This is a genomic window from Rhodoferax sp. GT1R46 (assembly GCF_056521285.1).
Genome location: NZ_JBWMBC010000001.1, coordinates 1 through 115,343, shown reverse-complemented (window position 1 = coordinate 115,343; position 115,343 = coordinate 1). Strand labels below are relative to the sequence as shown.

Annotated in this window: 109 protein-coding genes, 1 tRNA gene and 1 pseudogene (1 of these 111 running past the window's edge); 41 read left to right on the top strand and 70 right to left on the bottom strand. The window is 58.9% G+C overall.

Annotated elements, in window-relative coordinates; all coding sequences use genetic code 11:
* Window positions 1-712 carry the 5' portion of an ABC transporter permease gene (locus AC097W_RS00555; protein WP_479600304.1) on the bottom strand. It extends 29 nt beyond the left edge of the window, so 712 of the gene's 741 nt are visible here — the first part of the coding sequence; it begins with the start codon at window positions 710-712; its stop codon lies beyond the left edge, outside the window.
* Between the two features lie 49 nt (window positions 713-761).
* Here AC097W_RS00555 and AC097W_RS00550 point away from each other — a divergent pair, with 49 nt between their 5' ends.
* Window positions 762-1,886, top strand: coding sequence for a substrate-binding domain-containing protein (locus AC097W_RS00550; RefSeq protein ID WP_479600303.1), 1,125 nt, complete (start codon window positions 762-764; stop codon window positions 1,884-1,886).
* A gap of 12 nt (window positions 1,887-1,898) precedes the next feature.
* Here the strand turns inward: AC097W_RS00550 and AC097W_RS00545 are convergent, their stop codons facing one another.
* From AC097W_RS00545 to AC097W_RS00520, 6 genes are all read right to left on the bottom strand, one after another.
* Complete coding sequence (locus AC097W_RS00545) at window positions 1,899-2,198, bottom strand: hypothetical protein (protein ID WP_479600302.1); 300 nt, start codon at window positions 2,196-2,198, stop codon at window positions 1,899-1,901.
* A 62-nt stretch (window positions 2,199-2,260) separates the two neighbouring features.
* Window positions 2,261-2,560, bottom strand: coding sequence for a hypothetical protein (locus tag AC097W_RS00540; RefSeq protein ID WP_479600301.1), 300 nt, complete (start codon window positions 2,558-2,560; stop codon window positions 2,261-2,263).
* A gap of 24 nt (window positions 2,561-2,584) precedes the next feature.
* The gene (locus AC097W_RS00535; RefSeq protein WP_479600300.1) at window positions 2,585-2,839 is read right to left on the bottom strand and encodes a MoaD/ThiS family protein; all 255 of its coding nucleotides are present in this window, start codon (window positions 2,837-2,839) and stop codon (window positions 2,585-2,587) included.
* A complete protein-coding gene (locus AC097W_RS00530) occupies window positions 2,840-4,135 on the bottom strand; it encodes an NAD(P)/FAD-dependent oxidoreductase (protein ID WP_479600299.1) in 1,296 nt (431 codons plus the stop codon).
* A gap of 63 nt (window positions 4,136-4,198) precedes the next feature.
* Entirely contained in the window at window positions 4,199-6,046 is a 1,848-nt protein-coding gene (locus AC097W_RS00525) for an aldehyde ferredoxin oxidoreductase family protein (RefSeq protein WP_479600298.1), read from the bottom strand.
* A gap of 11 nt (window positions 6,047-6,057) precedes the next feature.
* Window positions 6,058-6,534, bottom strand: coding sequence for a 4Fe-4S dicluster domain-containing protein (locus AC097W_RS00520; protein WP_479600297.1), 477 nt, complete (start codon window positions 6,532-6,534; stop codon window positions 6,058-6,060).
* A gap of 207 nt (window positions 6,535-6,741) precedes the next feature.
* Between AC097W_RS00520 and AC097W_RS00515 the strand changes: the two genes are divergently transcribed.
* From AC097W_RS00515 to AC097W_RS00505, 3 genes are all read left to right on the top strand, one after another.
* Window positions 6,742-7,884 carry a sigma-54-dependent Fis family transcriptional regulator gene (locus AC097W_RS00515; RefSeq protein ID WP_479600296.1) on the top strand — a complete coding sequence of 381 codons (1,143 nt, stop codon included), beginning with the start codon at window positions 6,742-6,744 and terminating at the stop codon, window positions 7,882-7,884.
* 125 nt (window positions 7,885-8,009) lie between these two features.
* The gene (locus tag AC097W_RS00510; RefSeq protein ID WP_479600295.1) at window positions 8,010-8,900 is read left to right on the top strand and encodes a Crp/Fnr family transcriptional regulator; all 891 of its coding nucleotides are present in this window, start codon (window positions 8,010-8,012) and stop codon (window positions 8,898-8,900) included.
* Between the two features lie 108 nt (window positions 8,901-9,008).
* Window positions 9,009-9,929, top strand: a complete 921-nt coding sequence (locus AC097W_RS00505) for a transglycosylase SLT domain-containing protein (protein WP_479600294.1) — start codon at window positions 9,009-9,011, stop codon at window positions 9,927-9,929.
* Window positions 9,930-10,006: 77 nt separating this feature from the next.
* Here the strand turns inward: AC097W_RS00505 and AC097W_RS00500 are convergent, their stop codons facing one another.
* From AC097W_RS00500 to apbC, 13 genes are all read right to left on the bottom strand, one after another.
* Entirely contained in the window at window positions 10,007-12,535 is a 2,529-nt protein-coding gene (locus AC097W_RS00500; RefSeq protein WP_479600293.1) for an ABC transporter permease, read from the bottom strand.
* 46 nt (window positions 12,536-12,581) lie between these two features.
* Window positions 12,582-13,448, bottom strand: a complete 867-nt coding sequence (locus tag AC097W_RS00495) for a formate dehydrogenase accessory sulfurtransferase FdhD (protein WP_479600292.1) — start codon at window positions 13,446-13,448, stop codon at window positions 12,582-12,584.
* 69 nt (window positions 13,449-13,517) lie between these two features.
* A complete protein-coding gene (locus AC097W_RS00490; protein ID WP_479600291.1) occupies window positions 13,518-13,865 on the bottom strand; it encodes a hypothetical protein in 348 nt (115 codons plus the stop codon).
* A gap of 5 nt (window positions 13,866-13,870) precedes the next feature.
* Window positions 13,871-15,019, bottom strand: coding sequence for a formate dehydrogenase subunit gamma (locus AC097W_RS00485; RefSeq protein ID WP_479600290.1), 1,149 nt, complete (start codon window positions 15,017-15,019; stop codon window positions 13,871-13,873).
* An 11-nt stretch (window positions 15,020-15,030) separates the two neighbouring features.
* Window positions 15,031-15,270: a hypothetical protein gene (locus tag AC097W_RS00480; protein ID WP_479600289.1), complete on the bottom strand. Its 240-nt coding sequence runs from the start codon at window positions 15,268-15,270 to the stop codon at window positions 15,031-15,033.
* Entirely contained in the window at window positions 15,267-15,890 is a 624-nt protein-coding gene (fdh3B, locus tag AC097W_RS00475) for a formate dehydrogenase FDH3 subunit beta (protein WP_479600288.1), read from the bottom strand. The genes AC097W_RS00480 and fdh3B overlap by 4 nt, the downstream gene beginning before the upstream one ends.
* A 4-nt stretch (window positions 15,891-15,894) precedes the next feature.
* Complete coding sequence (locus AC097W_RS00470) at window positions 15,895-18,870, bottom strand: formate dehydrogenase subunit alpha (RefSeq protein WP_479600287.1); 2,976 nt, start codon at window positions 18,868-18,870, stop codon at window positions 15,895-15,897.
* Window positions 18,871-18,903: 33 nt separating this feature from the next.
* Window positions 18,904-19,110: a formate dehydrogenase gene (locus AC097W_RS00465; RefSeq protein WP_479600286.1), complete on the bottom strand. Its 207-nt coding sequence runs from the start codon at window positions 19,108-19,110 to the stop codon at window positions 18,904-18,906.
* A gap of 138 nt (window positions 19,111-19,248) precedes the next feature.
* Window positions 19,249-19,866, bottom strand: a complete 618-nt coding sequence (locus tag AC097W_RS00460; protein ID WP_479600285.1) for a TorD/DmsD family molecular chaperone — start codon at window positions 19,864-19,866, stop codon at window positions 19,249-19,251.
* 14 nt (window positions 19,867-19,880) lie between these two features.
* Entirely contained in the window at window positions 19,881-21,992 is a 2,112-nt protein-coding gene (locus AC097W_RS00455; protein WP_479600284.1) for a 4Fe-4S binding protein, read from the bottom strand.
* The gene (locus AC097W_RS00450) at window positions 21,919-22,536 is read right to left on the bottom strand and encodes a DUF3306 domain-containing protein (RefSeq protein WP_479600283.1); all 618 of its coding nucleotides are present in this window, start codon (window positions 22,534-22,536) and stop codon (window positions 21,919-21,921) included. Before AC097W_RS00450 ends, AC097W_RS00455 begins: the two co-directional genes overlap by 74 nt.
* A complete protein-coding gene (locus tag AC097W_RS00445) occupies window positions 22,499-23,074 on the bottom strand; it encodes a DUF3305 domain-containing protein (RefSeq protein WP_479600282.1) in 576 nt (191 codons plus the stop codon). The genes AC097W_RS00450 and AC097W_RS00445 overlap by 38 nt, the downstream gene beginning before the upstream one ends.
* Before the next feature lie 29 nt (window positions 23,075-23,103).
* On the bottom strand, window positions 23,104-24,195 hold the full coding sequence (gene apbC, locus AC097W_RS00440) for an iron-sulfur cluster carrier protein ApbC (RefSeq protein ID WP_479600281.1): 1,092 nt from the start codon (window positions 24,193-24,195) through the stop codon (window positions 23,104-23,106).
* 158 nt (window positions 24,196-24,353) lie between these two features.
* Here apbC and AC097W_RS00435 point away from each other — a divergent pair, with 158 nt between their 5' ends.
* From AC097W_RS00435 to AC097W_RS00425, 3 genes are all read left to right on the top strand, one after another.
* Entirely contained in the window at window positions 24,354-25,637 is a 1,284-nt protein-coding gene (locus AC097W_RS00435) for a patatin-like phospholipase family protein (protein ID WP_479600280.1), read from the top strand.
* Window positions 25,638-25,703: 66 nt separating this feature from the next.
* Window positions 25,704-27,839 (top strand): methionine--tRNA ligase, encoded by a 2,136-nt coding sequence (gene metG / locus AC097W_RS00430; RefSeq protein ID WP_479600279.1) that lies wholly within the window; start codon window positions 25,704-25,706, stop codon window positions 27,837-27,839.
* A 9-nt stretch (window positions 27,840-27,848) separates the two neighbouring features.
* Entirely contained in the window at window positions 27,849-29,510 is a 1,662-nt protein-coding gene (locus AC097W_RS00425; RefSeq protein ID WP_479600278.1) for a SulP family inorganic anion transporter, read from the top strand.
* Between the two features lie 444 nt (window positions 29,511-29,954).
* Here AC097W_RS00425 and AC097W_RS00420 read toward each other — a convergent pair whose 3' ends face one another.
* The 14 genes from AC097W_RS00420 to AC097W_RS00355 are packed head-to-tail and all read right to left on the bottom strand — an operon-like array spanning window position 29,955 to window position 44,065.
* Window positions 29,955-30,551 (bottom strand): BON domain-containing protein, encoded by a 597-nt coding sequence (locus AC097W_RS00420; protein WP_479600277.1) that lies wholly within the window; start codon window positions 30,549-30,551, stop codon window positions 29,955-29,957.
* A gap of 32 nt (window positions 30,552-30,583) precedes the next feature.
* A complete protein-coding gene (locus AC097W_RS00415; protein ID WP_479600276.1) occupies window positions 30,584-31,096 on the bottom strand; it encodes a TlpA family protein disulfide reductase in 513 nt (170 codons plus the stop codon).
* 37 nt (window positions 31,097-31,133) lie between these two features.
* The gene (locus AC097W_RS00410) at window positions 31,134-32,423 is read right to left on the bottom strand and encodes an NAD(P)-binding domain-containing protein (protein WP_479600275.1); all 1,290 of its coding nucleotides are present in this window, start codon (window positions 32,421-32,423) and stop codon (window positions 31,134-31,136) included.
* 41 nt (window positions 32,424-32,464) lie between these two features.
* The gene (ccmI, locus tag AC097W_RS00405; RefSeq protein ID WP_479600274.1) at window positions 32,465-33,613 is read right to left on the bottom strand and encodes a c-type cytochrome biogenesis protein CcmI; all 1,149 of its coding nucleotides are present in this window, start codon (window positions 33,611-33,613) and stop codon (window positions 32,465-32,467) included.
* Window positions 33,610-34,044, bottom strand: a complete 435-nt coding sequence (locus tag AC097W_RS00400) for a cytochrome c-type biogenesis protein (RefSeq protein ID WP_479600273.1) — start codon at window positions 34,042-34,044, stop codon at window positions 33,610-33,612. The genes ccmI and AC097W_RS00400 overlap by 4 nt, the downstream gene beginning before the upstream one ends.
* Window positions 34,037-34,567, bottom strand: a complete 531-nt coding sequence (locus AC097W_RS00395; protein WP_479600272.1) for a DsbE family thiol:disulfide interchange protein — start codon at window positions 34,565-34,567, stop codon at window positions 34,037-34,039. Before AC097W_RS00395 ends, AC097W_RS00400 begins: the two co-directional genes overlap by 8 nt.
* Entirely contained in the window at window positions 34,567-36,552 is a 1,986-nt protein-coding gene (locus AC097W_RS00390; protein WP_479600271.1) for a heme lyase CcmF/NrfE family subunit, read from the bottom strand. The genes AC097W_RS00395 and AC097W_RS00390 overlap by 1 nt, the downstream gene beginning before the upstream one ends.
* Window positions 36,552-37,010 (bottom strand): cytochrome c maturation protein CcmE, encoded by a 459-nt coding sequence (gene ccmE / locus AC097W_RS00385; protein ID WP_479600270.1) that lies wholly within the window; start codon window positions 37,008-37,010, stop codon window positions 36,552-36,554. The genes AC097W_RS00390 and ccmE overlap by 1 nt, the downstream gene beginning before the upstream one ends.
* On the bottom strand, window positions 37,011-37,181 hold the full coding sequence (gene ccmD / locus AC097W_RS00380) for a heme exporter protein CcmD (RefSeq protein ID WP_479600269.1): 171 nt from the start codon (window positions 37,179-37,181) through the stop codon (window positions 37,011-37,013). It lies immediately after the preceding gene.
* The gene (ccmC, locus tag AC097W_RS00375) at window positions 37,178-37,936 is read right to left on the bottom strand and encodes a heme ABC transporter permease CcmC (RefSeq protein WP_479600268.1); all 759 of its coding nucleotides are present in this window, start codon (window positions 37,934-37,936) and stop codon (window positions 37,178-37,180) included. The genes ccmD and ccmC overlap by 4 nt, the downstream gene beginning before the upstream one ends.
* On the bottom strand, window positions 37,933-38,583 hold the full coding sequence (ccmB, locus tag AC097W_RS00370) for a heme exporter protein CcmB (RefSeq protein ID WP_479600267.1): 651 nt from the start codon (window positions 38,581-38,583) through the stop codon (window positions 37,933-37,935). Before ccmB ends, ccmC begins: the two co-directional genes overlap by 4 nt.
* A 14-nt stretch (window positions 38,584-38,597) precedes the next feature.
* The gene (ccmA, locus tag AC097W_RS00365; RefSeq protein WP_479600266.1) at window positions 38,598-39,257 is read right to left on the bottom strand and encodes a cytochrome c biogenesis heme-transporting ATPase CcmA; all 660 of its coding nucleotides are present in this window, start codon (window positions 39,255-39,257) and stop codon (window positions 38,598-38,600) included.
* Window positions 39,232-41,673, bottom strand: a complete 2,442-nt coding sequence (locus AC097W_RS00360; protein WP_479600265.1) for a hypothetical protein — start codon at window positions 41,671-41,673, stop codon at window positions 39,232-39,234. The genes ccmA and AC097W_RS00360 overlap by 26 nt, the downstream gene beginning before the upstream one ends.
* A 37-nt stretch (window positions 41,674-41,710) precedes the next feature.
* A complete protein-coding gene (locus AC097W_RS00355; protein WP_479601270.1) occupies window positions 41,711-44,065 on the bottom strand; it encodes a cytochrome c3 family protein in 2,355 nt (784 codons plus the stop codon).
* Between AC097W_RS00355 and AC097W_RS00350 the strand changes: the two genes are divergently transcribed.
* A complete protein-coding gene (locus tag AC097W_RS00350; RefSeq protein WP_479601314.1) occupies window positions 43,989-44,312 on the top strand; it encodes a hypothetical protein in 324 nt (107 codons plus the stop codon). The genes AC097W_RS00355 and AC097W_RS00350 overlap by 77 nt on opposite strands.
* 17 nt (window positions 44,313-44,329) lie before the next feature.
* Here the strand turns inward: AC097W_RS00350 and AC097W_RS00345 are convergent.
* Window positions 44,330-44,476 (bottom strand): annotated as a pseudogene (locus AC097W_RS00345) (hypothetical protein); the annotation flags it as partial.
* Here AC097W_RS00345 and AC097W_RS00340 point away from each other — a divergent pair.
* Window positions 44,412-44,630, top strand: a complete 219-nt coding sequence (locus tag AC097W_RS00340; protein ID WP_479601312.1) for a hypothetical protein — start codon at window positions 44,412-44,414, stop codon at window positions 44,628-44,630. The pseudogene AC097W_RS00345 and the gene AC097W_RS00340 overlap by 65 nt on opposite strands.
* Window positions 44,631-45,117: 487 nt before the next feature.
* On the opposite strand, the gene AC097W_RS00335 is transcribed toward AC097W_RS00340, so the two are convergent.
* Together AC097W_RS00335 and AC097W_RS00330 are read right to left on the bottom strand one after the other, a co-directional pair.
* Window positions 45,118-47,010: a cytochrome c3 family protein gene (locus AC097W_RS00335; protein WP_479600264.1), complete on the bottom strand. Its 1,893-nt coding sequence runs from the start codon at window positions 47,008-47,010 to the stop codon at window positions 45,118-45,120.
* Window positions 47,000-47,878 (bottom strand): hypothetical protein, encoded by an 879-nt coding sequence (locus AC097W_RS00330; RefSeq protein ID WP_479600263.1) that lies wholly within the window; start codon window positions 47,876-47,878, stop codon window positions 47,000-47,002. Before AC097W_RS00330 ends, AC097W_RS00335 begins: the two co-directional genes overlap by 11 nt.
* Window positions 47,879-48,088: 210 nt before the next feature.
* On the opposite strand from AC097W_RS00330, the gene AC097W_RS00325 reads away from it, so the two are divergent.
* From AC097W_RS00325 to panC, 4 genes are all read left to right on the top strand, one after another.
* Complete coding sequence (locus AC097W_RS00325; RefSeq protein ID WP_479600262.1) at window positions 48,089-48,295, top strand: DUF3460 family protein; 207 nt, start codon at window positions 48,089-48,091, stop codon at window positions 48,293-48,295.
* Window positions 48,296-48,360: 65 nt separating this feature from the next.
* The gene (locus AC097W_RS00320; protein ID WP_479600261.1) at window positions 48,361-49,218 is read left to right on the top strand and encodes a segregation and condensation protein A; all 858 of its coding nucleotides are present in this window, start codon (window positions 48,361-48,363) and stop codon (window positions 49,216-49,218) included.
* A gap of 13 nt (window positions 49,219-49,231) precedes the next feature.
* Window positions 49,232-50,128, top strand: a complete 897-nt coding sequence (gene panB / locus AC097W_RS00315) for a 3-methyl-2-oxobutanoate hydroxymethyltransferase (protein WP_479600260.1) — start codon at window positions 49,232-49,234, stop codon at window positions 50,126-50,128.
* 39 nt (window positions 50,129-50,167) lie between these two features.
* Window positions 50,168-51,004: a pantoate--beta-alanine ligase gene (gene panC, locus AC097W_RS00310; RefSeq protein WP_479600259.1), complete on the top strand. Its 837-nt coding sequence runs from the start codon at window positions 50,168-50,170 to the stop codon at window positions 51,002-51,004.
* A 5-nt stretch (window positions 51,005-51,009) separates the two neighbouring features.
* Here the strand turns inward: panC and AC097W_RS00305 are convergent, their stop codons facing one another.
* Window positions 51,010-51,501 carry a cyanophycin metabolism-associated DUF1854 family protein gene (locus AC097W_RS00305; RefSeq protein WP_479600258.1) on the bottom strand — a complete coding sequence of 164 codons (492 nt, stop codon included), beginning with the start codon at window positions 51,499-51,501 and terminating at the stop codon, window positions 51,010-51,012.
* Window positions 51,498-53,762 (bottom strand): cyanophycin metabolism-associated ABC transporter, encoded by a 2,265-nt coding sequence (locus AC097W_RS00300; protein ID WP_479600257.1) that lies wholly within the window; start codon window positions 53,760-53,762, stop codon window positions 51,498-51,500. Before AC097W_RS00300 ends, AC097W_RS00305 begins: the two co-directional genes overlap by 4 nt.
* Window positions 53,763-53,948: 186 nt before the next feature.
* Between AC097W_RS00300 and AC097W_RS00295 the strand changes: the two genes are divergently transcribed.
* A complete protein-coding gene (locus AC097W_RS00295; RefSeq protein ID WP_479600256.1) occupies window positions 53,949-56,123 on the top strand; it encodes a cyanophycin synthetase in 2,175 nt (724 codons plus the stop codon).
* 13 nt (window positions 56,124-56,136) lie between these two features.
* Window positions 56,137-58,707, top strand: coding sequence for a cyanophycin synthetase (gene cphA / locus AC097W_RS00290; RefSeq protein ID WP_479600255.1), 2,571 nt, complete (start codon window positions 56,137-56,139; stop codon window positions 58,705-58,707).
* Window positions 58,708-58,729: 22 nt separating this feature from the next.
* On the opposite strand, the gene AC097W_RS00285 is transcribed toward cphA, so the two are convergent.
* The 4 genes from AC097W_RS00285 to AC097W_RS00270 all read right to left on the bottom strand — a co-directional run bounded on the left by AC097W_RS00285 (window position 58,730) and on the right by AC097W_RS00270 (window position 61,062).
* Complete coding sequence (locus AC097W_RS00285) at window positions 58,730-59,746, bottom strand: NAD(P)H-dependent glycerol-3-phosphate dehydrogenase (RefSeq protein ID WP_479600254.1); 1,017 nt, start codon at window positions 59,744-59,746, stop codon at window positions 58,730-58,732.
* A 51-nt stretch (window positions 59,747-59,797) separates the two neighbouring features.
* Window positions 59,798-60,253 carry a protein-export chaperone SecB gene (secB, locus tag AC097W_RS00280; RefSeq protein ID WP_479600253.1) on the bottom strand — a complete coding sequence of 152 codons (456 nt, stop codon included), beginning with the start codon at window positions 60,251-60,253 and terminating at the stop codon, window positions 59,798-59,800.
* A 136-nt stretch (window positions 60,254-60,389) separates the two neighbouring features.
* The gene (gene grxC, locus AC097W_RS00275) at window positions 60,390-60,650 is read right to left on the bottom strand and encodes a glutaredoxin 3 (RefSeq protein WP_479600252.1); all 261 of its coding nucleotides are present in this window, start codon (window positions 60,648-60,650) and stop codon (window positions 60,390-60,392) included.
* A gap of 4 nt (window positions 60,651-60,654) precedes the next feature.
* Entirely contained in the window at window positions 60,655-61,062 is a 408-nt protein-coding gene (locus AC097W_RS00270; RefSeq protein ID WP_479600251.1) for a rhodanese-like domain-containing protein, read from the bottom strand.
* A 102-nt stretch (window positions 61,063-61,164) separates the two neighbouring features.
* Between AC097W_RS00270 and gpmA the strand changes: the two genes are divergently transcribed.
* The 3 genes from gpmA to AC097W_RS00255 all read left to right on the top strand — a co-directional run bounded on the left by gpmA (window position 61,165) and on the right by AC097W_RS00255 (window position 64,237).
* On the top strand, window positions 61,165-61,908 hold the full coding sequence (gene gpmA, locus AC097W_RS00265) for a 2,3-diphosphoglycerate-dependent phosphoglycerate mutase (protein WP_479600250.1): 744 nt from the start codon (window positions 61,165-61,167) through the stop codon (window positions 61,906-61,908).
* A 122-nt stretch (window positions 61,909-62,030) separates the two neighbouring features.
* Window positions 62,031-63,467 carry a S41 family peptidase gene (locus AC097W_RS00260; RefSeq protein WP_479600249.1) on the top strand — a complete coding sequence of 479 codons (1,437 nt, stop codon included), beginning with the start codon at window positions 62,031-62,033 and terminating at the stop codon, window positions 63,465-63,467.
* Between the two features lie 8 nt (window positions 63,468-63,475).
* Window positions 63,476-64,237 carry a HesA/MoeB/ThiF family protein gene (locus AC097W_RS00255; protein WP_479600248.1) on the top strand — a complete coding sequence of 254 codons (762 nt, stop codon included), beginning with the start codon at window positions 63,476-63,478 and terminating at the stop codon, window positions 64,235-64,237.
* On the opposite strand, the gene AC097W_RS00250 is transcribed toward AC097W_RS00255, so the two are convergent.
* A complete protein-coding gene (locus AC097W_RS00250) occupies window positions 64,222-64,713 on the bottom strand; it encodes a thermonuclease family protein (protein ID WP_479600247.1) in 492 nt (163 codons plus the stop codon). The genes AC097W_RS00255 and AC097W_RS00250 overlap by 16 nt on opposite strands.
* A 63-nt stretch (window positions 64,714-64,776) precedes the next feature.
* On the opposite strand from AC097W_RS00250, the gene AC097W_RS00245 reads away from it, so the two are divergent.
* From AC097W_RS00245 to AC097W_RS00235, 3 genes are all read left to right on the top strand, one after another.
* Entirely contained in the window at window positions 64,777-66,432 is a 1,656-nt protein-coding gene (locus AC097W_RS00245; RefSeq protein WP_479600246.1) for a SulP family inorganic anion transporter, read from the top strand.
* Window positions 66,433-66,562: 130 nt separating this feature from the next.
* Entirely contained in the window at window positions 66,563-67,357 is a 795-nt protein-coding gene (locus AC097W_RS00240; RefSeq protein ID WP_479600245.1) for a GGDEF domain-containing protein, read from the top strand.
* The gene (locus tag AC097W_RS00235; protein ID WP_479600244.1) at window positions 67,357-68,187 is read left to right on the top strand and encodes a MinD/ParA family protein; all 831 of its coding nucleotides are present in this window, start codon (window positions 67,357-67,359) and stop codon (window positions 68,185-68,187) included. The genes AC097W_RS00240 and AC097W_RS00235 overlap by 1 nt, the downstream gene beginning before the upstream one ends.
* A 17-nt stretch (window positions 68,188-68,204) precedes the next feature.
* On the opposite strand, the gene AC097W_RS00230 is transcribed toward AC097W_RS00235, so the two are convergent.
* The 15 genes from AC097W_RS00230 to AC097W_RS00160 form a co-directional block, all read right to left on the bottom strand.
* Window positions 68,205-69,053, bottom strand: coding sequence for a DUF429 domain-containing protein (locus AC097W_RS00230; protein WP_479600243.1), 849 nt, complete (start codon window positions 69,051-69,053; stop codon window positions 68,205-68,207).
* Window positions 69,054-69,063: 10 nt separating this feature from the next.
* Complete coding sequence (locus AC097W_RS00225) at window positions 69,064-69,486, bottom strand: BLUF domain-containing protein (RefSeq protein WP_479600242.1); 423 nt, start codon at window positions 69,484-69,486, stop codon at window positions 69,064-69,066.
* A gap of 4 nt (window positions 69,487-69,490) precedes the next feature.
* A complete protein-coding gene (gene folE / locus AC097W_RS00220) occupies window positions 69,491-70,192 on the bottom strand; it encodes a GTP cyclohydrolase I (RefSeq protein ID WP_479600241.1) in 702 nt (233 codons plus the stop codon).
* Between the two features lie 101 nt (window positions 70,193-70,293).
* A complete protein-coding gene (gene clsB, locus AC097W_RS00215; RefSeq protein ID WP_479600240.1) occupies window positions 70,294-71,514 on the bottom strand; it encodes a cardiolipin synthase ClsB in 1,221 nt (406 codons plus the stop codon).
* The gene (locus AC097W_RS00210) at window positions 71,514-72,254 is read right to left on the bottom strand and encodes an endonuclease/exonuclease/phosphatase family protein (protein WP_479600239.1); all 741 of its coding nucleotides are present in this window, start codon (window positions 72,252-72,254) and stop codon (window positions 71,514-71,516) included. Before AC097W_RS00210 ends, clsB begins: the two co-directional genes overlap by 1 nt.
* A complete protein-coding gene (gene nudB / locus AC097W_RS00205) occupies window positions 72,251-72,769 on the bottom strand; it encodes a dihydroneopterin triphosphate diphosphatase (RefSeq protein ID WP_479600238.1) in 519 nt (172 codons plus the stop codon). The genes AC097W_RS00210 and nudB overlap by 4 nt, the downstream gene beginning before the upstream one ends.
* A 50-nt stretch (window positions 72,770-72,819) precedes the next feature.
* Window positions 72,820-74,634: an aspartate--tRNA ligase gene (gene aspS, locus AC097W_RS00200; RefSeq protein WP_479600237.1), complete on the bottom strand. Its 1,815-nt coding sequence runs from the start codon at window positions 74,632-74,634 to the stop codon at window positions 72,820-72,822.
* A gap of 50 nt (window positions 74,635-74,684) precedes the next feature.
* Window positions 74,685-75,326, bottom strand: coding sequence for a DUF502 domain-containing protein (locus tag AC097W_RS00195; RefSeq protein ID WP_479601269.1), 642 nt, complete (start codon window positions 75,324-75,326; stop codon window positions 74,685-74,687).
* 41 nt (window positions 75,327-75,367) lie between these two features.
* Window positions 75,368-75,673: an FmdB family zinc ribbon protein gene (locus tag AC097W_RS00190; RefSeq protein ID WP_479600236.1), complete on the bottom strand. Its 306-nt coding sequence runs from the start codon at window positions 75,671-75,673 to the stop codon at window positions 75,368-75,370.
* Window positions 75,674-75,725: 52 nt separating this feature from the next.
* Window positions 75,726-77,291, bottom strand: coding sequence for a ubiquinone biosynthesis regulatory protein kinase UbiB (ubiB, locus tag AC097W_RS00185; protein ID WP_479600235.1), 1,566 nt, complete (start codon window positions 77,289-77,291; stop codon window positions 75,726-75,728).
* A complete protein-coding gene (locus tag AC097W_RS00180) occupies window positions 77,288-77,836 on the bottom strand; it encodes a hypothetical protein (protein WP_479600234.1) in 549 nt (182 codons plus the stop codon). The genes ubiB and AC097W_RS00180 overlap by 4 nt, the downstream gene beginning before the upstream one ends.
* 69 nt (window positions 77,837-77,905) lie before the next feature.
* Window positions 77,906-78,874: a Tim44 domain-containing protein gene (locus AC097W_RS00175; RefSeq protein ID WP_479600233.1), complete on the bottom strand. Its 969-nt coding sequence runs from the start codon at window positions 78,872-78,874 to the stop codon at window positions 77,906-77,908.
* Window positions 78,875-78,927: 53 nt separating this feature from the next.
* Window positions 78,928-79,659, bottom strand: a complete 732-nt coding sequence (gene ubiE, locus AC097W_RS00170) for a bifunctional demethylmenaquinone methyltransferase/2-methoxy-6-polyprenyl-1,4-benzoquinol methylase UbiE (RefSeq protein WP_479600232.1) — start codon at window positions 79,657-79,659, stop codon at window positions 78,928-78,930.
* 78 nt (window positions 79,660-79,737) lie between these two features.
* A complete protein-coding gene (locus AC097W_RS00165; RefSeq protein ID WP_479600231.1) occupies window positions 79,738-80,151 on the bottom strand; it encodes a gamma-butyrobetaine hydroxylase family protein in 414 nt (137 codons plus the stop codon).
* A 21-nt stretch (window positions 80,152-80,172) separates the two neighbouring features.
* A complete protein-coding gene (locus AC097W_RS00160) occupies window positions 80,173-84,096 on the bottom strand; it encodes a DUF3683 domain-containing protein (protein ID WP_479600230.1) in 3,924 nt (1,307 codons plus the stop codon).
* Window positions 84,097-84,265: 169 nt separating this feature from the next.
* Between AC097W_RS00160 and ugpB the strand changes: the two genes are divergently transcribed.
* The 5 genes from ugpB (at window position 84,266) to ugpQ (ending at window position 89,250) form a co-directional block, all read left to right on the top strand.
* Window positions 84,266-85,594, top strand: coding sequence for a sn-glycerol-3-phosphate ABC transporter substrate-binding protein UgpB (gene ugpB / locus AC097W_RS00155; protein ID WP_479600229.1), 1,329 nt, complete (start codon window positions 84,266-84,268; stop codon window positions 85,592-85,594).
* 9 nt (window positions 85,595-85,603) lie between these two features.
* Window positions 85,604-86,485, top strand: coding sequence for a sn-glycerol-3-phosphate ABC transporter permease UgpA (gene ugpA / locus AC097W_RS00150; RefSeq protein WP_479600228.1), 882 nt, complete (start codon window positions 85,604-85,606; stop codon window positions 86,483-86,485).
* A 95-nt stretch (window positions 86,486-86,580) separates the two neighbouring features.
* Window positions 86,581-87,432 carry a sn-glycerol-3-phosphate ABC transporter permease UgpE gene (gene ugpE / locus AC097W_RS00145; protein ID WP_479600227.1) on the top strand — a complete coding sequence of 284 codons (852 nt, stop codon included), beginning with the start codon at window positions 86,581-86,583 and terminating at the stop codon, window positions 87,430-87,432.
* Between the two features lie 10 nt (window positions 87,433-87,442).
* On the top strand, window positions 87,443-88,468 hold the full coding sequence (locus AC097W_RS00140; RefSeq protein WP_479600226.1) for a sn-glycerol-3-phosphate import ATP-binding protein UgpC: 1,026 nt from the start codon (window positions 87,443-87,445) through the stop codon (window positions 88,466-88,468).
* On the top strand, window positions 88,465-89,250 hold the full coding sequence (gene ugpQ / locus AC097W_RS00135) for a glycerophosphodiester phosphodiesterase (protein WP_479600225.1): 786 nt from the start codon (window positions 88,465-88,467) through the stop codon (window positions 89,248-89,250). Before AC097W_RS00140 ends, ugpQ begins: the two co-directional genes overlap by 4 nt.
* Here ugpQ and AC097W_RS00130 read toward each other — a convergent pair.
* On the bottom strand, window positions 89,247-89,522 hold the full coding sequence (locus AC097W_RS00130) for a hypothetical protein (RefSeq protein WP_479600224.1): 276 nt from the start codon (window positions 89,520-89,522) through the stop codon (window positions 89,247-89,249). The two genes, ugpQ and AC097W_RS00130, sit on opposite strands and share 4 nt — an antisense overlap.
* A gap of 70 nt (window positions 89,523-89,592) precedes the next feature.
* Between AC097W_RS00130 and hemA the strand changes: the two genes are divergently transcribed.
* The 4 genes from hemA (at window position 89,593) to AC097W_RS00110 (ending at window position 93,342) form a co-directional block, all read left to right on the top strand.
* Window positions 89,593-90,852, top strand: coding sequence for a glutamyl-tRNA reductase (gene hemA, locus AC097W_RS00125; protein ID WP_479600223.1), 1,260 nt, complete (start codon window positions 89,593-89,595; stop codon window positions 90,850-90,852).
* A 136-nt stretch (window positions 90,853-90,988) separates the two neighbouring features.
* Window positions 90,989-92,086, top strand: a complete 1,098-nt coding sequence (gene prfA, locus AC097W_RS00120) for a peptide chain release factor 1 (RefSeq protein WP_479600222.1) — start codon at window positions 90,989-90,991, stop codon at window positions 92,084-92,086.
* Window positions 92,083-92,907 (top strand): peptide chain release factor N(5)-glutamine methyltransferase, encoded by an 825-nt coding sequence (gene prmC, locus AC097W_RS00115; RefSeq protein WP_479600221.1) that lies wholly within the window; start codon window positions 92,083-92,085, stop codon window positions 92,905-92,907. The genes prfA and prmC overlap by 4 nt, the downstream gene beginning before the upstream one ends.
* Before the next feature lie 90 nt (window positions 92,908-92,997).
* On the top strand, window positions 92,998-93,342 hold the full coding sequence (locus AC097W_RS00110; protein ID WP_479600220.1) for a zinc ribbon domain-containing protein YjdM: 345 nt from the start codon (window positions 92,998-93,000) through the stop codon (window positions 93,340-93,342).
* 42 nt (window positions 93,343-93,384) lie between these two features.
* Here AC097W_RS00110 and AC097W_RS00105 read toward each other — a convergent pair whose 3' ends face one another.
* The 3 genes from AC097W_RS00105 to AC097W_RS00095 all read right to left on the bottom strand — a co-directional run bounded on the left by AC097W_RS00105 (window position 93,385) and on the right by AC097W_RS00095 (window position 100,994).
* On the bottom strand, window positions 93,385-96,975 hold the full coding sequence (locus AC097W_RS00105; protein ID WP_479600219.1) for a response regulator: 3,591 nt from the start codon (window positions 96,973-96,975) through the stop codon (window positions 93,385-93,387).
* 213 nt (window positions 96,976-97,188) lie between these two features.
* Window positions 97,189-98,934 (bottom strand): 2-isopropylmalate synthase, encoded by a 1,746-nt coding sequence (gene leuA, locus AC097W_RS00100; RefSeq protein WP_479600218.1) that lies wholly within the window; start codon window positions 98,932-98,934, stop codon window positions 97,189-97,191.
* Between the two features lie 152 nt (window positions 98,935-99,086).
* Window positions 99,087-100,994, bottom strand: coding sequence for a GspE/PulE family protein (locus tag AC097W_RS00095; RefSeq protein ID WP_479600217.1), 1,908 nt, complete (start codon window positions 100,992-100,994; stop codon window positions 99,087-99,089).
* 170 nt (window positions 100,995-101,164) lie between these two features.
* Between AC097W_RS00095 and grxD the strand changes: the two genes are divergently transcribed.
* A complete protein-coding gene (grxD, locus tag AC097W_RS00090; RefSeq protein WP_479600216.1) occupies window positions 101,165-101,491 on the top strand; it encodes a Grx4 family monothiol glutaredoxin in 327 nt (108 codons plus the stop codon).
* 16 nt (window positions 101,492-101,507) lie between these two features.
* On the opposite strand, the gene AC097W_RS00085 is transcribed toward grxD, so the two are convergent.
* Together AC097W_RS00085 and AC097W_RS00080 are read right to left on the bottom strand one after the other, a co-directional pair.
* Window positions 101,508-102,152 (bottom strand): lytic transglycosylase domain-containing protein, encoded by a 645-nt coding sequence (locus AC097W_RS00085; protein ID WP_479600215.1) that lies wholly within the window; start codon window positions 102,150-102,152, stop codon window positions 101,508-101,510.
* Window positions 102,149-103,891 carry a proline--tRNA ligase gene (locus AC097W_RS00080; protein ID WP_479600214.1) on the bottom strand — a complete coding sequence of 581 codons (1,743 nt, stop codon included), beginning with the start codon at window positions 103,889-103,891 and terminating at the stop codon, window positions 102,149-102,151. The genes AC097W_RS00085 and AC097W_RS00080 overlap by 4 nt, the downstream gene beginning before the upstream one ends.
* Window positions 103,892-104,003: 112 nt before the next feature.
* On the opposite strand from AC097W_RS00080, the gene AC097W_RS00075 reads away from it, so the two are divergent.
* The gene (locus AC097W_RS00075) at window positions 104,004-104,642 is read left to right on the top strand and encodes an RNA pyrophosphohydrolase (RefSeq protein WP_479600213.1); all 639 of its coding nucleotides are present in this window, start codon (window positions 104,004-104,006) and stop codon (window positions 104,640-104,642) included.
* A complete protein-coding gene (locus tag AC097W_RS00070; RefSeq protein ID WP_479600212.1) occupies window positions 104,632-105,126 on the top strand; it encodes a CNP1-like family protein in 495 nt (164 codons plus the stop codon). Before AC097W_RS00075 ends, AC097W_RS00070 begins: the two co-directional genes overlap by 11 nt.
* Window positions 105,127-105,157: 31 nt before the next feature.
* Here AC097W_RS00070 and proB read toward each other — a convergent pair whose 3' ends face one another.
* The 4 genes from proB to rplU form a co-directional block, all read right to left on the bottom strand.
* Window positions 105,158-106,294: a glutamate 5-kinase gene (proB, locus tag AC097W_RS00065; RefSeq protein ID WP_479600211.1), complete on the bottom strand. Its 1,137-nt coding sequence runs from the start codon at window positions 106,292-106,294 to the stop codon at window positions 105,158-105,160.
* A 57-nt stretch (window positions 106,295-106,351) separates the two neighbouring features.
* Window positions 106,352-107,422, bottom strand: a complete 1,071-nt coding sequence (gene cgtA / locus AC097W_RS00060) for an Obg family GTPase CgtA (protein ID WP_479600210.1) — start codon at window positions 107,420-107,422, stop codon at window positions 106,352-106,354.
* Window positions 107,423-107,494: 72 nt separating this feature from the next.
* The gene (rpmA, locus tag AC097W_RS00055) at window positions 107,495-107,752 is read right to left on the bottom strand and encodes a 50S ribosomal protein L27 (protein WP_413880681.1); all 258 of its coding nucleotides are present in this window, start codon (window positions 107,750-107,752) and stop codon (window positions 107,495-107,497) included.
* Between the two features lie 12 nt (window positions 107,753-107,764).
* A complete protein-coding gene (gene rplU / locus AC097W_RS00050; protein WP_479601268.1) occupies window positions 107,765-108,076 on the bottom strand; it encodes a 50S ribosomal protein L21 in 312 nt (103 codons plus the stop codon).
* Window positions 108,077-108,284: 208 nt separating this feature from the next.
* Between rplU and AC097W_RS00045 the strand changes: the two genes are divergently transcribed.
* The 8 genes from AC097W_RS00045 (at window position 108,285) to AC097W_RS00010 (ending at window position 114,875) form a co-directional block, all read left to right on the top strand.
* On the top strand, window positions 108,285-109,214 hold the full coding sequence (locus AC097W_RS00045; RefSeq protein ID WP_479600209.1) for a polyprenyl synthetase family protein: 930 nt from the start codon (window positions 108,285-108,287) through the stop codon (window positions 109,212-109,214).
* A 26-nt stretch (window positions 109,215-109,240) separates the two neighbouring features.
* Window positions 109,241-109,317: transfer RNA gene (locus AC097W_RS00040), tRNA-Pro, on the top strand.
* Between the two features lie 121 nt (window positions 109,318-109,438).
* The gene (gene pilB / locus AC097W_RS00035; protein ID WP_479600208.1) at window positions 109,439-111,172 is read left to right on the top strand and encodes a type IV-A pilus assembly ATPase PilB; all 1,734 of its coding nucleotides are present in this window, start codon (window positions 109,439-109,441) and stop codon (window positions 111,170-111,172) included.
* Between the two features lie 20 nt (window positions 111,173-111,192).
* Complete coding sequence (locus AC097W_RS00030) at window positions 111,193-112,410, top strand: type II secretion system F family protein (RefSeq protein WP_479600207.1); 1,218 nt, start codon at window positions 111,193-111,195, stop codon at window positions 112,408-112,410.
* Window positions 112,410-113,255, top strand: coding sequence for a prepilin peptidase (locus tag AC097W_RS00025; RefSeq protein ID WP_479600206.1), 846 nt, complete (start codon window positions 112,410-112,412; stop codon window positions 113,253-113,255). Before AC097W_RS00030 ends, AC097W_RS00025 begins: the two co-directional genes overlap by 1 nt.
* Window positions 113,256-113,257: 2 nt before the next feature.
* Window positions 113,258-113,869 carry a dephospho-CoA kinase gene (coaE, locus tag AC097W_RS00020; protein WP_479600205.1) on the top strand — a complete coding sequence of 204 codons (612 nt, stop codon included), beginning with the start codon at window positions 113,258-113,260 and terminating at the stop codon, window positions 113,867-113,869.
* A 22-nt stretch (window positions 113,870-113,891) separates the two neighbouring features.
* Window positions 113,892-114,647 carry a cell division protein ZapD gene (zapD, locus tag AC097W_RS00015; protein ID WP_479601267.1) on the top strand — a complete coding sequence of 252 codons (756 nt, stop codon included), beginning with the start codon at window positions 113,892-113,894 and terminating at the stop codon, window positions 114,645-114,647.
* 12 nt (window positions 114,648-114,659) lie between these two features.
* Window positions 114,660-114,875 (top strand): DNA gyrase inhibitor YacG, encoded by a 216-nt coding sequence (locus AC097W_RS00010; RefSeq protein WP_479600204.1) that lies wholly within the window; start codon window positions 114,660-114,662, stop codon window positions 114,873-114,875.
* Window positions 114,876-115,081: 206 nt separating this feature from the next.
* On the opposite strand, the gene AC097W_RS00005 is transcribed toward AC097W_RS00010, so the two are convergent.
* Window positions 115,082-115,343, bottom strand: a 262-nt coding sequence (locus AC097W_RS00005) for a transposase (RefSeq protein ID WP_479600203.1), incomplete at its 5' end; no start/stop codon positions are given.

The window sequence follows — 115,343 nt, the reverse complement described above, 5'->3', positions numbered from 1 at the left end:
TCCAGGCGCCACCCTCGGCGCGCTCGCGCCAGCGGCGCACCAGCGCAATCAGCACATTGAGCATGAGCACCACGCCCAGCAACAGCAGCCCCAGACCCAGCGCCAGGGGCAAATCGCCCTTGCTGGTCTCCAGCGCAATGGCCGTGGTCATGACGCGGGTAAAGCCGTCAATGTTGCCGCCCACGATCATCACCGCACCGACCTCGGATATGGCACGACCGAATGACGCAATCACCACCGTCAGCAAGGCATAGCGCTCGTCCCACGCCAGCAGCAGGCTGCGCATCAGGGGCTGTGCACCGAGGGAGCGCAACTGCTCGCCATGGGCGCTCTCGGCATCCTCTACCGACTGGCGGGTGAGCGCGGTGACCACCGGCAACACCAGCAGGGTTTGCGCCACCACCATGGCCTTGAACGAAAACAGCCAGCCCAGAAACCCCAGCGGCCCCGAACGCGAGAGCAGCAAATACACCACCAGCCCCACCACCACCGAGGGCACGGCCAAAAAAGTGTTGAGCAACGTCAGCACCGCGCCACGTCCGGCAAAACGCGCTACACCCAGCCAGGCGCCCAGCAACAAGCCCATGCCACAAGCGAGGGCACAGGCGGTGGCGCTGACGGAGAGGGAGCGACCCACAATGGCCAGCAGGCCGGGATCGAGCGAGACGATGAGTTGCAGCGCTGTGGCCGCGCTTTCGGTGAGAGTGGTCATGGATGCGGTATCGTAGCCACCGACACAATCTCCAGCGATATGAACTGCCGTGCATAGGCTCCAATTCCACTACACCCTCTCGCGCGACGCCAGCCCGGCGCTGGTGCGCAACCCCTTGATGGATTTGCTGCAAGCGGTCTCCACGCAGGGCTCCATCTCGGCCGGTGCACGGGCACTGGGCCTGTCGTATCGCCATGTGTGGGGCGAGCTCAAACGCTGGGAAAGCGAATTGGGCAATGAACTGGTAGTGTGGGAGAAAGGCCAGTCGGCCCGCTTGACCGAATTTGGTGCCAAGCTGATGTGGGCCGAGCGCCAAGCCCAGGCCCGCCTGGCTCCGCAAATTGAAGCCTTGCGCAGCGACCTGGAACGGGCCTTTGCCGTGGCGTTTGACCCGCACGCCCACGTGGTGACGCTGTACGCCAGCCATGACGATGCGCTGACTGCATTGCGCGAACACGCCTTGCACCCCGATGCGGCGTGCGCCAACGGAATGCAGCTGCATCTGGACATCCGCTTTTGCGGCAGCGTGGACGCTATCCGTGCGCTCAATGAAGGGCGTTGCGTGATGGCCGGATTTCACACCCTGCAGCACCCGGCACCCGGCTCGTTGGCGGAAAAAATCTACAAACCACTGCTGCAGCCGGGCTTGCACAAAATCATCGGATTTGCCGAGCGCACACAGGGACTGATGGTGGCAGCCGGCAACCCCTTGGGACTGCAGACGCTGGCGGATGTGCAGCGCACCCAGGCTCGCTTTGTGAACCGCGCACGGGGCACCGGTACGCGCGTGGTGCTGGACGAATTGCTGGCACATGCCGGGATTGCCGCCAACGCACTTCAAGGCTACGAACACAGCGAACCATCGCACACCGCCGCCGCGCATGCCGTGGCTTCAGGTTCGGCCGACGTGGCGCTTGGCATTGCCATTGCAGCAAAGACACAGGGCTTGGACTTTGTGCCGCTGGTGCAAGAAAACTACCACCTGGTGTGTTTGAAGTCGGCGCTGGAAGAGCCTGCTGTTGAGGCCTTGCGTGAGGTGCTGCAAGGTGCGCGCTGGCAACAGGCGCTGGCCGGCATTGCGGGCTACCGGCCCTCGCACTCAGGGCAAGTGCTGCCGCTCAACGAGCTCCTGCCCTGGTGGAATTTTTCGAAGCGCAAGGTGCGCAAGGACTAGCCAACACGCCGGTCACACGGTTTGCCAGATGCTGTCAAAGAAAGAACCCGCTACAAAGTGTTCCGCGGCTGTGTTGACTTTTTCCCAGTATTTGGCGTCACCCAGCAGCTTGCCATTGAAGGCTTCAAAATCTGCCAGATTGGCATAGCGCCCGGACCACGCCACGCGCTGCGGGTTGCCACCAATGGGGCGCAGCACCTCCAGATCGACCCCGTACACGGTCTTGATGTAGGCCGCGATGTCCTTCGCAAACGCCATCGCCGCAGCTGTCTTGCCCGGCTTGACACTCACTACGCGTACAAATGCAATCATCATCGCCCTCCTTGTCGCCGGCACAGCGGCGCCTGCTGCCGCAATGCGCGGCAAATACAAGCTTAGCCGCCACCCCGCTGCATGTACAGGTCAAACCGTTTCATGAAGGTGTAACGCTGCGCATCATCCAACCCGGCAAAGCGAAAACTCACCCGCAGGCGTGGCAGGCGCATGAGGGCAATGACGCGAAGCTCACCGACCTGCCATTTGACGCCCAAAGCGCCATCGCCAATCCTTACCCCGGCAGACTGGGCTTGCAGCTTCCAGTGGTGGTCGCCGATGGCGTCCGGGAGCCAGCGCAACCACTCCACTTCGGTGCAACCCATCTCGCGCTCAAAGCGCTCTGCGTAAAAAGATTGCATCAGCAATGAATCCTGTACACAGCCCTATCCGCCGGCAATGGGCGGCCAGATGGCGAGAACATCTCCCTCCACCAGTGTCTGGCTCGGGCGCAGAACGGGCGCTACGTATTTGCCGTTCACCAACACCAGATGCACCAGGTTTGGGGGCATGCCGAAGGGTTCGATGATCTGGCTGATCGTTGCTTGCGGCTCTACATCCAGCTCCACCACGTTGGAGTAGCGGGCTTGTACCGGCAGGTAGTCAGTCAACGTCGCAAAAAGCTTGAAAGTAATTTTCATTTATCTGCGCCGCGCATCCTGCGCCCCCGACCAGCCTTCCTGCGCCTGAGCACAAGCCAGGTAAGCTTCCATCAACTTGGTCGGGTCTTTTTGCAGGGTTTCTTTCCAGGCGCCCAGCTTGATCTGGCCCTCCACCAGCCCGCGCATAACGCCCACATGCTCAGTCCAGCCCACACTGTTGCATCCAACCAGCACATCGTCCTGAAACTGCAGACTCAGGTGGCGCCCGGCTTTGGTATCCGTCAGCTCTACATGGTCCCCACCGGGACGGCCTTGCCAGTCGCCAAAACTGGTGGAAATCATTCCCAGCGTATCCAGTACATTGATTTGCGTCACGCCCTTGAGGTTGGCTCCGGGCATCTTCCCCTGAGAAAACGCCACCATGTTCATCCCCGCGACGCGGGCTTGTTCAGCGGCATTTGGCTGGATGGCGCTGACGATGGTCTTGCCAGACACTTTGTCGAATGCCTCTGCGCAGTCGCCTGCAGCATAAATACCGGGCACATTGGTTTGCAGGTGCTCATCGGTCAACACACCCAGCAGGCAGATGATGCCGGAATTCTCCAAAAAGCCGATAGCAGGTTTGACGCCGGCTGCACTGATGACCAGATCAGCTGCCACGTGTCGGCCATTGGACAGACGCACGCTCAAAGGGGCACCCGCCTCAATGGACTCCACCCGGGTGCCGGTAAACACTTCGACGCCCTTGGCCTCGCACCAGTCGCGAATCATGCCACCAGCGGTGGGGCCCATCATGCGCGGAACCATGCGGTCACCCATTTCCACGACGCTCAACTGCACACCCCGGGCTGCCAGCGCCTCCATGATGATGCAACCGATGAACCCCGCGCCCAGTTGCAGCACGCGCGCACCTTTGGTGGCCAGCGCCATGATGGCCCGGGCATCTTCCAGCGTCCAGCAAGGATGAACCCCCACACTATCAATGCCCGGAATCGGTGGGCCCACAGGATGTGAGCCGGTGGCAATCAACAAGGTGTCGAACTTGATCGTTTCACCCCCGTCCATTACCAGCGTTCTTGTTGCGACATCGACCCGCTTGACCTGGGCCTGCACGACATCGACCTTCAAGTCCTGAAAGTGCGTCGGACTTTTGCGCAAATAGGTGCCGCTCTCGTCTACGTTGCCCATGAGCAGGTAGGGAATGGCCATGCGTGAATACGGTGGCTCGTGCTCATTCCCCACCAGGGTGATGACTGCAAGAGGGTCTTGCTTGCGGATCGTCTCTGCCGCAATGACACCGGCCGGACCGGCACCCAGAATGACGTGATGGGTCATGGTGATCTCTCCAAATCAAGAAGCGGTCACCCGGACCGCTTCTTTGTTGCTGTCAGTCCGAGCCTAGAGACTCAAACGTTCCTTGGTCGCCGTTGTGGGACGACCCTCGGTATCCCAGCCGCGCACTGCGTAGTACTTTGGCATCATTTCGGCCAGCATATTGACCTTGCCGGTTGCAGGACCCGTCTTGCAAGCTTCCGTGAGTAGACGCTTGGGCAGGCTGTCGTCTTTGGCAGTGAAGCCAGCACGGTTGTTGAACTCGCGCTCCATGTTCCAGATTCGCTCGCCAATCTTTTCCAACTCTTCCGTTGTGTACTGGTCGCCACACGCACCGGAAATCTGTGGTGCCAGGTCAGCCAGACCCCATGCAAAGGTCGTGAACACGCACAGGCCCGATGAGTCAAATGCAGCGGTGGCATCCTGAAAAGCCTTCACCAGTTCGGGCTTGCCTTCGTGCTCCAGCGGGTCGGTTTTGACCGGAATGCCCAGCACTTCGGATGCGATCGTGTAGCCGCGCAGGTGGCAGCCGCCGCGATTGGAAGTGGCATACGCCAGACCGATGCCCTGAATGGCGCGACCGTCGTAGGCCGGGAATTCCTGGCCCTTGCTGGTCATGCTCAGGTCAGGGTGACCGTACTTGGCGGTCAGACGCTTGGAACCCTGGCCGATTTCCTTGCCAAAGCCACGGCTATAGATGGTTTCTTCCGCCAAAAAGGCCAAGGCCTCGGCCGAACCAAATTGGGCGTCAATGCCCAGTTGCTCCTTGGTCAGCACGCCCATGTCATACAGTTCCATCACCGCGCCCACGGTGGCACCAAAGCTGATGGGGTCAATGCCTTCCTCGTTGCACAGCATGGTGACGTATTGCAAGGCTTCCAGGTCCTTCACGCCATTGGCTGCGCCCAAGGCCCAAGCCGCTTCGTATTCCAGACCGCCCGATGCACCCCAGTATTGGGGCTTGTTGGAAACGGTGAAGTGGCCCTTGTCCATCTTGCTGATGCGCCCGCAAGCAATGGTGCAGCCAAAGCAGGCCTGGTTGGTCACCAATTGCTTCTTGCCGTCGGTTGCGCGCGGCGTGGCCATGGCTTCCGCGGAGATGTCTTTGGCACTTTCGAAGGCGTTGTCGCGGTGGTTGCGGGTGGGTAGCGCGCCCATCTCGTTGATGACGTTCATCAGCACCTGGGTGCCATAGGCTGGCAAGCCCTGGCCCGTGACCGCGTTGTCGGCCAGAATCTTCTTCTTCTCGGCAATTGCCTTCATGAAGGCTTTGGGGTTGTGGATGTTGCCTACGCCGATGGTGCCGCGCACGGCAATGGCCTTGAGATTTTTGCTGCCCATGACGGTGCCCACGCCCGAGCGGCCGGCTGCACGGTGCAGATCATTCACCACGGCGGCATACAACACGCCGTTTTCACCGGCCTTGCCAATGCTGGACACGCGGGTCAGCGGGTCCTGCAGGCTGGATTTGAGCATCGCCTCGGTTTCCCAGACGCTCTTGCCCCACAAGTGGGCGGCATCACGCAACTCGGCTACATCGTCATTGACATAGAGATAGACCGGCTTGGCACTCTTGCCTTCAAATATCACCATGTCCCAACCGGCCATCTTGAACTCGGCACCCCAATAACCGCCCGAATTGGAGCAGGCAATGGTGCCTGTCAGCGGGCTCTTGGTGATGACCGTATAACGTCCACCGGTGGACGCCATGGTGCCGGTGAGCGGACCGGTAGCCCAGATGATTTTGTTGCCAGGCGAAAGCGGGTCAACCGTGGCATCGACCTCTTCAACCAGATATTTGGATCCCAGACCGCGCGAGCCCAGGTAGTTGCGCGCCCACTCCATATTGAGCGGCTCGGACTTGACGGTACCCGCGGTCAAATCAACGCGAAGAATTTTTCCTGCCCATGACATGGTGATGCTCCTTAATTGGCTGAAGGCTGATTGCCCAACTTGTCTGCCCACGCTTCCATCTTGCCCAAGCCGGTCCAGTTGGCGTCAATGAATGTGATGGCGCCCGTGGGACAGGCGGTTGCGCATGCAGGGTCGCCACCGCACAGGTCGCATTTCTGCACCTTGCCGGTCTCCTGCACGTAATTGATGGTGCCAAAGGGGCACGCAATGGTGCAAACCTTGCAGCCCACACAGGTGGATTCGTTCACCACCTTCGCGCCAGTCAGCTTGTCAACCGTGATGGCTTCTACCGGACACGCATGCAGGCACCAGGCTTCGTCACACTGGGTACAGGTATAGGGCACTTTTTTGCCGGTCTGATGGAAATCAAACACCTTGATACGGGACTTGGCCGTCGCGAATGTGCCGTAGTTCTCAAACGAACAGGCCATTTCGCACTGCAAACATCCTGTGCACTTGTCTGCGTTGATGTGCAACACCTTTTGCATGTGTCTCTCCTGGGGTAGTGGCACTTATGAAATGCCTTGCCTATGAAATGAAATACATAGCGATTGTTTGACCGAAGCTGTATTCGCACTCTAGGGATAACCCTAGTCGGAATTGGAGATTTATACGAAATTCTCAATTTGAAACAAACCGCGAATGGCCGGTGTGCACGAGAATCGCCTGACAGTGAAAACGGCAACCCACACACCATGATTTCCAACCCTTCGATTCCTGTCGACTCCGGCAATTCCTTGCGACTGGATGGCATTGAACGTGCGCGCCGCGCCGTGATGGTGGACCGAGAGGCGCTCCCGGCAGGGTGGATTGCACCCTGGGTAGAGCGCTCCTGGCAGCGCTGTCTGCAATACGGGTTGCAGCCACATCACCCCGCCAGTTTTGACACCGTCACGCACCAGCAGGCGTCCCGCACCTTGGAGGCCAACCAGCGCCTGGTACAAACCGCCCGCCCCATTCTGGAAAAGTTGGGGCGCGCGATTGTGAACACCCGTTACTTTGCCATCCTGACCAACCGCGACGGAGTCGTGGTGGACACCAGCGGCCCCATTGACCACTCGGACCCGCGCGCCCACCTGATCACCCGCATCGGCACCGACCTGTCCGAGCGCAGCGTGGGCACCACCGCCATCGGCACGGCGCTCAGCGAACTGCAGCCGGTCTGGCTGCACCGCGGGGAACATTTTTTTTCCAATACGGCTGTCTACAGCTGTGCGGGAGCGCCACTGTTTGGTCCGGATGGCGCCTGTGTGGGCATGCTCGACCTGACGGGCATTGAGGCGGTCGAACGGCCTGAGCTCAAGCACCTGGTAGCCCAGACCGCCAGCAAAATTGAAAACGCCTTGGTGCTGGCGCAGGCCCACAGTCTGATGGTTCGTTTGAACTGGCCCGGCAACACCTTGGGCAGCGAAGCCGACGGCATCATTTGCCTGGATGCCGATGGCTGGATTACTGCTGCCAACCCGATTGCACGGCAGATGGTCCCCAATCTGGCTACTGCAGGGCAGCCGCCAGTGCATGTCAGCGAGGTATTCGGAATTGCTTTTGAACTGCTGTTTGATGCGGCACACCGCATCGACCCGGTTCTGGAAATTCCGCTGTGGACGGGTTTGCGCTTGCAAGCCTGGCCGGTCGCGCGCGCGCAGGCGGCACGGGCTCAATACGCGGACCGCCGCGCACTCGGCACCGACAACCGCCCGCTCAAAGACATCGAAACCGCTCTGATTTACAAGGCGGTAAACGAGGCGCGCGGCAATGTGGCCCAAGCCGCACTGGCCCTGGGTATCAGTCGCGCCACGGTCTACCGAAAGCTCGGGCGCTCGCCACAGGCCAAATAGGGCCGCTCGTCTGCGCAAGGTGCGCTGACGAACAGACGGAATTCGGGGTACTTTCTAAAGTCCGGTGGCAGGATCAAGCGTTGCGCCCACCGGGTGCCGGATCTGGCAAACGGGCAGGCACCAAGATGAAAGTACTTACCGTAGACCGCAACGACTTCTCTGTGCGGTCACCCACTCGGCCATCCGTGCGCCATGCAAATACCGAGCCCAGCTGGTCGGGCCTGCAAGAGGTCATGGACCTCTTGCTGTTCAAAGGACAGGGCGGCGGGCCGGATCAACGCCAGTTGTTTCAGCGCCGTCGTGTCAAAGCCGGTAAGTCCGTATTTGGAATGGGACAGGTATTCGACGGACTGTATGTGGTTCGACTCGGCGCCTTGAAAACAGTCATCACCCACCCCGCAGGGAGCGAACTGGTGCTTTCGTTTTCCATGAGGGGGGATCTGCTGGGAAGTGACGGCGTTTGCGAAAACCGCTATTGCACCGAGGCCGTGGCGCTGACCGATTGCGAAGTGATACGCCTGCCCGCTGCCGAGCTGTTTTCTCCCGGACATTGCAGCAACGAATTGGAGCGCATGGCCTATTGGGCCATCAGCCGCGACATCGTCAAAGACCACCGCGCGCACACCCTTTCCCACGCGGCCACCTCAGAAATGCGAGTGGCCCGTTTTCTCTTGCTGCAGTCGACCTGTTTTGCCGCCATCGGCTATTCAGCGCGGCGATTCACCTTGCCCATGACGCGGCGCGACATCGGAAACTACCTGAGCATTACGCTGGAAACGGTCAGTCGGGCTCTGACAACGCTGGACAGGCAGGGCATTGTGGAGGTCGTCAACCGCGAGATCACCATCCACTCGCCGGATGCGTTGCAGGCGTATGCAGGCTACGATCCAGAGCCAAGCAGACCATTAGCCCCCGTGCACTATGCACAAGCCGCTACCAAAATAGTAGCAAAACCCCTTTATCAGGACGGCGCACGGCGCAGCGTCTCTGCGGCAGCGGCGACGATGGGGGTCTGACGCTTGGAGAAACGGACGCACTTGCAGGTGAGCGGACGCCGGTGGGATACTTAGCAAATGCGGTTGAATTTTTTATTATTCGTTTGGCTGCTCGTACATGCGCAGGCAATGGCCCAAGTGCCAGTACTCACCATGGAGTCCTTGCCGCGGCCTGCCATGCCACCTGGCGAGGCCGGACCGGTGTTGCCCATTCAGGTTTTGCGCTGGCGCCAGGAGGCTCAGACCTACGAGCACGGCGACGGTGTGCCACGTGATCCGGTGCGGGCAGCACAGTTGTACTGCCGCGCCTCCCGCTTTGGCGACGCCGAATCGCAATACAGCCTGGGCTGGATGCTGACCAATTCCCGCGGAATCGAGCGCGATGATGCGCAGGCCGCGCATATGTTTGCCGCAGCGGCGGAGCAGGGCATGGCGCAGGCCATCAACATGATCAAGGCGATGGGCACTCCCCTGGGTGAACCGCCGCCCTGCCTGCGTCCGCTGGATTTTGAGCCGCTGCCACCGGTCCAGACCAGAAACCTCCGCCAGACAGCGGCATTGCCACCGCCTCCCCCTCCCGCCAACGCACCGGAACCTATTGTTCGGTTTGTGAACCTGGTGGCATCGGAATACAAGCTGGCTCCGCATCTTGTCCTGGCGGTGATGGCGGCAGAATCCAACTTCAACCCGATTGCGGTATCACCGAAGAATGCCCAGGGTTTGATGCAGTTGATCCCGGATACAGCGGCCCGGTTCAACATCCGCCGCCTAACCGATCCAACCCAGAACATACGGGGCGGCATGGCCTATTTGCGCTGGCTGCTGGCGTATTTTGAGGGCGACCTGTCGCTGGTGCTGGCTGCGTATAACTCTGGCGAGCGCACTGTGGAGCGCTACCGTGGGGTGCCGCCGTATGCCGAAACCCGGATGTATGTGCGCAAGATCATCGCATCCATCGGAGGGCAGCGTATGCATCCGTTTGATGCCACAGTGACACCCCCTTCACTGGTGATGCCCCTGTTGCAAAAGGCGCCTATCGCGTCGCACTGATTGGTAGCGAAATAAGCCCCTAGCCCCCGGATAATATGCGTAAGCAGCTATCAAAAAAATAGCATCCTCACTATCCGTCAGGAGGGTGCCCGGCGAAGGGTCTCCACCACTGGGCGGCGAAGCACATCGCGCAAACCCCACCAGCCCGCTGCCAGCGCCAGCACGGCGCCCGCCAATGCACCCAGCAGGGGCACCCACAGAGACATGGACCATTCAAACGCGAACACATAATGCGCCAGCGACCAGCCCACGGCAGAGGCGACGATGGAAGCCAAAAAGCCCGCCAGCAGCCCCACACCCGCCAGTTCGGCGCGCTGCACCTGGCGTAACAGGCTGCTGCGGGCACCCACCGCCCGCATGATGGCGAACTCGCGGGCGCGCTCTTCGCGCGTGGCGGTTACCGCCGCGAACAACACCACCAGACCGGCCGCCAGCGTGAATCCAAACAGAAACTCCACGGCCCGAATTACCTGATCCAGAACCCGCTGGACTTGGCTAATGGTGGTCGTCATGTCCACATTGGTCACATTGGGGAATTCGCGCACCAATGCATTGTCGAAGCCCTTGGTGACAGGCGCTCTGAAAGCGCTCATGTAGGTGGCAGGTACGTTGTCGAGGCGACTGACCGGGTAGATTACAAAGAAGTTGGCCCGCATGGAGCCCCAATCCACCTTGCGCAGAGAAGTCACCCGGGACTCGGTCTGCATGCCACCGACCTCAAAGCGCAAGGTGTCGCCCAACTGAAGATTGAGCGTTTTGGCAATGCCCTCCTCCACGCTCACCGCGCCCTGCTCCTCGTCCACCCAGCGGCCCGCGACGATGTCATTTTTCTGCGGTATTTTTGCGCTGAAAGACACGTTGAATTCGCGGTCCACCAGCCGCTTGGCCCGGTCCTCCTCAAAGTTGTCAGGAGAAATGGTGCGCCCATTCACCGCCACCAATCGGCCGCGAATCATCGGGTACCAGTCGAATTGGGCGACACCAGCGGTCTTGAGGGCCTGCTGGAAGGCGTCAGACTGCTCGGGCATGACGTTGATGACAAACCGGTTGGGTGCGTCCGGTGGGCTTGCCTTGCGCCAGCTGCCAATCAAATCGGTGCGCAGCAATACCAGCAACACCAGTGCCAGCAAACCCACGGCAAGCGCGCTGACCTGCACCACGGTGTAGATCGGCCTGGCGGACATTTGGCGCGTAGCCAGCACCAGCCAGCGTGGTGCGGTGCTTTCATTCACACTTTTGCGCAGCAGCTTTACGGCAACCCAGCTCAGCACAGCAAAAATAATCACCGCGCCGGCAAACCCGCCCACGGCAATCAAGCCCAGCTTCAAGTCGCTACTGGCGACCAGAAGCAAGGTCGCAAAACCCGCCACACCCACGGCCAGAACGCCCAGAGAGGCTGGCCGCAGGTTGCCAACATCACGGCGTATCACGCGCAGGGGGGGCACTTGCGCCAGCTGCAAAACCGGCGGCAGGCCGAACGCAAACAGCAGCGTGAGTCCCATGCCCATGCCCAGCATCACAGGCCAGATCGTGGCCGCCGGAAGCGCCGCATCCACCAAGCCCGCCAGCAAAATAACGAAAAGGTAGTGCACCCCATAACCCAGCAAAACACCCAATCCGCTGGCGAACAGGCCCACCAGCGCAAATTCAAAAGCATAGCTCGATGCAATGGTGCGCTGACTCAATCCCAGTACCCGCAACATGGCGCAGTCGTCCAGATGACTGGCCGCAAAGGCTCGCGCAGCCAGTGCCACCGCCACCGCGCTCAGCAGGGCGGCCAGCAAGGCCACCAGACTCAAGAACTTGTCAGCCCGGTCCAGGGTCTGGTTCATCTCGGGACGGCCACTTTGCAGAGACTCCACACGCACGCCACGCACCGAGTTTGCAGCACCGGGCTTCACCTGTGCATCCGCCCATTTCACAAACGCTTGCACGGGTGGTTCTTCTCCCGCCACGGCCATGCGGTAGGTCAGGCGACTGGCGGGCTGAATCAATTTGGTGGCAGCAATGTCAATGGAATTGATCATCACGCGCGGCGCGAAATTCATGAAGCCCGCGCCCCGGTCAGGCTCAATGACAATGACGGCGCTCACGGTCAGGCGGGCATCACCCAGCAGCAAGGGGTCGCCCACTTTCAGACCCAGCGCCTCCAGCAACGGGGCGTCGACCCAGGCCTGGCCTGCCGCCGGGATGTCCCGGGTGACGGTGTCCGGTGCGTCCAGGCTATTGGTCACCCGCAACGAACCCCGCAGAGGATAGCCGGGCTCCACCACTTTCAGGGCGACGAGTTTGGCACCACCGCCCTGATCGTCGCTGGCGCGCGCCATGGTGGGAAAACCCACCGTGCCCACTACGGACAAGCCCAGAGCACGGGCCTTTGCCACAAAGGCTGCAGGGGTGGGGTTGTCACTGGACACAACCGCATCACCACCCAACAGCTGGCGGGCATCGCGCTGCAAACCTCCCTTGAGACGGTCCGCAAAAAAACCGACCGCCGTGAGGGCTGCTACTGCCAAAGTCACCGCAACAATCAGCAAACGCAGATCTCCGGATCGCAGGTCACGCCAGAGGGTGCGCCATCCCAGGCGCCAAAATGTAATACGCATGGCGGCTACCTTAGCGCATATCCAGAAACACCACCCGAATGGGGTTTCAGACGGCTGCAGCCAGGCGCAGGCCCGCGAGTTCAGGCTGCAATTCCAAGCGCTCTGCGCTGCTGTAGCAAAGAAAGCGTTTGTTGGTAGCCCGACCAATGGCGCACAGGCCCACGCGTTTGGCCACCTCCAGCCCCATTTGGGTGATGCCGCTGCGCGAGACCACGATAGGTACGCCCATCTGAGCCGCTTTGATCACCATCTCGCTGGTGAGGCGACCGGTGGTGTAGAAAACCTTGTCACCCCCGCTCATGCCCGATGCGGGGCCGTCATCGCGCAACCACATCCAGCCAGCGATGGTGTCAATCGCATTGTGGCGACCCACGTCTTCCACAAAGACCATCATCTCGTCACCACGAAACAGCGCACAACCATGCACTGAACCTGCGGCCTTGTAGGTGCTCTCCTGCAAGCGGATGGCATTGACAATACCGTAGAGTTGCGATTGCTTCAGACGCGCGGGGGGTAACACGATGTTCTCAATATCGTCCATCAGCCCCCCAAAGACACTGCCCTGGCCGCACCCGGTGGTCACCACCCGCTTGGCTGTGCGCTGCTCGATCTGGTCAATACCTTTGCGGGTCTTGACCGCCGCCGCACCCACTTCCCAATCCACCGTGATGGACTCGATCTCCCGGGCAGAGTGGACCAGACGTTGGTTGCGCAAAAACCCCAGAACCAGCAGTTCGGGATGGGCACCCAGTGTCATCAGGGTTACGAGCTCCCGCTTGTCAACATAGACGGTCAACGCGCGCTCGGACGGAATGGTCGTGCGGGTTGCTTCACCAAACTCGTTCACAGCCGTGACCTCGCGTGTCAGCGGTGCGCGAGCATCAGTGAGGTGGGGCGAATCAAATGGAAGCATGGGACAACAGTGCAATAAAAAAAGCCAGGGCCACAAAGCGCTGGCCCGTGGGCAGACTGCGCGAAGCCGTCAGGGCGTCTTCTTCGCTGTATCGGCAAGGGTAGCGACGGGCGCTGTAGCCGAAGCCGCTGCAACCGGCGCAGGCGCAGGGGTATACACAAAGGGACCCGGATCTGCGCAAGCCGCCGCGACAGGTTTGAACGCCTTGTTATAACGGGCAGCCACCTTGTCTTGCGACTTGCACAGCAAATAGCCATCCATCTTTCCGGTGTGGGCCGTCTTGGCTGTGGTTTCTGCTGCCTTGGCTTTGGCTTCATCGCTCAGGGCCGGAAGTTTGGCATGCGCAGCCACAGTGAATAAACAACTGGCAATAAAGACAAATAGCGGCTTCATGGTGACCTCTGCTGACTGGTTCATGGGGGTTACGCCTGCGCGGCGGGACGGGTACCTTCGCCACTGGCAGCCGGTGGCGCACTGCGCTGAACCGGAATCTTGCCGGACTTGACATCGTCGTACCACAACTCGTGGTGTTCTTTGGCCCAGCCTTCTGATACATAGCCGGTCTTCATGGCCTTGTAAGCGCCTCGCGTACCCACCGTACCCATGTAGATATGTCCCAGGAGCATGGCAACCATCCAGATGGCCAGAACCGAGTGAATCATGTGCGCAATCTGCATGTCGCCGCGCAAAAAGTCCAGACCTGGGACTACTTTGTCGAGTACCAGACCAGAAGCCACCACCACAATGCCAGGAATCGTCACCACCCACCAGAACAGACCTTTTTCACCGGCATTGAATCGGTGCGATGGCACCTCCTGCTCGCCACCCATCAGGCCACCGGCTTTTGAAAGCCAATGGAAATCCGCCTTGTTGGCGATGTTGTCCTTCACGAAAATCGCAATGATGGTGATCAGCGATACGGCGAACAGCGGGCCCGTGAAATTATGCAAATTCTTCAAGGCATACGTGAGCCAGCCGAAAAGGGTGGAACCAATCACGGGTTGAATGAAAAATTTTCCGTACGCCATCACGATGCCAGACACTGCCAGCGCAACAAAAGCGATGGCATTAGACCAGTGCGCAGCGCGCTCCAAGGGGGTGAATCGCTCGATGCGGCGCCCAGTGTCAGGATGGTCTTTTCCCAGCGGACCCTTGGCAAAGTACAAAATTCCCAGTGCCAAAATAGAAATGGCGATCAGGGCCGCACCGTACGGAATGATCCATTTGTTACGCACTTCGCGCCAGGCTTCCCCCGCGCTGGTCAACCGCGAGCCTGGGTACTGCACTGTGGGTTGAATCAGATTGCCGGCCTCGGGCGCCTCGCTTTTGGGGAGGCTACTGATACCGGTAACGCCTGAGCCCACCTGACGCCACATCGGCGCATTGTTGCCTGGCTGGACTTTTGCGCGCTCACCATTGCTCTGCGTGGCGTAGTCGGGATCCGCGCTGGCATCCGGCTTGACGTCCATGATATTGGCGCTTTGAATCGCAGCCGGTGCCGCGCCGGTCGAAGCCGCGTGAGCAAGTAAACCGAACGTTAACAACAAAAGTGCAAAGAGTGGCCGACGCATAGGACCTCCCGTCAATTCATTCTGGAATAGTCGTTCTGACTATTCTGCTGACGGGCCTTCAACTGCTGCTCCCAGCCCGTTTTGTCTCCCGGCTTCCAGCCCGGCGCAGTGAAGGCACTACTCCCGGCGGAACCCGTGGTGACGCCGGTGTAAGACGGCGCATCCGACCGGGGTAAGGCCATGGTTTGCGGTCTTTCGCCGCAGGCCGCCAGGCACGCAACCAGTGTTGCGAATAGCGCGACATGTTTCATGACGGAGTCCCTTTTTTGGGTGGCTGGCCCGCCTGTTTGGAACCGTAAGCAGTGCCCCAGCCCCAGACCTCTGCACCTTTGCCACGCTGAACCACCCGCGTGCGGAAGATATCAGCAACCACATCACCATCGCCAGCCAGCAAGGCCTTGGTCGAACACATCTCGGCGCAGGCTGGCAGCTTACCCTCCGCCAGGCGATTGCGTCCGTATTTTTCAAACTCGGCCTGGCTGCCGTTGGCTTCGGGCCCCCCTGCGCAAAACGTGCATTTATCCATCTTGCCACGCACACCAAAAGTTCCTTGAGACGGGAACTGGGGTGCTCCAAAGGGACAGGCATAGGAGCAGTAGCCGCAGCCGATGCACACATCCTTGTCGTGAAGCACCACCCCTTCGTCCGTGCGATAGAAGCAGTTGACGGGGCACACCGCCATGCAGGGTGCGTCACTGCAGTGCATGCAGGCCACCGAAATGGACTTTTCACCAGGTACACCATCGTTCAGGGTCACCACGCGGCGGCGATTGACGCCCCACGGAACCTCGTGCTCGTTTTTGCACGCGGTGACACAGCCGTTGCACTCAATGCAACGCTCTGCGTCGCAAACAAATTTCATGCGTGCCATGGTCTTATGCCTTTTCCACGTTACAGATGGTTGTCTTGGTTTCTTGCATCATCGTCACACTGTCGTAGCCATACGTAGTCCCGGTGTTGATGGCTTCACCGCGCACGATCGGCGCGGCCCCGTTGGGGTAGTAGGCCAGCATGTCGGCGCCTTGCCAGCGTCCGGAAAAATGGAACGGCAAAAACACCGTGTCAGGCCCCACCCGCTCGGTGACCATGGCCTGGACGTTCAGACGTGCACCGGTTGGCGTGGAGACCCAGGCACGCTCACCGTTGCGAATGCCCTTATCTGCAGCCACCTTGGGGTTGATTTCAATGAACATCTCCTGTTGCAATTCGGCCAGCCAGGGGTTGGACCGGGTTTCCTCGCCTCCGCCCTCGTACTCCACCAGACGCCCCGAAGTCATGATCAATGGGAATTTTTCATGGATCTTGTCCGCAATATTCTTCTCCTGTACGGTTTTGTACAGCGTGGGCAAGCGCCAGAAGGCCCTCTTGTCGTCGTGCGTCGGGTACTTGGCAACCAGATCAGGGCGAATGCCGTACAAAGGCTCGCGGTGCTGCGGAATCGGGTCCGGGAAATTCCAGACGACTGCGCGGGCCTTGGCATTGCCAAAGGGATGGCAGCCATGCACTTTCATGACAACACGCTGGATACCACCCGACAAGTCGGTCTTCCAGTTCTTGCCCTCGGCCGCCGTTTTTTCGGCTTCGGTCAGATCATCCCACCAGCCCAACTTCTTCAGCAGCACATGATCAAACTCGGGATAACCCGTCGTGATGTCTGCGCCCAGGGAATGGGAACCGTCCTCGGACAGCAGACTCTTGCCTTCGCGTTCCACGCCAAAGTTGGCGCGGAAATTACCGCCACCGTCCATGACGTGTTTCGAGGTGTCATACAGGTTCGGGGAACCCGGGTGTTTCAGCTCTGCCGTGCCAAAGCAGGGCCATGGCAGACCAAAATAGTCACCGGTCATGTCGTAGCCGGTTTCCTTATCGACGCCGCCTTTGCACTTGAGCGTCTTGACATCAAACAGGTGCATGTTGCGCATGTGCGCCTTGAGCCGCTCCGGGCTTTGCCCGGTGTAGCCAATAGTCCAGACACCTTTGTTGATTTCGCGCAGGATGTCCTCTGGCACGGGCTCGTCCATGCCCTTGACCTTTTGCATCTTGTAGTTCTTGGACAGCTCCTTGCCAAACCCCAGCTTGTCGGCAAATTGCTGCATGATCATGTGATCGCTGCGGCTCTCCCACAGCGGCTCAATCACTTTCTCGCGCCACTGGAGGGACCGGTTCGATGCGGTGACCGAACCGGTCGTTTCAAACTGTGTGGCTGCTGGCAACAGATACACCGCCCGATTGGGGTTGGCATCTTCCGGCTTGCCGGGCATGGCCGCCATGGCTGCAGTAGCCGATGGATAGGGGTCCACCACGACCAGCAAATCCAGCTTGTCCATGGCGCGCTTCATCTCCAGACCACGCGTCTGCGAGTTGGGCGAATGACCCCAGTAAAACACGCCGCGCAGGTTGGAGTCCTGATCGATCAGCTCGTTTTTCTCCAGCACGCCGTCGATCCAGCGTGACACGGTGATGCCGGGCTTGCTCATCATCGCGGGGGATGAGAACTGCTTTTTGATCCACTCGTAATCCACGCCCCACACCTTGGCAAAGTGTTTCCACGAACCCTCCACAATGCCGTAGTAGCCAGGCAGCGAATCCGGATTAGGGCCCACGTCGGTCGCGCCCTGAACGTTGTCGTGACCTCGGAAGATGTTGGTGCCGCCGCCCGACTTGCCTACATTGCCCAGAGCCAGCTGCAGAATGCACGACGCGCGCACCATCGCATTGCCGATGGTGTGCTGGGTCTGCCCCATACACCAGACCAGCGTGCTGGGCCGGTTCTCGGACATCAGGGTTGCCACCCGCAGCACCTGCTCTTCCTTGACGCCACAGGCCTCTTCCACCTTGTCGGGCGTCCACTTGGCCAGCACTTCTTCCTTGACTTTCTCCATCCCGTAAACACGGTCATTAATGTATTTCTTGTCTTCCCACCCGTTCTTGAACACGTGGTAGAGCACACCAAAAAGGAAGGGAATGTCGGAGCCGGAACGAATACGCACAAACTCGTCGGCTTTGGCTGCCGTGCGGGTGAAACGTGGGTCCACCACAATCATCTTGCACCCGGTTTCTTTGGCGTGCAGCATGTGCAACATGCTCACCGGATGCGCTTCTGCGGCGTTGGACCCAATGTACAACGCGCACTTGCTGTTCTGCATGTCGTTGTAGGAGTTGGTCATGGCCCCATAGCCCCAGGTATTAGCCACGCCCGCAACGGTGGTGGAGTGGCAAATACGCGCCTGATGGTCACAGTTATTGCTGCCCCAGAAGCTGACGAATTTGCGCAACAAGTAAGCCTGCTCGTTGTTGTGCTTGGATGACCCGATCCAGTAAATGGAATCAGGACCGCTCGCTTTGCGCAACTCCAGCAGTTTGTCGCTGATTTCTGACAACGCGGTGTCCCAGCTGATGCGCTCGTATTTGCCGTTCACCAGCTTCATCGGATAACGCAGGCGAAACTCTCCATGACCGTGCTCGCGCAGTGCCGCACCCTTGGCGCAATGGGCACCCAGATTGATAGGCGAATCGAAAACCGCTTCCTGCCGCACCCAGACGCCGTTTTCCACCACGGCGTCCACTGCGCAACCAACCGAGCAGTGCGTGCAAACCGTGCGCTTGACTTCAATTTTTCCGCTGCCGTCACTCACTGCACCGGACGCCGCGCTGGCTTTTTTTACCAGGGTCAGTTGGGTTGCTGCCAGCCCCACACCGACACCCATGCCGGACCGGCGCAAGAATGCGCGTCGGTCCATGGTGGGCAGCGCATGGGACAAACCGCGCGAGAGGCTTTGCACAAAACGCGTAGAACCCATGCGGGCGGCAGGGTTGCTGTGGGAAACGAGAGGTTTTTTCGTGAGCAGCATGGAGCTCTCCGTAAGAATGGGGGGGACGAACGCTTAGACGCGCGCAGTTTTGTAGTAGCGCTTGACGTGGTCTGACAGGCTGTAACCGCCCCCTTTTTCAGGCGCTGGCTTGGGCTCCTGGAGCGCTGCTTCCACTGCTGGCGCGCGCGGGAGGGCCACTATTGCCGCAGCGGCGGCACCCGTGGCAGCAGCGCCGAAAAAGAAACCTCGGCGCGATGGTTTTGGCTGACTGTCCTGCATTTTTAAATCTCCAACGAGCGCCTTCCGGGGATAGGCCCTCCGGCGTTGCGACTGAACTTGCGGCATGGGTGCCTGCACCACAATGTCGCACTTGCGACCCCTGCAAAAAATAGGGGTAAACGATAGGTCTATTGCATTCTAGGCCAGCATATCGAATGCCTGCGCTTCGACGCTGACAAAAGCCTGAGTGAACGACGCCAGGGCGCGGTAGAACCGGGCTTGGGGGTGCTGGCCCACCGCATCGCACATCTGCGAAACCCATGGCTGCACATGTTCACTGAAAAAGTCGCGCTGGTGGGTCAGGTTGGCCACCGCCACATCATCCCCGGCAATCAGGTAGCGCATGACTTCGCACAGATAGGCGAAATGGTCTTCGGTTTCCGGCATGGACTCAAACCGCTCCAGGCCCAGGCCCACCAGGGTGCCACGCAATTTGACCAGGGGCTTTTCGTTGAGGAAACCACTGAGGTAGTGCGAACCAAACAAATAGACCTCCGGCTTGCCCACCCCTCCAAACAGCGTGTTGTACTCGTCGGCAATCGCGTCATCCTGCATCTCGCGCGCCACGCCAACCAGCGTGCGCCAGGGTTCTTCCAGAAAGGCACCGGCAGCGGGCGCCTCGGTGGCGGCCACACGCAGCTTCGCTATCAAATCAGGAGCTGGCGGAGCATAGTACAAGGCGGCTAGCAAGCCATACAGCTCAGCCCGCGCCGTTTCTTCATCGAGACTGCTGGAGGTCAATGGGGCTGGTGTCATGGCATGAATCCTGTTTAGCGGATATCGGTAATTTTTATTTCGGTGCTGGACGAATGGATGTCAATCACCCGGCAGTCGCCGCACATTTTCAGGCGGTCTGCAGCGGCCCCCTGAAACATGGAGTGGCCCGCCAGTTTGCCCAGCATGGATTCAATGGCCTTGAGCGTACCAAAGGGCTTGCCGCAGCGTATGCAGGCGTAAGGCTGCATTTCATTGATGACCACCGCTTCCTTGCGCTGCGGCGCAAGCGTCAATTGCGGCAGTAACGCGAGCGCCTTCTCTGGGCACGTTTTGACACACAGGCCGCACTGCACACAATTCTTCTCGATGAACTTGAGCTGGGGCCGCTCCGGGTTGTCTTGCAGGGCGCCCGCCGGGCAGGCATTGACGCAACTCAGGCACAGTGTGCAGGCGTCCTTGTTGATGGCCAAGGCCCCCAGGGGCGAGCCGTTGGCGGGCAACGCAATGACCGCGGGCTGCAGACTCGCTTGGGCGATCAGGTGGTCCAGGGCCAGTTCCAGCGTCGCGCGCTTGTCGGCCTGCACGGAAAAACCACCGGCCTGCGCTACGCCCTGGGCTGGAACTGCCTGCAACTCCGCATCAAGCCCCGCGAGATCACGGGCGTCCCGTGCGTGAAGAATCCGGAAATGCTCGCCCTGGTAGCCCAGTCCCGTCAACAGGGTCTGCGCGACATCCATCTGCGTCCTGACCGCCTCCCGGTATTGCGGCGCTTCCTCGCCCGTCATCAACACCCAAACCTGCGAGGCACCGTGGGCCACCGCCGCCAGCCACAAGTCCAGACCGGTCGAGGCGGTATGCCACAGGCCGACCGGCAACACCCGGGCGGGCACACCACGGGTGGCGGGGTCAACACGGGCCGCACGGCCCAGATCTCCCAGCAGTCGCGTACCTGCCTCCTGGCTGTGCAGCAAAAGGGCCGCGTCTTTGCCGCCAGCCCGTGTGTAGGAAGTCAGCAGGGTTTTGATTTTTGCGCCCTGCTCATTGGCGCGCGGGTAAGCAAAGGTCAGAGCGCCGCTGGGGCACACCGTGGTGCAAGCCCCACAACCGACACACAGGTTGGGATTGACCTTGATTTGCTGGCGATCGCGCTCGCTGCTGATCGCGGAAGCGGAGCACACGTCAATGCAGGCATTGCAGCCCACTTTTTCATTGCGGCTGTGGGCGCACAGCTTTTGCTTGTACACAAAGAACTTGGGCTTTTCGAACTCGCCGACCAGCGAGCGCAGCGCCATATGCGTACGACTCGTGTCCAGCATGTTTGCCGTCTGGGCTGGCTCGAGCCTGAAGTAGCCTTGCGGCAAGGCATGCTGCGTAAACGCGGACGTGGCACGCAGATCCAGCACCAGATCAAAGGTCTCGCGCATTGCTTCCGGCTTGCGGTTGAAATCTATTGCCCCGGCAACGCCACACGCCTTGACGCACTCCCGATGGGACTTGCACAGATCATCATTGATTTGGTAGTCAAACCCGATCGCCCCCTCGGGGCAGACCGCCAGACACGCATTGCAACGGGTACACAGATCCAGGTCAATCGGGTTGTTACGCACCCATTGAAGGTCAAACGCGCCCAGCCAGCCCACCAGGCTTTGGATCTGGCCGGTCAGCACGGGGTAGCGTCGCTCCTGCAAGCCCCCATCAGTTCCAGCGCCCAGGCTGAACAAGGTGACATCCAGCGTATCGGCCAGCAGCTCGGCGTGGCGTTCGGCAGCATCCAGGTCGCCAATGATCAGCAACCGCCCGGTGCTCTTGTAGGTAACGGTCGGTACCGGTTCGGGCTCAGGCAGATGGGCCGCTGCCAGCAACGCGGCCATTTTGGGGCTGGCGTGCGCCGCATCCTTGCTCCATCCCCCGGTCTCACGGATGTTGACAAAGCGGATCGGCACGCCAACAGCACCCGCAGTCTGTGATGCAATTTCCTGGAAAAGACGGCTCTCCTGGGTGCAGGCCACCACCACGTCATCTCCGGATGCCAGCGCCTGCTGGAACGCGCCGGCCTCACGGCGGCACAGGGTGCTGTGCAGTGTCAGCTTCTCATTCAGTGCCAGGCCCAACGCGTTGGGGTCCAGCGGCATGGTCTTGTTGCAGTCGCAAATCAGTGTTGGCATGGTCTTCACTCGTTATCCGGGGGGGCGTCGGCGTTTCAGGCCCGGTGGCCGGGTTCGCATCGCACGTATCGGCGGATGGATGTATCGGGGCTGGCACAACCTGCGTCTCAGGGGCGCTTTCCTCGTCCTCAAACAGGTTGAGAAACTTCGCACTGGCCATTTGCCGTAGCATGGACAAGGGCAGTGGATCAGGCTTGGAGTAGTCGTCTATATAGATGTCCAGGCGGTCCATCACATTGAAGTGCGGATCGGTAAACAACTTCTTCATGGCGGTGTTGCGTACTGCAGGGTCCACGCTGCGTGCGATGAAGGGCTTGAAGTCCGAATCGAGTCCCAGAGCCTGTGCGTCTTCCAGCGTCGGTTGCTTGGGGATATCTTCGGGCACCACCGCATTCGGTGCCTCAGCAACAAGGGCTTGTTCTGCAGGCAAACTTTGCACTGGCTCCGTCAGGGGCTTTCCGTCGCGCGCATCCGCTTTGCGCTGCGCCCAGCGACCCAGAAAACCCTCAGCCATGGTGCCGCCCTCCACCGCCACCAGTGCCATTCTTTTTCTCTGTGGTGATGGACACCGGGTTGCCAAATCGGTCGGTCAGCGACTTGAAGCTTTCCGGGCGTTTGTGACGCTTCACCTCCGGCTGGTAGAACGCATCGATAAAAGACCGCAGCCAGGCCACCACGGCTTGCGGGGCAGGCAGCTGCTCCACCGTTTCCTGGGCGTCCAGCCAGCGACTGGCATCATGGTAGCTCAGGCTGACAACCACCGGCCTGGCCAGCGGCTCCCCGGCCACGGATGCCTCGTCTTCCATGCGCCACAACACAAACCAGCATGGGTTCGGCGTACTGGCGTTGAGTTGATAGCCTTCGGCGTCATCTTCAAACAATTCCACGCTGTAGCCCGCATGCAGCCAGCGCTCCACGCTATCATTTTTATAGAGCAAGCGTGGCTCCGAACCAAACCCGGCTTCATGGGGTACCACGTCGTCGAGTACCCAGCGCCACTCCTGCCATCGACTCATGGCGCCCTCTATGCGCTCCTTGCGCATGATCACAGCCATTTCAACAGACGGGCGTTGGAAACTCATAATGGACGGACAGGAATGGCCAAAGACTGTCAGGTGGTTTTGCTGATGGTGATGGAGGGAAACTTGGACGAAAAGTCCTTGTTGCGCGCCGCAATCGATACGGCGACCTGACGGGCGACCGCCTTGTAAATACCCGCTACCTCGCCATCGGGATCTGCCACCACCGTGGGTTTGCCGCTGTCGGCCTGCAGACGAATCTGCATGTTCAGCGGCAAGGCACCCAGGTAGTCCATGTTGTACTCCGCGGCCATTTTTTTGCCGCCATCTGCGCCAAAAATGTGCTCCACGTGGCCGCATTGGCTACAGACGTGAACGGCCATGTTTTCAACCACCCCCAGAATAGGTACTCCCACTTTTTCGAACATCTTGATGCCCTTCTTGGCATCCAGCAGGGCAATGTCCTGTGGCGTGGTCACGATCACCGCACCGGTCATGGGGACGCGCTGGCTCAGCGTGAGCTGGATGTCGCCCGTGCCCGGGGGCATGTCGACGATCAGGTAGTCGAGGTCTTTCCAGTTGGTCTGGCGCAGCAGCTGCTCCAGCGCCTGGGTGGCCATGGGACCGCGCCAGATCATGGCTTCGTCCTGGGCCACGAGGAAGCCGATCGACATGACCTGCACACCGTAGTTCTCCATGGGCTCCATGGTCTTTCCGTCGTCCGACTCCGGGCGTCCCTCAATGCCCATCATCATGGGCAGGCTGGGGCCGTATATGTCCGCATCCAGCAATCCCACGCTGGCGCCCTCCGCCGCCAGCGCCAATGCCAGATTGACCGCCGTGGTGCTCTTGCCCACGCCGCCCTTGCCGGACGCCACTGCGACAATATTCTTGACTCGGGGCAGAAGTTGCACGCCACGCTGCACCGAATGGGCAACGATGTTGGTGGTGACATTGACGGACACGTTGGACACACCGGCAACAGCCTTTGCCGCGGCGATCAGCGCCTTGCGAAATCCCGGAATCTGGCTCTTGGCCGGGTAGCCGAGTTCGACGTCAAATGTCACATCGCCATCCAAAACGACCAAGTTCTTGAGCGCTTTACCGGATAGGAAATCCTTGCCGGTGTTGGGATCAATCACGCTCTTGAGCGCATCGCTGACCGCTTGGGCTGTCACTGTCATTTAATTTCTCCAAAATAGCGTCCTAGTCTATCGAACACCGACGGACCCTTTGCCCGCACCGGGATTACCGCAAATGACGACGGCTGATGCGGGTTAACCCCGCTCGAATAGGTGCCGATTGGCATCGCGGATCGTCGGAGGCGTTCCATAATAAGTCCATGCCCAGTGTCGCATCCCAGCATCCCTCCATCGGCCTGCTATTGACCGGAGGTGGCGCGCGTGCGGCCTACCAGGTGGGCGTGCTGGAGGCTATTGCCGACATTCGGCTGGCCTGCGGCGCGGCAGACGCCCCCAACCCGTTTCCCATCATTACCGGTACGTCGGCCGGGGCCATCAATGCGTCGGCGTTGGCGTGCGGTGCTGACCACTTTGATGCCACCGTCCGGCTGATTGCCAAAACCTGGAAGAACTTCCATGCGGAGCAGGTGTACCGGGCCGACAGCTTGAGCATGCTGCGCTCGGGTGCCACCTGGATGACCTTGCTGTCACTGGGCTGGCTGCTGGCCAAGTGGCGCCGGATCAAGCCACGTTCCTTGCTGGACAACGCCCCGCTGGGCGAGTTGCTCACCCGGCTGGTGCCACTGGACCGCTTGCCCGAGCTGATTCGCACGGGCCATGTGCAAGCGCTGGCGGTCACGGCATCCAGCTACAGCTCCGGCGACCACATCACGTTTTTCGAGGGCGACAAGCGGCTGATGCCCTGGGTGCGCAGCCAGCGGCTGGCGGTGCGCGACAGAATTACCCATGCCCACCTATTGGCGTCCAGTGCCATTCCTTTTGTTTTTCCCGCCACGGAGTTGCACATCAATGGCGAAGGTGAATATTTTGGTGATGGCTCGATGCGCCAGTCGGCGCCGGTGGCGGCAGCCATCCACCTGGGAGCTGAACGCATTCTGGTCGTGGGCGCCGGGCGCATGCATGAACCCAAGAACGAAGCCCATTTGCACACGACCAGCGCCTACCCCAGTCTGGCCCAGATTGCGGGACACGCCCTGTCAAGCATTTTTCTGGATTCACTGGCGGTGGACGTGGAGCGTGTGCGCCGCATCAACCAGACCATCAAGCTGGTACCCGAAGAATCCCGCAAAGCCAGCGCCCTGCGGCCGATTGAGCTGCTGGTGATTGCCCCGAGCCAGCGCATTGACGCCATTGCATCGCGCCACGTGGGGGACCTTCCGCATGCGGTACGCACCATGCTGGGAGGCGTGGGGGTGTCGTCCCGCAAGGCGGATGTCAAGGGTGCCACGCTGGCCAGCTACCTGCTGTTTGAGACGGGTTACACCAGTGAATTGATGGCATTGGGCTACGCCGACGCTCAGCGCCAACGGGCGGAGGTGTGCACCTTTTTCGGCTGGACGGACCCGGAAGCCGCGGCCGCCATCAGCACACTGCCTGCGCCGCCGCGCATCGAGCGCCGCCGGGACCCCCTGCGCCTGCGGTAGCCGACTGTTTGGGACGCCCTGGCCCCAAGACTAAAATCGCGGCAGTCTCTAGAAAGCCGATTCCCGATGCCACGTCAACTCTTCGTCACCACCGCCCTGCCCTACGCCAATGGAAATTTCCATATTGGCCACATCATGGAGTACATCCAGGCCGATATCTGGGTGCGTTTCCAGCGCATGCACGGCAACGTGGTGCACTTTGTTTGCGCCGACGATGCCCATGGCGCGCCCATCATGATCGCTGCCCAAAAAGTGGGCAAGACACCCCAGCAGTTTGTGGCCGACATTGCGGCCGGGCGCAAACCCTATCTGGACGGTTTTCACATCAGTTTTGACAACTGGCACTCCACTGATGGACCAGAAAACCACCAGCTGGCACAAGACATTTACCGCGACCTGAGAAAGGCCGGACTGATCAAGACCAAGGTGATCGAGCAGTTCTTTGACCCCGAAAAGAACATGTTCCTGCCCGACCGTTTCATCAAGGGCCAGTGCCCCAAGTGCGGCACCATGGACCAGTACGGCGACAACTGCGAATCGTGCGGTGCTGTCTACGCCCCCACCGAGCTGATCAACCCCTACTCGGCACTGAGTGGTGCCACGCCCGTGCTCAAGAATTCCGAGCACTACTTTTTCCAGCTCTCCGACCCGCGCTGTGTGGAGTTTCTGGAAAGCTGGACAGGCGAATACGGCCACCTGCAAAGCGAGGTTTACAACAAGATCAAGGAATGGCTGGCGCCCAACGCCGAAGGCGTACGCGAGCTGGGCGACTGGGACATCAGCCGCGATGCGCCCTACTTCGGCATTGAAATTCCCGATGCACCGGGCAAATATTTTTACGTGTGGCTGGACGCACCCATTGGCTACCTCGCCTCGCTACAAAATCGCTTTGCCAAGCTGGCCGGCAATGCAGAGCAAGGCGCGGCCGATTACCAGGCCTTCATGGCCGATCCTGCTACCGAGCAGTACCATTTCATTGGGAAGGACATCATCACCTTCCACACCCTGTTCTGGCCGGCCATGTTGCATTTCAGCGGTCGCAAAACGCCTAACGCCATTTTTGTCCATGGCTTTCTGACCATCAACGCCGAGAAGATGAGCAAGAGCCGTGGCACGGGCCTGGACCCGCTCAAGTACCTCAGCCTGGGCATGAACCCCGAGTGGTTGCGCTACTACCTGGCGACCAAGCTCACACCCCGCAACGAAGACATCGAATTCAGCCCCGAAGACTTCATGGCACGGGTCAACAGCGACCTGGTGGGCAAATACATCAACATTGCGTCGCGTGCGGCAGGGTTCATCAGCAAGCGCTTTGGTGGCCAGCTGGGTGTCATTTCACCCGACGGCGCGGGTTTGCTCGACACCTTGCGCGAAGGTCAGGACGCCATTGCCCAGATGTACGAGGCCCGTGAATACGCCAAAGCCCTGCGCGAAACCATGCTGATGGCGGACCGCGTGAATGCCTACGTAGATGCCAACAAGCCGTGGGAACTGGCCAAGAAAGAAGGCATGGACGCCCGCTTGCACGACGTGTGCACCGTCTGCATTGAAGCCTTCCGGCTGCTCACCATCTACCTCAAGCCCGTGCTGCCGCTGTTGGCCGCGAACGTGGAAGAGTTTCTGCAAAGCGGGCCACTGGCATTTTCCGCTGCCAGCACAGCGCTGCCAGTGGGTCACCGCATTGGTGAATACAAACACCTGATGCAGCGGGTCGACATCAAGCAACTTGAAGCATTGTTTGAGGCTGTAGCCCCCGTGGAATCTGCGCAAGCAGCTATAAAAACAGTAGCATCAGCCACCGACACCAAGACCCATGGTGCACCCGGCGGTGAGGTGCTGGCGCCCACCATCAACATTGACGACTTCGCAAAAATCGACCTGCGCATTGCCAAAATCGTGAACTGCGAAGCGGTCTCTGGCTCCACCAAACTGCTGCGCCTGACCCTGGACGTGGGCGAGACCAACGATGCGGGAGAACCCACCACGCGCAACGTCTTCAGCGGTATCGCCAGTGCCTACCAGCCAGAAGAGCTGATAGGCCAGCTCACCGTCATGGTGGCCAATCTGGCGCCGCGCAAGATGAAGTTTGGCATGAGCGACGGCATGGTACTGGCCGCCAGCCATGCAGATGAGAAGGCCAACCCCGGCATTTACATCCTCAACCCCTGGCCGGGGGCTTTGCCTGGAATGCGGGTGCACTGAGCGACCCACGTGCGCCTGCCTGCATTTGAGTTTCGTCCCAAACTGCTGAGTGCCCTGCAGGGCTACAACCGCCAGCGGCTGCTCGGCGACGTAGGGGCCGGACTGACAGTGGGAGTGGTTGCACTGCCACTGGCCATGGCATTTGCCATTGCCAGTGGGCTCAAACCCGAGGCGGGCCTGTTCACCGCCATCATTGCGGGCCTGCTGATCTCGTTACTGGGTGGCAGCCGGGTCCAGATTGGTGGCCCGGCAGGTGCTTTCATTGTCATTGTGTATGGCATCGTGGAGCGCTATGGGCTGGCCAACCTGATCCTTGCCACCGCCATGTCGGGTGTGATTCTCTTCGCCATGGGGTTTTTCAAAACGGGGAACCTGATCCGCTTCATACCAGTGGCGGTCGTCATTGGCTTTACCAACGGCATTGCCGTGCTGATTGCGCTGTCGCAGGTCAAAGACTTTCTGGGCCTGAGCGTGCCTGCCATGCCTGCCAACTTTTTTGGCATTCTGAGCACGCTGAACCAGGCATTGCCGACTCTGAATGCTCTGGCCGCATTGCTGGCACTGGTGTGTCTGGGCATGATTATTCTGTGGCAGGTCGCCATGCCCCGGCTCGGTAGAACCCATTCATGGGCGGCACGCCTTGCGGTGGTGCCCGGGTCCGTGGTGGCGCTGGTGGTGGCCACCATGGTGGTATCCCTTTTGAAACTGCCCGTGGAAACCATTGGCAGCCGCTTTGGCGGTATCCCGTCTGCCCTTCCGGCTCTGGTGTGGCCTGATTTTTCATGGGAGTCTGCGCGGTTTCTGTTCATACCGGCGATGACGCTGGCCTTGCTGGGCGCGATTGAGTCGCTGTTGTGCGCCCGTGTGGCCGACGGCATGATTGACGACCGTCACAACCCCAACCAGGAACTGATGGCGCAAGGCATAGCCAACTTCATCACGCCCTTTTTTGGCGGAATGCCGGCAACCGGCACCATTGCGCGCACGGTAACCAACGTCAAAAGCGGCGCCAGCAGTCCGGTGGCCGGCATCGTGCATGCGCTGACCCTGCTTCTGGTGGTAGTGCTGGCAGCCCCGCTGGCGCAGGACATACCGCTGGCAGCCATGGCGGCTATTCTGATGTTTGTGGCCTGGAATATGGGCGAATGGCGGGAGTTCTGGAATTTACGCCAGTACCGCATGCCGTACCGGGTCACACTGCTGGCGGTGTTTTTCCTGACTGTCGTTTTTGATTTGACGGTGGCGGTGGAAGTGGGTCTGGTCGCCGCGTGCATCACCTTCATTTATCGTATTTCGAGCCTGTCGCGATGCGAACCCGTCGATTTTTCTGCTTACCCGACCGTAAACGCCCAAGCGCAGCACGTTGCGGGCTTTCGGCTCTATGGCGCTTTGTTCTTTGGTGCGGTCAAGCTCATTGAAGATCTGCGGGAGCAATTGCCAATGCAGACATTGCTTCTGGACCTGAAAAACGTTATTTATATTGATTCCTCCGGAGCAGACACCCTGAACGATCTGGCCCGCGCCTGCAGCAAAAACGGCGTGCAACTGCTGGTATGCGGACTCAGCCACCAGCCGCTGGACATCGCGACACGCTGCGGCTTTGTGGACGAGATCGGCACCAGGCATCTGTACCCCGATCTGGCAACCGGCATGGCCGCTGCCGCCGCCTGACGGGTTTCCGAGCGTAAGAGACGCTTAATAAAATCACTCTATTGTGCGGGTCCGGGGTGTCCAAGGCATCCCAAAACCTGACTTCAATAGACGGTGGTTCGCATGTGTTTGGAAAGCATCGTTGGGTTGATTTCGGAGCGTGCGCCAGCGGGCCCAGGTGCGTACCAGCCCCCATTGGTTGAGACCACAATACAAAGACAAAAGCGTCGCTACGACATGTGCCGTGCTTTGGCAGAAAAGACATGGCAGAAAATACCCGACACGGATTGCGAACCCCTGCCCCGGGGGATCAAAAATTTGGCAGCAGAAGAGAATATTTCAGTTTTTGCGTTTTCAAAAGACGTCAAAAAACACCTTGCCAGGCAGCTTGTGCGGCACACGCCGACCCAAAAGTGGTGAGCCCTTGGCGGGCAGTCAAGACCCAGCGGCCTGCTGGTCATGCGACTACACCGGCTTGACCTCCACAAATGACCTGATTTGCGACACGCCCTCCGTCGCACGAACGATCTCCAATACGGCCTTGAGTTCACCGCGACTCTGGGCGCGCCCGATGAGATACACCACGCTACGCACCGAGCGCCAGCGGTAGTTGACCGAAGTGATATCAGATGTGGAGATCAGTTGGGCCGAGATTCTGGTTTCAATCCAGACATCACTGACCACGCGGTCTATGCCCTCTTTTGGAGTGCCGTTTTTCTTCTTGGTTGCGTCGCTGCGACGAGCCTGCTCTTCATGTGAAACGACCTGTATTTCATCGTGAACTTTCAGTACGCGCTTGTCTGCATGCACCATCTGGACGACGTCACGGCGGGCCCTGGCGTCTGCAACCGTCCCGGTTAGCAAGACCCGTGTTTCCCACACATCTGCATTCACATCGAAAAAGAGATTTCTGTGTTTGTCCGCCAATCCCGAAAGGATGCCGGCTCCTATCCTGGTGTCCGTGAACTGGTGATCGGTAACGCGGTCCTCTCTTGCCTTTTTAGCTGCCTCAAATACGATCGTGGTACACCCGCCCGTGCCCAGCGCGATCACAAGCGCCATGCCAACCGCACATGCTCTGACTAGAGCCTGCCTCACAATTTGATCCGGAATGTTCTGGAAATCAGGGTCAATGCCTCGGGGCCATCCCATTGTTTGGATCCGTAAAATTTTCCCAGCACCCGGCCTTGCGCGTCAACCAAAAGGGTCAGAGGAAGGTGGTCTGCCCCGAGCATGTTTTCCATAGTCAACTTGCTGTCCAGAAAGTTGCTGAAGGTGATGTTGGTTTTCTGAATGAACGTGGTGGCGCGGTCCTCATAGTCATCGGTGGATATGCCAATCACATTGAACTGCTGCCCCCCAAAACGGCGATTGAGGCGCTCCAGTGAACCCATTTCTTCCCGGCAGGGGCCACACCAGCTTGCCCAAACATTGATTACGAGTGGCTTTCCGCGATACGCCGACAGCTTCCGGGCAGGTCCTATGAGCCCCTTCATCTGCGCTTCGCGAAGGACATTGCCCACTGCAACCTCCCCCGGAGTTCCAGCAGATGCGCCCTGCAACACACTTGCGATCGCCAGAACGAATGCCAGTGCCGATTTTTTCATCCGGCTTTCCGATAGTCCGGCAGGGCTTGCACAGCCACTAGGCGACCCCGAATTTGGTGTCAAACTGGATGCCGATTTTCTGCAACAAAGGCGTTGGGAGCAAGCCACCCGCGCACACCAGCACGGCATCGTTTTTGTACCGTTGCACGACACCATCATGCTCAATCTCGACATGGTTTTCCTGAATGGAGTTGACCGACGAATTGAGTAGAACGCGGATGCGTCCGGCCTTTTGCTGCTGCTCCAGCAGCATTCTGTTTTTTTGTTTAACCCGGGAGAAAGCTGCGCTACGGTAAGACAATATGACGTCAGTCGATTTTTCCTCGGACAGCGCAATGGCAGCCTCCAGCGCGCTGTCTCCACCGCCAACCACCAGAATGGATTGATCCTGGTACTGAGCCGGATCCACCAGTCGGTAAGCCACCTTGGGGGACTCCTCCCCCGGAACCTCCAGCTTGCGCGGTGTGCCCCGACGCCCCATGGCGAGCAGGACCGTTCTGGCGCTGTAGGTTGCACGATTGGTACGGACTTCGAAGCGACCGTCTATCTTTTCAATAGATTCCATCCGCTCACGAAACGAAATTTTCAGTGCCGTTTTCTTCACGACGTTGAGCCAGAATTCCAGGAGCTTTTCTTTTTGCACTTCGTTGAACATGACTTTGCCGATCAAATCGAGTTCAATAGGCGACGTCATGGCAATTTTTTGTCTGGGATAGTGGTACACCGCACCACCCAAGGAGTCTTCCTGTTCGATCAGCTTGTATCTCAGCTTGTGGTGGATGGCGGACAGCCCTGCGGAGAGACCGGCGGGCCCGCACCCGACGATAAAAACGTCGTAGTCTGCCTTGCCACTGCTCTTTTTGCGGATCGACTCAATCGCCTGCCGACCCTGCTCCGCGGCCTTGCGGATTAGACCCATACCACCGAGTTCACCGGCGATGAAAATTCCCGGTACGTTGGTTTCGAACTCGGGGGTAATGTTGGGTATGTCGACACCCCGCTTCTCGGTCCCGAATACCAGCTTGATCGCTTCGACCGGACAGGCGGCGATGCAGGCGCCATGTCCAATGCAGGCCGCAGCGTTTTTGAGAACCGCCTTGCCATTGACCACACCCAGCGCTTCTTCCGGGCACGCCTTGGCGCAAGAGCCTGACCCCATGCAGCGACTGGGGTCGATCACCGGATGCAATGATGCGGGCTCAGCCAGCCCATTCTGTATCGCGTGCTGCAGTTCGCTGGCGTGTGTTTTGTGGACCCGGCGTTGACGCCGAATGTAGAGCGTCATCACAACCAGAATGGCTGCGGCGTAAAGATAGAGGTAGTTCATGTTCGGTGACAGCGCTTCAAATACGCTCTGACGCTGACACGTCAGGGCTTGATGAGCTCACTCAATTCCAGTGTGAGGCCGGTTGCCCCCACACTCACTGGACCTGTTTGCCCCGAAATATCACCCGCTTGGGGTTGCGCGTTGCCGCTCTTGCTGATGCGTGCACCCACGATGATCTTCTTGGCAGTTGCCAGGCTGGCTGCTGGCGACATGGACATGCTGTCATCCAGCGTGAACTGAATCGGCAAGTCGCGCACCTGCTTTCGCAAGATGGCCAGCGGCATGCGTGATCCCTCAGCAGCACGCGCAAAGACGAAAACCGTATCGTCGGGATTGGCCTGGCTTCTGAGTGTGGAGGCGATGGTGACCGTGCCACTGACGGTTGCTGCGACCTTCGGACTGGCTGTTTCAGCCTTCTTTTCAACGGCAGGAAGACCCGCCAATTCACGCGCCTGCGTCAGGCTGGATGCCACCTGCTGCACCATCGGGTTGTCTGCTGGCCCAAAGTCAACCACCTGCTGCCAGAACTGCACGGCTTTTTTGTAGTCCTTGCGTTCAAACGCTTCCGACCCTGCAAGCGACAGCGCCTTCACGTTGTGCGGTTCCAGTTTGACTGCCCGTTCAATCCACTTCAGGGGTTCGCCCGCCAGATTACGATCGTTCTTGACCGCCAGCGAGTCGGCGTAGTCCGCAAGAAGATTCGCATCGTCCTTGCGCAAGGCGATCGCTTTTTCGTAGGCCAACAACGCTTCTGGATGCCGCCCCAGCACACTGTAGGAGCGCGCCAACATGGCCCAGCCTTCCGCGTCTTGTGGCATGTCTTTCAGACGTGCGGACAGCTTCTCGACCATGGCGGCAACCTGGTCCGAGTTGGTGCCATGCGGCGCATTGTCTGCAGTAGTGCCGCTTTCATCCCCCGTCGCCACGTTGGATGTGGAACCCAATTGGGTCGGAGAACCCGTCCACCAATAGCCTGCGCCGGCGATCACCACCACCACCGCTGCGAGCACTGCCACCAGACGGCGGGAGGACGCCGGCGCAGCAACCTTGCCATTCAGGACCAGATCGACAAGACGTCGCTCCAGCAAGGCCTTGCTTTCTTCATACGAGGCCGCAGGCAATGCTCCGCTTGCATGCAACTCCTGAAGTTGCAGCAACTGGCGCTTGATATTTGCGATGGTGTCGTTCATTGTGGCTTCTCGGGTTCATCAGGATCAAAACGGTCGGGTGGCATTCGGCTGCGACGGCGCAGCACCAGAAAAAGTGTGACCACCCCGCCAATCAAAAGCAATCCTGGGCCGTACCATAACAATGCGGTGCTGCCCTTGAGTGGTGGCCGGTACAACACAAAGTCACCGTAGCGAGCAGTCATGTAATCAATAATTTGCTGGTTACTGTCACCGCGCTGCAGCATCTCCCGAACCTGTCTGCGCAGGTCGACGGCAAGCTCCGCGTGCGAATCGGCAATCGTCTGATTCTGGCAAACGAGGCAACGCAACTCGGAAGTGATACTGACCATGCGTGCTTCGAGAACAGGGTCATCTACCGCCGGTGCAGCCTCTTTGGCAAACACGCTACTCACACCTATCACCAGCCAAAGAATCACGAGGAGTCTAGCCATTGAGTTGCCTCACCAAGGGTTCGATACGGGTTTTTATCACTTCAGGAGTGAGCGCACCAATATGCTTGAAACGCACGATACCCTGCTGATCCATGATGAACGTTTCAGGCACGCCATACACGCCAAAATCAATTCCCACGCGGCCATCGTTGTCGAACAGGGATGCGTCGTATGGGTTGCCAAAATTGGAGAGCCACCGCCGGCCAGCCGCGCGCTCATCCTTGTAATTCAGGCCATAGATAGGGAGCAGTTTCTCCCGGGCGAATGCCACCAGGAGAGGGTGCTCTTCCCGGCAGGCAACACACCATGACGCCCACACGTTGAGCATCCAGACTTTGCCCAGAAGGTCATCCCGCCGAATGATCTGCTCAGGGTTGTCCAGGCGGGTGAGCGAAAAGCCTGGTGACGGCTTTCCTATTAAGGGCGAAGGCACCTCTTTGGGATCCAGCTTGAGCCCTACCGCCATAAAAACCACCAAGCCCAGAAAGATGCCCAGTGGTATTAAAAATCGCAGGTATTTCATCAAGCGGCTCCCACGGCGTTCGAGTCCGCCAAAAGTGCCTCACGACGTTGCTTATTGCGATACCGGCGGTCGGACACGGCCACCAGCCCGCCCAGAGCCATCAGCATGCAGCCACCCCAAACCCAGTCAACGAAGGGCTTGACATACACCCGCACAATCCAGGCTCCTGACTCCGTTGGCTCCCCCAGGGAAACATACAGATCCCGCGTCAAGCCCACCGCGATGGCCGCTTCGGTCATGGGGTTTTGCTGCACACGGTAGACGCGCTTCTCCGGGCGCATGTCAGTCAGCTTCTTGCCGTTGTGGGTCACTTCAATCAGACCCTGAACAGCGCTGTAGTTCGGGCCGGTGATTTCGCGTGTTCCCCGAAAGTTGAAGGTATAGCCTTTGACGGTAGTGGTGTCGCCGATGTTCATTTGAACGTCGCGCTCAACCTCATAGGCCTTGACCATCACAACGCCAAAGCAGAAAACCGCCACACCCAGATGCGCCAGCATCATGCCCACGGTGGCACGGGGGAGCTGGCGAAGTTTGCGAGCCGCTTCCAGCCAGGACTTGCCGTTGGGTTGAATGCGTTCCCAGAGATCAACCACCAACGAGGCGACGATCCAGTAGGCCATGACCAATCCGAACGTAGCAACCAGCCGGACCTCTCCAGCAATCCAGCCCGTCAGCAGCGAGGCCAGGATGGCAACTCCCATGGCCCAGCGCAAGCGCCTTACCAACGGGGGAATTTCTGCTGCCTTCCAGCGGGCCAGAGGCCCGACGCCCATCAGAAAAATCAGGGGAGCCATCAGCGGCATGAAGACCGTATCAAAGTAGGGAGGGCCCACAGAGATCTTGCCCATACCCAAGGCATCCAGCAGCAGCGGATACAGGGTTCCCAACAATACAGCGGATGCCGCAACCATGAGGAGCACATTGTTTCCCAGCAGCAAAGACTCCTTCGAAAAAACGGCAAACCGTGCGCCCAAACCCACACTGGGTGCGCGCCAGGCGTACAAAGCCAGCGAAGCGCCGATCACCAGCGTCAGGAACACAAGGATGAACAAGCCCCGTTTGGGATCGGTGGCAAAGGCGTGGACGGACGAAAGGACCCCTGACCGGACAATGAAGGTGCCCAACAATGAAAGCGAAAAGGCCAGAATAGCGAGCAAGACCGTCCACGATTTGAAACTGCCGCGCTTCTCTGTGACAGCAAGAGAATGGATCAGGGCGGTGCCGACCAGCCAGGGCATGAACGACGCATTCTCAACAGGGTCCCAAAACCACCAACCTCCCCAGCCCAGTTCATAGTAGGCCCATGAACTGCCCAATGCGATGCCGATGGTGAGAAACATCCATGCGACAGTGGTCCAGGGGCGCGTCCACCGCGCCCAGTTGGCGTCGAGGTTGCCACCAATCAGCGCCGCGATGGCGAACGCAAAAGCCACCGAGAACCCCACATAGCCCATATACAGCAGTGGGGGGTGCGTAACCATGCCCATATCCTGCAATAGAGGGTTCAGGTCGCGTCCGTCCGCAGGTACGGGAAACAGCCGATCAAACGGGTTCGACGTCACCAGCATGAACAGAAGAAAGCCTACCGCAATCAAACCCATGACGGACAGGATGCGCGCAAGCACGGGTTGCGGCAAATGGGCGCTGAACCGGGCCACCGCCACCATCCAGACACACAGCATCAGGACCCATAGCAGGAGGGAGCCTTCATGGCCGCCCCAGACTCCGGCAATGCGGTACTGCAACGGCAGCGCCGTATTGGAGTTGGATGCTACGTACAGCACGGAGAAGTCGTGGCGAATGAACGACAGGACGAGACAGCCAAAAGCCAATACAACAAGACTGAAGAGCAAGACAGTAAATGGACGTGCGATCGCCATCCAGCTGTCATTGCCCCGCGCGGCACCAACCATTGGCACGATGCCAAGAACCACCGCTACGCCAAGGGCAAGCCACAGGGAAAAGTGGCCAATTTCAGGAATCATTATTTTTTCTCCATCACGATGGATGCTGCAGTTTTTTCGTTGGCCTTGGCGGCCTGTTTGAGCGCTTCAACCGCCTCTGGAGGCATGTAGTTTTCATCGTGCTTGGCCAGAACCTCTTTGGCCTCGAACTGGCCGTTGCGCAACTGCCCTTGCGCAACGACACCCTTGCCTTCCTTGAACAGGTCCGGCAGGATGCCCTCAAATTGCACGGGAACGGACTTCGCGGTATCGGTCACCACAAAATGAACCATGGTCCCTTCGCGCTTCACGCTACCGGCAACCACCAATCCACCCAAACGGAAAGTGCGGGCGTTGGGAGCCTCATTCGAAGCGATTTGTGATGGGGTGTAGAAAAAGACCAGATTGCTCTGAAAAGCACTCAGGACCAATGCAGCGACCGCACCCAGTACGGCCAACACGCCTGCGGCTATTGCGATGCGTTTGTGACGCGGTTTCATTCAGTTGTCCTCTTGGGTGATTTGATTGACCTGGCGCAGGGCCTGGCGATTTCTCCGCGTAACCATCAGAGGCTCCAGCATCATCAACATTGCAGTAACACCGTAGGACCCCCACACATAGAGCCCGTATCCGCCCATCGAAAAAAACTCACTCGCATTGTTCCAGTTCATTTCTTTATCGCCCGGTTGGTTTGTGCCAAAGCCTGAACCCAGGTTGCCTTTTCTTCGCGTTCCAGAACAATGGCACGCGTTCTGCTGAAGACGACGGCGAAGGCATAGGCCCAGAAAGCAAGGGTCATCAGCAGCATGGATGTGAGCATCGTGCTGGCCATCTTGGGCGCAGCAGTCATGCTGATGGTGGCACCCTGGTGCAGGGTGTTCCACCAGCGCACCGAAAAGTAAATGATGGGTACATTGATGGCCCCAATAAGCGCCAGCAGCGCACCCGCATGGTCGGCCCGGCGAACATCATCGATTGACTCGAGAAGTGCCATGTAACCGAGATACAAAAATAGCAGAATGAGTTCCGACGTCAGGCGGGCATCCCACACCCACCAGGCACCCCATGTGGGCTTCCCCCAGAATGCACCCGTCCACAGCGCCACAAAAGTGAACATCGCGCCAGTCGGCGCCAGTGCACGCGCGACCATCGACGCCAATCGCGCGTTGAAGGCCCACCCCACCACGGCCCAGCCCGCCATAACAAGGTACAACACCATGGACATCCAGGCGGCAGGAACATGGATGAAGATGATGCGATACGCATTGCCCTGGGTTGCGTCCACAGGGGCCACGAAAAACCCCGTATACAAGCCGACAATGGCCAACACTGCCGCCAATCCATAGAGCCACGGAATACACCAACCGGCCAACACATAGAACCGCGAAGGGGCTGCAAAGGTAAAAAATCGGATGGATGTCTTCATGCAGAAATACGCAAAGCCGCGGCAGTAGCGAACGGAGCGCCCAGCGCGGTCAAAAGCAATAGCGCTCCCAGTAAATAAAGATGTCCGTGCGGGTCCAAACCTACGTCCACAGCCGATACCGCGCCCGCACCAAAAATCAGCACAGGAATGCACAAGGGCAGAACCAGCAACAGAATGAGTACCGCACCATTGCGAAGACCCAGAGTAAGCGCCGCACCCACGCCACCCATCAGACTGAGAGTGGGTGTTCCCAGCAACAGTCCCAGCATCAGCACACCAATGGATGACACCTGCATGCCAAACAGCAGCCCAAACACCGGCACCACCAGAATGAGGGGCACCCCGGTCATCACCCAGTGTGCGACCACTTTGGCCGCAGCAACCGCAACCGGCAAGGGCTCGCACAGAAGCATTTGTTCCAGCGAACCATCTGCGTAATCACCGGCATACATGCCATTGAGGGACAACATGGCTGACAACAATGCGCACACCCAAACGATTCCTGGTGCGATTTGTCGCAGGGTCGTCGGTTCAGGCCCCACCCCTAGGGGAAACAGACTACAGGCAACCACAAAAAAAGCGATGGGCAACAGCGCCTCGGTCGGCCGACGCCGCGCCAGTTGCAGATCGCGTCTCACTATTGCCATGAAGCCATGGTGGTTCATTGCATGCCCACTTTATCCAGATCCAGCACCGCAACGTTTGCGTCGTCCAGATGGATGGGAATATGACTTGTCAAAATTAAGCTTCCCTTACGAGCCAGATGCTCGTGCATCAATGCATGGACGCTTGCCATACCTTGAGAGTCCAGCGATTCAAATGGTTCATCCAACACCCACAGCGAAGGCGCATCCTCCAAAGCCAGACGGGACAGGGCCACCCGCCTGCGCTGTCCCTGCGACAGGGTACGAACCGGCTGATGCCGGCGCTGGTGGATTGCAAGCCGACGCATCGCAGCAACAAGCTGTTCTGTTGAACGGTTACAACCGGCTAGTTGGGCCAGGAATTGCAGTGATTCCAAGGCCGTAAGGTCTTCCTTCAACGCGTTGGAATGACCCAAATACAGCCGTCGGCGGGGTTCTTCAGCGAGTCCGTGTGCCCATGAAACGGTGCCCTCATCCGGGCGCGCCAGTTCGACCAACAGCCGCAACAGGCTTGTTTTCCCGCGGCCATTTTGACCCCGCAACCACAGCATCTGGCCGGGCCGGATTTCAAAACTCAAGTTCCGAAACAGCCATTCGTCTCCGCGGCGATAGCCGAGTTGCTCAACCTTTAACAAGGCCGCGGCATCCGCATCAAAAATCAAAACGCCCACCGACATAGTAAAACATCCGCTCTGATGCCTCGTTGCGGGTCGGGCCTTTGGTATCGGCAATTTCAACGGACAATTCGGTCTCGAGAGACACCTGCTTGAGGATACGGTAGGTCATGCGTATACCCGGTGTCCATCGGTTCATTTTGTTACCCAGATTGTCCGTTTGAGTGTAGTAGCGCAAGGAAGGCTCCACCTGCCATTCTTCGTTGATACCCGTCAGGTTGTTATAGGACAAAAGAGTTCCGTTATACGTGGGTCCCGTCAGAAAACTCGCGTTGAAGACATGGGTATCTCGCGCCGAATACAAATTTGAACCAATCAGTTGCAATCCGACACTCCAGAGATCGCCCGTGCTGGCTTGTCCGGTCGGCAAAATCACCGCCACAGGCGCAATGGCATCCACGTTTGTGTAGTTGATGTTGGCGCCAGCCTGCCAATTGGCGGCGATTGGTGTTGTGAAGCCCACCATGCCCTGCGTCTGAAAAGACGTGATGCCATTCACGCGATCGCGCAGCAGATCAATCGGCGTGGTGGCCAGCAACTCCTGAATCGTTTTGGCTGGAGCTGGCGCCAGTGGATCCTGAAAAAACAGAATGTTACCAAGTGAGCGCACGGGCGTTGCCCGTCGATCCAGAAGGAAGTTGAACACCGTCGTGTCGGGAAACTGCCACGAGCCTTGAACGGTGGCAATATTCAGGCCCTGAAGCACCTGATCGTAGTCCAGTTGGCCAGACAACGCGATGCCCTCATTGAAGTAACGCAACTCGGTGCCCACCGCACTGCGGTCAATTTCGCCGTCAATCGTTTGCTGATTGACGTAGGCGCTACCACTCATGTGCTGCGTCAACGCGTCTGCATCAACCCACGCTCCATAAAAATTCCGGCGGGTGTCCAGCAGCGCATCGGTTGGCACGCCGTAGACCGCGTTGACTTTCCATTTGGGTGCAAAGGTGTAACCCACCTGCGCGCCATCAAAACGGTAGAGTACTCCTCCGCCCGTTGGTGACTGGCGACCTACCTTGAAACTGGTTCCATTGGTAAAGGACCGCTGATCAAAATACAGTGCAGACAAGCGGTTTTTGCTGGGACGGTTGGGCAGGAGGTCTGCACTGTACGTGTCCCGCACCACAAACCGCATGTCTTTTTCGGCATCGCGGTACCGCCAGTTAAGGTCTACATTGGTCTGGACCTGTTTCTGATCAACGGCAGACAAATTGCTTTCCGACTGCAGCACCGGCAAGCCCCCAACGGGAGAATCTACAAAATCCTGGGAGCGCGTCTGTGACTGGCCACCGTAATAAAAAACCGAGACCGAACCACTGGTGGTTGACGTGGGCTCCGCCGCTGTACGTACTTTGCTGGTGGAGGTCACAGCAGGAATGTTTACCAAATACTGGCGAATCTGGTCACTATCAGCGCCTGCGGGGTAAAGCTGCAGGAAGGTTTCGAACTCACCGCGCGCTCGCTGGTTGTCTCCGGCTTTCAATCGGGTCAATCCAATTTGCTCCTGCGCCTTGCGCGACAACGCGTTGGGCGGCAAGTTAAGCAGCGTGTCCAGTGCGGTGATGGCGTCCTGATAGTCACCGCGATCAATGGCCGCTTCTGCAGATGCCATCAGCCTGGCAGCACTTGCCTGAACTTCGGGCGCCGAAGCAATCGATGTGGCGGGTTGTCCCGGGTCGGCAGCCGTCACAACCGACGGAGACGGCTGGGGGACCGGTTCCTGACGCAACGGCACTACGGACGCGCCGGGAAACCGTTTGAGCAGAATTCTTTGCGCCTTTTCAGCTTCTTCCAAAGTAGCAAAGTAACCCAGATTGATGTCGTAAAGGGATTTGCCGTCAGCGACCCGCCGGGAAGTGAAGACTTCGCTGTCCTGCAGGGCAGAGGGTATCGACCCTTTGAGTTGATCACCTGGATCAACTGAACTTTGCAGAATGATGGCAAAGCGCTTGCTCTCATCCAGTGCGTTCTTCACCGGTTGCGCCGCGCTCACCGAGGAGCCCAATCCTTCCAGCACAATTTCCAGGCTTTCCTTGGTCCGTCCGGCACGCACCTTGAAGCGCGTGGCGTCACTGAAACGAACCAGCAATTTGCGCTTGTACAAGTCGTCACGGGAAATCGCTTCGTCAGTGATCGTGATTTCTGGCAGGCCTCGGCCTCCAGCCACGCGCCGCTCGCCTGAGACCGTCAGCACCGCTTGATCGTTTGGCTGGATATTGTAGAAAATCTGAACCAGATCGCCCGACTTTGCAGCGACGGATCGCTGAAATTGAACCGACGAGATAAAACGGATTTGTATCAAGGCATTGGCGCCTTCACGCCTGACCTCAACGTTATCGATCAACTGGGCTTGGGCCATGGACGCAACGCAAAGTTGCGCACAGATCGCCATGGGCCAAAGAATACTTTTTGATTTCATAGAAAAGGTTTTCACTCAAAGTGCGCGGACCGCTGGCTTAGTTCCACTTGGTGTAACTGCTACCCGTATTCCCCAGGGGACGATGGCATCCCGATTGGGAACAATCCGTGGGGGCGGGCGTTCTGTTCCGGTGGTTGAGGGCCATCTTGTCTGCAGTGCCGAGGTAGCTGGTTCCCGTTTGATGGCAGGACTTGCACCAACCGGCACCGTTGCCCATGCTGCTGTTATGGTCCGTTCGCGCTGTGGTCCAGCTCGTCGTACTGGAATGACAGGCTTTGCAATCCATCGCGGCTCCGTTTAACAACTGCGCTTCGGGAATGTGGTTTACCGGTTTGGCCAATGCGCCCTGGGCTCCAGCTGACAGATAGCTACCGTTATGACAAGACTTGCACGTGGCAGTTGCCACCACCGTGTGGCTCATGGTTACAGCAGCAGCAAAACTCACCTGCGACTTGTGGCATGAGTCGCACTTGGCCGTACCTGCCGGTACCGGTATATGGGTAGCAGGTTTGGACACCGCACTGGTGCTGCCATTGTGGCAGGTGTCGCAGGTACCCGTACCCACCGCATTGGCTGCTGAGTGGGTGTACTGCACGCTCAGCCAGCTACTGGTTGAGCGATGGCAGCTTTCGCAATTTCCCGTGATCGTCGTGTGGGTCGATGTGGCAGGCTTGCTGGTCAAGCCGTACGCACCGCTCAAATGGCAAGTGGCACATTGCGTGGCAATCGATACATTTCTATGGAAGGCACCCGGGAACCAGCTGGCGTAGCCCGCCTTGTGGCAACTATCGCAGTTGGTAATTGCAACTCCACTCAGCGCAGTGTACGGAATGTGATTCACGGGTTTGCCATCCGCAGGTGCATAGGCACCGCTGTGGCAGGTTGCGCATTGATTAGTAACCGGCATCTGGCTGTGATTCCACTTCGTCGGTCGCCATCCGGTAACACTATGGCAGCTCACGCAATTCACGGTAGTCGGAATATGTGATCCGGTCTTGCCCGTGGCCGCACTGCCGTTATGGCAGCTGGAACAATTGGTAGCCGCCGTAAACAGACTGTGATCGACTTTGGTGCCCAACCAAGTGCTGGTCGATTTATGGCAGCTCTCGCAAACCGTCTGGCCATTGTGAATAGCGGTCGCAGGCCGACCTGTTGCCCCATAGCTGGTGCTCATGTGGCAGGTCGCGCACTGCGTCGAAACGGAGACATTGCTATGAAATCGCCCAGGATTCCAGCTTGCGTAACCAGCCTTGTGGCAGCTATCGCAATTGGTGATGGCCACACCGCTGAGTGCCACGTACGGAATATGGTTGACCGGCTTGCCGTCCGCCGGCGGATAGGCGCCACTGTGGCAGGTGGAGCACTGGTTGGTTACCGGCATTTGGCTGTGATTCCACTTGGTGGGCTTCCATGCCGTGACGCTATGGCAACTCACACAATTCACGCTGGTAGGGATATGCGTGGCCGTTTTACCGGTAGCGGCGCTCCCGTTGTGACACGTAGAGCAGGTGGTCGCTGCCGTGAATAACGAATGGTCAGGCTTGGAGCCCAGCCACGTGCTGGTCGATTTGTGGCAGCTTTCGCAAACCGTCTGGCCATTGTGAATAGCGGTCGCGGGCCGGCCCGTTGCGCCATAGCTGGTGCTCATGTGGCACGTCGCGCATTGCGTGGAAACCGACACATTGGTGTGGAACTGTCCTGGGTTCCAGCTGGCGTAGCCGCCTTTATGGCAGCTGTCACAGTTGGTGATGGCCACTCCACTCAGTGACGTGTACGGAATGTGATTCGCCGTTTTGCCGTCCGCCGGAGGGAATGCGCCGCTGTGGCAGGTAGAACACTGGTTGACAACGGTCACTTGGGTGTGATTCCACTTGGTCGGCTTCCAGGAGGCCGTACTGTGGCAGCTCACACAGTTCACGCTGGTGGGGATGTGCGCGGCCGTTTTACCTGTCGCGGCGCTCCCGTTGTGGCAACTCGAACAGTTCGTAGCCGCGGTGAACAGGCTGTGATCGGGTTTGGAGCCGAGCCACGTGCTGGTCGATTTATGGCAGCTTTCACAAACCGTCTGGCCATTGTGAATAGCGGTCGCAGGCCGGCCTGTTGCCCCATAACTGGTGCTCATGTGGCAGGTCGCGCATTGCGTGGTCACCGATACGTTGGTGTGGAACTGCCCTGGGTTCCAGCTGGCGTAGCCCCCTTTATGGCAACTGTCACAGTTGGAGATAGAAACACCACTTAGTGATTTGTACGGTATGTGATTGACGGTCGGTCCATCGGCGGGCGGAAAACCACCGCTGTGGCAGGTGGAACATTGATTGGCTACCGCCATCTGGCTGTGGTTCCAGCTTGTGGGTTTCCACGCCGTTGTGCTGTGGCAACTGATGCAGTTCACCGCCGTCGGGATATGGGTTCCCGTCTTGCCGGTCGCCCCACTGCCGTTGTGGCAACTGGAGCAGTTGGTGGCGGAAGTAAACAGACTGTGGTCAGGCTTGGACGCCGACCAGATGCTGGTGGATTTGTGGCAGCTTTCGCACGAAGACTGGCCGCTGTGGATGGCGGTAGCCGGGCGACCGGTCACGCCAAAGCTGGTGCTCATGTGGCAGGTGGAACATTGGCCAGACACGGCGACATTGCTGTGAAACTGTCCTGGATTCCAGCTCGCATACCCGCCCTTGTGACAAGAATCGCAATTGGCTACGGAGACTCCGCTCAAGGATTTGTAGGGAATATGGTTAGCCGTGGGCCCGTCTGCCGGTGGAAAGCTGCCGCTATGGCAGGTGGCGCACTGGTTGGCAACCGGCATCTGGCTGTGGTTCCAGGCCGTAGGTTTCCAGCCGTTGGTGCTATGGCAGCTGATGCAGTTAACCGCCGTGGGAATATGGGTTGCAGCTTTGCCCGTGGCAGAACTGCCGTTGTGGCAGCTTGCGCAGTTGGTTGCAGCAGTCATTCCACTGTGATCCATGCCCGTCGCAGGCAACCAACCCGAAGTCTTGTGACAGGTACTGCAAGCTGCCTGTGTCGGTATGTGTCCGGAGGGTTTGCCAGTCGTGGTGGAGCCATTGTGGCAACTTGCACACGAACTGGGTGTTACACCCAAGTGGTCAAACTTCGCGCCTGTAAACGTAATGGTGGAGTGGCAGCTTTCGCAACCCAACTGGGTCTGAAAGTGACTTGCAGGTTTGACTACATTGGCCTTCGACAGGCGAGCCCCGTTCACGTGACAACTGGCGCAATCCCTGGGAGTGCCTTTGAAAACACCTGCAATGTGGCAGGACTCGCAACGGGCGTTCGCATGAAAACCGGTGAGTAAAAATCCCGTTTTGACGTGGTCAAAATTCTTGGTATTGCTTTGCGCCCACAGTGATGTGCTGCCCAAGGCCAGAACAAGAGAAAAAAGTATCCCGACAATGGAACGCAAAAAACCAGACCGGGCCAGTTCTCTATTCATGGGACACCTCCAACAGCAAGTGAGCTTTGCGCCGCAAAGGTGGTTCCACCAGAAAGAACCGGGCCGCTCACCCGGTTCTTGAGTTTCTTCCAGGATTCAGACCCGTGACATTGTTCGCAACGGGTTCCAAACTGGCCATCGTGCACATCATCCGTGCGGTGGCAGGCGATGCAGGCACTGCCGACAACCGCTGCATTTTTTCCCTTCGGAGCGGTTTCCTTGTGACAGCTTTCACAGGCAACCTTGCGGTGCGCACCATCCAGTCGATAAGTCGACCGGCGATCGTGATCAAAGTCCCAAATGGACCACGCACGGGTGTTGTGGCAGGTTTCGCAGCGCATTCCGAATCTTTGTTTGTGTTTGTCTTTATTCTCGTGGCAGGAGAAACAGTCCTTTGGTGCATCCTTGTAACGAGTTGTTTCGTGGCACCCTTTGCACGGGGTGGAGGTGTGCCGCCCCGTAAGGGGAAAGCGCGATAGCGCATGGTCAAACTGCGTCGTTTTCCAGGATTTGTCGCTGTGGCATTGGTCGCACTTGGCGCCTTGCTGGCCTTCGTGCTTGTCGTCCTTTTTGTGGCAACTCAGACAATCCAGCGGGGTTTGCCGGAAGCTGCGCACATCTTTGTGACAGGCAACGCATTTGATTTTCGACTCCGCATGCCCATTTCGCAGCTGGAATTTGGTTCGGTCATGGTTAAAACGACCAGCCGTGGTTTTCCAGTCGCGTTCAACATGGCAATCTGCACATTTTTCACCCAGGTTGCCCATATGCTTGTCGTCTTTCTTGTGGCAGCTGAAGCAATCCTTGGGCGCCTCTTTGAACATGGCACTCTTGTGGCAATCCTTGCATTCGACTTTTGCGTGTTTTCCCAGCAAGGGAAAGGTAGTGGCCTCATGGTCAAACTTCGGCGACTCTTTCCAATTGCGTTCCGTGTGGCAGCTGCCGCAATCCTTACCCAGTGATTCTTTGTGCTTGTCATCCTTCTTGTGGCAGGCATAGCACTCCTGGCTCAGCTTCACCCGGTAAATCGGGCCCGTGTGACAGTCACCGCAGGATGTGCTGCGGTGCTTTCCGCGCAGAGCGTAGCGGGTGTCCGCATCGTGGGTGAAGCTGGAAGACTTCCAGAGCTTGGCGCTGTGGCAGGTCTCGCACTTGTCACCAAACTGGCCTTTGTGGCCCTTTTGGTCATCGTCCTTGCGGTGACAGGCAACACAGGTGCGCGGGGTGTCCTTGAAGTTGTTGTTCTTGTGGCAGTCAGTGCATTTGATGTCGCTGTGTTTTCCGGTCAGCGCAAAGCGTGTCTTGTCATGGTCAAACTTGGCCTCCTTCCAGCTGTTTTCGCCGTGGCAATCGGCGCATTTCGCTCCCAGCGACCCCTTGTGTACGTCATCTTTGCGGTGGCAGGCATTGCATTCCAGTGGCGCGTCCCGGTATTTTTTCCCGGACAAGTGGCATTTCTCACATTCCACTTTCTGGTGCTTGGAGCGCAGTGAAAAGTCGGTCAGGGCGTGATCAAAGTTCTTCTTGTCCAGATCGATGATTCGTGCATCTCTGCCTTTGTGGTCGGTGTGGCAGGTGCGGCATGCCTGAGGCTTGCTTTTTCCATGGAAACCGTTTTTGGTACGAACGTCCGCGCCGACGTCCTTGTGGCAATCCATGCAAAGCCCGTCCTGCGCCTTTCGGTCGAACTTGGTGTGGCACTGCTTGCACTCATCTTCCAGCTTGGCGTGTCCCTGGATCAGTTTCCCGGGGTTGATGATGGATTCGATACCCTGGGCCTGCGCAGCCAATGGAGCACAGAGCAATAGCGCAAGGTAAAAGCCGCTGAGCAAAACTTGCGAAAGGCGACTGCGAGCGTCCCCGGCCCACGCCACCCATTTAGTAGGCATGCACTGCGAAGACATGCACGATAGCGCTGACAACCAGCAAGTAAACAAAGGGAATATGCGCCACATGCCAAAGCGAAAACAAGCGCTCATACGCGGTGTACTGTGCGACTCTGACCACGGCATTGAGATACTTGCGAACGAGTCTTCGCGCCAGACGTTCACGGCGAACCAGGTCCTCCGGCTTCCATCGAGAGTGGGATGCCAAACGCCGCATGGGATCCTGTAGCGCCGCCGCGCACTGCCGGTAGACGAGCCACTGCTTCAGCGGCAGCCAGAACACTTGCCTGAAATACGTGAGCCAGCCGGGTTGGGCTTTGAGCTCGACTTGTTCAAATGCCTTCAGATAGGCCTCCACCTTCGGGGCGAATGAAAGCCGCGAGCGCACGTCCTCCTGATCCAGACCTGCGCGATTTTGAAGTTCTTTGAGACCCACCTGCTCACCACGCAAACCCCGGTGCACCCGCGCGTAAATGAATCGGCCGACCACACCGCTCAGTGCCACGATGATCATGCTGTACAGGGCAACAGCGGCGTTCAGGGAGCCAACGCGAAAAGTTGAGTGCAACAGAATCAGCAGGGGGCCGCCCACGCCCAGAATCATGTGAACCAGAAACCACCACTTCACCCGACCCCAGTTTTGGGTAAATCGGAAGTGCTTGCGCAGCGGGTAGCTAAATAGCAGCAGCATCATGGTCCCGCCAGCAACGCCGAGCCAGTAGCCCAAGTCGTCGCCCGCTTCAAAATACCCTTGACGGCTGATTTGCCATACCGACCAAACCAATGCGGTAAGAACGAGATAAACCACGGTGTCGCCAGCGAGCAGGCGGGCGTTTGGTCGTTCGGATGCTGTAAGGGCGGCTTTTTCCACGTGCAATGGGCTCTCAACGGATGGGAATCTGCTCTGGGCAGCGTCTTTACATTTTAAATGGGGCAATCTGGTCTGCCCGCCTGTTGACCGTAAGCGTGTGTAACCCATGGCGCGAAACGCGAGCAGAGTTGCCGTGACGGGCAGCCTGCCGACTCGTTGGCCCTGCGCGCCCGGTAAAATGTGGCAAACAGGCTCCCACAGGTATCTTCCATGAATATTTTCCGCCGCCCCGACTACCAATCTGAAGTCACCCAGTTCATCGACAAGCTCAAGGTCGCCGCGCCAGAACTGGAAGCGCAGCAGCGCCAGGGTCGCAACTTGCTGTGGGACAAAAGCGTGGACCGTTCAGCCTGGAAGGACTACCGCACTGCCGAGGTCGCGCAAAAACCGTACGTCTACCAGACCAACAATAAATAAGTGCCAAATACGTCTCTAGCCCCCGTATCCATTGCGTAGTCAGCTATTAATTTAGTAGCGCCTTCATGACGCAAAACTCCGCAGATGCGGCGCTCACGGATCCACTGATACCGGTCTTGCCCGCCATGCCCCAGGTGGTGGACCAGGTGGCTCTGGCACGGCTGTATGGCGAACCGCTGTTTGCCATGCCGCAGGACCTGTACATCCCGCCGGATGCGCTGGAGGTGTTTCTGGAGGCCTTCGAGGGGCCTCTGGACTTGTTGCTGTACCTGATCCGCAAGCAGAATTTCAACATTCTGGACATTCCCATGCTCAGCGTGACCAAGCAGTATCTGGTCTATGTCGAGCAGATCCGCAAACGCAACCTGGAGCTGGCCGCCGAATATCTGCTGATGGCGGCCATGCTGATCGAGATCAAATCCCGCATGCTGTTGCCACCCAAAAAGGTAGCCGAAGGCGAAGAAGCGGAAGACCCTCGCGCTGAACTGGTGCGCCGACTGATTGAATACGAGCAGATGAAACTGGCGGCAGCCCGGCTCAACGCCCTGCCCCAGTTTGGCCGGGACTTTCTGAAGGCCGAGGTCTATATTGAGCAATCCCTGCAGCCGCGCTTTCCCGAGGTGGAACTGACAGACCTGCAGGACGCTTGGCGCGACATCCTCAAACGTGCCAAATTGATACAGCACCACAAAATCACTCGGGAAGAACTCTCGGTGCGCGAGCACATGGGCATGGTGCTCAAAAAATTGCAGGGTCGACGCTTTGTGGGGTTCGAAGATTTGTTTGACCCCGCCAGTGGCGCGCCCGTGTTGGTGGTAACGTTTATTGCGCTGCTCGAACTGGCCAAAGAAACCCTGATCGAGATCACCCAGGCCGAAGCTTTTGCGCCCATTTACGTGCGTCTGGCTTATTCCCCCACTTAAGGAGTCCACCCCTATGGCACAAGAATCTGACAGCGCCGTTTCGGCCCAACACGCAACGCCGTACGGCACGCTGCCTCCTGCGTCCCCCATGCCCAGCCGCAAACCCATGAGCCTGCCGCGCCTGCTGGAAATGCGTGCCCGGGGCGACAAAATCACCATGATCACCGCTTACGATGCCACGTTTGCTGCGGTGGCCGACGCGGCCGGTATTGAAAGCATTCTGGTCGGCGATTCACTGGGCATGGTGTGCCAAGGCTTGCACACCACGGTGGGCGTCACGCTGGAACACATGCGCTACCACACTGAAATGGTGTCGCGCGGCCTGCGCCGGGCCCAAGCCACAGCCTGGCTCATTGGCGACCTGCCATTTGGTGCCTACCAGGAATCCAGGGAACAGGCGATACGCAGTGCCTCCGTACTGATGCAGGCTGGCGCGCACATGGTCAAGCTCGAAGGTGGCGGCTGGACGACCGAAACCGTGCGCTTTCTGGTGGAGCGAGGCATTCCGGTGTGCGCGCATTTGGGATTGACACCCCAGACCGTGCATTCGCTGGGTGGCTATCGGGTACAGGGCAAGACCCAGGCCAGCGCAGAATTGCTCAAACGCGAGGCGCACGCGCTACAGGATGCAGGAGCCAGCATGCTGGTGCTGGAAATGGTGCCAGCACCCCTCTCACGTGAACTGACCGAGGAGCTCACCCAGTGCGCCACCATCGGCATTGGCGCAGGCAAAGGAACAGCCGGTCAGGTACTGGTGATGCACGACATGCTGGGTCTGAATCTGGGCAAGAACCCCAAGTTCGTGCGAAATTTCATGGATGACGCCAACAGCGTGCGTGCGGCTTTTGAAGCGTATGTGGCCGCCGTGAAGAATGGCAGCTTCCCTGACGACGCCTTGCACGCCTGGTAAAAACATTGACGGTCATCTGCGGCTAACAAAAGAATCCCCATGCATCTCGTACACACTTTGGCAGATCTTCGCAGCCACCTGAGTGCCTTTCGCCACCCTTCGGTGGTTCCCACCATGGGCAACCTGCACGCCGGGCACCTGGCGCTGGTGCGGCAAGCCAAACCACTGGGCGACATCACGGTTTCCACCATTTTTGTGAACCGCCTGCAGTTTGCGCCGCACGAAGACTTTGACACCTACCCCCGCACGCTGGACGCTGACTGCCAGCAACTGGAGGCAGCCGGTTGTGACCTGGTTTTCGCCCCACTGGAAGCGGAAATGTACCCCCAGCCGCAAACCTTCAAGGTGCATCCTCCGACCGAATTGGCCGACATCCTCGAAGGTCACTTTCGGCCCGGTTTCTTTATTGGCGTGTGCACGGTGGTACTGAAGCTGTTGTCTTGCACCCAGGCACGTACCGCCCTGTTTGGCAAGAAGGACTACCAGCAGCTCATGGTGATCCGCAACATGGTCAAGCAATTTGCCATGCCGGTCAACATTGTGGGCGGGGAAACCCAACGCAGTGACGATGGTCTGGCTTTGTCCTCGCGCAATGGCTATCTCAACCCGGCCGAGCGGGCGCAGGCCGTGCAACTGTCAGCCACGCTGAAAACGGTGGCCCATACCTTAAGGGAAGGGCAAGCACTGGGCTCGGCAGACATCAGCCGTCTGGAGTCACAAGCCATGCAGACACTCAGCAGTGCGGGGTGGAAACCCGACTACGTGGCCGTGCGTCGCCAGATCGACCTGCAAACACCCCAACCCGGAGACGCCGTGGTCGTGCTCGCGGCGGCACGGCTGGGCGCTACCCGCCTGATTGACAACCTGGAAATCTGAACGGTCTAAAGAAACCGGTCCAATATCTTGCGACTCTGCGGATTGAGCGTCCGGTGGTCGCGAACCAGAAACTGTATTCCATGGGAATCAGCCACTAGCAGGCTGCCTTCGGTGCCGACGCGGCGGATATCCTCATCGCCCCGCAACACAAACTCGGTAACACCCCGGTCGGTTTCCACCTTCCAGGTGCACGGCGTCGAAAAGCTAGTCACCGACACTATTTCCAGGATGACCGGCATGAATTCGCGGGTTGCCAACTCGTCGGCGATCAGGGAACGCTCGGGCTCATCCACCGCATCCAGCCGGTCCAGCCACGCCACTTCCTTGCCATCCAGGTTCACCAGCGCAATGCCGTCGTCGGGCGATTGGACCGGGAAAGCCCGGATGGGGACCACACTGTCAAATTGCTCACCCAAAGCGGTAGTCAGCACCAATTTGCCAAAAGCATTGCGCTGCAGCGTGACTCCAGCGGCCTTCAGGGGGTCAGTAGCGTTCATTCTTTGTCATCCATGTCAACATCCATATTGCGGGCCTGCGCCTGGTACAGATTGAAATAAGCGCCTTCTTTGACCATCAGGGCGTCGTGGGAGCCTTCTTCGACTACGCGACCCCGGTCCAGGACCACCAAGCGGTCCGCCCGGTGCAGGGTGGAAAGCCGGTGGGCAATCGCAATGGTGGTGCGGCCTTGCACCAGATTCTCCAGTGCCTTCTGAATCTCTTTTTCGGTCTCGGAGTCGACCGACGACGTGGCCTCGTCGAGTATCAGGATACGGGGGTCGATCAGCAGCGCCCGGGCAATGGAGATGCGCTGGCGCTCGCCGCCCGACAAACCCTGACCCCGCTCGCCCACCATCGAGTCATAGCCTTGCGGGAGCCGCAAAATGAATTCATGGGCATGGGCCGCTCTGGCGGAGCTGATGATTTCGGCACGGGTCGCATGGGGTTTGCCATAAGCGATGTTCTCGGCGATGGTGCCAAAAAACAGAAAAGGCTCCTGCAACACCAACCCAATGTTCCTGCGGTAGTCAGAGATCGCATAGGAACGGATGTCCACCCCATCCACCTTGATGGAGCCCTCCGATACATCGTAAAACCGGCAAATCAGATTCACCAGTGTGCTCTTGCCCGAGCCGCTATGGCCAACCAGACCAATCATTTCGCCCGGTTCGATGGTCAGGTTGATGCCGCGGTTAACCTCCCGGTTGCCGTAGCGAAAACCTACGTCGCGCACTTCAATGCGGCCTTGCACCTTGTCGACATGAACGGGGTGGGCTGGTTGGGGCACGCTGGAGACATGGTCCAGAATGTCGAAAATACGCTTGGCGGCGGATGCCGATTTTTGCGTCACCGACACGATGCGGCTCATGGAATCCAGACGGCCGTAGAAGCGGCTGATGTAGGCAACAAACGCACTCAGGACACCCACGGTGATCTCGCCGCGCGACACCTGCCAGATACCGAAAGCCCATACGACCAACAAGCCGAGCTCCGTAAGCAAGGACACGCTGGGCGAAAAAAGTGACCATATCTTGTTGATGCGGTCATTGACCAGCAGGTTATGCCGGTTGGCCTCGCGGAACCGGCTGGCCTCACGTTGCTCCTGCGCAAAGGCCTTGACCACACGAATTCCGGGAATCGTGTCGGCCAGCACATTGGTCACCTCGCCCCACACGCGGTCAATTTTTGCGAACCCGGTCGCCAGGCGGTGGCGCACAAACTGAATCATCCAGACAATGAAGGGCAAGGGCACCAGCGTCACCAGAGCCAGCCATGGATTGATGGAAAACAGGATGACGGCCGTCATCAGGATCATGATCACGTCAGACGCAAAATCCAGGAGGTGCAAGGACAGAAACACGCAGATGCGGTCACTCTCGCTGCCAATGCGTGACATCAAATCCCCGGTGCGCTTGCCACCAAAATATTCCAGCGACAAACGCATCAAATGCTCATAGGTGGCGGTGCGCAAATCAGCACCAATGCGCTCGGACACCAAGGCAAGAATGTAGGTCTTGGCCCAGCTAAGGCCCCATGCCAGCAAGGCGGAGCCCAGCAAGCCCAACAAATACAGCGCCACAATATTGGGGTCGATGTGCTGACCGTTCTGGAACGGAATGAGTACCTCATCCATCAGCGGCATGGCCAGATAGGGAGGCACCAGGTTTGCCGCAGTACCCAGGAGTGTGAGCACAAAACCGGCCAGCAACTGCCACTGGTAGGGCTTGGCAAAACGCCACAGGCGCAGCAGGTTCCAGGTAGAAGGCGGCGTGTGGACCACCTTGGTACAAATGGGACACTCTTCCTGGCCCGGTTCCAGCGGTGCCTTGCAACTCGGGCACACATTGAGTGACGTGAGTACAACCGGTTGGCCGCTGACGAGACTTTTCAGGTGCCTCTGAAACTGGTCAACCAACCGGATCGCCTGCAGGTTTTGCCCCAGAGTAAAACGCCAGGTCCCCAGCAAGCCATGCCCATTGACCAAATCCAGGTGCCCCACGCCGGCATGATCATGGTGTTTCAGGACCAGATCGGGCTGAAAACTCCAGTGCAGCCACTCGGTTCCGCCCCCGGCCCGGCTCAGCAAACGCATGTTGGTTACAACAACCAGACCTTTTACAAAATTGAGATGGGTGTCAAGGTCAACCTCCAGGGTTGCCAAAACGTTTTCTTGCGAACGCAGCTGTGTTTGCACATCGGCACGCCACGACGGAGAAATATCGCCAAATTGGGGGGGTGCAGCGAGAGCTTCAGAGGTCATTGGAAACGGCAGGTATTTTTTTGTTACTTTGGCACTCAGGCTCCGAGCGAGCATGCTACTACCAGCGCCATACTTTACGATACACGTCTTGGAGACTGAGCGCCTGACTCAAATTGGGCCAAGGTGAACCAGTTTATATAACGCGGTCAGCGCCACAATGGTGGACTGTCCAACCCAGAATCAGCCATGACGGACAAGAAAAACATTGAAATTCTTCGGGTGACGTACCTGCGTGGTCCCAATATCTGGACCTATCGCCCGGTCATTGAAGCCTGGGTTGACATTGGCGAGCTTGAAAATCACCCCTCCAATACCATCCCTGGCTTTTATGAACGCCTTTCGGCGTTTTTGCCCGGCCTGATTGAGCACCACTGCAGCCCAGGCGTACGCGGTGGATTTCTTCAGCGGGTCCAGGAAGGCACTTGGGCGGCCCACATTCTGGAGCATGTGACGCTGGAGTTGCAGAATCTCGCCGGCATGCGCACTGGGTTTGGCAAAGCACGCCAGACCTCCAAACCCGGCGTCTACAAAATTGCTTTTCGCACCCGGCAAGAACAAGTCGGACGTGAAGCACTGGCGGCCGCCCGGGACCTCGTCATGGCAGCCATCCATGACACTCCCTACGACATCGCCACCACAGTGAGCCACTTGCGTGAAAAGGTGGATTCGCTGTGTCTGGGGCCCAGTACCGCCCACATTGTGGACGCCGCCACCGCTCGGCAGATTCCGTCCATCCGCCTGACAGAAGGCAATCTGGTGCAACTGGGCTACGGCATCAACCAGCGCCGCATCTGGACAGCAGAAACCGACCAAACCAGCGCCATTGCTGAAGAAATAGCGAGTGACAAAGACCTCACCAAGTCCCTGTTGCAATCGTGTGGCGTGGCCGTGCCAGAGGGACAATTGGTCCGCAGCGCAAACGAAGCCTGGGAGGCCGCGAAGGACATTGGGGTGCCAGTGGCTGTCAAACCCTACGACGGTAATCATGGACGCGGAGTGTCTCTGGACCTTCACACCCAGGCCGATGTCGAAGCCGCCTACCAGCTGGCGCACCGCAAGGGCGGCGGCAGCGTCATCGTGGAAAAATTCATTCCGGGCAATGAACACCGTTTGCTGGTGGTCGGCAAGCGCGTGGTCGCCGCGGCCCGCGGCGAAACCGTGTCGGTGATTGGCGATGGCATTTCCACCATTGATGCACTCGCTGACTTGCAGATCAATATTGATCCGCGTCGAGGCTCTGGCGAGGATGCACCACTCAACACGGTCAATCCCAGCGAAAGTGCCGAAGTCATTCTGGAACTGGAACGTGCGGGCTTGACCTCGGAGTCCATTCCCGCCAAAGACCAGAAAGTATTGATCCAACGCAACGGAAACGTCGCCTTTGATGTGACGGACATCATGCATCCGACGGTCGCGGCCACGGCGGCCCTGGCTGCGCGCATCGTCGGCCTGGATATTGCCGGTGTGGACATGGTGCTGGAAGACATTTCGAAGCCCATGAACAGCCAGCGTGGCGCGGTGATCGAGGTCAACGCCAGCCCCGGCTTGCTGGCGCACATCAAACCGGCGCAAGGACAGGGCCAGCCCGTTGGAAAGGCGGTTATTGATCACCTGTTTCATGCCGAGAGGGATGGCCGCATTCCGATCATTGGCATCACCGGAACCCAAAAAACGGCCCGTATCGCGCGGCTGGTCGCTTGGCTGGCGCACATCAGCGGCAAGCACGTGGGCCTGGCCTGCAGTGAAGGCCTGTATCTGGATGGCAGGCAAGTGGTCGCCACGGACTGCGCACACTGGGAAGCCGGACAACGCCTGCTGATCAATCGATCGGTGCAGGCAGCCGTCTTCGAGAACGGCAGCAAGATGATCCTCGCCGAAGGACTGGCCTATGACAAATGCAGCGTTGGCGTCATCACGGACGTCAGCTGGCACGAATCGTTGAACGAATTTGACATTCTTGACGCCGAGCAGGCATACAAAGTGGTTCGTACGCAAGTCGATGTCATCTTGCCCAGCGGCACCGCGGTACTCAACTCTGCGGATCCGCAGGTGGTGGAGATGGCCGAGCTGTGTGACGGCAAGGTTATTTTTTACGGACTCGACCCGAGTCAGGCGACGATGGCCGAGCACCGCGCCGCCGGTGAACGCATTGTTTTCGTGCGCGACGAACAAATTGTGCTGGCGCAGGGAATGGAGGACATCGCCCTGCTGCCACTGGCGTCCCTCAAACCGGCCAAGGCATCCCAGCCTGAAATGGTGATGGCTGCGGTAGCCGCAGCGTGGGCATTGAATATTCCGCCGGAACTGATTGGCGCAGGCCTGCGCACCTTTGAATCCAGCCCCAAAAAAACTCCTTACTGATTGATCGCACCCCATGGAAGTTAACCGTATCCGGGCCCTGCGCGGACCCAACCTCTGGAGTCACCATACCGCCATACAGGCGGTGGTGTCGTGCAGCCCCTCAGAGTGCGCCATAGAGAACATTAGCGGCTTTGAAGTGCGTTTGCGGGCGCGTTTTCCAGAGATCAGCCTCTTTCAGCCAACAGGCCAAGTAGGCTCGATTCCCATGGCCCATGTACTGGAGTTGGCTGCACTGGGCTTGCAGGCCCAGGCCGGTTGCCCGGTTACGTTCAGTTGCACCACTCCCACCGTAGATGTCTGCGTCTACCAGGTCGTGGTCGAATACAGCGAAGAGGCCGTCGGTCGACTCGCCCTGGATCTGGCGCAGGCCCTGTGCCAGGCGGCATTGGATGACACACCCTTTGATCTGGCCCATGCCCTGTCGCAATTGCGTGAGCTCGATGAAGACGTGCGCCTGGGGCCCAGCACGGGATGCATCGTGGATGCGGCCGTGGCCCGCAATATTCCGTTCAGCCGGATGACCGAGGGAAGCATGGTGCGCTTTGGCTGGGGCAGCAAGCAGCGGCGCATTCAGGCCGCTGAGATTGACGTTACCAGTGCCATTTCGGAAGCCATTGCTCAAGACAAGGAACTCACCAAGAAGCTGCTGGCTGCTGCGGGTGTGCCTGTTCCTAACGGCCGCGCGGTGACGGACGCCGAAGATGCCTGGGTAGCGGCCTGCGAAATTGGTCTGCCGGTGGTGGTTAAACCCAATGACGGCAACCAGGGCAAGGGCGTTACGGTCAACATTACCGACAAAGAGCACCTGCTCAAGGCCTACGCGGCAGCCGCCGAATTTCGGGATGACATTCTGGTTGAGCGCTACATGCCGGGCAACGACTTCAGGTTGCTGGTCGTGGGCGACAAGCTGGTCGCCGCTGCGCGAAGGGACCCACCTAAAGTGGCGGGCGACGGAGTACACACCATCACGGAGCTCGTCAATCTGGTGAATCAGGATCCGCGTCGTGGCTCGGGGCATTCGACTTCGCTCACCAAAATGCGCTTTGATGACATCGCGCACGCCTGCCTGGCCTCGCAAGGGTTCTCCGCGGATGACATTCCCGCCAAGGGACAGCGGGTCAACCTGCGCAACAACGCCAACCTGTCCACGGGTGGCTCTGCCACCGATGTCACCGACGATGTTCACCCGGACGTTGCCGCGCGCGCGGTGGCGGCGGCCCACATGGTGGGGCTTGATATTTGCGGCGTGGACGTGGTGTGCGACAGCATTCTGCGACCCATCGAGGAACAGGGCGGGGGCATTGTGGAGGTCAACGCAGCACCGGGCTTGCGCATGCACCTGAGCCCCTCGTTTGGCAAAGGCCGCCCGGTGGGTGAAGCCATCATCTCCACCTTGTTCAAGAACGGGCAGAACGGGCGCATACCCATTGTTGCGGTGACCGGAACCAACGGCAAAACCACCACGGTGCGCCTGATTTCGCATCTGCTGACACAAAACGGTCTGTGCGTGGGAATGACCAATACCGACGGCGTCTACGTTGGCGGCAACTGCATTGACACGGGCGACTGTAGTGGGCCAAAAAGCGCACGCAGCGTACTGCTGCACCCGGACGTCGATGCCGCCGTGCTGGAAACGGCCCGCGGCGGCGTTTTGCGCGAAGGCCTTGCATTTGACCGCTGTGATGTAGCCGTCGTTACCAACATCGGCAGCGGCGACCATCTGGGACTGAACTACATCACCACGGTGCAGGATCTGGCCGTATTGAAACGGGTGATCGTCCAGAACGTGTCCCCCAAAGGCGTCGCGGTACTCAATGCGATTGACCCTAACGTTTCCATCATGGCCAGCAAATGCCGCGGTGCGGTCACGTTCTTTGCCGTGGACAAATTCCACCCTGTGATGGCGACCCACCGGGCCCAGGGTCAGGCGGTGGTGTACGTTGAGGATGGCCACGTGGTGGCGGCAAAAGGCGATTTCCAGCAAAAGATTGCCCTGGCCGACATACCTATCACGTTGGGTGGCGCCATTGGCTTTCAGGTCGAAAACGTCATGGCTTCCGTCGCGGCAGTGTGGGCGCTGGGCGTTGATTGGGATGTCATCCGCCAAGGTCTGGCGCTCTTTGCCAACGATACGGACAACGCGCAGGGGCGTTTCAACCTGTTTCAGTACCGTGGTGCCACCGTGATTGCTGATTACGGCCACAACCCCGACGCCATGGTGGCCCTGGTACAGGCCGTGCAGGCTATGCCTGGGACCCGCCGCACGGTAGTCATTAGCGGCGCTGGGGACCGGCGCGATCAGGACATCCGCCAGCAAACCGAGATTCTGGGTGACGCATTTGATGAGGTCATCCTCTACGAGGACCAGTGTCAGCGCGGACGGCAGGATGGTGAAGTGATTGCCTTGTTGCGCCAGGGATTGGCCCAAGCGCGCCGCACCACCCACTCAATGGAAATCCAGGGCGAGTTTCTGGCGATTGATACCGCGATGGACAAACTGGCACCGGGAGAGTTGTGCCTGATCCTGGTGGATCAGGTGGAAGAAGCGCTTGCCCACATTGCCACGCGGGTGGCGAAGGGCTGATCCGGGAGGCTGCGGGAGCGGATCAGGCCCCTTCGAGGGCCGGCTCCCGCCCCATCAGGGCGGCAACGGCCTGTGCAGGTTTCAGGCGTCCATCCAGCAAATCGACCACCGCCTCGGCAATGGGCATGTCCACGCCTAGACTGCGAGCGCGCTGCAACACGGTACGCGCGCTATAAACGCCTTCAGCCACGTGACCCAGCGTTTCAACCGCTTGCTGCAGCGTTTTGCCTTGCGCCAAAGCCAAGCCCACGCGCCGGTTGCGAGACAGATCGCCAGTAGCGGTCAACACCAAATCCCCCAAGCCACTCAAGCCCATGAAGGTTTCAGTTTTGGCACCCAACGCCAGCCCTAAACGCGTCATCTCGGCGAGCCCGCGGGTAATCAACGCGGCGCGGGCATTGAGACCCAGTTGCAGTCCATCACACAAGCCCGTTGCAATAGCCAGAACGTTCTTCACGGCTCCGCCCACTTCGACACCCACCACATCGTCATTCGCGTAGACACGCAGCGTCGGGCTGTGGAAGGCGGCAACCAAGGCATCACGCACCTCGGCATGCATACTCGCCGCCACCAGGGCCGTGGGTTGACCCAGCGCCACTTCTTGCGCAAAGCTGGGGCCACTGAGCACGCCGGCGCGCAGGCCGGGGGCGACCTCGCCCTGCACTTCGTGGCCCAGCAGCCCGGAAGCCGTGCTCACCCCTGCCTCAAAGCCCTTGCACAACCACGCTACCGGGGCGCGGCAACCACGCATCTGCGAGAGCAAACCGCGAAGCCCCGCCATGGGTGAAGCCACGATCACCAAGTCATATTGCGACAGTGAATCGACCAGTTCAGGCAAATTGCTCGCACTGATCTGCAAGTCCGAAGGCAGCGCAACCCCGGGCAGGTAGCGCCGGTTTTCACGCTGCTGCAGCAAGGCCTGCCCCTGCTGGGCATCACGCACCCAGAGGGTGACCTGGTGGCGTGACAGTCTGTTGCAACAAGCACTGATGGACAATGCTGTGCCCCACGCTCCGCCACCCAGCACTATTATTTTCATAGCTGCTTACGCAATGAATACGGGGGCTAGAGGCCGATTGGACTTAAAAATTTACTGGGGCAAGCTGCCAGCAGGCGCGCCAGCACTTTCCGCTTTCTGCTGCTCATACATGGCCTGGAAATTGATTTCAGACAGATGCACCGGTGGAAAACCACCGCGCTGAATCAGGTCTGCCACGTTACCGCGCAAATAGGGATACACGATCTGGGGACAGGCAATGCCCATGATCTGACCCAATTGTTCTTGCGGCAGGTTGCGGATTTCGAAAATACCGGCCTGCTTCGCTTCTACGAGAAACACGGTTTTATCCTTGATTTTGGTCTGCACGGTTGCCGTCACACACACTTCATAGATGCCCTCGGCAACCGGTGTTGCTTCTACGCCAAGCTGGATGTCCACCGCTGGCTGCTCTTGGTCCAGCAATATGCCGGGAGAGTTGGGCTGCTCCAGCGAAGCCTCCTTCAGGTAGACGCGCTGAATCTGGAAAATAGGATCTTGGTCAGACATGGAAAAACCTTCAAAGTAAAACAAAGCCCGCCCGAAATACGCCGGACGGGCTGACAACAGGAAATGCAATTGTGAGGGATTATCTCAGCCGAAAACCCGCCAAGAGTAAACCCCGCACGTGACTTTTATGTGGCAATCAGACTGCGTTGAGCAAAGGCAACAAACCGCCCCTGCTGTCCAGCGCCATCAGATCATCGCAACCGCCCACATGGGTGGAACCAATGAAAATTTGCGGCACGGTGCGCCGACCGGTGATTTCCATCATCTTCACACGCTCATCGGGCCGCGTGTCAATGCGGATTTCTTCAATGCTCTCCACGCCCTTGGACAGGAGAACCCGCTTCGCCTGCACGCAGTAAGGGCAGACAGCGGTGGTGTACATCTTGACAGATTGCATGGATTTAGCCTCGCTCAATAGGAAGATTCGCGGCTTTCCAGCTTGCCAGCCCACCACCCAGGGATTGAGCCTGCTCGTAACCCAGTTTCTTCGCAATCGCAACAGCCCGGCCGGAACGCGCGCCCGACTGGCACACCAGAATCAAGGGAACGGTCTTGTTCTTGACCGCACCCGTAAGCTTGCTTTCCAGCTGGCCCAGCGGAATATTTTTGGCTCCACCCACATGCGCGGCCGCAAACTCCGCCGGCTCGCACACATCAATCACCACCCCTTTTTCACGATTGATCAGCTGCACCGCCGTCGCGGGGTCCAAACCGGTCATCGCAGCGCCCTTCATCACAGGCCACAGCAACAGCGCCCCCGAAGCCACCGCTATGGAAATCAACATCCAGTTATCGAAAATGAATTTCACTTTGTTCCTTGTTAGTTACTTAACCGTCAGCCCTCCATTTTAGAATGATGGCTGTTTCGCTGCCGGACACCCGGCCCCAATCCCGCATTTACTTCGGTCACCATGTACAAACTTGTTCTCGTTCGCCACGGCGAATCCACCTGGAATCTTGAAAACCGCTTTACCGGATGGACCGACGTTGATCTGACGCCCACCGGGGTCGAGCAGGCAATCAATTCCGGCCGCCTGCTGAAGTCCGAGGGTTACGAGTTCGATATTGCCTACACCAGTGTGCTCAAGCGCGCAACGCGTACGCTGTGGCATTGCCTGGATGAAATGGATCGCACCTGGTTGCCTGTGGTGCACTCCTGGCGTCTGAACGAGCGCCATTACGGCGCACTGCAAGGGCTGAACAAAATTGACATGGCCAAGCAATACGGCGATGCCCAGGTTTTGCAGTGGCGCCGCAGCTATGACACGCCGCCGCCGGCGCTGGAACCCACCGATGCCCGCTGTGAACGCTCCGACCCCCGCTATGCCAAGCTGCAACCCGAGCAAATTCCGCTGACCGAATGCCTCAAGGACACGGTCGCACGCGTCATGCCATTCTGGAACGACTCCATGGCACCCGCCATCCTGAGCGGAAAACGCGTGCTGGTGGCGGCCCACGGCAATTCGATCCGGGCGCTGGTGAAGTATCTGGACAACATTTCCGACGACGACATCGTCGGTCTGAACATCCCCAACGGTATTCCTCTGGTGTACGAACTGGACGCAAACCTCAAACCGATTTGCCACTACTACCTCGGCGACGCCGAAGCAGCCGCCAAAGCTGCTGCCGCAGTGGCATCCCAGGGTAAAGCCTAGGTAAAGACGGGTCCGTTTCTGACCTGTTTTCCGGCTATTCCCGGCATTTGATTCAGGAACTGAGGGAACTCAAAGCGGAGGCCCTCCTCCAAGGTGTATATTGAATCCACACAGGAATACTTATGGGTCAAAAACTAAAAATTGCAGGCTGGATCGGCGTGGGCGTCATGGCTGGGGCATTGACAACGGTGTCGCTCCAGACTGTTGCGCGCAATACGCTTGCGCCTTTGCCGCTGGAAGAGTTGCAGCAACTGGCTGCCGTCTTCGGCATGGTCAAGAGCGACTATGTCGAGCCGGTCGATGAGAAAAAACTGATCACCGAAGCCATATCGGGCATGGTCTCCAGTCTGGACCCGCATTCCCAGTACTTTGACAAGAAATCGTTCAAGGAATTCAAGGAAGGCACCTCTGGCCGCTTTGTGGGCGTGGGCATCGAAATCACCCAGGAAGACGGTTTGGTCAAAGTGGTGTCTCCCATTGAGGGTTCGCCCGCGTTCCGCGCGGGCCTCAAGACCAACGACCTGATCACCCGGGTGGACGACGCGGCGGTGAAGGGCATGACCCTGAACGACGCCGTGAAGCGCATGCGGGGTGAACCCAATACCAAGGTCATTCTCACGATCTTCCGCAAGGACGAAAACAGAACCTTTGCCGTCACCATTGTTCGCGAAGAGATCAAGCAGCAGTCCGTGCGGGGCAAAGTCATGGAGCCGGGCTATGCCTGGATCCGTGTCAGCCAGTTCCAGGAACGCACCGTGGAGGACTTCGCCAAAAAACTCGAAGAAATCTACAAGCAGGACCCCAACATCAAAGGCTTGGTGCTGGATTTGCGCAATGACCCGGGCGGTCTGCTCAATGCCGCAGTGGCGGTATCGGCAGCCTTTCTCCCAGAGAACGTGACGGTGGTGTCCACCAACGGACAAACCGCCGACAGCAAGCAGGTATTCAAGGCTACCCAGCGCGATTATCTGAGTCGCGATGGCTCGGACCCGCTGAAGGCATTGCCGGCAGCACTGAAAAAAGTTCCTTTGATCGTACTGGTGAACGAAGGCTCGGCGTCTGCCAGCGAGATCGTGGCGGGCGCGTTGCAGGATCATAGCCGTGCCACCATCATGGGCTCCCAGACTTTCGGCAAAGGTTCCGTTCAGACATTCCGCCCCTTGGGGCCTGATACCGGCTTGAAGATCACCACCTCGCGTTACTACACCCCGAGTGGGAAATCCATTCAGGCCAAGGGCATCGTGCCCGACGTGATGGTGGACGAAACCGAAGAAGGCAGCCCTTTTGCAGCCCTTCGCACGCGTGAAGCCGATCTGGGTAAACACCTTGCAAGCGGTCAGGGTGAAGAAGTGAAAGACGCCGCCCGTGAAAAGGCCCGCGAAGAAGCGCTCAAGCGCCTGGAGGAAGAGTCGCGCAAGCCCGCTTCGGAGCGTCGTCCGCCCGAGTTCGGTTCGGACAAGGATTTCCAGTTGATACAGGCGATCAACCAGCTGAAAGGACGCCCCGTCCTGATCAGCAAGACCCAGGTGGAACGCAAGGAAGAACCCAAAGACAATTGACCTGCGCCATGGATGATTTGCAGTTGCTGCGCTATTCGCGCCACATCCTGCTCAACGAGTTGGGAGTGGAGGGGCAGCAGCGGATTTTGGAAGCACATGCGCTGGTGATCGGTGTGGGGGGGTTGGGTTCCCCTGCCGCGCTCTACCTTGCCACGGCCGGAATCGGGCACCTCACGCTGGTTGACCACGACACAGTGGACTTGACCAACCTGCAACGCCAGATCATTCATACGGAGGCCCGTATTGGGCAGCCCAAGGTCGAATCGGCGCGCCAGACTCTATTGGCCATCAATCCCGGCCTGCAGATCACGGTGCTGAACGAGCGCGCCGATGCGACACGCCTGGATACGCTGGTTGCAGATGCCGACGTAGTGCTGGATTGCAGTGACAACTTCTCCACACGACAGGCCCTCAACGCTGCGTGCGTTCGCCACCATGTGCCACTGGTATCCGGTGCCGCCATCCGCTTTGACGGTCAACTGGCGGTGTACGACCCGCGCCAGGACGACTCACCTTGCTATGCCTGCGTGTTCCCTCCCACCACCGACTTTGAAGAAACGCGCTGTGCCACCATGGGCGTGTTCGCGCCGTTGGTGGGCATCATTGGCAGCATGCAGGCGGCTGAAGCGCTCAAGTTGGTCAGTGGCGCCGGGGAGCCCGCCATCGGACGCCTCCTGATGCTCGATGGCCGCAGCATGGGCTGGACGGATATCCGGCTGCCGCGCAACCCCCAGTGCCCGGTGTGCGGCACGGCTCACCAGCCCGGGTAGCAGCTGCCGTGCCGGCGTCGAAAATCGCCAGGCTTCTCGGCATTCCCTGACGCAAACAGGCCCCGAGCCTGCGCACGGGCCGCGACTTCCTGGCGGTCATAGCGGCCCTTGCGTGCATGCCAGCGATACGACCAGGCATTTCCCTGCGTCACCATCCATGCACCGACGTCGGCCCCTTTTACACGCACGCGCGCGACCAGACGCCTGTAGTCATCCTGTGCGCGGCTTTGCACCTGCACGCGATGGTGCAGCGCTACCTGCGCCAGTGCCTGGCGCGCTTGTGGACCCCACGGCTGACAGATTTCCGGGGCATCCAGCCCCTCCAGACGCACATGGCGCAATGACCCGCCGCCGATCGGGCGCACATGCAAGGTGTCGCCGTCGACCACATATTCGACGAATCCACTCCAATCCCCCGCCGCATATGCGCTAGCTGCTATAAAAATAAGAGCAATCGAGAGAAAAACTGATTTCATGGCAGCATCATAGATGGCCACGGCCACACTAAGATACGGGGAATCTTCCTCACCCACCACCCAATGACCCCACTTGCCCGATGGCTGCCATTTTTACAGTGGCCCCGCCCCACTGCCGCAATACTGCGAGGGGAATTGGTGGCCGGGCTAACGGTTGCGCTGATCATCGTGCCGCAGTCCGTCGCCTATGCCGCGCTGGCGGGGATGCCCTTGATTACCGGCATCTATGCCTCTTTTTTGCCGGCCCTGGTGGCGGTCTTGTGGAGTGCCTCGCCACGTCTGTCCGTGGGTCCGACGGCATTGACGAGCCTGTTGGTCATGGCATCGCTCACCGGCCTGGCGGATCCGGGTAGCGCCCAGTGGGTCGCTTTGGCCGTCTGGCTGGCTTTGTTAAGCGGGTTGATGCAACTGGCCTTGGGACTGGGCCGGTTCGGCTGGATTCTGAATCTGGTGAGCTCGCCGGTTCTGGCGGGCTTCACCCAAGCGGCCACCGTGCTGATTGTGTTGTCGCAGTTGCCGCCTTTGATCGGCATGCAAAGCACCTGGTCGGAATGGCATTCCCTGCGCGTGGCGCCGGCCGATGCCGCATTTGGCCTGGTCAGTCTTGCTGTACTGGTAATCGGCAAGAAGCTGGCGCCCAACGCGCCCACCGTGATGGCCGTGGTGGTGGGCGCCGGCGTCGTGAGCTACCTTAGCGGATTTGCAGCGCATGGAGGTGCCGTGATCGGCAGCCTGCCTTCGGGCTTGCCGGGTCTTTACTGGCCAGGCGGCTTGGACTGGACTACGCTGGGGGCATTGGTTGTGCCCGCCATGGTGATTTCACTCGTGAGCTTTCTCGAAACCGCATCCAGCGCCAAGGCCGAAAGCCAGCTGGAGGGAAAACCGTGGAACGATAACCAGGACCTTATCGCCCAAGGCCTCGCTAAAATGGCATCGGGCTTAACCGGCGGATTCCCAACCAGCTCCTCATTTTCACGGTCTGCCATCAATTTGTATGCCGGTGCAAAAACTGGCTGGGCCACAGTGGTCACGGTTGCCATGGTTCTGGCCGTGTTGTTATGGCTCACGCCCGCGCTGTACCACGTGCCTTCAGCAGCGCTTGCAGCGGTGGTGGTGGCCGCTGTCAGCAGCCTGTTCAAACCAGCCAGCTTTGTGCGACTATGGCGGGTGATGCCCGTAGAAGCCCTCACCATGGGCGTCACTTTCCTGGTCACCCTGGTCACCGCGCCCCGCATTTACTGGGGTGTGCTGGCCGGTGTTTTGATGGGGCTGAGCCACTTTCTGCACCAGCGCCTGCATCCGAGAATCATTGAAGTGGGCCTGCATCCGGACGGGAGTCTGCGTGACCGGCACCTCTGGCAATTGCCGCCCTTGGCACCCCATTTTTACGCCCTGCGCATGGATGCCGAACTGGATTTCGCGGCAGCGAGTAGCCTGGAGCGCACTATTGTTGACTACCTGGGTAATCATCCGGACGTTCGCCATGTCGCGTTGTTTGCCCATCCCATCAACCGGATTGATGCCACAGGCGTGGAGGCATTCGGCCAGATCGCACGCTACTTGACTGGACGCGGCATAGCCCTGCATATCAGCGGCATCAAACTGCCAGTCGAAACCGTTTTACGCCGCGCAGGGCAGTTGCAGGAGAGCCCCCTGCTTCGGCTGTATCGCACGGACACAGAGGCTCTGGCGGACATTGCGCGGTTGCCATCGTCTTGATTGAAGCAGGAAAGCGACCGTACAAACCCCATTTCGAGTGCAGGCAGTCGCCTGCTTTTCTGGCCTTATTTCGTGCAGAACAGCGCATCGCATCCTGTTAGACTTTGCCTGCAAAACACCGAATCAAACCGTGGTCTCCAAAGCCCCAAACACCATCATTGAATTGCGCAGCCTGCAGTTGGATGACGCGCGTGCACTTCTGGACCATGACATGGTGCAGGCCCTCCCGTCGGCCGAGGAATCGGGTAGTGATTACCTGCAGGGAATCATTAACGGCCTGTGTGAGTTGTCACTCAAGGACCCCCTGACGGGGCTCGCCAATCGCAGACACCTTTGTGCGGTGCAGGAGCGCACTATTGATGGCGTTGCGCGATCAGGAAGCCCGGCACTCTTGTTGATGCTGGACATTGACCACTTCAAGAAAGTGAACGATACCTACGGTCATCAGGCTGGTGATCAGGTACTGCGCACCGTGGCCAAATGCCTGGCCAGTTGCGTGCGGCCCATGGATACCCTGGCCCGCTACGGCGGTGAAGAGTTTGCAGTGGTTTTACCCAACTGCCACACGTCTTTTGGCATAACGGTAGCCGAGCGCATCCGTCAGACCGTCGAGTCTTTGGCGATTCAGATTTCACCCGGTGTCACCATCCACGTCACCGTCAGCGTAGGCGGTGCTTACGCGCCCGAGTGGGTACGCTCAACCGCTGCCTTGTGGACGGAGCGCGCCGACGTGCAGTTGTACAAAGCCAAGACGGAAGGACGCAACCGTGTCTTTCTGGACCAGCAACAAGAAATTTTTGTCAGTGCAGAAGAGAAAAATCTTCTGTTTGGCCATCTCGCGCTGGGTGATCCTGCGTGGGTCGAAAGTGTTCCCAGCGAAATGTCGGGCGCATCCGTCCACAGCGCGATGCAGAGGGTTAATTGATGTCTGATGTGCTGAATCCACCTGAACCCAGCGCGAGCAGCGCCACGGTTCCCCTCAAGCCTTTGGGAAAGGTGGTGGCCGTAACCAGCGGCAAGGGTGGCGTGGGCAAGACGTTCGTCTCAGCCAACCTGGCTGCTGCCTTGGCCAAACTGGGCCACCGGGTACTGGTGCTCGATGCCGACCTGGGACTGGCCAATCTGGACGTGGTTCTCAATCTGTACCCAAAGATCACTCTGCACGATGTGTTCACGGGTAAAGCCAAGCTCGAAGAAGCCATCATCCGGGCACCGGGCGGATTTTCCGTGCTGCTGGCCGGCTCGGGTATGGTGGAATATTCCCGCCTCACGCCCGAGGTGCGGGGAGACTTCCTGCGCATCATGAACGGACTGGTGCCGCATTACGACATCGTGCTACTGGACACGGGGGCAGGGATTTCCGATGTGGTTCTGTTTGCCGTGTCCCTCGCCTCCGAAGTGCTGGTAGTGGCCACGCCCGAGCCCACCTCGCTTACGGATGCGTATGCAACCATCAAAGTGCTGGTCGGACAACAGAAACGGCAGAGCATCCGGATGGTGATCAACCAGACCGCACGCTTGGGCGATGGACGGGCCATTACCGTTCAGCTACAACAGGTGTTGGATCGATTTGTCGTCAGCGAGCCCGGACGACCCATCAAACTGATTCACATGGGTGATATTCCTGCGGACCCGTCGGTACGCCAAGCCATCATGCGACGCCAGTTGCTGATGCAAAGCACCCCCGGCAGCCCAGCGGCAATGGCGATCTCCCAACTGGCGCTCAAGATCCAGGACGCGGTCATTCCACGCTGAACAGCGCTTGGCGTGGCTCACGCGCTGATGATCCAGCCCTCCAGGGGATCCACATCAGGAGGCAAACCGTATCGGGGCGCACCATTGAGGTGCTGCTGGTACGACCACGCCGCCTGCACCAGGCAGAGCGCGGCGTCCAGGGCATCACCGGATGCATCGTCAACCAGCGCGTCTCTTTGCGCATGCGATACCTTCAGACGCAAACCTAATCGGCTGTGACCCATTTCCAGTGCGGTTACAAGATCCTTGCGGGCAATCAGGCGATCAACGGTCTGTTTGGCCTTCTCATCGCTTTTGTAGCTACGCAGCCCCAATATTTCCCGGGCCAGCAGGCCTGGATAGGCCTCCAATGCCACGCGACGGGGTTCCCCTTCAGCATTTACGTCCAGCACATCGCCTGCATGCAGGCTTGGCAGGTGGACACCGGCCTCCAAAAGCAGTGGTGCTCCAGCGTGCAACATGTAAGCGACGGGTGGGTTCACCCATTTCATGGATGGACTCGACCCCGCGAGACGGTCCGTAGCACGGTGGGCAAATTTGCCACCCACAGGGCGCTCGGCACAAAATCCTGCAAACCGGGTGCGGATGTCTTCCCGGCTCAGTGAGGCGTAGTGCTGGACGCAGGCTTTCCACTCCAGCGGCCAGCCCATCGCCTCAACCAGTTCACGAGGCAAGCCAAAGGGCAAGTCAAAAGCGCCCAACCAGCTCTGCGGTAGGCACAGCCAATCGGAAAAAGCTTGCAGGGACTCCAGTCGTTCGATTCGTGTGAGTCGCACGCGACCACTGGTCAAATCACCAAAAGCCAGAACAATCTGCTTGCGCTTGGTCGGACTGCTGGAGAAATCGCACCCCAGCAGCACGGTCATGGCAGCCGAGTCAGACCCGCCCGATGATGGATGCCGTTGCCATCAACTCCTCAAGCAAAGCCAGAGACACTTGCCCCGAAACTGCGTAAGGATTGAGCTCAGGCTTCTCAGCGTACTTCAGAAGAATGCTGTGATTGATTTTGGACATGTTGACCTGGCCCATGGTCCACCCACCGAAACGGCGCTCGGAGATTTCTTCGTAGTGCAAAAGCACAACATCCTTGTGCCGGGCGTCTCTCTGAATGTGACCGTACAACTCACTCACGGGCATCCGTCCACCTTCAATGGCTTGCAGAAAAATGCCGCCACCGTAACAAAGAATGCCGGTAATGCCGGATGTGGGGTTGTACTGACGGGACTGGGCCAGGATCGCCTCGATCGCATCCGCACTGGGATCAATCGCGCGACTGGCGTAAAGCAAACGTACCAACATGGGATCAACCTTTCCGGGGAATCAGGGACAAGAATTCGCGCCGCAGGTTCGGGTCTTTCAGGAATACGCCACGCATGACCGAGTTGATCATCTTGCTGTCCATATCCTTCACGCCGCGCCAAGCCATGCAATAGTGACTGGCCTCCATCACGATGGCGAGGCCATCGGGCTGCGTTTTTTCCTGAATCAGGTCGGCCAGCTGCACCACTGCCTCTTCCTGAATTTGAGGACGTCCCATAATCCATTCGGCAAGGCGAGCGTATTTGCTCAACCCGATGACATTGGTGTGTTCGTTGGGCATGACGCCAATCCATATTTTCCCGATAACAGGGCAAAAATGGTGACTGCAGGCGCTGCGCACCGTGATGGGCCCCACAATCATCAACTCATTGAGGTGACCGACGTTGGGAAACTCGGTGATGGTCGGGCCCGCTACATAACGGCCGCGAAATACCTCATTGACGTACATCTTGGCCACCCGACGCGCGGTATTGTCGGTATTGTGGTCATTTTCGGTATCAATGACGAGGCTGCTCAGCACGCCTTTCATCTTGTCTTCCACTTCATCCAGCAACAGCTCCAACTCGCCAGGCTCGATGAACTGCGCAATATTGTCATTGGCGTGAAAGCGCTTGCGCGCAGCTTGCACACGCTCCCGAATCTTGACGGAAACAGGAGTTCCCTCATCCGCATCAACTGAATTCATGGTGCTCTGTTTCTTCATTAACATCAAAGAATACTACCAGCCTTTGGGCGACAAGGTTTGCAGGTCAAGCCCAAGTCCCCAAGGCGCAGAATGCTATGAAATCAATAGCGTCTTCCGGTTAAAAACAGAAGCAGGCGCATCACACCGAATGCCAGTCGGTCCAGTGCACGCTGTTGCCAGGGGCGATCAGCGCAAAGCTGGGGGTCAAGCTTGACTGTGGGGGTTTCCATGGCGGTGATCAGGCAGGTTCGCAACTCCTCGGCGAACACAGTGTCCTCGACCACGACGTTGGCCTCCCGCGCCAGCAAGAGACTCAAGGGATCGAGATTGGATGAGCCCACGGTAGCCCAGTGCCCATCTACCACGGCCACTTTGGCATGGAGAAAACCAGCAGAGTACTCGTGTATCTCGACACCTGCCGCCAGTAGCACGCCAAAAACCGGCCGCGTGGCGTGGTACTGCATGAAATTTTCGTAACGACCCTGCAGCAGCAATCGCACCCGCACTCCGCGGCGCGCGGCGTGTATCAATGCCCGGCGCAGCTTGCCACCGGGCAAAAAATAGGCATTGGCAATCAGGACTTCCTGGCGCGCACTGGCGATGGCCTTGCGATAGGCCCGTTCAATCCGGGTGCGGTTGAGCAGGTTGTCGCGCAGTACCAGCATGGCATTGGAGCCGGCGCTGTGTGAATCCGCGGAGCTGGAAGGTGTCCACACAGGGCACAGGGACGCCGTACCGGCGTTCTGCAAGGTCTGCCGTGCACCTTCAAACTGCATGTGCTCCAACTGCAGCGTCAGTTGCAGCCGCTCCCAGAACTGAACCATGGTTCGGTGAACATCCGCCACCAAAGGGCCCCTGACCTGTACAGAAAAATCGAACCGCGGCGACTCCAGGACACCGTGAGCAGGATCAAAAAGATCATCCAGAATATTGATCCCGCCACAAAAGACTACGGCTGCATCGACCACGCACAGCTTGCGATGCAGCCGGCGCCAGCGACCGGGAATCAACAAACCCCAGCGTCCCAGGGGGGAGAAGCGGTGCCAGTTGACGCCCGCTTCCGTGAGCCGATGCGCCCAGTCGACTGGAACCGAGGGTGTTCCAATGCCATCCATCACCAGGTAAACGGCTACACCTCGCTGCGCGGCCCGAACCAGGGCCGTCGCCACCCGTTCTCCGGAAGCATCAAAACTGAAGATGTAGGTTTCCAGGCGCACTTCCAGCGTGCTGCGGTCGATCGCATCGACCAGCGCCGGGAAAAATGCGGCTCCGCCTTCCAGCAGGTTCAGCTGATGACCTGGCCTGGGCTGCGGGAAGGCCACTAGGCCTCCAACGGAAGGTCAAACTCGGCGATCAATGGCAGATGGTCCGACATGCGCCCCCATATGCGCCCGCGCGGAACCTCCAGGCCCAAGGGCTGGAGGCCACGCGCAAACACGTAGTCCAGTTGCACCACAGGCAGACGGGATGGGAAGGTAGCCACCCGCTGGGCTCCGAACGACGTCAATCCCGCAGCACCCAGCGCTTTCTGAACCAGCGTGCCCCAGTCATTGAAGTCACCCGCCACCACCAGTGGCACATCTGCGGGTATCTCCCGCTCGATAAAGCGTGCGACCTGGTCAAGCTGGCGTACCCGGCTCGCCTTGATCAGACCCAAGTGCAGCACCACGACATGCACGGCTCTGCCATGCACCAGCACCTCAGAATGCAACAACCCGCGCTGCTCAAAACGGTGGTCCGACATGTCCTCGTGCTGGTGCCCCACAACCGGCCAGCGCGTCAGCATGGCGTTGCCATGCTCTCCGTGGCGGGTATGGGCGTTGGTCTGATAAATCGCGGTGTAACCCTCAGGCGCCAGAAAATCAGCCTGCGGCATCTCCGGCCACTGGGTGAAATACTCAGACTCCTTGCGGTGCATCTTGCGCACCTCCTGTAAACACACAATGTCTGCGTCTAGTTGTTCGACCGCGTGGCCCAGATTGTGAATTTCAAGGCGTCGTCTGGGTCCAATGCCCTGTACGCCTTTGTGAATGTTGTACGTGGCTACGCGCAAAAGTGTCATGTGGTTTCGTTCTCGCTCGGTCGTACAGACTCTGCAAATCGGGGAAGCCATAGTATGGCTTCGGCATTGGAGGGTGAAAAACACTTTGCGGCGGCCTGCTGGTAAGGCAACCACTGGTAGTGAGTGTGCTCCAGAGGGGCCAGCGTCACAGGGCAGGCGAACGGCACCTGTAACCCGAAAACATGCTCGGTGTTGTGGCTCACGCCTGGGGCGTAGCGATCCAACCAGCGGGGATAAATGCTGTACACATTTTCCAGATGCCAATCCTGTATCAAGGTTGCCGGCGGCAACCCCGAAAGGCCATCAACTACCGCTTCGATACCGGTTTCCTCGCGCACTTCGCGCACCGCAACCTGCGCCAACGGCTCGTCCAGTGTGTCTTTGCTACCCGTAACCGACTGCCAGAACTCTGCCAATTCCCCCACGCCGTCGGCACGCCGGATCAGCAACACCTCCAGCAACGGGGTGTAGATAACGACGAGAACCGATTCGGGAATCTTGTAAGGTTTGGGCATAAAAAAAGGGCGCTGCAGCAGCGCCCTTTCATTGTGCACCAGCCGGGGAATCAACCCGCCTTTGCCGCCTCGGGAGTGCGCAGACGGATATGCAACTCGCGCAATTGCTTTTCGTCCACTGTACTGGGTGCCTGCGTCAACAGACACTGCGCGCGCTGTGTCTTGGGGAAGGCGATGACGTCGCGAATAGACTCGGCGCCCGTCATCAGCGTCACGACACGGTCCAGACCGAAAGCCAGGCCGCCGTGCGGTGGCGCACCGTATTGCAAGGCGTCCAGCAGGAAGCCAAACTTGAGCTGGGCTTCTTCTGGCGTGATCTTCAATGCGTCAAATACCTTCTGCTGCACATCGGCACGGTGAATACGCACCGATCCGCCACCCATTTCCCATCCGTTCAGGACCATGTCATAGCCCTTGGAAATACATTTCTCAGGCGCGGTAACCATCCAGTCCTCGTGTCCATCTTTCGGCGCGGTAAACGGATGGTGCGTTGCCGTGTAGCGCTGGGCTTCTTCATCGAACTCAAACATGGGAAAGTCGACCACCCACAGAGGGCGCCAGCCCTTCTCAAAAAGGCCATTCTTCTTGCCGAACTCGCTGTGTCCGATCTTGATGCGCAGGGCTCCAATGGCGTCGTTCACAACCTTGGCCTTGTCGGCACCAAAGAAAATCAGATCGCCATCTTGTGCGCCCGTACGCGCCAGGACTTCGGCAACGGCCTTGTCATGGATATTCTTGACAATGGGGCTTTGCAAGCCGTCGCGGCCCTTGGCCAACTCATTGACCTTGATGTAGGCAAGTCCTTTGGCCCCGTAGATCTTGACGAACTCGGTGTAAGCGTCGATCTCGCTGCGGGTCAATCCACCGGATTCCCGGGCTCCGCCCGGCACGCGCAGTGCGACCACGCGGCCACCCTTCATGGTGGCGGCACCGGCGAACACTTTGAAGTCCACGTCGGTCATCACGTCGGTCACTTCGGTGAACTCCATCTTCACACGCAAGTCCGGCTTGTCGGAGCCGTACTGGTACATCGCTTGCGCATATGTCATGACCGGGAACTCGCCCAGATCCACGTTGATAGTGTTCTTGAACACCGTCGTAATCATGCCCTGGAACATGTCGCGGATTTCTTCCTCGCCCAGGAACGAGGTTTCGATATCAATCTGGGTGAATTCGGGCTGGCGGTCGGCGCGCAAGTCTTCGTCACGGAAGCATTTGGTGATCTGGTAATAGCGATCGAACCCTGCCACCATCAGCAACTGCTTGAACAGCTGGGGGGACTGCGGAAGCGCAAAGAAATGGCCATCGTGCACACGGCTGGGCACCAGATAGTCGCGCGCGCCTTCCGGGGTGGACTTGGTCAGCATGGGGGTCTCAATGTCCACAAAACCATTGGCGTCCAGAAACTTGCGCACTTCCATCGACACGCGGTAGCGCAGCATCAGGTTGTTTTGCATATACGGGCGGCGCAGATCCAGGACGCGGTGGGTCAGACGCGTGGTTTCCGACAGGTTATCGTCATCCAGCTGGAACGGCGGCGTGACCGAGGGGTTCAGCACAATCAGTTCATGGCAGAGCACTTCAATCTTGCCGCTCTTCAGGTTCTCGTTGACCGTGCCTTCTGGCCGCGCACGCACCAAGCCCTTAACCTGAACGCAAAATTCGTTGCGAAGGCCTTCTGCTTCCTTGAACATCTCCACGCGATCAGGATCACATACCACCTGCACATAGCCTTCACGGTCACGCAAATCAACAAAGATCACACCACCATGGTCACGCCGGCGATTCACCCAGCCGCACAAGGAAACGGTTTCGCCCAGTTGGGCGTCGGTCACAAGACCGCAATAGTGGGAGCGCATGGCCATAGCTTGCTTTCAAAGCGCTGCATCAGGGCAGCGGGTTTAACAGATAACGATTATTTGGAAAGGACCGGCTTGGGAACCGGCATGGATGGCGCGACTGATCCCATGGAGATCACGTAGGTCAAAGCCTCGTCCACACTCATATCGAGCTCAATGACGTCCGCTCTGGGCAACATCAGAAAAAAACCGCTGGTCGGATTCGGCGTCGTGGGTACGTAGACGCTGACAAAGTCCGAGCCGAGGTGGCGCGACACTTCCCCATCGGGGACACCCGTCTGGAATGCGATGGTCCAGCTTCCCTGGCGTGGATACTGCACCAGCAAGGCCGTGCGAAAGGCGTTGCCGTTGCTGGAAAACAGCGTGTCGGAAACTTTTTTGACGCTGTTATAAATCGATTTGACGATCGGAATGTGAATAAACAAGTGGTCCCATTGCTTGACCCACCAACGTCCCGCCACATTGGAAACCAGAGCGCCTGTGGCGAGCAAAACAGTGGCCACCAGCAATACGCCCAATCCCGGAATGTGGTGAAGTCGCTCAATGGATGGCGCCATGCTGGCCGACGTCACTGCGCCAATCCCGGAAAGCAGGCCACCAAATATGGCATCCAGCATGCCGACCAGCCAAAGCAGCACCCAGATGGTGATGGCCAACGGGAGCCAAACCATCAGGCCGGTCAGCAGGTATTTTTTGATAGGCACGGTCGATCCAGTCTAGATAGGGTCGTCAACAGCGATTAGCTGCCAGAAGCCGGGGGAGTCGCGGGCGCCGCAGCGGCAGCCGGTGCAGGTTCCGCCTTGGGAGAGGCTGCTGCAGGCCCCCCCTCAGAAGCAGCCGGACTGGCTGAACCCGCACTGGGGCCTCCCTTGAAATCGGTGGCGTACCAACCCGATCCCTTCAGCTGGAACCCCGCTGCGGTGAGCTGTTTTTTGAAGGACGGTTGGGCGCAGGAAGGACAAATCTCCAAAGGAGCGTCCGACATTTTCTGCAATACGTCCTTGGCAAACCCACAGGACTCGCATTTATAGGCGTATATAGGCATGGCTGTATGGCTCTGACTTCAAGTTGCAAAGCCTTCAATTATAGGGCGCAGGCTAAAAAAGTCCCACACGCACCACAATCTGCATGACAACCATGCCAAAGGCGAATCCGATGACGGCAAACACCAGGCTTTGCAGTAGCCCATTGGTACGCTTTTGCTCTGCCAGCAGCTCATCCATGACCCGGTTGGAGCCAGTGGCTTCGCGACGCAAAAAGGATTGCAGTAGCAGAGGCAGTTCTGGCAGAAGCCGCGCATACCGGGGCGCCTGCGCCTTGAGTTGGTCCAGCAAGGCTTGCGGCCCCACCTGCCCGAGCATCCACCTTTCGAGAAACGGTTTGGCGGTAGCCCAGAGGTCGAGTTCCGGATCCAGATCGCGACCCAGCCCTTCAATGTTGAGCAACGTTTTTTGCAGCAACACCAACTGGGGTTGAATCTCGACCTGAAAACGCCGGGACGTCTGAAACAGCCGCATCAACACCATTCCGAGCGAGATTTCCTTGAGTGGGCGGTCGAAATAAGGCTCGCAGACCGCCCGAATGGCCGCCTCCAGCTCATCCACCCGGGTCGTCAATGGCACCCATCCGGATTCAATATGCAACTCCGCTACCCGCTTGTAATCGCGCCGGAAGAAAGCCACAAAATTTTGCGCCAGATATTCCTTGTCGGTCTCGGTAAGCGTACCGACGATACCGAAATCCAGCGAAATGTAGCGACCGAATGTCTTCGGATCCAGGCTGACCTGGATGTTACCCGGATGCATGTCGGCATGAAAGAAGCCATCGCGGAACACCTGGGTAAAGAACAGCGTGACCCCATCGCGTGCCAGCTTGGGAATGTCCACTCCCGCGTCCCTGAGTTTGTCCACCTGGTTGATTGGCACGCCATACATGCGCTCCATCACCAGCACTTCTGTCGTGCAGTAATCCCACAGCATTTCAGGAATCAGGACCAGATCAAGCCCCTCCATGTTGCGCCGCAATTGCGCCGCGCTGGAGGCTTCCCGCACCAGATCCAGCTCATCGTGCAAATACTTGTCGAACTCGGCCACCACCTCGCGCGGCCGCAGGCGTTTGCCGTCGGCTGACATCCCGTCCACCCACCCGGCCATCATGCGCATCAGGCTCAGGTCTTTTTCAATCGCCGCGCGCATCTCGGGGCGCAGAACCTTGACGGCTACCTCGCGCAGCTGGTTCTTGCGGTCACGCAACACGGCAAAGTGCACCTGCGCGATGGATGCGCTGGCCACTGGCTCGCGTTCAAAGGACACAAATATCTCTGCCAGGGGCTTTTTCAATGCGCGCTCGATGGTGGCAACAGCCACATCGGAACTGAAAGGCGGCACACGGTCCTGCAAACGCGCCAACTCGTCGGCAATATCCAGGGGCATCAGATCGCGCCGGGTTGACAGCACCTGGCCAAATTTGACGAATATCGGCCCGAGGCGCTCCAGCGCCTCGCGCAAGCGCTGTCCACGCGGAGCCTCCAACTTGCGCCCTATCGTGAGCACCTTCACCACGCGCGTGAGCCAGGGCTTTTGAAAGCTGGTCAGTACCAGTTCATCCAGTCCGTAACGAAAGATGACCCAGGCAATAAAAACCCCTCGTGCCAGTCGACTCATGCAGCAGGCCTGTCCGACGCGCCCGCAGTGCGCGCACCTACAAACTGCTGCAGACCCTGCGCCATCGTTCGCACCGCCTGGACCAGCGCGTGCGCAGGTGCATCACCCATCAAGCGGGCAAGGTCTTCCTCCAGATCCCAGCGCACGTGGTCTGTCAGCCAATTCACGTCTGCGGCCAATTGCACATCGCCTTCGATTCGAACTCCGGGTTTGCCACCCTGCAGCAATGCTTGCGCGATGGCCAAAGGGGACTCCTCGGTAATAACCAGGGTCAGATCTGCAGCGGCGTCAACCGGCGCGAGATCGAGCAATCCTGCCGGGGTGATCACCACCTTGAAGGTCATGGTGCGCCATTGCAGAAGCACTGCGCGTCCTTTTTGGCGGACCAATCGCTCCATGGCCTGCGGTTCCTGCATCAACACATGGTTGAGCAAAAGGACCACGCGACGATGCGTTTCTTCCACGGCCCAAGCGGGTGGGGTAAGAGGAAGATTGAAGTTCTGGAGAATGCCCTCCAGCATGGAAAAAGGGGACTGTGTTGCCATAGTCCCCCATTATTCCCCGAATACGGGCAGGTTCCGCGCGGACCGCATTTTGCCCGTCAAAACACCGCGCTATTGCAGGGCTTGCACACCGGCCACCAGCCAGCCGCTCGCGCCGCTTTTGGCTTTGGTCATGTTCCAGACTTCCCGGAACGGGCTGGGGCCGGCCGAAGGCTCCTCGCGGATCATGCCGGAGAACTCCACGCTGGCCATGTATTCGTCCGCCTGCTCTTCGATGCCCAATAAATGCGCTTCAATCACCACCACTTCGGTGTGGTTGGGGCGGGTGCCGGTGTGGGACTCACGCTCGGCCAACTGGGACTTGATCTCGGTCAGCATGCCGTCGGTCATCATGGCGCGCAAGGAAGGGATGTCCGATGTATCCCATGCGGCCTGCAGTGTCACGAAATAGGCCTTGGCTGCCTTGAGGAAGCCTTCGCTGTCAAAGCCAGCAGGAACACCCCAAGCCTGCGAACCGGTCAACGCCGAGCCGATCATCGATCCAGAATTGGCAGGGGGAGCGTCAAACGCCATGCTGCTGCGCTCCCAAGGCCGGGCTGACGCATCGTTGCCCACATTCTCTGGACGGTACGGTTTGGAATCCGATAAAGGCAAATTGCCAGCGCCCTGGAACGCAAATGGGCTAGCTTGAGCAGATGCTTGCGCAGCGCGTCGGCGCATGAACCAGCCTACCGCCATCATGACCACCATTGCCAGTGCGGCAAACATCAGAATCTGTCCCATGCCTTCGCCCATTCCCAGTGAGTGCGCCAACCAGGCCAGACCCAGCCCAGCCGCCAAACCACCCAGCATGGCGCCCCAAGGCCGCTTCGGCGCCACGGCGGGTGCAGCGGCAGGAGCCGGTTTGGCCGCCGCATTGGTCACACCCTGTGCCGGTGCCGCCGGAGGAGTAGCCTGGCGCTGCGTCACGTTAGAGGATTGCTTGCCAAACGACCCACCGCCGCCCAGTCGCTTCGCGGCCTCCGCATTGATTCCGGAAAGAGCCAGAACAGCCGCCAGTGCAAAAGTCCAAATTTTCATGATGTCTCCAATGGAGCTTGTTATATGAGGCAAAAAACTGCGAATTGCAAGCCTCAGGACTTGATTCCAACATGCAATGCGACCAGCCCACCCGTCAGGTTGTGATAGTCCACATGTCCGAATCCACCTATGTGCATCATGGCCTTTAATTCCTGCTGCCCGGGATGCATGCGGATGGACTCGGCCAGGTAGCGGTAGCTGGCGTCGTCGCCCGCCACCAACTTGCCCAAGCGGGGCAAAACCTTGAAGGAGTACCAGTCGTAAATTTTCTCCAGCGGCGGCGCAACCTTGGAGAACTCCAGCACCAGCAGCTTGCCGCCAGGCTTCAGAACCCGGTTCATCTCCGCCAGTGCCACATCCTTGTGGGTCATGTTGCGCAGGCCAAAGGCCACGCTCACTACATTGAAATAGTTGTCGGGGAACGGTAGTTTTTCCGCATCGCACACCAGCGTGGGCAAGGCCACCCCCGCGTCAAGCAGGCGGTTGCGCCCGGTGCGCAGCATGGCCTCATTGATGTCGGTGTGCACCACCTGCCCCGTCTTGCCCACTTTTTTGGAAAATGCCAGTGCCAGATCGCCGGTGCCCCCGGCAATGTCCAGCGCACGGTCACCCTCCTTGAGGTTGGCCACCATGACGGTGTAGGCCTTCCAGGCACGGTGCAGACCCATCGACATGAGGTCGTTCATCAAATCGTATTTGGGCGCAACCGAATCAAAAACGTCACGCACGTGGCGGGCTTTCTCGGATTCATCGACCGACTGGAAACCAAAATGGGTGGACTTCATGAGCAGATCTTAATCAAATTGGGCTCTAGCCCCCGTCAATACTTCGCAAGCAGCTACAAAATAGATAGCAAAAATCGCTTAATGGCTGGCGCACCCGGAGGCCGCTTTGGGCACCATGGGCGCATCACGCTCCACATCGGCCGCCTTGAGACGGTCGGTGTAATCCTGCCACAACCTGTCCTGCTGGGACCCCAGAAAATACAGGTAATCCCATGAAAAAATGCCGGATTCGTGCCCGTCCGAAAAGCGGGGCTGCACGGCATAGTTGCCTACGGGGTCGAGCGCTTCCAGGCCGACGTCACGCTTGCCCGTTTGCAGAATCTCTTGCCCTGGCCCATGCCCCTGCACCTCGGCCGATGGCGAGTACACGCGCATCAGCTCGAACGGAATGCGGAACGCCTCGCCATCCGAAAAATGGATCTCCAGCACCCGCGACTGGCTGTGGACCGTAATACCCTGCGGCGTCGGTGCGCCTGTTGTCAAACCTGCCATAAAACGTCCTTTCTGCGGTGCTTAAACCAGCACCCGCTCAATGCCACCGGCATTGGCCGTCTGCACATACTGCGGCAACCAGTCCTTGCCCAGGATCTGGTTGGCCATTTCGACCACAATGTAATCGGCCTCCAGCAGCCCATTGTTGAGGTCATTGCCATAGCGGGTCAATCCTTGCAGGCAGCTGGGGCAGCTGGTCAGGATCTTGACGTTGCCGGTCTCGCCCACGGTACCCGACGCACGCAGCGCCGCTTCGCCCTTGCGGATTTCCTCTTCCTTGCGAAAGCGCACCTGCGTGGCAATGTCAGGCCGGGTCACGCCCAGCGTGCCGGACTCACCGCAGCAACGCTCGCTTTTGAGCACGTTGTCGCCAATCAGCGCCTTGACCGTTTTCATGGAGTCGCCCAGCTTCATCGGGTTGTGGCAGGGCTCGTGGTACAGAAAACCGGGCTGGCCTGCAGGCAAGGTAATGCCTTTTTCCAGCAGGTACTCATGGATGTCGATGATGCGGCTGTCCGGAAATATCTTGCCGAACTCGTAGCCCTGCAACTGGTCGTAGCAGGTACCGCAGCTCACCACCACCGTCTTGATGTCCAGGTAGTTCAGCGTGTTGGCCACGCGGTGGAACAGCACCCGGTTGTCGGTGATCATCTTCTCGGCCTTGTCGAACTGGCCCGAGCCGCGCTGCGGGTAGCCACAGCACAGATAACCCGGTGGCAGCACCGTCTGCACGCCCGCATGCCACAGCATGGCCTGAGTGGCCAGACCCACCTGGCTGAACAGGCGCTCGGAGCCACAACCGGGGAAGTAAAACACCGCCTCGGTCTCCGCCGTGGTGGTCTTGGGGTTGCGGATGATGGGCACGTAGTCGCCATCTTCAATATCCAGCAAGGCCCGCGCGGTCTTCTTGGGCAGGCCGCCCGGCATCTTCTTGTTGATGAAGTGAATCACCTGCTCTTTGATCGGCGCGGCACCCACTGTGGCAGGTGGCCTGGCGGTCTGCTTTTTGGCAAACACCCGCAGCACATCATTGGCCAGACGCTGCGCCTTGAAGCCCACGCCTACCATGGCAGTGCGCATGAGCTTGATGGTCTCGGGGTTGGTGGCGTTCAGAAAGAACATGGCCGCGGCATTGCCCGGGCGGAACGACTTCTTGCCCATCTTGCGCAACAGGTTGCGCATATTCATGGTCACGTCACCAAAGTCAATTTTGACCGGGCACGGCGACAGACATTTGTGGCACACGGTGCAGTGGTCGGCCACGTCTTCGAACTCCTCCCAATGCCGGATACTGATGCCGCGGCGGGTCTGCTCCTCGTACAAAAAGGCCTCCACCAGGAGCGAGGTAGCCAGGATTTTGTCGCGCGGGCTGTACAGCAGGTTGGCGCGCGGTACGTGGGTGGAACACACCGGCTTGCACTTGCCGCAGCGCAGGCAGTCTTTCACGCTGTCGGCGATGGCGCCAATGTCGCTCTGCTGCATGATCAGCGACTCGTGGCCCATCAGCCCGAACGACGGCGTGTAGGCGTTGGTCAGGTCGGCGTGAATCTTAGGGTATTTACCCTCCAGACCCCGTCCTGGTTGCGCAGGCTGCTCCCAATTTCGTAGCAATTTACCTTTGTTGAAGCGCCCTTCCGGGTCCACTTTGGCTTTGTACTCGGTAAACGGACGCAGCTCTTCATCGCTGAGGAACTCCATCTTGGTGATACCAATGCCATGCTCGCCCGAGATCACGCCATCCAGCGAACGCGCCAGTGCCATGATGCGCTTGACCGCACCGTGGGCGGCCTGCAGCATGTCGTAGTCGTCGCTGTTGACCGGAATATTGGTGTGTACATTGCCGTCACCGGCATGCATGTGCAATGCCACCCAGACCCGGCCTTTGAGGACACGCTGGTGAATGGCCGTGCACTCGGCGAGGATCGCCTCGAAAGCACCCCCGGTAAAGATGCCCTGCAGCGGGGCGCGCAACTGGGTTTTCCAGCTGGCGCGCAAGGTGTGGTCCTGCAACTGCGCAAAGAGGCCTTCCACGCCGTTCACGCCATCGAGCCAACCCTGCCACTGGGTACGCACCTGCCGGACCAGCGCCAGGGCTTGTGCCACCCGGTCTTCCAGCAACTCGGCCGAGGGGATGTCGTTGGCGTCGTCGGTCTTGCCCAGAGGCAGGTTACCGCTCTGAAAAAATTCAGCCAGGGCTTCACACAAGGCCAGCTTGTTGCGCAGGCTCAGCTCAATGTTGATGCGCTCAATGCCGTCGGTGTACTCCGCCATGCGGGGCAGCGGGATGACCACGTCCTCATTGATCTTGAAAGCGTTGGTGTGTCGGCTGATGGCGGCTGTTTTTTTGCGGTCGAGCCAGAACTTTTTGCGCGCCTCGGGGCTGGTGGCCACAAAGCCTTCGCCACTGCGCGAATTGGCGATGCGCACCACTTCCGAGGTGGCGCGGGCCACGGCATCGGCGTCATCACCGGCAATGTCACCAAACAACACCATCTTGGGCAGGCCACCGCGCTTGCTTTTGGTGGCATAGCCCACGGCCTTGAGGTAACGGTCGTCCAGATGCTCCAGCCCTGCCAGCAACACGCCGGAGCGTTTCTGCTCGGCAAACATGAAGTCCTTGATTTCCACAATGCTGGGCACAGCGTCACGGGCATTGCCAAAGAATTCCAGACACACCGTGCGGGTGTGGCTGGGCATGCGGTGTACCACCCAGCGCGCGCTGGTGATCAGGCCGTCACAGCCCTCTTTTTGAATGCCCGGCAGGCCGCTCAAAAACTTGTCGGTGACATCCTTGCCCAGACCTTCTTTGCGGAACGACTTGCCGGGAATGTCCAGCCGCTCGGAACGAATTTTGGTCTTGCCGTCGGCCTTGAAGTACTGCAGGTCAAAACTTGCCACTTCCACGTCATGGATCTTGCCCATGTTGTGCCCCACCCGGGTCACTTCCAGCCATTCCGCCTGCGGCGTCACCATGCGCCATGACGCCAGGTTGTCCAGCGCCGTGCCCCAGAGAACGGCCTTCTTGCCACCCGCATTCATGGCAATGTTGCCGCCAATGCAAGAGGCCTCGGCAGACGTGGGGTCCACCGCAAAGACATAACCACCGCGCTCGGCGGCGTCGGCCACGCGCTGCGTCACCACGCCGGCTTCGGTCCAGACCGTGGCCACTTCCCGGTCCATGCCGGGCAGCAACCGCATCTCCACCTCGGTCATGGCTTCGAGCTTTTCGGTATTGATGACCGCACTTTTCCAGGTCAGGGGGATCGCGCCGCCGGTGTAACCTGTGCCGCCGCCCCGTGGAATGATGGTCAGCCCCAGATCAATGCAGCCCTTGACCAGACCGGCCATCTCTTCTTCGGAATCGGGGGTCAGCACCACAAACGGGTACTCCACGCGCCAGTCGGTGGCGTCCGTCACATGCGATACGCGGCTCAGACCGTCGAACTTGATGTTGTCCTTACCCGTGAGTTTGAGGAGCGCCCGCTGGGTTTTGCGACGCAAGCCGCCCACTTCCACAAATGCGGCGTCAAAAGCTCCCACGGCAGCGCGTGCGGCCACCAGCAGCTCGCCCACCATGGCGTCGCGCTCGGGATCGGTCTCTGGCGTGCGGCGTTTTTGCACCTCATGGAGACGGTGATTCAGGGCGTCCACCAACTGACCACGGCGTTTGGGGTTATCCAGCAGATCATCCTGCAAATAGGGGTTGCGCTGCACGACCCAGACATCACCCAGCACCTCATAGAGCATGCGAGCCGAACGGCCCGTGCGTCGCTCGCCCCGCAACTGGTTCAAAAGCCCCCAGGCGCGCTCACCCAGCAGACGGATCACAATCTCCCGGTCCGAAAACGAGGTGTAGTTGTAGGGGATTTCGCGGATGCGTTCATGCACATGCGGCGCGATACCGGGTGCAGTCAGAAGGTGATTGAGCGAGGTGGGAGCGTTCATCGATTAGGGTCTCTTGCAGAGCGAAGATGTTACCGCAGTGCAACAATCACACACACTGCCTAATGGAACTGCCTAATGGAAACCCCTGACGGGACCATGAACGCGGCTCAGGTTTAATAAGAATGACACAGAGCCTGATTAGTATCGGCCGCTCTTCACAGGAGAACTCATGAAATTATTCCTTGCAGCGCTGGCGGTTGCCAGTGCAGTACCCCTGGCCGCTCAGGCTCAGACCGAAATTCAATGGTGGCACTCCATGACGGCCGTCAACGGCGAGTGGGTCAACGATCTGGCCAAGGAGTTCAACGCCAGCCAGAAGGACTACAAAATCGTTCCTACGTTCAAGGGAAGTTACGACGAATCCATGACATCCGCCGTGGCCGCGTTCCGCGCGGGCAATGCACCCCATCTTTTGCAGGTGTTCGAAGTCGGGACGGCCACCATGATGGCCAGCAAAAATGCCATCGTGCCAGTGGGGCAGGTCATGAAAGACGCAGGGCAGTCGTTTGACCCCAAAGCCTACGTGCCCGCCGTGGCGGGCTACTACACGGCGCCCAACGGCCAAATGCTGAGCTTTCCGTTCAATAGCTCCACCACCGTGTTTTATTACAACAAGGACGCGTTCAAGGCCGCCGGACTGGATCCCGAAAAAGCCCCATCCACCTGGCCGGAAGTGGCTCTGGCGGCAGCCAAGCTCAAGACCAACGGCCACAAGTGCCCCCTTTCCATTGCCTGGCAGGGCTGGACCCAGCTGGAAAGCTTCTCGGCCTGGCACAACGTGGAGTTTGCCTCCCGCCAAAATGGACTGGCCGGCATGGATGCCCGCATGATGGTCAACACGCCCCTGCATGTGCGCCACATTGAAAACCTCGCCAACATGGCCAAACAAGGCCTGTTTGTCTACAAAGGCCGTGGCAACGTGCCCGAAGCCAGCTTTGTCTCGGGCGAATGCGCCATGATGACGACCTCCAGCGGCTTCTATGGCAATGTCAAGAAAAATGCCAAGTTCGCCTTTGGACTGTCGCCCCTTCCCTATTACCCGGACGTGCCCGGTGCACCGCAGAACACCGTCATCGGCGGCGCAAGCCTGTGGGTGATGGCCGGCAAGAAGCCTGACGAGTACAAGGGCATTGCCAAGTTCTTCAGCTACCTGTCCAGCCCCGAGGTGCAATCCGCCAGCCACAAACGCACCGGCTACCTGCCCATCACCACCGCAGCCTTTCAGTTGACGGAGAAATCCGGCTTCTACAAGCAAAACCCGGGTACCGATGTGGCCGTGAACCAGATGATCCGCAAGGTGACTGACAAATCGCGCGGCATACGTCTGGGCAACTACGTGCAGATTCGTGCGATTGAAGACGAGGAGCTGGAACAAGTCTGGGGGGGCAAAAAGACCGCCAGGGAAGGACTCGATGCCATCGTCAATCGGGGCGATGAGCTGCTGGCCCGATTTGAGAAAGCCAACAAGCTGAAACTGCTCGCCCAAGCGGGTAACTAGGCAAGCCCCTTGGGAAAACGCGTCGTCTTCAAATCGGCCTGGCTACCCTGGGTGCTGATGGCGCCCCAGGTCGTGGTCATTGCCGTATTTTTCTTCTGGCCCGCTGCGCAGGCCCTGCTGCAGTCGTTGCAGCAATCCGATGCCTTTGGCACATCGGTCGAGTGGGTTGGTCTGGAGAACTTTCGCAACCTCTGGCAGGATGCGTCCTACCTGGAGTCCTTCAAAACGACCGCCATCTTCTCGGCCCTGGTCGCCATCCTGGGGCTTGCCTTGTCGCTGGTGCTGGCGTTCTTTGCCGACCGGGTGGTGCGGGGTTCGGGCATTTACCGCACTTTGCTGATCTGGCCTTATGCGGTGGCGCCCGCCGTGGCCGGGGTTTTGTGGCTGTTCATGTTTTCACCCAGCATCGGCATCCTGTCGTACGCACTGCGCGAGGCGGGGTTCCAATGGGATTCCCTGCTCAACAGCCAGCACGCCATGGCGCTGATTGTGATGGCCGCAGTCTGGAAGCAGCTTTCCTACAACTTCCTGTTTTTTCTGGCGGGGCTGCAAAGCATTCCGAAGTCGCTCATTGAGGCCGCAGCCATGGATGGAGCCCGGCCTTGGCGGCGCTTCTGGACGATCCAGTTCCCGCTGCTCTCGCCGACCACGTTCTTTCTGCTGGTCATCAACATCGTCTATGCGTTTTTTGACACGTTTGCCATTGTGGATGCCGCCACCAAAGGCGGCCCTGGCAAAGACACCGCCATTCTGGTTTACAAGGTCTACTTTGACGGATTCAAGGCCATGGACCTTGGAGGCTCGGCCGCGCAATCCGTGGTGTTGATGGTGATCGTGGTCGCGCTAACGGTGGTGCAGTTCCGATTTGTCGAAAAGAAAGTGAACTACTAAAGTGACTGGCGCCCACGCTCCACCGTTGCACGGGTCGCTACCTCCCAAGGGGGCTCTCACGCTTTGCAGCGACCCTGCAGCATTCGGGCTTTGCCATGGTTGAGCGCCGCCCCTGGCTGGACCGCCTGTCGCATGCCATCCTGATACTGGGCGTGCTGGTGGTCGCCTTTCCGGTGTACATCACCTTCGTCGCATCCACCCACACCGCGCAAGAGGTGGTACAGGTGCCCATGCCACTCCTGCCCGGCTCGCACATGCTGGACAACTACGCGACGGCACTCTCGGGTGCGCGCGAGGGCAGCGGGTCGCATGCGTCGGTAGGCCGCATGATGGTGGTCAGTCTGGTGACTGCGCTGGTGATCGCGCTGGGCAAGATTGCCATTTCGCTGCTGTCGGCATTCGCCCTGGTGTATTTCCGGTTTCCGTTTCGGATCGCATTTTTCTGGGCCATTTTTGTCACGCTGATGCTCCCCGTGGAAGTGCGTATTGGCCCCACCTACAAAGTGGTCGCGGACCTGGGCATGCTCAACAGCTACGCCGGTTTGACGGTGCCGCTGATCGCATCGGCCACGGCTACTTTTTTATTCCGGCAGTTTTTTCTCACCGTGCCCGATGAGCTGGTCGAAGCAGCGCGCGTGGACGGCGCGGGGCCAATGCGGTTTTTCAAGGATATTCTGGTGCCCCTGTCGGCCACGAGCATGGCCGCGCTGTTTGTCATCCAGTTCATTTATGGCTGGAATCAGTACCTCTGGCCCCTGCTGGTGACGACCGAGGAAAACATGTACCCCGTCGTCATTGGCATCAAGCAGATGATCTCGGGGGGCGACGCCCAGACCGAATGGAACATCGTCATGGCAACCGCGATGCTGGCCATGCTGCCACCCGCACTGGTCGTGATGCTGATGCAAAAATGGTTTGTCAAAGGCCTGGTGGATACCGAGAAGTGAATTCAAGAAAATGGCATCCATAGAACTCAAGAACGTCGTCAAACGTTACGGCAAGGGCAAGTCGGCCAACCCGGTCATCCACGGTGTTAGCGCGCATATCACCGATGGGGAATTTGTCGTCATCGTCGGCCCCTCCGGCTGTGGCAAATCCACGTTGCTGCGCATGGTGGCCGGGCTCGAAGAAATCAGCGGTGGCGAAATCAGCATTGGAGGCCGCGTCGTGAACGACCTGGAGCCCTCTGAGCGCGACATCGCCATGGTCTTCCAGAACTACGCCCTTTACCCGCACATGAGCGTGTTCGACAACATGGCCTATGGCCTGAAGATCGCCAAAATACCGCGGGACGACATTCAGGTGCGGGTGGACAAAGCGGCAAAGATTCTGGAATTGGGCCCCTACCTGCAACGCAAGCCGCGCGAACTATCCGGCGGGCAACGCCAGCGGGTTGCCATGGGCCGCGCCATCGTGCGCCAACCCCAGGTGTTTCTGTTTGACGAGCCGCTCTCCAATCTGGATGCCAAGCTGCGTGCCCAGACCCGGCTGGAGATACAGAAGCTGCACCGCGAACTGGGTATTACCTCGCTGTTTGTCACCCACGACCAGGTCGAGGCCATGACCCTGGCCCAGCGCATGATTGTGATGAACGGCGGTGTCATGGAGCAGTTTGGCACCCCCCTTGAGGTGTACACCCGCCCCGCCACCACGTTCGTCGCCAGTTTTATCGGCTCACCGCCCATGAACCTGCTGAAGGAGGCCCCGCTTGCCTTGGCGGGTGTCATTACCGGTATCCGCCCTGAACACCTGGACATCACCCCTACGGGCTGGGCGCTGCGGGTGGAAGCCGTCGAGATGCTCGGTGCCGAGCGGCTTGTCTATGGCCGGCGGGTGCACGGCAAAGGCGATGAAATGGTGATTGTGCGCACGGACGAGTCCCAGGTGCCGCCCGCGCTGGGTGCAACGATCCATGTCACCCCACGCCCTCACAAGCTGCATACGTTTGACGCAAGCACCGGCATGCGCCTGGAGGCCCTATGAATGCTACGCCCGCGGACGAGTCCCTGCCCCACTGGCCCTACCCGCGCTGGGTCGCCCACCGCGGAGCCGGCAAACTGGCACCTGAAAACACCCTCGCAGCCTTTCGCCTGGGGGCCCGCCATGGCTATCGCATGTTCGAATGCGACGTCAAACTGAGTGCGGACGGCGTGCCTTTTCTGATGCACGACGCCACCCTGCAGCGCACCACCGACGCCCTTGCGAAGATGGGCCAGGGCAACAGCGCGGTCGGCGGCGACCACCCCTGGGGCGCCTTGGCCCAGTTGGACGCTGGCAGCTGGCACTCCAGAACCTATGCCGGTGAGCCACTCCCCACGCTGGACAACATTGCCGCGTTTTGCAGACGCAATGGCTATTTCCTGAACATCGAGATCAAACCGACGCCGGGGACTGAACGACACACGGGTGAAGTGGTCGCCGAGCACGCCGCCCGGCTGTGGCAGGGAGAGTCGGTGCAGCCCTTGCTCACGTCCTTCGACGTGGAGGCCTTGCAAGGAGCCCTTCACGCGCAGCCTGCGTTGCCACGCGGACTCTTGCTGGACCGGCTTTGGACCGGCTGGCTGGAAACCGCGCTGACTCTGGATTGTGTTGCGGTGGTCTGCAACCACGCCCTGTGGGACAAAAGCACGGTGACGCAGGCCAAAAGTGCAGGCTTTCGGACCCTGAGCTACACGGTGAATGACGAATGGGCCGCCCAGCGACTCATCGACCTGGGAACCGATGGCATCATCACTGACCGGGTGGAATTGTTCAGCCCAAGCTAACGCCCGCCTCGCACCGCCCACCACTGGCAGCTGGCACTGGCCACCAGCATGGCGGCATAGGTCGCCATCTTGCCGTCGCGGCCAAAGAACCACAAGCCCAGAGCCAGAGCGACCGCACCCGCTATAAAATTAATAGCTGCCTGCGCAGCAGCGGCGGGGGCTGAAGGGCTTTTCTTTCCGAAATAGGGCCCGACCATAGCCAACACCACGCCGACAACGATGGCTGGTGCAAGAAAATTCAGCAGGTGATTGAGTTGATCCAGAAGGCCCATGCGGGTGGCCAAAAAAGGCCCCGGGTTGATTGAAGTGACGGCGATTTTATAATCGCTAAACAATTTATATATGGCAGTCTGGACTTTAGGCATCAATCACACCACCGCACCGCTGGATTTGCGCGGTCGGTTTGCGTTCGCGCTCGACCAGATCGAGCCCAATTTGCGGGGGCTGCGCCAGTCACTTTCGCGCATGCCCGAGGCCGCCATTGTCTCCACCTGCAACCGCACCGAGATCTATTGCGCCGGTGAGCATTCGGAACTGGAGCCCACGCTCGGCTGGCTGGCCCACTCTGCCGGCATTTCGGCTGATGCACTTCGCTCCTACACCTACAGTTTGCAGGATGACCACGCCGCGCGCCACGCGTTTCGGGTGGCCAGCGGCCTCGACTCCATGGTGCTGGGCGAGCCGCAGATTCTGGGGCAGCTGAAAGATGCGGTACGCGCGGCCGAGGCGGCCGGTGCCTTGGGCACCACCCTGAGCCAGATGTTCCAGCGCTCGTTTGCCGTCGCCAAAGACGTGCGCACCTCCACCGAAATCGGCGCGCACTCCATCAGCATGGCCGCCGCCGCCGTGCGGCTGGCGGGCCAGTTGTTCGAAGACCTGGGCAAGGTCAAAGTGCTGTTTGTGGGCGCAGGCGAGATGATTGAGCTGTGCGCCACCCACTTTGCGGCCAAAAACCCCCAATCCATCGCCATTGCCAACCGCACGCTGGACCGTGGCGAAAAACTGGCCGCACGTTTTGGTGCCGAGGTCATGCGCCTGGCCGACCTGCCCGACCGCCTGCATGAGTTTGATGCTGTCATCAGCTGCACTGCCAGCACCTTGCCTATCATTGGGCTCGGTGCCGTGGAGCGGGCGCTGAAAAAGCGCCGCCACCGCCCCATGTTCATGGTCGATCTGGCGGTGCCGCGTGACATTGAATCCGAAGTCAAGGCACTGGGCGATGTGTATCTGTATACCGTTGACGACCTGGCTGGCGTGGTGCAAACCGCGCAGGCCAGCCGCCAGGCCGCTGTGGCGCAGGCCGAGGCGATTGTGGATGCGGGTGTGCAAAGCTTCATGCACTGGATTGACCAGCGCAACAGCGTGCCCCTGATCCAGCAGCTCAACGCCCAGGCCGAAACCTGGCGTGCCGCCGAACTGGCCCGCGCCCGCAAGTTGATTGCCCGCGGCGAGCCGGTGGATGCCGTGCTGGAAGCGCTGGCCAAAGGCTTGACCCAAAAAATGCTGCACGGTGCCATGGCCGAGCTGCACAAGGGGGACGCCCAGGCCCGTGAGCGTACGGGCACCGCCATTCAGCACTTTTTCCTTCGAAAAGAACGTTAGCTGGGGTTGCCCCCACTCTCCCCCAACCCCTCTCGCCCCACTGGGCGAGAGGGGAGCCCAACAGTCCTATTTGGTTATTTCGCTTCGGCTAAGACCTTACCGTCGTCGCGTTGATCGCCGCCCCAACTGCATGCCCATGAAACCATTTTTGCGCCAACAACTCGTCCGCTACGCCGACCGCCTGGGGGAGCTGGAGTTTTTGCTCTCGCGCGAAGACATCATGAAGGACATGGAGCAGTTCCTCAAGCTGTCGCGCGAGCACACCGACGTGGCCGCTGTGGCCACCCGCTGGGCGCGCTACCAGCAGCTGGAAGCCAACCTGGTGGGCGCCAAAGAAATGCTGGCTGACCCTGACATGGCCGAGATGGCCGAAGAAGAAGTGGCCAGCACCAGCGCCGAGCTGGCCCAGATTGAAGGCGAACTGCAGCGCATGCTGCTGCCCAAAGACCCGGACGACGCGCGCCCCGCGTTTGTGGAAATACGCGCCGGCACCGGGGGCGACGAATCGGCCCTGTTTGCCGCCGACCTGCTGCGCATGTACACCCGCTACGCCGACCGCTGCGGCTGGAAGACGGAGATCGTCAGCGAGTCCGCCAGCGAACTGGGCGGCTACAAGGAGGTGGTGGTGCGCATGGACGGCCACCACAATGGCACAGGCGTCTATGGCGCACTGAAGTTCGAATCAGGCGGCCACCGTGTGCAGCGCGTGCCGGTGACCGAAACGCAAGGCCGCATCCACACCAGTGCTTGCACAGTGGCCGTGCTGGCCGAGCCCGACGAGCAAGAGGCCATCAAGATCAACCCGTCGGACCTGCGCATCGACACCTACCGCGCCAGCGGCGCCGGTGGCCAGCACATCAACAAGACCGATTCAGCCGTGCGCATCACCCACCTGCCCACCGGCATCGTGGCCGAATGCCAGGACGGCCGCAGCCAGCACAGCAACAAGGCCCAGGCCCTGAAAGTGCTGACCGCCCGCATCCATGAAAAAGACCGCAGCGAGCGCGCCGCCAAAGATGCCGCCGAGCGCAAAGGCCTGATCGGAACAGGCGATAGAAGCGACCGCATCCGCACCTACAACTTTCCGCAAGGCCGCCTGACCGACCACCGCATCAACCTCACGCTATACAAGTTGCTCAGCATCATGGAGGGCGATCTGGACGACGTGGTGAATGCACTGCAAGCCTTTGAGGCGGCCGAACAACTGGCAGCGCTGGAAATGGGCCTGGCGTGACGCTGGACCAGGCCTTGCGCCACGCCACGGCCTTGGGCCTGGACCGACTCGATGCCCAACTGCTGGTGCTGCAGGCCATGGGCCGCCCGACGCATGACCGTGCCTGGCTGCTGGCGCATGACACCGATGCGATGCCGCCCGCCGCAGAGGCCACGCTGCAAGCCGCCATCGTGCGCCGCGCGGCGGGCGAGCCGCTGGCCTACCTCACCGGCCACAAAGAATTCTTTGGCCTGGACCTGGCAGTCGACGCCCGCGTTCTGGTGCCCCGCCCGGATACAGAAACCCTGGTGGAGTGGGCGCTGGAAGTGCTGGCCCCTCTGCCAGCCGCCCGCGTGATCGACCTGGGCACCGGCAGCGGCGCTATTGCGCTGGCACTTAAAGCCACTCGGCCCGATCTGACGGTGATAGCTGTGGACGCCAGCACGGACGCGCTCGCGGTGGCACAGACCAATGCGCAGCGTCTGCAGCTGGACGTGCGGTTTGCACAGGGCTCCTGGCTGGCGCCTGTGCAGGGCCGGTGGGATGCCATCGTGTCCAACCCGCCCTACATTGCCGCGCAGGACGCGCATCTGGCCGCCCTCACCCACGAGCCGCTGCAGGCGCTGGCCAGCGGCGCCGATGGCCTGGACGACATCCGCCACATCATCACCCAGGCACCACAGCACCTGCAAAGCGGCGGCTGGCTGCTGCTGGAGCACGGCTACGACCAAGCCAGCGCCGTGCGCAGACTGCTGACCAATGCGGGCCTGCAAGAAGTGCAGTCGCGCTGCGACCTAGCGGGTATTGAACGCTGCAGCGGTGGCAGGCTAGCCTGCGCATAAATAAGCAGTCTTTCTTGCCTCTAGCCCCCGTGCAACCTGCGAAAGCAGCTATTTATTTGATAGCAATTCTCTTCCAACCCAACCCCCACCATGTCCAACACCACACCCGCCTGCCCTCAATGCACCTTGGAAAACACCTACCCCGATGGTGACAACTACGTCTGCGCCGACTGCGGCCATGAGTGGCCCATGGCGCAAGCCGCAGCCACCGATGACGATGCCGACGCAATCATCAAAGACTCCAACGGCCAGGTGCTGCAGGACGGCGACGCTGTCGTTCTGATCAAGGACCTGAAGGTTAAAGGCAGCTCCACGGTGCTGAAGATGGGCACCAAGGTCAAAAGTATCCGCCTGGTGGGCGGCGACCACGAGGTGGACTGCAAGATGGACGGCGGCAGCTTCATGCTCAAGGCGTGCTTTTTGAAGAAGGCTTGAACCACCCGTACTTTGCTCGTGCGCATCTGCACTTTCAACGGACTACTGACGGGACAATATGTCACAGAGCGCGGCTCCCGCTTCGAAGTCAAAGTCAGCAATCGCGTGGTTCAGCGCGCTGATGTCGACCTGGGACATACCGGCATATTTCAACCCAATCCGGGCGTGCAACTCCAGTGATCGCAGGTCCGCAGACCTGAGCAATGCAGCCAGCTCACGCAGGTCGGCAGCGAGCTCCGACGGGTCACTCGCCTCCGGCACCAAAGCCTGCTTGACGGATGGATTTTTCTGGACGATAGCGCCCATTACACGGACGGTTGTATCCACGGCTGATTTGAAATAGGCAAGACGTTCAGGTGTAAGCGCTTCTGCGTCCTGGTTCCTCACGGCAGATTCAGTCAATTTGGCGACCCCAGCCATGTAGCTGGCACCCACAGTGGCCGAAAGCCCTTTTAAAGAATGCAAAAGGCGCGCTGCGGCGACGGTGTCCCCCACTTCCAGCAGGGTGGTCAACTGGTCGGGGGTCCCTATCAACTCTTCTACATAGGCCTTCAGGATGCTGGTGTACACCTCAACATTGCCGCCCATGCGTCCCAGTGCACCGTCCACATCCACGGCGTCAGCAGCTGGAAGCGCAGGCGGCGCTACGGCGCTCGGCAGACCCGCACCGAATTCCGCCTTTCTCAAAACATCCTCAGGTTGAAGCCGCCCGGTCCAGGTGAGAAGCACTTCAATCAAATGGGTCAGATCAAAGGGTTTTCCAATGTGGTCATTCATTCCCGCAATCAGGCAAGCCTCGCGATCCGATGCCATGGCATTCGCCGTCATGGCAATGATCGGAAGGTCAGCCATGCCAAGCTCGCTGCGAATGGCACGGGTTGCGGCGTATCCATCCATCACCGGCATCTGAATGTCCATCAGCACGGCGTCAAACTGCGGGACAGTCAGTGCCACAGCGGCCACACCCAACGCGCCGTTATCCGCAATCTCCACCAGTGCACCCTCTGCCGCCAGCAACTCCCGAGCAACTTGCTGGTTAACCACGTTGTCTTCCACCACCAGCAAATGGATGCCCCGCAAACGGCCACCATGCTGAGCCTTGGTTCTTGGCTTTGTGCGGAGATTGCTGGCGCCAGTCTGGGCATCCCTGACCGCATCGGACAGCATCGCTGCGGTCACCGGTTTCACCAGAAACCCCTGCAATTGGGCAAGCTCCTGCGGACTGCGCCGTGACAGTTCTTCGCGGCCATTGATCGACACCATAACCATGATGGGTATCGGCCCACCCGTGAGGGCGTTCCGAATCCCCGCAATAGTCTGCCAACCATCCAGCCCAGGCATTTGCCAGTCCATCAATACCGCCTGAAAGGGGGCTTGGCCGGCCTCTTTACGGTCCTGAACCAGTTGAATAGCCTCTGCCCCGTCGCCAGCCCCGATGACTTGCCAGCCAAGGGACTGCGCCATGGACATCTGCAACCGCCGGGCAGTGGCATTGTCGTCAACCACCAGTACCGTCAAAGGGGGGACATCAGCGGCAAGAACCGCCTGCGCGTCAATGACTGCAAGCGTGACAGAAAAATGGAAGTTGCTACCCTCACCCAGCGCGCTTTCAAGCTCCATTCTTCCGCCCATCATCTCCACCAGGCGTCTGGATATGGACAACCCCAATCCTGTTCCGCCAAAACGGCGGGTGGTGGACGCTTCAGCCTGGGAAAATCCGGAGAAAATGAAATGTTGATCGACTGGGGCAATGCCCATGCCGCTGTCTTTGACGGAAAAACCCAAGGTCGCCTCAGACCCCGAGCGGGCAAGCACTCTGACTTGAATCACCACTTCACCTTTGGCCGTGAACTTGATGGCGTTGCTGCTGAGATTGATTAGCACCTGCTGCAAGCGCATGGCATCGCCGATCAGAACTTTGGGTGCTGTGGCGTCTATATCAAACAGTACTTCTACAGGCTTGGGACCCACGTTTGTGGAGACAATGACCGAGAGATCCCGCATGAGTTTTTCCAGCTCAAACGGATGGGGATCCAGCGCCATCTTGCCCGCGTCTATCTTGGAAAAATCAAGAACGTCATTGATCAGCCCCAAAAGGGACTTAGCAGCCCCCTCCGCCTTGGTGGCATAGTCCAGCTGCTGGTGACTTAACCCGGTGTTATGAAACAGTTTGAGCATGCCCAACACGGCATTCATGGGCGTGCGGATTTCATGACTCATGTTGGCCAAAAACTGGCTTTTTGACTGCGATGCTGCCTGCGCCGCATCAGTAGCCTGCAAGAGCTCGGCTTCACTCTTCTTGCGTGCGCTGATGTCACGCATATAGGCGAAGTTCAACTCCTCTCCATTGAACTCCACAAAATTCAGATCTACTTCGACAGGCACGATTTGCCCTTTGCTGTTCACCTGGGTCGTCTCGAAGCACATGCGCTTTCGCCGCTTTAAATCCGCCCAGTGATCAGGCCATCGCTCGACCGGGAAATCCGGATCAAGATCCGTGATGGCCATACGAAGCAGCTCAGCCTCTGTATAGCCGTGCAGATCGCAGGCAGCGCTGTTCACCCGGACAATGCGTGAGTCGCGCGCGATCCAGAAAATGGGGACCGATGCTTTTTGAACCGACAGCGCGGTCAATCGAAGCTGCGACTGTGCTGTCTGGCGTTCCCGCATTTGGCGAATCATGATGGTCGCAGTGACGCCAACACCAGATATCACCAGGAGCAGCATGAAGCCTTCGCGCCAGGCACGTTCGCGCCAATCGGCCAGTGCATCGGTCAGAGATTGACCCACCGAGACCACCACCGGGTAGTCCTTCAAGGCGCGGTAGCTGTAAATGCGCTCGACCCCATCGGCAACGACGACCTGTCGCACAGTCTTTTCTGTTGCGACAGGCAGATGTTCCTTGAACATCGGGGTGTCGATCCAGCTTCGCGTCATCAACTTTTCAACGGCCGGTGTGCGCGCAATGATCCAACCTTGGCGGGTAAAGACCGTCACGAAACCATTCGCACCGACGTCCATTGACTGGGCAGAACTCTGAAAATGCAGTGGGTCAATCCAGGCCACCAACACCCCCTGAAAAGGTGCGCCATCCGGACCCAGTCGAATGCTTGCTGGCGTAGCCCAGCCGCCCATCGGCCCGTCTTTCAAACTGGCTCCTAACAAGAGCCCCGCGTTCAGGTTCTGGCGATGCGACGCAACATAGTCACGATTCGCCGCTGAGAGGAGGCGACCGGGCGTCTCGGGGAGTGTGGCCAGCACAACACCACCGCCACTATCAATCACCTCAAGCCCCTGTACCAACCCATCGACGGGCAGCATCGCCTTGAATCCTTGGAGTATGGCGTCGCGCTCGAGTCGCGAAACGGGACGGCTCCCTTGGGCCACCCCGGCCGCAGCTGCAAGCAGCAACTCAACGCGATGCATTTTTTGCCGGACGTCTTCTTCCGCCACTTTGGCAAGAGTGTGGGTCTGGGCGCCCGTTGCCTCAATTTCGCGGGCGTATTCGCGTTGAAGGTCACCGCCGACAATCGCGGCCTGCAAAAGGCAGACCAACACCGAAACCACCACAATCGAACCAACAGACTGCAGGAGAAACCAGGAACCAAGCCGCTGCATTGAATGTATACGCATCGACAATTCTATGCGTGGCAAATGGAAGAAGAGTCGGAGAATTGGTGCAGCATGGGTGCCTAATCTAACGAATTGCCACACCCATTGAAAACCCACTCAATAGCTTTCATTGCCTGCAAATTGGCAATGAAATGGGGTTTACCCGCCGCACCACATGCGCAGACAGCTATCAATTCAATAGCACTCTTCACACCCTGACGGCGTTGATTACCTTCAGGCTGCCTTGCCAAAAGCCAAAACGCCCTTGGGGTCCACCATCCCCAAGCGGTTGACCCCGCTGACCAGCGCCTTGATGGACGCGGTGACGATGTTGGTGTCCATGCCCACGCCGTACCGCTCCGCACCGCCCCCATGGGCGCTGCCGGCGGCACCTGCCGACATCAGCTCAAGAAACGCGCAGGCTTGCGCCTCAGCCCCTTCTTTGCTGCTGGTGGTAGAGCGCTCTTCAAAGCTGCGCACCTGAACTTTCACGCCCATACCTTGCAGGGCATGCACGGCTGCGTCGATGGGGCCATTGCCTTCGCCGCTGAGCAGCATGGGCTGGCCGTTCACTTCCAGCGCCAGGCGGATGCCTTGCACATGGTGCTTGCCTTCTACGCCGGCGTGGTCAAACAGGTGGTGCTCGACGTAGCGCACGCAGGCCTCGGCCGCATGCAGGTAGGTGGCGTCAAACAGATTCCAGATGTCTTGTGCGGTCATCTCGCCGCCGTGGTTGTCGGTATAGGTCTGCACCTCGCCCGAGAACTCCACCTGCAGTCGCCGGGGCATGACGACGCCAAACTCGGCTTCCATCAAATACGCCACACCGCCTTTGCCGCTCTGGCTGTTGACGCGAATGACCGAGTCATAGCTGCGGCCCACATCGGCGGGGTCGATGGGCAGGTAGGGAACATTCCACAGCCCATCTGCCTTTTGCACCGCAAAACCTTTTTTGATGGCATCCTGGTGCGAGCCGCTGAACGCAGTAAAAACCAGGTCCCCCACATACGGGTGGCGCGGGTGAATGGGCAGCTGGTTGCAGTGCTCCACGGTGCGGGCCACGGCGTTGATGTCCGAAAAATCCAGCCCCGGCGCCACGCCTTGGGTGTAGAGGTTGAGCGCCAGCGTCACGATGTCCACATTGCCGGTGCGCTCGCCGTTGCCAAACAGGCAGCCTTCCACGCGGTCGGCACCGGCCATCAGGCCCAGTTCGGCTGCGGCCACGGCGGTGCCGCGGTCGTTGTGCGGGTGCAGGCTCAGGATGACGCTGTCACGGCGCGCCAGGTGGGTGTGCATCCATTCGATCTGGTCGGCATAGACATTGGGCGTGGCCACTTCTACGGTAGCGGGCAGATTGAGAATGACCTTGTTGGTGGGTGTGGCGCCCCACTCGGCGGTGACGGCGTTGCACACGTCCAGTGCAAAGTCGAGTTCAGTGCTGGTGAACACTTCAGGGCTGTACTCCAGCACCCACTCGGTTTCAGGGTGCTCGGCGGCGAGTTGTTTGATCAGGCGCACCGAAGACACGGCCAGTTCTTTCACCTCGTCACGGCTCATGCCAAACACCACGTCACGAAACACCGGCGCCGTGGCGTTGTAGACGTGGACGATGGCGCGGCGTGCGCCCTTGACGGAATCCATGGTGCGGCGAATCAGGTGTTCGCGTGACTGGGTGAGCACTTCGATGGTCACATCGTCGGGGATGTGACCGCCCTCGATCAGGTTGCGCACAAAGTCAAAATCGGTTTGCGACGCGCTGGGGAAAGCGACTTCAATTTCCTTGAAGCCGATCGCGCACAGGGTGAGAAACATGCGCATCTTGCGCTCGCCATTCATGGGCTCAAACAGCGACTGGTTGCCGTCGCGCAGGTCGGTGCTCATCCAGATGGGCGGCGACTGGATCGTGCGCGCAGGCCATTGGCGGTTGGCCAAGGCAATGGGGGCGAAGGCGCGGTATTTGGTGGCGGGTTGCTGCAACACGGTGGGAACTCCTCAAGTACGAAACCAAATTTGATTCAGGGTTATCGTAGCCCGAAGGGTGCGGCATCGGATTGCGTATTGATGCGAACAATACCAACTAACAAGCATAAACTGCCAACTATTTTAAATAACTAGCAATTTATGAAACAGATTCACATGCAGGCGCGGTAGATTTCTGCCAACGATACTGCCCCCGTGCGCGCCAGTTTGATGCCGTTGGCTGGCAGACTGGACATGCCGCTGGCCAGCGCGCTGACCCGGTGCACATCGGCGGACACACCCACATCCACCCGCTCGGCAATCGATTTGTCCATCACCAGCAATTCATAAATGGCTTGGCGGCCTGCAAACCCGGTGCCGTGGCAATGGTCGCAGCCCACGCCGTGCCAGAAGGTTTCTTCAGGGCCGAGGTCCAGATTGGTCCGCATCAGCCTGTCAACCGGCTCCACCTCGCGGCAATGCGGGCAGTTGGTGCGTACCAGGCGCTGTGCCAGTACACCAATGACGGCTGAGCGAATCAAATAGGGCTCTACCCCCATTTCGATCAGACGTACCAGCGCACTGGGCGCATCGTTGGTGTGCAAGGTGCTGAACACCAGGTGACCGGTGAGCGCGCTCTCGACCGCAATCTTGGCGGTCTCGTAATCCCGCATTTCACCAATCAAAATCACATCCGGGTCGTGGCGCAGGATATGGCGCAGGGCCTTGGGAAAACCGAAGTCGATGGCCGGGTTGACCTGGATCTGGATCACGTTTTCCAGCTCGTATTCAATCGGGTCTTCCACGGTAATGATGTTGACGTTCTGGCGCACCACTTCCTGCAGCGCGGCATACAGCGTGGTGGTTTTGCCCGAACCCGTGGGCCCCGTCACCAGGACAATGCCCATACTGCGACGCAGCAGGTCGCGCAGTCGGGCCAGATCCGTGCGTTCAAAGCCAATGGCGTCGAGGCTGCGCATGTCAGCCGTGCGGGCGAGCACCCGAATCACCACACTCTCGCCAAATTGCGAGGGAATGATGGATATGCGCAGGTCAATACCCGCGCCGCTCTCGGTAATGCGAATGCGCCCATCCTGCGGCAACCGGTGCTCGGCGCTGTTCATGCTGGCCAGAATCTTGATGCGGCCCACCACCGGCGGCAGCAAGGCACGGCGCAAGCGGCGCACGGGCACCAACGTGCCGTTGATGCGAAACAGCACTTCAAACGTTTTTTGCCCGGGCCGGATGTGGATATCGGACGCCCGTCGGCTCACCGCATCGGCCAGCAGTGTGTTGACGAGACGGACGATGGGCGCCTCACGGGCGAGTGCTTCGGCTTCGCTCCAGATGCGCAACTCCTCTTCCTCGGTGCCCGCGCCCATGTCGCTGATGGCAAGTGACTCAAGTTCACTGGAATCGGTTCGGGAAGCGTAGCAACGACCAATGGCGGGCGCGATGTCCTCAGCCGGCGCCAGCACAGCGACTACTCTGCACTGGCTGACAAACCGAATCAAGTGCTGGTGCTCATTGCTCAGCGCATCTGACAGCGCCACCAGCAAGACGTCTCCCTCTCGCATCAGGGGCAATACGTTGAGCCTTGCCGCCATATCCGACGGCAAGGCCTCGAGCGCCTGAACTTCCGGGTCAAACTCAGCCAACTCAACCACCGGCACATGGCTGAGCGTGGCGGCTACCCGCAGTACCTGATTGACGTCGTGCGGGCTGCGCTCGTCCCGCGACAACTGCACAACGAGACGCGCAGCCAGCTCTGCAGCATCGTCCAGCGGATGCAGGCTGCGCCCCCGGAACGCTTCGACCAGGCAATCGTGTCCGGCCTCCTTCTCCAGCGGTCTGGTGCTCTCCACCGGCAGCACCCGAAACGCGCCCTCATGCAGCAGCGCGCGGAGCTCATCCAGTGTTCGTACCAAGCCCATTTGCAGAGGCGAGACCACGGCGGCACCACCATCCAGCGGAGCAGGCGCGGTGTCGGGCAAGGGCCATTCGCCAGACAGATGGCTATCGTGGGCAAAGTCGTTACTCAACAAGTCATCGCGGGGCAAGTCAGCAGGTGTTACGGTCATGGTCAGCACGGGCAAAAGGTACTAAAACTCTGTCCATGCACGGTAAGGACAGTCGGGCGCTATCAGAAAAGGCTTCCCCCACCGGCGGCAGGGACAGCGGAGGCAGGGGATAATGTCAATTTTACGTTTGCCAATGGGCCAGTTTGGCCTGTTTTTATGGAGTTCCGGCGATGAGCGACACACAACAACGCATTGACGAATTGGTCAAAGGTAACGAGGTTCTGCTTTTCATGAAAGGCAATGCCAGCTTTCCCCAATGCGGCTTCTCGGGCCGTGCGATCCAGATCCTGAAAGCCTGCGGCGTAGAACCCAAGGCCATCAAAACGGTGAACGTGCTGGAAGACGACGCCATCCGCACCGGCATCAAGGAGTACAGCAGCTGGCCGACTATTCCCCAGCTGTACGTGAAGGGCGAGTTCATTGGCGGCTCGGACATCATGATGGAGATGTATGAGTCCGGTGAACTGGCCAAGGCACTGGGCACAGCACCCGTCTGATATCTGCCCGGGAACGCTAGGCGGCCATTTCCCACAGCCGTCTGGCGCCCAGCACCGCATCCGGGTACGGTGCCTTGCCGCGCGAGCCGTTGTACCGGCCCAGGGTGAGAAACAGGTCACCCCGCTCACGGTCCAGGTAGTGGCGCAGGATCACGCAGCCAAACCGCAAATTGGTCTGCATGTGAAACAGTTTGCCCGCATCCCCATCACCCAGCACGCGGGTCCAGAACGGCATCACCTGCATGTAGCCCCGTGCACCGACACTGCTCACCGCAAACTTGCGGAAATTGCTTTCCACCTGAATCAAGCCCAACACGAGCGCAACGTCCAGGCCGGCACGCTTGCTTTCGTACCAGACGGTTTGCAGGAATTCCTTGCGGGTTTCCCATTCGGGTTTCTTCTTTTTGAGCCGCTCGCCCATGGCACCCACCCAGCGCAGGTATTGGAGGCGAGCCTCGGTATCGGCAAACTCGGGAATGGGCGGTGCGTTGTTGCTGACGGCTGAACTCAAGGCGGTACGAACCGAGTCCACCAGTGGCTCTTCCGCTTGCCTGCCGGCCCAGACTTGCTCCTGAAACGATAGCAGACCAACGCCTGTCAACAGGGGAATGAGGCAGTGTCTCCTGGAAATACCCGCAGCCCTGCCCCCGGTAGCCTTCATGCAGTCAGTTTGCCGGTGATGTGGTCCAAAACATCGGCAACTGCGACTTTGCTGGCTGTGCTGTCACGGCGGTGCTGGTACTCGACCTGTCCTTCCTTGAGCCCCCGGTCACCAATGGTGACACGGTGGGGCACACCAATCAGTTCCCAGTCCGCAAACATGGCACCTGGCCGCTCGCTGCGGTCGTCCAGAATCACATCGACACCCGCCGCCAATAAACCGGCATACAAATTGTCCGCAGCGGCCTTGACCTCGGGAAAGCGATCCGGGCTGATGGGACAAATGACCACGGTGAACGGGGCCAATGCATCGGGCCAAATGATGCCTTTTTCGTCATGGTTTTGCTCAATGGCCGCAGCGGGCAAGCGGGTGATGCCCACACCGTAACAACCCATTTCCATGAACTGCGGTTTGCCGTTGACGTCCAGAAACGTGGCGTTCATCGCCTGGCTGTATTTGGTTCCCAGGTAGAACACATGGCCCACTTCGATGCCACGCTCAATGGCGAGCACACCTTGGCCGTCAGGTGATGCATCACCGGCCACCACGTTGCGAATATCGGCCACGACTTCGGGCTCGGGCAGGTCACGACCCCAGTTAACACCGGTGAGGTGAAAGCCCTCCACGTTGGCACCGCAAATCCAGTCGCTCATCGCAGCCACCTCACGGTCAACCACGAGCTTCACCGGCTTGTTCAGACCAATGGGGCCCAGGTAGCCGGGCTTGCACCCAAAGTGGTCTTCAATCTCTGACACCGTGGCAAAGCGAAAATCGGCCAGCCCGTACAGCTTACCGACTTTGACCTCGTTCATGTCATGGTCGCCCCGCAGCAGCAGCAGCCAGATCTGGCTCTTGACTACTTCACCGGCTTCGCTGAGCTGGTCTGTCGCCAGTACGAGTGACTTGACGGTGCGCGCGAGCGGCAGCCCCAACAGCTTCGCCACATCGGCGCAGGTGCTTTTGTCGGGCGTTGGCGTGTTCACCATGGCCTCGGCGGGTGCAGCGAGGGTACCAGCAGGAGCGAGCGCTTCAGCCTTCTCCATATTGGCCGCGTAATCGCTGGTGGGGCAGTACACGATGGCATCTTCACCGGTGGCGGCAATCACCTGAAACTCTTCACTCAGATCGCCGCCAATGGCGCCGCTGTCGGCCGCGACCGCGCGGTAGGTCAGGCCGAAACGGTCAAAAATTTTGCGGTACGCACCGGCCATGATCTGGTAGCTGGCTTTGGCCGCGTCCTGATCCCGGTCAAAACTATAGGCGTCTTTCATGGTGAACTCGCGCCCACGCATCAGGCCAAAACGGGGCCGGCGTTCGTCACGGAACTTGGTCTGGATTTGGTAAAAGTTTTTTGGTAACTGTTTGTAGCTCTTGATTTCCTGGCGCGCGATGTCAGTAATCACCTCTTCGCTGGTGGGCTGCACCACGTAATCGCGGCCATGGCGGTCCTTGATGCGCAGCAACTCGGCTCCCATCTTTCCAAAACGCCCGGTCTCTTCCCACAACTCTGCAGGCTGCACTACGGGCATGGATAGCTCCACGGCACCAGCGCGGTTCATCTCCTCGCGCACGATAGCCTCGACCTTGCGGATCACGCGCAGCCCCATCGGCATGTAGCTGTAGATGCCTGCGCCCAGTTTTTTGATCATGCCGGCACGCATCATCAGCTTGTGGCTGACTACCTCAGCGTCCGCCGGTGCCTCCTTGAGGGTGGAAATGAAGAATTGGGAGGCTTTCATGGCATATCTCGCTGAACTGGACTGGACTTCGCTGAACGACTAGGGTCTTCGCCACTTGAACCACAGCGTGTGCTGTGCATAATGAACGAAGTTTAAAAATTGGGGTTTGATTATGCTTGACCGGGACGGCTTTCGGCCCAACGTCGGCATCGTCCTGCTCAACCAGAGAAATCAGGTATTTTGGGGCAAGCGCATTCGTACCCACTCGTGGCAGTTTCCACAAGGTGGCATTGATCGGGGGGAGACTCCCGAACAGGCCATGATCCGCGAACTGCATGAAGAAGTGGGGCTCCAACCGGAGCATGTTTGTATTGTTGCCCGCACCCGAGACTGGTTGCGCTACGAGGTGCCTGACCGCTACATCCGACGCGATGCGCGCGGCCATTACAAAGGACAGAAACAGATCTGGTTTCTACTGCAACTGGTCGGTCACGACTGGGATTTGAACCTGCGCGCCACCGACCACCCCGAGTTCGACGCCTGGCGTTGGAACGACTACTGGGTTCCACTGGACGCGGTTGTGGAATTCAAACGTGGCGTTTACGAAATGGCGCTGACGGAGTTGGCCCGCTATCTGCCGCGCAACGAACCCCGTAACCGCTTTTTGCGCAGTGGGCATCGTGCGCGTGATCCGGGCGACGGCACGACTGACGCTGCATCCGGATTCATGGAGTTGCCACCCGGTGCATCCTTTGAGCCAGACCCGGGCACCAACCTGCCGGAAGACCAGGGTAGCCACCATGCTCCGTAATCGAATGGCGGGGGGTTGCCTTGCGCTCCTGGCAAACTTGGCGTGGGCGCAAAGCCCCCCCAATGCCCTGGATTGGGTGGAAGACACGGCGCCTTCGCCGCCCTCCTATTCCAGAGACCAGTTGATTCCGATCGATATGCCGCCCTATGTATCGATCAAGATGGGGGTTGATCCTGCGACGATTACGGTGGGCGCCGACGGCGTTGTCCGCTATGTCGTGGTGATGCGCAACGCATCCGGCTCGGTGAACGCGGCCTATGAGGGCATTCGCTGCACTACGGATGAGGTGAAGACTTATGCGCGCAGTGGCAGCTCAGGTGATTGGCACATGGTGGAGCAGCCGCAGTGGAAAGCGGTGAATGACAATCTGCCCTCACGGCATGCCTTCGCGATTGCACGCCAAGGTGGCTGTGAAACACGGCTCTCGACGAGCACCGCAGAAGTAATCAGAGCCTTGAAGCAACGTCAGAAGATGGGCAACTGAGAGGCGTTGCCGTCATTGCCAGGTGAGGGAGTCAGCGAGTCAACACCAGGTTGTCCCGGTGCAGCATTTCAGGTTCTGCCGCGTAGCCCAGCAGTTTTTCGAATTCAGAAGACGGCTTGCGACACAACAGGCGCGCTTCAGAACTAGCGTAGTTCGCCAAGCCGCGCGCGATTTCTGCGCCAGCGCCATCACGCACCGCAATCACATCACCGCGAGAGAAATCTCCATCCACCTGGATCATGCCGATTGGCAGCAAACTCTTGCCCTCATCGCGCAATTTGGCCGCCGCGCCTGCATCCACCACCACCGCGCCGCGCAGTTGCAGATGGTCCGCCATCCACTGTTTGCGCGCCTGGTTTTTCTGGGTTTGAGCCACCAAAAGGGTGCCAATGGCTTCGCCCTGAGTCAGGCGAATCAACGCGTCTGGCTCACGGCCCCAGGCAATGACGGTGGAGGCGCCTGATCCTGCCGCGCGCTTGGCAGCAAGGATTTTGGTGATCATGCCACCACGCCCAAGGCTGGAGCCCGCGCCACCGGCCATGGCTTCCAGTTTCGCGTCGCCCGCATTGGCTTCATGGACAAATTGCGCGTGCACGTCCTTGCGTGGATCCGCTGTAAACAGGCCTTTTTGATCCGTCAGGATCACCAGCGCATCGGCTTCAACCAAGTTGGCGACCAGCGCGCCGAGCGTGTCATTGTCACCAAACTTGATTTCATCATTGACCACCGTGTCATTCTCATTGATCACGGGGACGACACCCAGTTTCAACAGGGTCAACAGGGTAGAGCGGGCATTCAGGTAGCGCTCCCGGTCGGCCAGGTCCGCGTGGGTGAGCAAAACCTGCGCGCTGCCCAAGCCATTGAGCTTGAGCTTGGTTTCGTACATCTGGGCCAGCCCCATTTGCCCTACCGCCGCCGCTGCCTGGAGTTCATGAACCGCTTTGGGGCGCGTGGTCCAACCCAGTCGCTTCATGCCTTCGGCAATAGCGCCGCTGGAGACCATGATGACTTCACGCCCATCGCGAATCAAATGGGCCATCTGACGGCACCACTCCCCAATGGCTACTTCATCCAGACCTCGACCATCGTTGGTCACCAGGCTGGAGCCCACTTTGACGACGATCCGCCGGGCATCCCGCAACACGGTTGAAACTGAATTATTTGTCATATAGACCCGTAGCCCCCGCCAATATTGCGCCAGCAGCTATTCTTTTAATAGCAAAGGCTATGCGTCGGTGGGATCAACAAAGCGGGGATCAATCTCCACCACCGGTTGCTCCGCAACCTGCTGGGCTTTCACGTGCTTGTAAATCGCTTTCACAAGCGGTTCGCAACCTTCACGCGTCAATGCGGATATTTCAAAGACCGGACCTTTGAACTTGAAGCGCTTCACGAAGTCTTTCACAAGGGCAGCGCGCTCGTCCGAGTCGACCATGTCAAGCTTGTTGAGCACCAGCCAGCGCGGCTTGTTGTACAAGCCCTGGTCGTACTTCTTCAGCTCATTCACAATCGCCTTGGCCTGCGCAACGGTGTCGACACCTTCATCAAAAGGAGCCATGTCGACAATATGCAGCAGCAAGCGGGTGCGTTGCAAATGGCGCAAAAACAAGTGCCCCAATCCGGCACCTTCCGACGCACCCTCGATCAGGCCGGGCAAGTCGGCGACGACAAAGCTCTGCTCCGGTCCGACGCGCACCACCCCCAGATTCGGGTGCAAGGTGGTGAAGGGATAGTCAGCAATACGAGGCCGCGCATTGGATATGGCGGTGATAAATGTCGACTTGCCGGCATTGGGCATGCCCAGTAGACCGACGTCAGCCAGCACCTTCAGCTCCAGCTTCAGCTCTTTTTTCTCACCGGGCCAACCCGGTGTTTTTTGGCGTGGGGCGCGGTTGATGGCGCTTTTGAAACGCATATTACCGAAGCCACCATCTCCGCCCTTGGCGATGGTAATGACTTCACCCGGCTTGAGCAATTCGTACAACACCTCGCCGGTTTCAGCATCGGTAATGATGGTTCCTACCGGCATTTTCAGCGTGATGTCGTCGCCCGCAGCGCCAAACATGTCAGAACCCATGCCGTGCTCTCCGCGTTTGGCGTCGTGGCGACGCGAAAACCGGAAGTCCACCAACGTGTTCAGGTTGGCGTCTGCGACGGCAAAAACATGGCCACCACGGCCACCGTCTCCCCCATTGGGACCGCCAAATTCTTTGTACTTTTCATGCCGAAAGGAGACGCAGCCCGCCCCGCCATCTCCAGCAGAGATATCAATGTAGGCTTCGTCAACGAACTTCATGGTGTGTACCGTAGTTATAAATGAAAAACCCCGCGCAGAGGCGCAGGGTTTTTTGGGTAAACCGTCTGCAGATCAGGCTGCAGTCACGCTCACCATATGCTTGTTGAGAGCACCCTTGTGGGCAAACGAAACGTGCCCATCAATCAGTGCAAACAGGGTGTGGTCTTTGCCCATACCGACATTCACTCCAGCGTGGAACTTGGTACCGCGCTGGCGCAAGATGATCGCGCCGGGTTTGACCAGTTCACCACCGAATGTCTTCACACCCAGCATCTTGGGCTTGGAATCGCGCCCGTTTCGCGTAGAGCCGCCGCCTTTTTTCTGTGCCATGACCTAGTGTCCTTATCCAGCAATGGCGCCGATGAGCAGTTCAGTGAACTGCTGGCGGTGCCCTTGACGTTTCTGATAATGCTTACGACGACGCATTTTGAAAATGCGCACTTTGTCGTGCTTGCCATGCTGCAGCACGGTGACTGTCACCGTTGCACCGGACACCAAGGGTGTGCCGACCTTCAATTCAGCGCCGTTTCCGACAGCCAGAACCTGATCGATCACAATCTCTTGGCCTACATCCGCAGCAATCTGTTCTACTTTAATTTTTTCGCCAGCCGCAACCCGATATTGCTTGCCGCCGGTTTTTATGACCGCGTACATATTGACCTCTTCGACTTGAGAATCTGCAAACGAATTTTCGCAGAGCCCAAGAGTATAACATCCAAGCCCTAAAACTCCAAATGCCATTCAACACTACGGCAAAGCGCATCAGGGGCTTTCTATAATCACTCATCTAACCAACCGGTCCACATCCTTGCAAGCCAATCCACCCAGCTCATCGACTGGGCTTTCCATTGTCGAACAGGACATGCTCCAAGTAGACCAGGTCATCGCCCTGAAGCTGGACTCTGGCGTGCCCCTGGTTGGCAGCGTGTCGCAGTACATCATCTCAGCCGGTGGCAAGCGTCTACGCCCCGCCCTCCTGCTTTTGTGTTGCGGCGCCCTGGGGTTCAAAGGCGTACAGCGCTTCAATATGGCGGCGGTGGTGGAATTCATCCATACAGCCACCTTGCTGCACGACGACGTGGTGGACGATTCGGCCCTGCGGCGCGGGAACGCCACCGCCAACTCCAAATTTGGGAATCCGGCCAGTGTTCTGGTTGGCGACTTTCTTTACTCCCGTGCATTCCAGATGATGGTGGACGGTCAAAACATGCGCATCATGCAAGTATTGGCTGACGCGACCAACATCATTGCCGAAGGCGAGGTGATGCAACTGATGAATATGCACAACGCCGGACTGGACGAGCAAGGATACTTACAGGTCATCCAATCCAAGACCGCCAAGCTGTTTGAGGCCAGCGCCCGTGTAGGTGCCATTCTGTCGGGCACCAGCGCGGCCATGGAGGCCGCATGCGCCGAATATGGCCAGGCACTGGGAACGGCGTTTCAAGTCATCGACGACGTACTGGATTACTCTGGCGACGCGTCGGTGATGGGGAAAAATCTGGGCGATGATCTACGGGAAGGCAAGGCGACTTTGCCTCTTATCTCTGCAATGCAACGCGGATCACAGACGGAGCGTGAAACCATCCAGCAAGCCATCGAAACCGGCGCAGTATCGATGCTGGACGAAGTCATTCGCATTGTCAGAAAAACGGGTGGCCTTGATGTGGCAAGGGCCGCTGCACAGCAGGAAGCATTGCGCGCCATCGCGGCAGCCAAGCTACTTCCATCAGGCCCACATGCCGACTGTTTGATACAATTAGCAACACAGCTGCTGGAGAGAAAGTATTGACTTTTCTTGGAAGTCAGTGCCTCCGCCGGGGTGTAGCTTAGCCTGGTAGAGCGCTACGTTCGGGACGTAGAGGCCGGAGGTTCGAATCCTCTCACCCCGACCAGACAACCATGTGTTGTCAATCTGCGTCCCCCGACCCCGGCATACCCCCTTTACAATTTACATTGCTTGTGCAATCGGCGATGATGGGCTGATTCAAACTGCAACGTAATTCATCTCGGGCTATGGCTGCTGTCGAACCAATTCAACGTGACTCCCCCTCCATTGCTCTTCCTGGTCTCGGAAGAGCTCTTGTCACTGCTGGCAAGTTGGGACAAAAATCTGCTGAAGAGATTTACCGCAAAGCCCTTTCCAGCAAAAACAGCTTTATCGCAGAGTTGGTGGGGTCAGGCGCAGTTTCTGCTTCAGATTTAGCGCACACCTTGTCGGCCGCGTATGCCGCGCCGCTGCTAGACCTGGACGCAATCGACCCTCAGCGCTTACCCAAGGGCTTACTGGACGGGAAAATTTGTACGGACTACCGCGTGGTGGTTCTCAGCAAGCGAAGCAATCGACTAATGGTGGCTACCGCAGACCCATCGGACCAGGCCGCTGCGGAAAAGATCAAGTTTTCAACCCAGATGGGAGTCGACTGGGTTATCGCCGAGTACGACAAGCTTTCAAAGCTGGTAGAGGCCTCTGGAACCACTGCTTCCGAGGCAATGGAAGACATCATCGGAAGCGATTTCGAGTTTGATGAAAATTCTGCTGAGGCGATTACCGATAACGCGCAGGCCAACGTCGCAGAAGTTGAAGATGCCCCGGTTGTCAGGTTTTTGCACAAAATGCTGATGGATGCGTTCAGCATGCGGGCGTCGGATTTACATTTTGAGCCCTACGAGCACACCTATCGCGTTCGATTCCGTATCGACGGACAGTTGCGCGAAATTGCCTCGCCGCCCATTGCCATCAAAGACAAATTAGCCTCGCGAATCAAGGTTATTTCCAGGATGGATATTTCCGAGAAGCGCGTACCGCAAGACGGACGGATGAAACTGAAAGTGGGACCAGACCGGGTAATCGATTTTCGGGTCAGTACCCTGCCCACCCTCTTTGGTGAAAAGATCGTTATCCGGATTCTGGACCCCAGTAGCGCACGACTGGGGATTGACGCGCTTGGCTACGAACCGGAAGAAAAAGAGCGATTACTGAAGGCAATTGGCCGCCCCTACGGGATGATTTTGGTCACCGGCCCCACGGGGTCCGGGAAGACCGTTTCGCTCTATACATGCCTGAATCTGCTAAATCAGCCCGGTGTAAACATTGCTACCGCAGAAGATCCATCGGAAATCAACTTGCCCGGGGTCAACCAGGTCAACGTCAACGAGAAGGCAGGGCTCACCTTCGCCGCGGCGTTGAAGTCATTCCTGCGCCAGGACCCAGACATCATCATGGTGGGCGAAATACGCGATCTGGAAACGGCCGATATTTCCATCAAGGCCGCCCAGACTGGGCACCTGGTTCTCTCGACGCTACACACCAACGATGCGCCCGCAACATTGACGCGCATGCGCAACATGGGAATTGCGCCTTTCAACATCGCGTCCAGCGTCATACTCATCACGGCGCAGCGGCTGGCCCGTCGTCTTTGCCCCAACTGCAAGACACCCGTAGAAATCCCCCACGATGCGCTGATCGACGCAGGATTTCGCGAATCGGATCTGGACGGAAGTTGGAAAGCCTACCGGCCAGTCGGTTGTTCGATGTGCAATAACGGTTACAAAGGTCGGGTAGGCATCTACCAAGTTATGCCTGTTACCGATGAAATCCAGCGAATCATTTTGCGAGACGGAAGCGCGTTAGAGATTGCGGAACAATCCGAGCGGGAAGGCGTGCGTTCCCTGCGGCAATCCGGATTGAATAAAGTCAAACAGGCGATGACTTCATTGGAAGAAGTTCTCGCCGTCACGAATGAATAAAAAGTAACCCGGGAATTCTAATGGCCACTACAAAGACCGCCAGCAACAAAGACGCTGTTTTCGAATGGGAAGGCAAGGACCGCAACGGCAGGCAAGTGCGTGGGGAAATTCGTGCGGCTGGAGAAAACCAGGTCAAGGCATCACTGCGCAGGCAAGGGGTCACCCCCACCAAAATCAAAAAGCGCCGCATGAGCGCAGGCAAATCCATCAAACCGAAGGATATGGCCATCTTCACGCGGCAACTCGCAACCATGATGAAAGCGGGCGTTCCGTTGCTTCAGGCATTTGACATCGTGGGCCGAGGCAACCCCAACCCCCGGGTCACCAAACTGCTCAATGACATCCGCACCGATGTGGAAACCGGCACCTCGTTGAGCGTTGCCTTCCGGAAATTCCCGCTGTACTTCGACAACCTCTACTGCAATCTGGTTGAGGCGGGTGAATCTGCAGGTATTCTGGATCAGCTGCTGGACCGGCTAGCGGTCTACATGGAAAAGACTGAGGCCATCAAGTCCAAGATCAAGTCCGCGTTGATGTACCCCATTACGGTGCTCATCGTGGCATTTGTGGTGGTCGCGGTCATCATGATTTTTGTGATTCCCTCCTTCAAAGAGGTCTTCACGTCGTTTGGTGGCGAACTGCCCATGCCTACGCTGGTCGTGATTGCCATGAGTGAGTTCTTCATCAAGTACTGGTACCTGATCTTTGGCGGCATCGGAGGCGGTGTCTATTTCTTCATGCAAGCGTGGCAGCGCAACAAGAAGATGCAGGCCGTTATGGACCGCATCATGCTAAAGCTTCCCATTTTTGGTGTGCTGGTAGAGAAGTCATGTATTGCGCGCTGGACGCGAACCTTATCAACCATGTTTGCCGCCGGCGTTCCTTTGGTGGAAGCATTGGACTCGGTGGGTGGTGCTGCCGGCAACAGCGTATACGAAGACGCAACCCTCAAGATCCAACAGGAAGTCTCTACTGGTACCGCCCTCACCGCTGCCATGACGAATGCCAATCTGTTTCCTTCGATGGTCCTGCAAATGTGCGCCATCGGCGAAGAATCGGGCTCCATTGACCACATGTTGGGTAAAGCCGCCGACTTTTTTGAAGCCGAAGTGGATGATATGGTTGCTGGCATTTCGAGCCTGATGGAGCCCATCATCATCGTGATCCTGGGCACCGTGATTGGCGGCATTGTGGTTGCCATGTACCTACCGATTTTCAAACTGGGTCAGGTGGTTTGATGCTGATGAGTCTGCAATGGCTTGAAGCATCAGTCGCCGGCATATTGGGCTTGTTGATTGGGAGCTTTCTCAATGTCGTTATTTACCGTTTGCCCAAGATGCTGGAGAAGCAGTGGGCGGCGGAGTGTGCCGAAATGTCGGGCAAGCCGGCCGATGTCACGGAGCCCTTCAATCTGATGGTGCCGCGTTCTGGATGTCCCCATTGCGGGCACCAGATTCGTTGGTACGAGAATGTCCCGGTCCTCAGCTACCTCCTGCTGCGTGGTCGCTGCTCGGCCTGCAAGGCGCCTATCAGCGTTCGCTATCCGCTGGTGGAAATCGCCACTGGCGTCTTGTTTTTCTTCAGTGTCTGGCAATGGGGTGCCACCGCAACGGGGGGTGTCTGGTGCGCCTTTTCGGCCATTCTTCTGTCGCTGGCGCTCATTGACTGGGACACCACACTGTTACCTGACGACCTGACCCTTCCTCTGCTGTGGCTAGGCCTGGTGGCCGCCGCCCTGCAGTGGACGCCCGTTGGGCTGCATTCATCGCTCTGGGGTGCAGTCGCGGGGTACCTTTCGTTGTGGGCGGTCTACTGGGCGTTCAAGTTGGTCACAGGCAAAGAGGGCATGGGCTACGGAGACTTCAAGTTGTTCGCAGCACTTGGTGCCTGGTTCGGCTGGCAGGCATTGATTCCCATGATTCTTTTGGCATCCGTCATTGGCGCCATTGTGGGTATCGCAATGAAGTTCAGCACGGGGTTGCGGGAAGGAGGCTACGTGCCATTCGGACCCTTCCTTGCCGGCGCAGGACTGACAGCCTTGGTTTTCGGACCCGCAGCACTCCGTCAGGTTGTTGGTCTTTGATCGTGGCGACTGCCGCCTATCGATTGGGATTGACTGGAGGAATCGGTAGTGGAAAGACCACGATTGCGGGCATGCTGGCGCAGATGGGTGCCACGGTCGTGGATGCCGATGCCATTTCAAGAGCAGCAACCTCCCCCGGAGGTTCTGCCATTGCCATGCTCAAGAGCACCTTTGGTGCGAGCATGCTGGCGGCAGATGGATCTCTGGATCGGGAGCAAATGCGCAATTTGATCTATTCAGACCCCACCGCTAAAGCCCGTTTGGAATACATCGTGCACCCCTTGGTAGGACAAGATATTGCCCGGCAGGCCCAGCTTGCTGAGGCTCGAGGCGCGACGTGCATCGTATTCGATATTCCGTTGCTGGTCGAGTCAAAGAACTGGCGCGCAACATTGCAGCGCATATTGGTAATTGATTGCTCCGAGCACACGCAAATTGAACGTGTAACCGCTCGCAACGGTCTGGACACGGCGGGCGTAATGAAAATTCTTGCAGCCCAGGCATCCCGCACACAGCGACTGGACGCCGCCGACATGGTGATATTCAACGATGGCATTGACATGAACGCGCTGGCACTGCAAGTCCATGAAATCGGCACTCAGTTCGGGCTATGATTCGGCCACCGGAAAAATCAGCGTGATCCTTTACGAATACCCCTTCAACGAGCGAATTCGCACCTATTTGCGACTGGAACATCTGTTTCTCCGATTGTCGGAACTGATGTCTCGACCAGACGCGATAGACCACCACTTCGCGATCACCACGATGTTCGAAGTCATGGACGTGGGCGCGCGGGCAGACTTGAAGTCCGACGTGATGAAAGATCTGGATAAGCAGAAGCAGATTTTGAACGCCTATCGAGGCAACCCCGCTATTGCCGAAGGGGTGCTGGACAAAGTAATCGATCAATTGGAGCGTTGCTTCAGCGAGTTAAACGCGCAGCCCGGAAAAGCAGGTCAATCGCTCACAGAAAACGACTGGCTGATGAGCATACGCAGCCGGGTGGGCATTCCCGGTGGAACCTGTGAATTTGATCTGCCTGCGTATTTCGCCTGGCAGCACCGCGACAGCGCATCCCGCCAAAGCGATTTGCAGAAGTGGGCTTCCACCCTTGGCCCTCTGGCAGAATCCATTCAGCTACTTTTAAAGCTGTTGCGAGACTCTGGCTCCCCTCAGAAAGTGATCGCAGTCGGCGGACAATTCCAGCAGAACTTGCCACAGGGGCGGACTTTTCAACTGTTGCGACTCTCGTTGAATCCTGAATTCAACCTGATCCCGGAAATCAGTGGTAACCGTTTGATGGTTTCCATTCGTCTCATGCGCCACGGAGAAGACGACCGCCTGCACACCAGCAGCGAAGACGGTGCATTCGAGCTGACACTTTGCTCCTGAGACCAAGAGACCGTGACGGACCACGCTAAACAAGGATCACCCGAACGCATCGTGCGCTGCCCGACCTGTGGTGGCGACAGCGTTTACTCGCCCTCCAATGCGGCGCGACCGTTCTGTAGCGAACGTTGCAAGAACATGGATTTTGGGGCTTGGGCCAGCGAAAACTTTCGCGTGCAAGTACTGCCCGAGCCGGACGAGATGGACCTGGACCGCACCGGACTTCAGTAGTTATCTCGCCAAGAAACTACAAGGAAAAACATGGCTTAGGAGTCTGGGCCGCAGAACTTTTTCAGCGGCGTCGGCCTGACCGTTACCATCGCCAAATTGGCTGGGATGTGGTGGCGACTTCCATCACAACCCGCGTCGGCGGTGGCTCGGTGGAGACCGAACTCCGTCGCTGGACTTTAGATTCGAATTTTCCTGGTGTTTTTGTCTCAGCAGGCCTGCATTGCACCCATTCTGCGTAGATTCAGCGCCATGCAGACGAGCTTGAACTCGGCTTGCGCCTTGTGTAGTCCCCGCATGCTGAACTGACGGAATCCCAGAATGCTTTTGATCCATCCATTCGGTGGTTCAGCAGTAAGCGCGCGGCAAACCCATATTGACCGCGGCCCTGCAGTGGTGGTGACAGTCAGGGTGACGCGGTTGGCGGCGTCCAGCGATGTGGCAGCAACTCGCCAATCATGCTGTTGCGCT

Coding starts and splice junctions, on each gene's coding strand:
- AC097W_RS00545 (WP_479600302.1), bottom strand. CDS start 2,198: ATGATTGCATTTGTACGCGTAGTGAGTGTCAAGCCGGGCAAGACAGCT.
- AC097W_RS00540 (WP_479600301.1), bottom strand. CDS start 2,560: ATGCAATCTTTTTACGCAGAGCGCTTTGAGCGCGAGATGGGTTGCACC.
- AC097W_RS00535 (WP_479600300.1), bottom strand. CDS start 2,839: ATGAAAATTACTTTCAAGCTTTTTGCGACGTTGACTGACTACCTGCCG.
- AC097W_RS00530 (WP_479600299.1), bottom strand. CDS start 4,135: ATGACCCATCACGTCATTCTGGGTGCCGGTCCGGCCGGTGTCATTGCG.
- AC097W_RS00525 (WP_479600298.1), bottom strand. CDS start 6,046: ATGTCATGGGCAGGAAAAATTCTTCGCGTTGATTTGACCGCGGGTACC.
- AC097W_RS00520 (WP_479600297.1), bottom strand. CDS start 6,534: ATGCAAAAGGTGTTGCACATCAACGCAGACAAGTGCACAGGATGTTTG.
- AC097W_RS00515 (WP_479600296.1), top strand. CDS start 6,742: ATGATTTCCAACCCTTCGATTCCTGTCGACTCCGGCAATTCCTTGCGA.
- AC097W_RS00510 (WP_479600295.1), top strand. CDS start 8,010: ATGAAAGTACTTACCGTAGACCGCAACGACTTCTCTGTGCGGTCACCC.
- AC097W_RS00505 (WP_479600294.1), top strand. CDS start 9,009: ATGGCCCAAGTGCCAGTACTCACCATGGAGTCCTTGCCGCGGCCTGCC.
- AC097W_RS00500 (WP_479600293.1), bottom strand. CDS start 12,535: ATGCGTATTACATTTTGGCGCCTGGGATGGCGCACCCTCTGGCGTGAC.
- AC097W_RS00495 (WP_479600292.1), bottom strand. CDS start 13,448: ATGCTTCCATTTGATTCGCCCCACCTCACTGATGCTCGCGCACCGCTG.
- AC097W_RS00490 (WP_479600291.1), bottom strand. CDS start 13,865: ATGAACCAGTCAGCAGAGGTCACCATGAAGCCGCTATTTGTCTTTATT.
- AC097W_RS00485 (WP_479600290.1), bottom strand. CDS start 15,019: ATGCGTCGGCCACTCTTTGCACTTTTGTTGTTAACGTTCGGTTTACTT.
- AC097W_RS00480 (WP_479600289.1), bottom strand. CDS start 15,270: ATGAAACATGTCGCGCTATTCGCAACACTGGTTGCGTGCCTGGCGGCC.
- fdh3B (WP_479600288.1), bottom strand. CDS start 15,890: ATGGCACGCATGAAATTTGTTTGCGACGCAGAGCGTTGCATTGAGTGC.
- AC097W_RS00470 (WP_479600287.1), bottom strand. CDS start 18,870: ATGCTGCTCACGAAAAAACCTCTCGTTTCCCACAGCAACCCTGCCGCC.
- AC097W_RS00465 (WP_479600286.1), bottom strand. CDS start 19,110: ATGCAGGACAGTCAGCCAAAACCATCGCGCCGAGGTTTCTTTTTCGGC.
- AC097W_RS00460 (WP_479600285.1), bottom strand. CDS start 19,866: ATGACACCAGCCCCATTGACCTCCAGCAGTCTCGATGAAGAAACGGCG.
- AC097W_RS00455 (WP_479600284.1), bottom strand. CDS start 21,992: ATGCCAACACTGATTTGCGACTGCAACAAGACCATGCCGCTGGACCCC.
- AC097W_RS00450 (WP_479600283.1), bottom strand. CDS start 22,536: ATGGCACTGGTGGCGGTGGAGGGCGGCACCATGGCTGAGGGTTTTCTG.
- AC097W_RS00445 (WP_479600282.1), bottom strand. CDS start 23,074: ATGAGTTTCCAACGCCCGTCTGTTGAAATGGCTGTGATCATGCGCAAG.
- apbC (WP_479600281.1), bottom strand. CDS start 24,195: ATGACAGTGACAGCCCAAGCGGTCAGCGATGCGCTCAAGAGCGTGATT.
- AC097W_RS00435 (WP_479600280.1), top strand. CDS start 24,354: ATGCCCAGTGTCGCATCCCAGCATCCCTCCATCGGCCTGCTATTGACC.
- metG (WP_479600279.1), top strand. CDS start 25,704: ATGCCACGTCAACTCTTCGTCACCACCGCCCTGCCCTACGCCAATGGA.
- AC097W_RS00420 (WP_479600277.1), bottom strand. CDS start 30,551: ATGGCGCTTGTGATCGCGCTGGGCACGGGCGGGTGTACCACGATCGTA.
- AC097W_RS00415 (WP_479600276.1), bottom strand. CDS start 31,096: ATGAAAAAATCGGCACTGGCATTCGTTCTGGCGATCGCAAGTGTGTTG.
- AC097W_RS00410 (WP_479600275.1), bottom strand. CDS start 32,423: ATGAACTACCTCTATCTTTACGCCGCAGCCATTCTGGTTGTGATGACG.
- ccmI (WP_479600274.1), bottom strand. CDS start 33,613: ATGAACGACACCATCGCAAATATCAAGCGCCAGTTGCTGCAACTTCAG.
- AC097W_RS00400 (WP_479600273.1), bottom strand. CDS start 34,044: ATGGCTAGACTCCTCGTGATTCTTTGGCTGGTGATAGGTGTGAGTAGC.
- AC097W_RS00395 (WP_479600272.1), bottom strand. CDS start 34,567: ATGAAATACCTGCGATTTTTAATACCACTGGGCATCTTTCTGGGCTTG.
- AC097W_RS00390 (WP_479600271.1), bottom strand. CDS start 36,552: ATGATTCCTGAAATTGGCCACTTTTCCCTGTGGCTTGCCCTTGGCGTA.
- ccmE (WP_479600270.1), bottom strand. CDS start 37,010: ATGAAACCGCGTCACAAACGCATCGCAATAGCCGCAGGCGTGTTGGCC.
- ccmD (WP_479600269.1), bottom strand. CDS start 37,181: ATGAACTGGAACAATGCGAGTGAGTTTTTTTCGATGGGCGGATACGGG.
- ccmC (WP_479600268.1), bottom strand. CDS start 37,936: ATGAAGACATCCATCCGATTTTTTACCTTTGCAGCCCCTTCGCGGTTC.
- ccmB (WP_479600267.1), bottom strand. CDS start 38,583: ATGGCAATAGTGAGACGCGATCTGCAACTGGCGCGGCGTCGGCCGACC.
- ccmA (WP_479600266.1), bottom strand. CDS start 39,257: ATGTCGGTGGGCGTTTTGATTTTTGATGCGGATGCCGCGGCCTTGTTA.
- AC097W_RS00360 (WP_479600265.1), bottom strand. CDS start 41,673: ATGAAATCAAAAAGTATTCTTTGGCCCATGGCGATCTGTGCGCAACTT.
- AC097W_RS00335 (WP_479600264.1), bottom strand. CDS start 47,010: ATGCCTACTAAATGGGTGGCGTGGGCCGGGGACGCTCGCAGTCGCCTT.
- AC097W_RS00325 (WP_479600262.1), top strand. CDS start 48,089: ATGAATATTTTCCGCCGCCCCGACTACCAATCTGAAGTCACCCAGTTC.
- AC097W_RS00320 (WP_479600261.1), top strand. CDS start 48,361: ATGACGCAAAACTCCGCAGATGCGGCGCTCACGGATCCACTGATACCG.
- panB (WP_479600260.1), top strand. CDS start 49,232: ATGGCACAAGAATCTGACAGCGCCGTTTCGGCCCAACACGCAACGCCG.
- panC (WP_479600259.1), top strand. CDS start 50,168: ATGCATCTCGTACACACTTTGGCAGATCTTCGCAGCCACCTGAGTGCC.
- AC097W_RS00305 (WP_479600258.1), bottom strand. CDS start 51,501: ATGAACGCTACTGACCCCCTGAAGGCCGCTGGAGTCACGCTGCAGCGC.
- AC097W_RS00300 (WP_479600257.1), bottom strand. CDS start 53,762: ATGACCTCTGAAGCTCTCGCTGCACCCCCCCAATTTGGCGATATTTCT.
- AC097W_RS00295 (WP_479600256.1), top strand. CDS start 53,949: ATGACGGACAAGAAAAACATTGAAATTCTTCGGGTGACGTACCTGCGT.
- cphA (WP_479600255.1), top strand. CDS start 56,137: ATGGAAGTTAACCGTATCCGGGCCCTGCGCGGACCCAACCTCTGGAGT.
- AC097W_RS00285 (WP_479600254.1), bottom strand. CDS start 59,746: ATGAAAATAATAGTGCTGGGTGGCGGAGCGTGGGGCACAGCATTGTCC.
- secB (WP_479600253.1), bottom strand. CDS start 60,253: ATGTCTGACCAAGATCCTATTTTCCAGATTCAGCGCGTCTACCTGAAG.
- grxC (WP_479600252.1), bottom strand. CDS start 60,650: ATGCAATCTGTCAAGATGTACACCACCGCTGTCTGCCCTTACTGCGTG.
- gpmA (WP_479600250.1), top strand. CDS start 61,165: ATGTACAAACTTGTTCTCGTTCGCCACGGCGAATCCACCTGGAATCTT.
- AC097W_RS00260 (WP_479600249.1), top strand. CDS start 62,031: ATGGGTCAAAAACTAAAAATTGCAGGCTGGATCGGCGTGGGCGTCATG.
- AC097W_RS00255 (WP_479600248.1), top strand. CDS start 63,476: ATGGATGATTTGCAGTTGCTGCGCTATTCGCGCCACATCCTGCTCAAC.
- AC097W_RS00250 (WP_479600247.1), bottom strand. CDS start 64,713: ATGAAATCAGTTTTTCTCTCGATTGCTCTTATTTTTATAGCAGCTAGC.
- AC097W_RS00245 (WP_479600246.1), top strand. CDS start 64,777: ATGACCCCACTTGCCCGATGGCTGCCATTTTTACAGTGGCCCCGCCCC.
- AC097W_RS00235 (WP_479600244.1), top strand. CDS start 67,357: ATGTCTGATGTGCTGAATCCACCTGAACCCAGCGCGAGCAGCGCCACG.
- AC097W_RS00230 (WP_479600243.1), bottom strand. CDS start 69,053: ATGACCGTGCTGCTGGGGTGCGATTTCTCCAGCAGTCCGACCAAGCGC.
- AC097W_RS00225 (WP_479600242.1), bottom strand. CDS start 69,486: ATGTTGGTACGTTTGCTTTACGCCAGTCGCGCGATTGATCCCAGTGCG.
- folE (WP_479600241.1), bottom strand. CDS start 70,192: ATGAATTCAGTTGATGCGGATGAGGGAACTCCTGTTTCCGTCAAGATT.
- AC097W_RS00210 (WP_479600239.1), bottom strand. CDS start 72,254: ATGACACTTTTGCGCGTAGCCACGTACAACATTCACAAAGGCGTACAG.
- nudB (WP_479600238.1), bottom strand. CDS start 72,769: ATGCCCAAACCTTACAAGATTCCCGAATCGGTTCTCGTCGTTATCTAC.
- aspS (WP_479600237.1), bottom strand. CDS start 74,634: ATGGCCATGCGCTCCCACTATTGCGGTCTTGTGACCGACGCCCAACTG.
- AC097W_RS00190 (WP_479600236.1), bottom strand. CDS start 75,673: ATGCCTATATACGCCTATAAATGCGAGTCCTGTGGGTTTGCCAAGGAC.
- ubiB (WP_479600235.1), bottom strand. CDS start 77,291: ATGAGTCGACTGGCACGAGGGGTTTTTATTGCCTGGGTCATCTTTCGT.
- AC097W_RS00180 (WP_479600234.1), bottom strand. CDS start 77,836: ATGGCAACACAGTCCCCTTTTTCCATGCTGGAGGGCATTCTCCAGAAC.
- AC097W_RS00175 (WP_479600233.1), bottom strand. CDS start 78,874: ATGAAAATTTGGACTTTTGCACTGGCGGCTGTTCTGGCTCTTTCCGGA.
- ubiE (WP_479600232.1), bottom strand. CDS start 79,659: ATGAAGTCCACCCATTTTGGTTTCCAGTCGGTCGATGAATCCGAGAAA.
- AC097W_RS00165 (WP_479600231.1), bottom strand. CDS start 80,151: ATGGCAGGTTTGACAACAGGCGCACCGACGCCGCAGGGTATTACGGTC.
- AC097W_RS00160 (WP_479600230.1), bottom strand. CDS start 84,096: ATGAACGCTCCCACCTCGCTCAATCACCTTCTGACTGCACCCGGTATC.
- ugpB (WP_479600229.1), top strand. CDS start 84,266: ATGAAATTATTCCTTGCAGCGCTGGCGGTTGCCAGTGCAGTACCCCTG.
- ugpE (WP_479600227.1), top strand. CDS start 86,581: ATGGTTGAGCGCCGCCCCTGGCTGGACCGCCTGTCGCATGCCATCCTG.
- AC097W_RS00140 (WP_479600226.1), top strand. CDS start 87,443: ATGGCATCCATAGAACTCAAGAACGTCGTCAAACGTTACGGCAAGGGC.
- ugpQ (WP_479600225.1), top strand. CDS start 88,465: ATGAATGCTACGCCCGCGGACGAGTCCCTGCCCCACTGGCCCTACCCG.
- AC097W_RS00130 (WP_479600224.1), bottom strand. CDS start 89,522: ATGGGCCTTCTGGATCAACTCAATCACCTGCTGAATTTTCTTGCACCA.
- hemA (WP_479600223.1), top strand. CDS start 89,593: ATGGCAGTCTGGACTTTAGGCATCAATCACACCACCGCACCGCTGGAT.
- prfA (WP_479600222.1), top strand. CDS start 90,989: ATGAAACCATTTTTGCGCCAACAACTCGTCCGCTACGCCGACCGCCTG.
- AC097W_RS00110 (WP_479600220.1), top strand. CDS start 92,998: ATGTCCAACACCACACCCGCCTGCCCTCAATGCACCTTGGAAAACACC.
- AC097W_RS00105 (WP_479600219.1), bottom strand. CDS start 96,975: ATGCGTATACATTCAATGCAGCGGCTTGGTTCCTGGTTTCTCCTGCAG.
- AC097W_RS00095 (WP_479600217.1), bottom strand. CDS start 100,994: ATGACCGTAACACCTGCTGACTTGCCCCGCGATGACTTGTTGAGTAAC.
- grxD (WP_479600216.1), top strand. CDS start 101,165: ATGAGCGACACACAACAACGCATTGACGAATTGGTCAAAGGTAACGAG.
- AC097W_RS00085 (WP_479600215.1), bottom strand. CDS start 102,152: ATGAAGGCTACCGGGGGCAGGGCTGCGGGTATTTCCAGGAGACACTGC.
- AC097W_RS00080 (WP_479600214.1), bottom strand. CDS start 103,891: ATGAAAGCCTCCCAATTCTTCATTTCCACCCTCAAGGAGGCACCGGCG.
- AC097W_RS00075 (WP_479600213.1), top strand. CDS start 104,004: ATGCTTGACCGGGACGGCTTTCGGCCCAACGTCGGCATCGTCCTGCTC.
- AC097W_RS00070 (WP_479600212.1), top strand. CDS start 104,632: ATGCTCCGTAATCGAATGGCGGGGGGTTGCCTTGCGCTCCTGGCAAAC.
- proB (WP_479600211.1), bottom strand. CDS start 106,294: ATGACAAATAATTCAGTTTCAACCGTGTTGCGGGATGCCCGGCGGATC.
- cgtA (WP_479600210.1), bottom strand. CDS start 107,422: ATGAAGTTCGTTGACGAAGCCTACATTGATATCTCTGCTGGAGATGGC.
- rpmA (WP_413880681.1), bottom strand. CDS start 107,752: ATGGCACAGAAAAAAGGCGGCGGCTCTACGCGAAACGGGCGCGATTCC.
- rplU (WP_479601268.1), bottom strand. CDS start 108,076: ATGTACGCGGTCATAAAAACCGGCGGCAAGCAATATCGGGTTGCGGCT.
- AC097W_RS00045 (WP_479600209.1), top strand. CDS start 108,285: ATGCTCCAAGTAGACCAGGTCATCGCCCTGAAGCTGGACTCTGGCGTG.
- pilB (WP_479600208.1), top strand. CDS start 109,439: ATGGCTGCTGTCGAACCAATTCAACGTGACTCCCCCTCCATTGCTCTT.
- AC097W_RS00030 (WP_479600207.1), top strand. CDS start 111,193: ATGGCCACTACAAAGACCGCCAGCAACAAAGACGCTGTTTTCGAATGG.
- AC097W_RS00025 (WP_479600206.1), top strand. CDS start 112,410: ATGCTGATGAGTCTGCAATGGCTTGAAGCATCAGTCGCCGGCATATTG.